This is a genomic window from Saccharopolyspora sp. NPDC000995 (assembly GCF_053599315.1).
This window is the reverse complement of record NZ_JBSFLZ010000008.1, coordinates 1-109,881: the sequence shown is the minus strand read 5'-3', so window position 1 is coordinate 109,881 and position 109,881 is coordinate 1. Positions and strand designations below refer to the sequence as shown.

The 109,881-nt window shown below is 69.0% G+C and carries 109 protein-coding genes, 1 tRNA gene and 4 pseudogenes; 53 read left to right on the top strand and 61 right to left on the bottom strand.

Features of this window, described 5'->3' with window-relative positions:
• Positions 1-185: hypothetical protein (locus ACWDKQ_RS05150; RefSeq protein ID WP_450137475.1), on the top strand; the 185-nt coding region annotated here is incomplete at its 5' end.
• A gap of 11 nt (positions 186-196) precedes the next feature.
• Here the strand turns inward: ACWDKQ_RS05150 and ACWDKQ_RS05145 are convergent.
• Entirely contained in the window at positions 197-805 is a 609-nt protein-coding gene (locus ACWDKQ_RS05145) for a transposase (RefSeq protein WP_450137474.1), read from the bottom strand.
• The gene (locus tag ACWDKQ_RS05140) at positions 715-1,260 is read right to left on the bottom strand and encodes a helix-turn-helix domain-containing protein (RefSeq protein ID WP_450137473.1); all 546 of its coding nucleotides are present in this window, start codon (positions 1,258-1,260) and stop codon (positions 715-717) included. The genes ACWDKQ_RS05145 and ACWDKQ_RS05140 overlap by 91 nt, the downstream gene beginning before the upstream one ends.
• 307 nt (positions 1,261-1,567) lie before the next feature.
• Between ACWDKQ_RS05140 and ACWDKQ_RS05135 the strand changes: the two genes are divergently transcribed.
• From ACWDKQ_RS05135 to ACWDKQ_RS05125, 3 genes are all read left to right on the top strand, one after another.
• Positions 1,568-1,693, top strand: a complete 126-nt coding sequence (locus ACWDKQ_RS05135; protein ID WP_450137472.1) for a hypothetical protein — start codon at positions 1,568-1,570, stop codon at positions 1,691-1,693.
• Between the two features lie 731 nt (positions 1,694-2,424).
• Entirely contained in the window at positions 2,425-3,054 is a 630-nt protein-coding gene (locus ACWDKQ_RS05130) for a DedA family protein (protein WP_450137471.1), read from the top strand.
• Positions 3,051-3,635 carry a phosphatase PAP2 family protein gene (locus ACWDKQ_RS05125; protein WP_450137470.1) on the top strand — a complete coding sequence of 195 codons (585 nt, stop codon included), beginning with the start codon at positions 3,051-3,053 and terminating at the stop codon, positions 3,633-3,635. The genes ACWDKQ_RS05130 and ACWDKQ_RS05125 overlap by 4 nt, the downstream gene beginning before the upstream one ends.
• Here ACWDKQ_RS05125 and ACWDKQ_RS05120 read toward each other — a convergent pair.
• Entirely contained in the window at positions 3,621-4,913 is a 1,293-nt protein-coding gene (locus tag ACWDKQ_RS05120) for an ATP-binding protein (RefSeq protein WP_450137469.1), read from the bottom strand. The genes ACWDKQ_RS05125 and ACWDKQ_RS05120 overlap by 15 nt on opposite strands.
• Before the next feature lie 21 nt (positions 4,914-4,934).
• Positions 4,935-5,630 (bottom strand): response regulator transcription factor, encoded by a 696-nt coding sequence (locus ACWDKQ_RS05115; protein ID WP_450137468.1) that lies wholly within the window; start codon positions 5,628-5,630, stop codon positions 4,935-4,937.
• A 132-nt stretch (positions 5,631-5,762) separates the two neighbouring features.
• On the opposite strand from ACWDKQ_RS05115, the gene ACWDKQ_RS05110 reads away from it, so the two are divergent.
• A complete protein-coding gene (locus ACWDKQ_RS05110) occupies positions 5,763-6,398 on the top strand; it encodes a class I SAM-dependent methyltransferase (protein ID WP_450137467.1) in 636 nt (211 codons plus the stop codon).
• Here ACWDKQ_RS05110 and ACWDKQ_RS05105 read toward each other — a convergent pair.
• From ACWDKQ_RS05105 to ACWDKQ_RS05095, 3 genes and pseudogenes are all read right to left on the bottom strand, one after another.
• Positions 6,364-7,077 (bottom strand): Hsp20/alpha crystallin family protein, encoded by a 714-nt coding sequence (locus tag ACWDKQ_RS05105; protein WP_450137466.1) that lies wholly within the window; start codon positions 7,075-7,077, stop codon positions 6,364-6,366. The two genes, ACWDKQ_RS05110 and ACWDKQ_RS05105, sit on opposite strands and share 35 nt — an antisense overlap.
• Positions 7,078-7,445: 368 nt before the next feature.
• A complete protein-coding gene (locus ACWDKQ_RS05100; RefSeq protein ID WP_450137465.1) occupies positions 7,446-7,787 on the bottom strand; it encodes a CoA transferase in 342 nt (113 codons plus the stop codon).
• Positions 7,785-7,897, bottom strand: a pseudogene (locus ACWDKQ_RS05095) (CoA transferase); the annotation flags it as partial. The pseudogene ACWDKQ_RS05095 and the gene ACWDKQ_RS05100, both read right to left, overlap by 3 nt.
• A gap of 234 nt (positions 7,898-8,131) precedes the next feature.
• Between ACWDKQ_RS05095 and ACWDKQ_RS05090 the strand changes: the two are divergent.
• The 3 genes and pseudogenes from ACWDKQ_RS05090 to ACWDKQ_RS05080 form a co-directional block, all read left to right on the top strand.
• Positions 8,132-8,758, top strand: a complete 627-nt coding sequence (locus ACWDKQ_RS05090; protein ID WP_450137464.1) for an acyl-CoA-like ligand-binding transcription factor — start codon at positions 8,132-8,134, stop codon at positions 8,756-8,758.
• Between the two features lie 76 nt (positions 8,759-8,834).
• Entirely contained in the window at positions 8,835-10,397 is a 1,563-nt protein-coding gene (locus ACWDKQ_RS05085; protein WP_450137478.1) for an FAD-dependent monooxygenase, read from the top strand.
• Between the two features lie 55 nt (positions 10,398-10,452).
• Positions 10,453-10,581 (top strand): annotated as a pseudogene (locus ACWDKQ_RS05080) (VOC family protein); the annotation flags it as partial.
• Between the two features lie 97 nt (positions 10,582-10,678).
• Here the strand turns inward: ACWDKQ_RS05080 and ACWDKQ_RS05075 are convergent.
• The gene (locus ACWDKQ_RS05075) at positions 10,679-13,069 is read right to left on the bottom strand and encodes an ATP-binding cassette domain-containing protein (RefSeq protein WP_450137463.1); all 2,391 of its coding nucleotides are present in this window, start codon (positions 13,067-13,069) and stop codon (positions 10,679-10,681) included.
• 737 nt (positions 13,070-13,806) lie between these two features.
• On the opposite strand from ACWDKQ_RS05075, the gene ACWDKQ_RS05070 reads away from it, so the two are divergent.
• Positions 13,807-14,169: a transglycosylase family protein gene (locus ACWDKQ_RS05070; RefSeq protein WP_450137462.1), complete on the top strand. Its 363-nt coding sequence runs from the start codon at positions 13,807-13,809 to the stop codon at positions 14,167-14,169.
• 208 nt (positions 14,170-14,377) lie between these two features.
• The gene (locus ACWDKQ_RS05065) at positions 14,378-15,367 is read left to right on the top strand and encodes an LLM class flavin-dependent oxidoreductase (RefSeq protein WP_450137461.1); all 990 of its coding nucleotides are present in this window, start codon (positions 14,378-14,380) and stop codon (positions 15,365-15,367) included.
• A gap of 336 nt (positions 15,368-15,703) precedes the next feature.
• Here the strand turns inward: ACWDKQ_RS05065 and ACWDKQ_RS05060 are convergent, their stop codons facing one another.
• A complete protein-coding gene (locus ACWDKQ_RS05060; protein WP_450137460.1) occupies positions 15,704-17,449 on the bottom strand; it encodes a GAF domain-containing protein in 1,746 nt (581 codons plus the stop codon).
• Between the two features lie 128 nt (positions 17,450-17,577).
• On the opposite strand from ACWDKQ_RS05060, the gene ACWDKQ_RS05055 reads away from it, so the two are divergent.
• Complete coding sequence (locus ACWDKQ_RS05055) at positions 17,578-18,582, top strand: Acg family FMN-binding oxidoreductase (protein ID WP_450137459.1); 1,005 nt, start codon at positions 17,578-17,580, stop codon at positions 18,580-18,582.
• A gap of 6 nt (positions 18,583-18,588) precedes the next feature.
• On the opposite strand, the gene ACWDKQ_RS05050 is transcribed toward ACWDKQ_RS05055, so the two are convergent.
• From ACWDKQ_RS05050 to ACWDKQ_RS05040, 3 genes are all read right to left on the bottom strand, one after another.
• Positions 18,589-19,233 (bottom strand): response regulator, encoded by a 645-nt coding sequence (locus tag ACWDKQ_RS05050; protein WP_450137458.1) that lies wholly within the window; start codon positions 19,231-19,233, stop codon positions 18,589-18,591.
• 199 nt (positions 19,234-19,432) lie between these two features.
• Complete coding sequence (locus ACWDKQ_RS05045; protein ID WP_450137457.1) at positions 19,433-19,855, bottom strand: FHA domain-containing protein; 423 nt, start codon at positions 19,853-19,855, stop codon at positions 19,433-19,435.
• Positions 19,856-19,995: 140 nt separating this feature from the next.
• Positions 19,996-21,057 (bottom strand): TetR/AcrR family transcriptional regulator, encoded by a 1,062-nt coding sequence (locus ACWDKQ_RS05040; protein ID WP_450137456.1) that lies wholly within the window; start codon positions 21,055-21,057, stop codon positions 19,996-19,998.
• 115 nt (positions 21,058-21,172) lie between these two features.
• Here ACWDKQ_RS05040 and ACWDKQ_RS05035 point away from each other — a divergent pair, with 115 nt between their 5' ends.
• Complete coding sequence (locus ACWDKQ_RS05035; protein ID WP_450137455.1) at positions 21,173-22,363, top strand: cytochrome P450 family protein; 1,191 nt, start codon at positions 21,173-21,175, stop codon at positions 22,361-22,363.
• A gap of 90 nt (positions 22,364-22,453) precedes the next feature.
• On the opposite strand, the gene ACWDKQ_RS05030 is transcribed toward ACWDKQ_RS05035, so the two are convergent.
• The 4 genes from ACWDKQ_RS05030 to ACWDKQ_RS05015 are packed head-to-tail and all read right to left on the bottom strand — an operon-like array spanning position 22,454 to position 26,544.
• Positions 22,454-23,278, bottom strand: a complete 825-nt coding sequence (locus ACWDKQ_RS05030; protein WP_450137454.1) for a carbohydrate ABC transporter permease — start codon at positions 23,276-23,278, stop codon at positions 22,454-22,456.
• A complete protein-coding gene (locus ACWDKQ_RS05025) occupies positions 23,275-24,204 on the bottom strand; it encodes a carbohydrate ABC transporter permease (protein ID WP_450137453.1) in 930 nt (309 codons plus the stop codon). Before ACWDKQ_RS05025 ends, ACWDKQ_RS05030 begins: the two co-directional genes overlap by 4 nt.
• Positions 24,201-25,550 carry an ABC transporter substrate-binding protein gene (locus tag ACWDKQ_RS05020; protein ID WP_450137452.1) on the bottom strand — a complete coding sequence of 450 codons (1,350 nt, stop codon included), beginning with the start codon at positions 25,548-25,550 and terminating at the stop codon, positions 24,201-24,203. Before ACWDKQ_RS05020 ends, ACWDKQ_RS05025 begins: the two co-directional genes overlap by 4 nt.
• Positions 25,543-26,544: a zinc-dependent alcohol dehydrogenase family protein gene (locus tag ACWDKQ_RS05015; protein ID WP_450137451.1), complete on the bottom strand. Its 1,002-nt coding sequence runs from the start codon at positions 26,542-26,544 to the stop codon at positions 25,543-25,545. Before ACWDKQ_RS05015 ends, ACWDKQ_RS05020 begins: the two co-directional genes overlap by 8 nt.
• A 128-nt stretch (positions 26,545-26,672) precedes the next feature.
• Between ACWDKQ_RS05015 and ACWDKQ_RS05010 the strand changes: the two genes are divergently transcribed.
• A complete protein-coding gene (locus ACWDKQ_RS05010) occupies positions 26,673-27,653 on the top strand; it encodes a sugar-binding transcriptional regulator (protein ID WP_450137450.1) in 981 nt (326 codons plus the stop codon).
• Between the two features lie 476 nt (positions 27,654-28,129).
• Here the strand turns inward: ACWDKQ_RS05010 and ACWDKQ_RS05005 are convergent, their stop codons facing one another.
• Complete coding sequence (locus tag ACWDKQ_RS05005) at positions 28,130-28,426, bottom strand: hypothetical protein (RefSeq protein WP_450137449.1); 297 nt, start codon at positions 28,424-28,426, stop codon at positions 28,130-28,132.
• A gap of 141 nt (positions 28,427-28,567) precedes the next feature.
• Positions 28,568-28,957, bottom strand: coding sequence for a VOC family protein (locus tag ACWDKQ_RS05000; protein WP_450137448.1), 390 nt, complete (start codon positions 28,955-28,957; stop codon positions 28,568-28,570).
• A gap of 258 nt (positions 28,958-29,215) precedes the next feature.
• On the opposite strand from ACWDKQ_RS05000, the gene ACWDKQ_RS04995 reads away from it, so the two are divergent.
• The 5 genes from ACWDKQ_RS04995 to ACWDKQ_RS04975 all read left to right on the top strand — a co-directional run bounded on the left by ACWDKQ_RS04995 (position 29,216) and on the right by ACWDKQ_RS04975 (position 34,730).
• Positions 29,216-29,920, top strand: coding sequence for a GNAT family N-acetyltransferase (locus ACWDKQ_RS04995; RefSeq protein ID WP_450137447.1), 705 nt, complete (start codon positions 29,216-29,218; stop codon positions 29,918-29,920).
• A 258-nt stretch (positions 29,921-30,178) separates the two neighbouring features.
• On the top strand, positions 30,179-30,631 hold the full coding sequence (locus ACWDKQ_RS04990; protein ID WP_450137446.1) for a helix-turn-helix domain-containing protein: 453 nt from the start codon (positions 30,179-30,181) through the stop codon (positions 30,629-30,631).
• Positions 30,624-30,992 (top strand): DUF4180 domain-containing protein, encoded by a 369-nt coding sequence (locus ACWDKQ_RS04985; RefSeq protein ID WP_450137445.1) that lies wholly within the window; start codon positions 30,624-30,626, stop codon positions 30,990-30,992. Before ACWDKQ_RS04990 ends, ACWDKQ_RS04985 begins: the two co-directional genes overlap by 8 nt.
• Positions 30,993-31,221: 229 nt before the next feature.
• Entirely contained in the window at positions 31,222-33,174 is a 1,953-nt protein-coding gene (locus tag ACWDKQ_RS04980; protein WP_450137444.1) for a hydantoinase/oxoprolinase family protein, read from the top strand.
• Positions 33,171-34,730 (top strand): hydantoinase B/oxoprolinase family protein, encoded by a 1,560-nt coding sequence (locus tag ACWDKQ_RS04975; RefSeq protein ID WP_450137443.1) that lies wholly within the window; start codon positions 33,171-33,173, stop codon positions 34,728-34,730. Before ACWDKQ_RS04980 ends, ACWDKQ_RS04975 begins: the two co-directional genes overlap by 4 nt.
• A gap of 327 nt (positions 34,731-35,057) precedes the next feature.
• Here ACWDKQ_RS04975 and ACWDKQ_RS04970 read toward each other — a convergent pair whose 3' ends face one another.
• The 3 genes from ACWDKQ_RS04970 to ACWDKQ_RS04960 all read right to left on the bottom strand — a co-directional run bounded on the left by ACWDKQ_RS04970 (position 35,058) and on the right by ACWDKQ_RS04960 (position 36,739).
• Entirely contained in the window at positions 35,058-35,225 is a 168-nt protein-coding gene (locus tag ACWDKQ_RS04970; RefSeq protein ID WP_450137442.1) for a hypothetical protein, read from the bottom strand.
• 139 nt (positions 35,226-35,364) lie between these two features.
• Entirely contained in the window at positions 35,365-35,490 is a 126-nt protein-coding gene (locus tag ACWDKQ_RS04965) for a hypothetical protein (protein WP_450137441.1), read from the bottom strand.
• Positions 35,491-35,785: 295 nt separating this feature from the next.
• On the bottom strand, positions 35,786-36,739 hold the full coding sequence (locus ACWDKQ_RS04960; RefSeq protein WP_450137440.1) for a hypothetical protein: 954 nt from the start codon (positions 36,737-36,739) through the stop codon (positions 35,786-35,788).
• Between the two features lie 217 nt (positions 36,740-36,956).
• On the opposite strand from ACWDKQ_RS04960, the gene ACWDKQ_RS04955 reads away from it, so the two are divergent.
• Together ACWDKQ_RS04955 and ACWDKQ_RS04950 are read left to right on the top strand one after the other, a co-directional pair.
• Positions 36,957-37,028, top strand: a tRNA-Gly gene (locus ACWDKQ_RS04955).
• A 550-nt stretch (positions 37,029-37,578) separates the two neighbouring features.
• Entirely contained in the window at positions 37,579-37,989 is a 411-nt protein-coding gene (locus ACWDKQ_RS04950; RefSeq protein WP_450137439.1) for a hypothetical protein, read from the top strand.
• 54 nt (positions 37,990-38,043) lie between these two features.
• Here the strand turns inward: ACWDKQ_RS04950 and ACWDKQ_RS04945 are convergent, their stop codons facing one another.
• A complete protein-coding gene (locus ACWDKQ_RS04945) occupies positions 38,044-40,035 on the bottom strand; it encodes an APC family permease (RefSeq protein ID WP_450137438.1) in 1,992 nt (663 codons plus the stop codon).
• A gap of 40 nt (positions 40,036-40,075) precedes the next feature.
• On the opposite strand from ACWDKQ_RS04945, the gene ACWDKQ_RS04940 reads away from it, so the two are divergent.
• Positions 40,076-40,405 carry a hypothetical protein gene (locus tag ACWDKQ_RS04940; protein WP_450137437.1) on the top strand — a complete coding sequence of 110 codons (330 nt, stop codon included), beginning with the start codon at positions 40,076-40,078 and terminating at the stop codon, positions 40,403-40,405.
• Between the two features lie 519 nt (positions 40,406-40,924).
• Here the strand turns inward: ACWDKQ_RS04940 and ACWDKQ_RS04935 are convergent.
• The 5 genes and pseudogenes from ACWDKQ_RS04935 to ehuB all read right to left on the bottom strand — a co-directional run.
• A pseudogene (locus ACWDKQ_RS04935) lies at positions 40,925-41,319 on the bottom strand (IS481 family transposase); the annotation flags it as partial.
• A 170-nt stretch (positions 41,320-41,489) separates the two neighbouring features.
• Positions 41,490-42,248, bottom strand: a complete 759-nt coding sequence (gene ehuA / locus ACWDKQ_RS04930) for an ectoine/hydroxyectoine ABC transporter ATP-binding protein EhuA (RefSeq protein WP_450137477.1) — start codon at positions 42,246-42,248, stop codon at positions 41,490-41,492.
• Positions 42,249-42,261: 13 nt separating this feature from the next.
• Positions 42,262-42,918, bottom strand: a complete 657-nt coding sequence (gene ehuD, locus ACWDKQ_RS04925) for an ectoine/hydroxyectoine ABC transporter permease subunit EhuD (protein WP_450137436.1) — start codon at positions 42,916-42,918, stop codon at positions 42,262-42,264.
• A complete protein-coding gene (gene ehuC / locus ACWDKQ_RS04920) occupies positions 42,915-43,607 on the bottom strand; it encodes an ectoine/hydroxyectoine ABC transporter permease subunit EhuC (RefSeq protein ID WP_450137435.1) in 693 nt (230 codons plus the stop codon). Before ehuC ends, ehuD begins: the two co-directional genes overlap by 4 nt.
• Before the next feature lie 16 nt (positions 43,608-43,623).
• Positions 43,624-44,508, bottom strand: coding sequence for an ectoine/hydroxyectoine ABC transporter substrate-binding protein EhuB (gene ehuB / locus ACWDKQ_RS04915; protein WP_450137434.1), 885 nt, complete (start codon positions 44,506-44,508; stop codon positions 43,624-43,626).
• Between the two features lie 358 nt (positions 44,509-44,866).
• Between ehuB and ACWDKQ_RS04910 the strand changes: the two genes are divergently transcribed.
• The gene (locus tag ACWDKQ_RS04910; RefSeq protein WP_450137433.1) at positions 44,867-45,580 is read left to right on the top strand and encodes a (2Fe-2S)-binding protein; all 714 of its coding nucleotides are present in this window, start codon (positions 44,867-44,869) and stop codon (positions 45,578-45,580) included.
• Positions 45,581-45,681: 101 nt separating this feature from the next.
• On the opposite strand, the gene ACWDKQ_RS04905 is transcribed toward ACWDKQ_RS04910, so the two are convergent.
• From ACWDKQ_RS04905 to ACWDKQ_RS04875, 7 genes are all read right to left on the bottom strand, one after another.
• A complete protein-coding gene (locus tag ACWDKQ_RS04905) occupies positions 45,682-46,773 on the bottom strand; it encodes an acetate/propionate family kinase (protein WP_450137432.1) in 1,092 nt (363 codons plus the stop codon).
• The gene (locus tag ACWDKQ_RS04900) at positions 46,770-49,190 is read right to left on the bottom strand and encodes a phosphoketolase family protein (protein WP_450137431.1); all 2,421 of its coding nucleotides are present in this window, start codon (positions 49,188-49,190) and stop codon (positions 46,770-46,772) included. The genes ACWDKQ_RS04905 and ACWDKQ_RS04900 overlap by 4 nt, the downstream gene beginning before the upstream one ends.
• A gap of 370 nt (positions 49,191-49,560) precedes the next feature.
• The gene (locus ACWDKQ_RS04895) at positions 49,561-50,610 is read right to left on the bottom strand and encodes a Gfo/Idh/MocA family protein (RefSeq protein WP_450137430.1); all 1,050 of its coding nucleotides are present in this window, start codon (positions 50,608-50,610) and stop codon (positions 49,561-49,563) included.
• Between the two features lie 347 nt (positions 50,611-50,957).
• Positions 50,958-51,653 carry a response regulator gene (locus tag ACWDKQ_RS04890; protein WP_450137429.1) on the bottom strand — a complete coding sequence of 232 codons (696 nt, stop codon included), beginning with the start codon at positions 51,651-51,653 and terminating at the stop codon, positions 50,958-50,960.
• 37 nt (positions 51,654-51,690) lie between these two features.
• Positions 51,691-52,932 carry a sensor histidine kinase gene (locus ACWDKQ_RS04885; protein WP_450137428.1) on the bottom strand — a complete coding sequence of 414 codons (1,242 nt, stop codon included), beginning with the start codon at positions 52,930-52,932 and terminating at the stop codon, positions 51,691-51,693.
• Between the two features lie 172 nt (positions 52,933-53,104).
• On the bottom strand, positions 53,105-53,734 hold the full coding sequence (locus ACWDKQ_RS04880) for an MBL fold metallo-hydrolase (RefSeq protein WP_450137427.1): 630 nt from the start codon (positions 53,732-53,734) through the stop codon (positions 53,105-53,107).
• Entirely contained in the window at positions 53,731-54,852 is a 1,122-nt protein-coding gene (locus ACWDKQ_RS04875) for an S-(hydroxymethyl)mycothiol dehydrogenase (protein ID WP_450137426.1), read from the bottom strand. Before ACWDKQ_RS04875 ends, ACWDKQ_RS04880 begins: the two co-directional genes overlap by 4 nt.
• Positions 54,853-54,961: 109 nt before the next feature.
• Here ACWDKQ_RS04875 and ACWDKQ_RS04870 point away from each other — a divergent pair, with 109 nt between their 5' ends.
• On the top strand, positions 54,962-55,765 hold the full coding sequence (locus tag ACWDKQ_RS04870) for an SAM-dependent methyltransferase (protein WP_450137425.1): 804 nt from the start codon (positions 54,962-54,964) through the stop codon (positions 55,763-55,765).
• Between the two features lie 186 nt (positions 55,766-55,951).
• Here ACWDKQ_RS04870 and ACWDKQ_RS04865 read toward each other — a convergent pair whose 3' ends face one another.
• Positions 55,952-57,121 carry an MFS transporter gene (locus ACWDKQ_RS04865; protein ID WP_450137424.1) on the bottom strand — a complete coding sequence of 390 codons (1,170 nt, stop codon included), beginning with the start codon at positions 57,119-57,121 and terminating at the stop codon, positions 55,952-55,954.
• A gap of 188 nt (positions 57,122-57,309) precedes the next feature.
• Between ACWDKQ_RS04865 and ACWDKQ_RS04860 the strand changes: the two genes are divergently transcribed.
• Positions 57,310-58,773, top strand: a complete 1,464-nt coding sequence (locus tag ACWDKQ_RS04860; RefSeq protein ID WP_450137423.1) for an amidase — start codon at positions 57,310-57,312, stop codon at positions 58,771-58,773.
• 159 nt (positions 58,774-58,932) lie between these two features.
• On the opposite strand, the gene ACWDKQ_RS04855 is transcribed toward ACWDKQ_RS04860, so the two are convergent.
• A complete protein-coding gene (locus ACWDKQ_RS04855) occupies positions 58,933-60,126 on the bottom strand; it encodes an acyl-CoA dehydrogenase family protein (protein WP_450137422.1) in 1,194 nt (397 codons plus the stop codon).
• Positions 60,123-61,304, bottom strand: coding sequence for a CaiB/BaiF CoA transferase family protein (locus tag ACWDKQ_RS04850; protein ID WP_450137421.1), 1,182 nt, complete (start codon positions 61,302-61,304; stop codon positions 60,123-60,125). The genes ACWDKQ_RS04855 and ACWDKQ_RS04850 overlap by 4 nt, the downstream gene beginning before the upstream one ends.
• A 155-nt stretch (positions 61,305-61,459) precedes the next feature.
• On the opposite strand from ACWDKQ_RS04850, the gene ACWDKQ_RS04845 reads away from it, so the two are divergent.
• Entirely contained in the window at positions 61,460-62,113 is a 654-nt protein-coding gene (locus ACWDKQ_RS04845) for a GntR family transcriptional regulator (protein WP_450137420.1), read from the top strand.
• Here ACWDKQ_RS04845 and ACWDKQ_RS04840 read toward each other — a convergent pair whose 3' ends face one another.
• The 4 genes from ACWDKQ_RS04840 to ACWDKQ_RS04825 form a co-directional block, all read right to left on the bottom strand.
• On the bottom strand, positions 62,114-62,284 hold the full coding sequence (locus ACWDKQ_RS04840; protein WP_450137419.1) for a hypothetical protein: 171 nt from the start codon (positions 62,282-62,284) through the stop codon (positions 62,114-62,116).
• A gap of 20 nt (positions 62,285-62,304) precedes the next feature.
• Entirely contained in the window at positions 62,305-62,778 is a 474-nt protein-coding gene (locus ACWDKQ_RS04835; RefSeq protein WP_450137418.1) for a TetR/AcrR family transcriptional regulator, read from the bottom strand.
• A gap of 164 nt (positions 62,779-62,942) precedes the next feature.
• Positions 62,943-63,806 carry a 3-hydroxybutyryl-CoA dehydrogenase gene (locus ACWDKQ_RS04830; RefSeq protein WP_450137417.1) on the bottom strand — a complete coding sequence of 288 codons (864 nt, stop codon included), beginning with the start codon at positions 63,804-63,806 and terminating at the stop codon, positions 62,943-62,945.
• 268 nt (positions 63,807-64,074) lie between these two features.
• The gene (locus tag ACWDKQ_RS04825) at positions 64,075-64,875 is read right to left on the bottom strand and encodes an Fpg/Nei family DNA glycosylase (protein ID WP_450137416.1); all 801 of its coding nucleotides are present in this window, start codon (positions 64,873-64,875) and stop codon (positions 64,075-64,077) included.
• Between the two features lie 1,078 nt (positions 64,876-65,953).
• Between ACWDKQ_RS04825 and ACWDKQ_RS04820 the strand changes: the two genes are divergently transcribed.
• Positions 65,954-67,147 carry a low temperature requirement protein A gene (locus tag ACWDKQ_RS04820; protein WP_450137415.1) on the top strand — a complete coding sequence of 398 codons (1,194 nt, stop codon included), beginning with the start codon at positions 65,954-65,956 and terminating at the stop codon, positions 67,145-67,147.
• A gap of 374 nt (positions 67,148-67,521) precedes the next feature.
• Positions 67,522-67,974: a peroxiredoxin gene (locus tag ACWDKQ_RS04815; RefSeq protein ID WP_450137414.1), complete on the top strand. Its 453-nt coding sequence runs from the start codon at positions 67,522-67,524 to the stop codon at positions 67,972-67,974.
• Position 67,975: 1 nt separating this feature from the next.
• Here ACWDKQ_RS04815 and ACWDKQ_RS04810 read toward each other — a convergent pair whose 3' ends face one another.
• The 5 genes from ACWDKQ_RS04810 to ACWDKQ_RS04790 form a co-directional block, all read right to left on the bottom strand.
• Positions 67,976-68,620, bottom strand: a complete 645-nt coding sequence (locus ACWDKQ_RS04810) for a trimeric intracellular cation channel family protein (RefSeq protein ID WP_450137413.1) — start codon at positions 68,618-68,620, stop codon at positions 67,976-67,978.
• Between the two features lie 214 nt (positions 68,621-68,834).
• On the bottom strand, positions 68,835-69,302 hold the full coding sequence (locus ACWDKQ_RS04805; protein ID WP_450137412.1) for a winged helix-turn-helix domain-containing protein: 468 nt from the start codon (positions 69,300-69,302) through the stop codon (positions 68,835-68,837).
• Positions 69,303-69,433: 131 nt separating this feature from the next.
• Complete coding sequence (locus ACWDKQ_RS04800; protein ID WP_450137411.1) at positions 69,434-70,450, bottom strand: substrate-binding domain-containing protein; 1,017 nt, start codon at positions 70,448-70,450, stop codon at positions 69,434-69,436.
• A 226-nt stretch (positions 70,451-70,676) separates the two neighbouring features.
• Positions 70,677-71,687 carry an ABC transporter permease gene (locus ACWDKQ_RS04795; RefSeq protein ID WP_450137410.1) on the bottom strand — a complete coding sequence of 337 codons (1,011 nt, stop codon included), beginning with the start codon at positions 71,685-71,687 and terminating at the stop codon, positions 70,677-70,679.
• Between the two features lie 13 nt (positions 71,688-71,700).
• Positions 71,701-73,203, bottom strand: a complete 1,503-nt coding sequence (locus ACWDKQ_RS04790; protein WP_450137409.1) for a sugar ABC transporter ATP-binding protein — start codon at positions 73,201-73,203, stop codon at positions 71,701-71,703.
• Between the two features lie 226 nt (positions 73,204-73,429).
• Between ACWDKQ_RS04790 and ACWDKQ_RS04785 the strand changes: the two genes are divergently transcribed.
• On the top strand, positions 73,430-75,121 hold the full coding sequence (locus ACWDKQ_RS04785; protein WP_450137408.1) for a protein kinase domain-containing protein: 1,692 nt from the start codon (positions 73,430-73,432) through the stop codon (positions 75,119-75,121).
• Between the two features lie 136 nt (positions 75,122-75,257).
• Here ACWDKQ_RS04785 and ACWDKQ_RS04780 read toward each other — a convergent pair whose 3' ends face one another.
• The gene (locus tag ACWDKQ_RS04780; protein ID WP_450137407.1) at positions 75,258-76,313 is read right to left on the bottom strand and encodes a lactonase family protein; all 1,056 of its coding nucleotides are present in this window, start codon (positions 76,311-76,313) and stop codon (positions 75,258-75,260) included.
• Between the two features lie 173 nt (positions 76,314-76,486).
• On the opposite strand from ACWDKQ_RS04780, the gene rocD reads away from it, so the two are divergent.
• Entirely contained in the window at positions 76,487-77,725 is a 1,239-nt protein-coding gene (gene rocD, locus ACWDKQ_RS04775; protein WP_450137406.1) for an ornithine--oxo-acid transaminase, read from the top strand.
• 152 nt (positions 77,726-77,877) lie between these two features.
• Here rocD and zapE read toward each other — a convergent pair whose 3' ends face one another.
• Complete coding sequence (zapE, locus tag ACWDKQ_RS04770; RefSeq protein WP_450137405.1) at positions 77,878-78,903, bottom strand: cell division protein ZapE; 1,026 nt, start codon at positions 78,901-78,903, stop codon at positions 77,878-77,880.
• 94 nt (positions 78,904-78,997) lie between these two features.
• On the opposite strand from zapE, the gene ACWDKQ_RS04765 reads away from it, so the two are divergent.
• The 12 genes and pseudogenes from ACWDKQ_RS04765 to ACWDKQ_RS04710 all read left to right on the top strand — a co-directional run.
• Positions 78,998-79,750 carry a pyrimidine reductase family protein gene (locus ACWDKQ_RS04765; RefSeq protein WP_450137404.1) on the top strand — a complete coding sequence of 251 codons (753 nt, stop codon included), beginning with the start codon at positions 78,998-79,000 and terminating at the stop codon, positions 79,748-79,750.
• Positions 79,747-80,304, top strand: coding sequence for an RNA polymerase sigma factor (locus ACWDKQ_RS04760; protein ID WP_450137403.1), 558 nt, complete (start codon positions 79,747-79,749; stop codon positions 80,302-80,304). Before ACWDKQ_RS04765 ends, ACWDKQ_RS04760 begins: the two co-directional genes overlap by 4 nt.
• Positions 80,297-80,854, top strand: coding sequence for a hypothetical protein (locus tag ACWDKQ_RS04755; RefSeq protein WP_450137402.1), 558 nt, complete (start codon positions 80,297-80,299; stop codon positions 80,852-80,854). Before ACWDKQ_RS04760 ends, ACWDKQ_RS04755 begins: the two co-directional genes overlap by 8 nt.
• Before the next feature lie 128 nt (positions 80,855-80,982).
• Positions 80,983-81,495 (top strand): Asp23/Gls24 family envelope stress response protein, encoded by a 513-nt coding sequence (locus tag ACWDKQ_RS04750; protein ID WP_450137401.1) that lies wholly within the window; start codon positions 80,983-80,985, stop codon positions 81,493-81,495.
• Positions 81,496-81,582: 87 nt separating this feature from the next.
• The gene (locus tag ACWDKQ_RS04745) at positions 81,583-81,885 is read left to right on the top strand and encodes a hypothetical protein (RefSeq protein WP_450137400.1); all 303 of its coding nucleotides are present in this window, start codon (positions 81,583-81,585) and stop codon (positions 81,883-81,885) included.
• Positions 81,885-82,136 carry a hypothetical protein gene (locus ACWDKQ_RS04740; protein ID WP_450137399.1) on the top strand — a complete coding sequence of 84 codons (252 nt, stop codon included), beginning with the start codon at positions 81,885-81,887 and terminating at the stop codon, positions 82,134-82,136. Before ACWDKQ_RS04745 ends, ACWDKQ_RS04740 begins: the two co-directional genes overlap by 1 nt.
• Positions 82,137-82,171: 35 nt before the next feature.
• Positions 82,172-82,357 carry a hypothetical protein gene (locus ACWDKQ_RS04735; protein WP_450137398.1) on the top strand — a complete coding sequence of 62 codons (186 nt, stop codon included), beginning with the start codon at positions 82,172-82,174 and terminating at the stop codon, positions 82,355-82,357.
• Positions 82,354-82,749 (top strand): Asp23/Gls24 family envelope stress response protein, encoded by a 396-nt coding sequence (locus tag ACWDKQ_RS04730; RefSeq protein WP_450137397.1) that lies wholly within the window; start codon positions 82,354-82,356, stop codon positions 82,747-82,749. The genes ACWDKQ_RS04735 and ACWDKQ_RS04730 overlap by 4 nt, the downstream gene beginning before the upstream one ends.
• A gap of 3 nt (positions 82,750-82,752) precedes the next feature.
• Entirely contained in the window at positions 82,753-83,289 is a 537-nt protein-coding gene (locus tag ACWDKQ_RS04725; protein ID WP_450137396.1) for a DUF6286 domain-containing protein, read from the top strand.
• Positions 83,286-83,897, top strand: a complete 612-nt coding sequence (gene amaP / locus ACWDKQ_RS04720) for an alkaline shock response membrane anchor protein AmaP (protein WP_450137395.1) — start codon at positions 83,286-83,288, stop codon at positions 83,895-83,897. Before ACWDKQ_RS04725 ends, amaP begins: the two co-directional genes overlap by 4 nt.
• A 450-nt stretch (positions 83,898-84,347) precedes the next feature.
• Entirely contained in the window at positions 84,348-85,466 is a 1,119-nt protein-coding gene (locus tag ACWDKQ_RS04715; RefSeq protein ID WP_450137476.1) for an ATP-dependent DNA ligase, read from the top strand.
• Between the two features lie 233 nt (positions 85,467-85,699).
• Positions 85,700-85,918: pseudogene (locus tag ACWDKQ_RS04710) on the top strand (ketopantoate reductase C-terminal domain-containing protein); the annotation flags it as partial.
• Between the two features lie 131 nt (positions 85,919-86,049).
• Here the strand turns inward: ACWDKQ_RS04710 and ACWDKQ_RS04705 are convergent.
• Positions 86,050-86,985, bottom strand: coding sequence for an EamA family transporter (locus tag ACWDKQ_RS04705; protein WP_450137394.1), 936 nt, complete (start codon positions 86,983-86,985; stop codon positions 86,050-86,052).
• Between the two features lie 176 nt (positions 86,986-87,161).
• On the opposite strand from ACWDKQ_RS04705, the gene ACWDKQ_RS04700 reads away from it, so the two are divergent.
• From ACWDKQ_RS04700 to msrB, 4 genes are all read left to right on the top strand, one after another.
• Complete coding sequence (locus ACWDKQ_RS04700) at positions 87,162-88,721, top strand: alpha/beta hydrolase (RefSeq protein WP_450137393.1); 1,560 nt, start codon at positions 87,162-87,164, stop codon at positions 88,719-88,721.
• 811 nt (positions 88,722-89,532) lie between these two features.
• Positions 89,533-89,832 (top strand): hypothetical protein, encoded by a 300-nt coding sequence (locus tag ACWDKQ_RS04695; protein WP_450137392.1) that lies wholly within the window; start codon positions 89,533-89,535, stop codon positions 89,830-89,832.
• Positions 89,833-89,883: 51 nt separating this feature from the next.
• A complete protein-coding gene (locus tag ACWDKQ_RS04690; RefSeq protein WP_450137391.1) occupies positions 89,884-90,963 on the top strand; it encodes a winged helix DNA-binding domain-containing protein in 1,080 nt (359 codons plus the stop codon).
• A gap of 45 nt (positions 90,964-91,008) precedes the next feature.
• Positions 91,009-91,428: a peptide-methionine (R)-S-oxide reductase MsrB gene (msrB, locus tag ACWDKQ_RS04685; RefSeq protein WP_450137390.1), complete on the top strand. Its 420-nt coding sequence runs from the start codon at positions 91,009-91,011 to the stop codon at positions 91,426-91,428.
• Between the two features lie 3 nt (positions 91,429-91,431).
• Here the strand turns inward: msrB and ACWDKQ_RS04680 are convergent, their stop codons facing one another.
• The 5 genes from ACWDKQ_RS04680 to hemE are packed head-to-tail and all read right to left on the bottom strand — an operon-like array spanning position 91,432 to position 95,352.
• The gene (locus ACWDKQ_RS04680; protein ID WP_450137389.1) at positions 91,432-91,833 is read right to left on the bottom strand and encodes a PIN domain-containing protein; all 402 of its coding nucleotides are present in this window, start codon (positions 91,831-91,833) and stop codon (positions 91,432-91,434) included.
• Positions 91,830-92,066: a FitA-like ribbon-helix-helix domain-containing protein gene (locus ACWDKQ_RS04675; RefSeq protein ID WP_450137388.1), complete on the bottom strand. Its 237-nt coding sequence runs from the start codon at positions 92,064-92,066 to the stop codon at positions 91,830-91,832. The genes ACWDKQ_RS04680 and ACWDKQ_RS04675 overlap by 4 nt, the downstream gene beginning before the upstream one ends.
• A 58-nt stretch (positions 92,067-92,124) precedes the next feature.
• Positions 92,125-92,820, bottom strand: a complete 696-nt coding sequence (hemQ, locus tag ACWDKQ_RS04670) for a hydrogen peroxide-dependent heme synthase (protein ID WP_450137387.1) — start codon at positions 92,818-92,820, stop codon at positions 92,125-92,127.
• 4 nt (positions 92,821-92,824) lie between these two features.
• Complete coding sequence (hemG, locus tag ACWDKQ_RS04665) at positions 92,825-94,261, bottom strand: protoporphyrinogen oxidase (RefSeq protein WP_450137386.1); 1,437 nt, start codon at positions 94,259-94,261, stop codon at positions 92,825-92,827.
• Entirely contained in the window at positions 94,261-95,352 is a 1,092-nt protein-coding gene (gene hemE / locus ACWDKQ_RS04660) for a uroporphyrinogen decarboxylase (RefSeq protein WP_450137385.1), read from the bottom strand. The genes hemG and hemE overlap by 1 nt, the downstream gene beginning before the upstream one ends.
• A gap of 740 nt (positions 95,353-96,092) precedes the next feature.
• Here hemE and ACWDKQ_RS04655 point away from each other — a divergent pair.
• The 3 genes from ACWDKQ_RS04655 to ACWDKQ_RS04645 all read left to right on the top strand — a co-directional run bounded on the left by ACWDKQ_RS04655 (position 96,093) and on the right by ACWDKQ_RS04645 (position 99,135).
• Positions 96,093-96,662: a DUF3000 domain-containing protein gene (locus tag ACWDKQ_RS04655; protein ID WP_450137384.1), complete on the top strand. Its 570-nt coding sequence runs from the start codon at positions 96,093-96,095 to the stop codon at positions 96,660-96,662.
• A gap of 414 nt (positions 96,663-97,076) precedes the next feature.
• The gene (locus ACWDKQ_RS04650; RefSeq protein ID WP_010695004.1) at positions 97,077-97,793 is read left to right on the top strand and encodes a response regulator; all 717 of its coding nucleotides are present in this window, start codon (positions 97,077-97,079) and stop codon (positions 97,791-97,793) included.
• A 94-nt stretch (positions 97,794-97,887) separates the two neighbouring features.
• A complete protein-coding gene (locus tag ACWDKQ_RS04645) occupies positions 97,888-99,135 on the top strand; it encodes an HRDC domain-containing protein (RefSeq protein ID WP_450137383.1) in 1,248 nt (415 codons plus the stop codon).
• A gap of 49 nt (positions 99,136-99,184) precedes the next feature.
• Here ACWDKQ_RS04645 and ACWDKQ_RS04640 read toward each other — a convergent pair whose 3' ends face one another.
• The gene (locus tag ACWDKQ_RS04640) at positions 99,185-99,514 is read right to left on the bottom strand and encodes a hypothetical protein (RefSeq protein ID WP_450137382.1); all 330 of its coding nucleotides are present in this window, start codon (positions 99,512-99,514) and stop codon (positions 99,185-99,187) included.
• A 110-nt stretch (positions 99,515-99,624) separates the two neighbouring features.
• Positions 99,625-99,786 (bottom strand): hypothetical protein, encoded by a 162-nt coding sequence (locus ACWDKQ_RS04635; protein WP_450137381.1) that lies wholly within the window; start codon positions 99,784-99,786, stop codon positions 99,625-99,627.
• 173 nt (positions 99,787-99,959) lie between these two features.
• Here ACWDKQ_RS04635 and ACWDKQ_RS04630 point away from each other — a divergent pair, with 173 nt between their 5' ends.
• Positions 99,960-101,201, top strand: a complete 1,242-nt coding sequence (locus ACWDKQ_RS04630) for a thiolase family protein (RefSeq protein WP_450137380.1) — start codon at positions 99,960-99,962, stop codon at positions 101,199-101,201.
• Positions 101,198-103,363 (top strand): 3-hydroxyacyl-CoA dehydrogenase NAD-binding domain-containing protein, encoded by a 2,166-nt coding sequence (locus ACWDKQ_RS04625; RefSeq protein WP_450137379.1) that lies wholly within the window; start codon positions 101,198-101,200, stop codon positions 103,361-103,363. The genes ACWDKQ_RS04630 and ACWDKQ_RS04625 overlap by 4 nt, the downstream gene beginning before the upstream one ends.
• A gap of 225 nt (positions 103,364-103,588) precedes the next feature.
• On the opposite strand, the gene ACWDKQ_RS04620 is transcribed toward ACWDKQ_RS04625, so the two are convergent.
• From ACWDKQ_RS04620 to dxs, 5 genes are all read right to left on the bottom strand, one after another.
• On the bottom strand, positions 103,589-103,990 hold the full coding sequence (locus ACWDKQ_RS04620; protein ID WP_450137378.1) for a type II toxin-antitoxin system VapC family toxin: 402 nt from the start codon (positions 103,988-103,990) through the stop codon (positions 103,589-103,591).
• Positions 103,990-104,280, bottom strand: a complete 291-nt coding sequence (locus ACWDKQ_RS04615; protein ID WP_450137377.1) for a type II toxin-antitoxin system Phd/YefM family antitoxin — start codon at positions 104,278-104,280, stop codon at positions 103,990-103,992. The genes ACWDKQ_RS04620 and ACWDKQ_RS04615 overlap by 1 nt, the downstream gene beginning before the upstream one ends.
• Before the next feature lie 23 nt (positions 104,281-104,303).
• On the bottom strand, positions 104,304-105,446 hold the full coding sequence (locus ACWDKQ_RS04610) for a sensor histidine kinase (RefSeq protein WP_450137376.1): 1,143 nt from the start codon (positions 105,444-105,446) through the stop codon (positions 104,304-104,306).
• A 4-nt stretch (positions 105,447-105,450) separates the two neighbouring features.
• A complete protein-coding gene (locus ACWDKQ_RS04605) occupies positions 105,451-106,137 on the bottom strand; it encodes a response regulator transcription factor (RefSeq protein WP_450137375.1) in 687 nt (228 codons plus the stop codon).
• Between the two features lie 158 nt (positions 106,138-106,295).
• Positions 106,296-108,236, bottom strand: coding sequence for a 1-deoxy-D-xylulose-5-phosphate synthase (gene dxs, locus ACWDKQ_RS04600; RefSeq protein ID WP_450137374.1), 1,941 nt, complete (start codon positions 108,234-108,236; stop codon positions 106,296-106,298).
• 227 nt (positions 108,237-108,463) lie between these two features.
• On the opposite strand from dxs, the gene ACWDKQ_RS04595 reads away from it, so the two are divergent.
• The 3 genes from ACWDKQ_RS04595 to ACWDKQ_RS04585 all read left to right on the top strand — a co-directional run bounded on the left by ACWDKQ_RS04595 (position 108,464) and on the right by ACWDKQ_RS04585 (position 109,829).
• Positions 108,464-108,952: a hypothetical protein gene (locus ACWDKQ_RS04595; protein WP_450137373.1), complete on the top strand. Its 489-nt coding sequence runs from the start codon at positions 108,464-108,466 to the stop codon at positions 108,950-108,952.
• On the top strand, positions 108,949-109,251 hold the full coding sequence (locus ACWDKQ_RS04590) for a WXG100 family type VII secretion target (protein WP_450137372.1): 303 nt from the start codon (positions 108,949-108,951) through the stop codon (positions 109,249-109,251). The genes ACWDKQ_RS04595 and ACWDKQ_RS04590 overlap by 4 nt, the downstream gene beginning before the upstream one ends.
• Before the next feature lie 320 nt (positions 109,252-109,571).
• On the top strand, positions 109,572-109,829 hold the full coding sequence (locus tag ACWDKQ_RS04585) for a hypothetical protein (protein ID WP_450137371.1): 258 nt from the start codon (positions 109,572-109,574) through the stop codon (positions 109,827-109,829).
• The last annotated feature ends 52 nt before the right edge of the window (positions 109,830-109,881 follow it).

Sequence of the window (109,881 nt, the reverse complement as noted above, 5' to 3'; positions counted from 1 at the left end):
AACGGTTCCATCTTCGCCCACTGCTCGTTCGTCAGATCACCTCGACCCACACGAAGATCATCTCAAACCGAGATCAACTTCTGAAACAGACCCTAAGTGGCTTAGCCAATGGAGGCTGCCATGCCGAACGCCACCAATTCCCATCGGACCCACCGCCGCCGCGCCGTGATCGCTATCGACTTTGAAGGGTCAGGGTCTACGGTGGGCGTAGTCCGGTACCGGCAAGGAAGGCGTCGATGAGGCCGGACACGTACTGCATGCGCTTGAGTCGGGTACGAGCCAGCCCAGCCATGTGGATGATCGTGCCCGCAGCCAGGTTGGCCAGACTCCGTTTCAGGTGTGACCACACGCTCTCGACCGGGTTGAGCTCCGGCGCATACGACGGGAGTTGGTAGACACGCAGCCATGTTCTGGTCGCCAGCAGCCGGCGCATGAGGGCCGAGGTGTGAGCGCCCAGGTTGTCCCACACCAGCACGATCGGCCCGCCCAGTTGCTGGTGCGCGGCATCCAGCAGAGCGGCAAAGTCGCGTTCACGAAAGCCTTTCTTCTCGCCCTTGCGGCCTCGGTGCACCATCATCCGATAGATCAGCCGGGATTTCTGGTGCGGTTTGTAGCAGGCCAGTGCGGCGATGGAGATCCGGCCGGAGCCCTTACCGGTCACCCTGACCACAGGCGTGTGTCCTCGCGGGGCCCAGGTGCGGGCCCTGGCTGGTCTCAGCGTTTGTCCGGCTTCGTCGGCGAAGCAGATCCACGCGCCCAGCCTGCGCGCGATCCTTTTACCGTTGGCCAGGTCGTCTTCTTCCACTCGGTGATCGCCTGTTCGTCGCGTTCGGCGGCCCGGCGGATCGGCGCCTGTGGGCTCCAGCCCATCCGGTGCAGTAGTAACGCCACGCCTTTGAGGCTGTAGGAGACGTGGAACATCCGCCCGATCAGTTTCGCCACCCTGGCGAGGGTCCACCGTTGGTCCTCGGTCCAGCCTGCCGCAGCTGGACCGTCTCGTAGGGCTTGTTCCAGGCGGGCGATCTGCTGCTGGTTCAACTTGGTCTTCGGGCCGGGCCGTCCTTTCGACGCCAATGCCTCGACCCCGCCAGCAGTCCACGCTCGCCGCCACGCCCGTGCCGACTTCTCCGATATCTCAAGCGATCGTGCAACTTCTGGAGGCGATGCCCCCGCTTGGAACATCTCCGCCGCTTGCCGGCGAACCTGTTCACGCCGGGCACGCGCTGTTGGGCCGGTGCCGCCACCATCCGCGTATCGCACATCAGGATCTTCTCCGAAAGTCCAGAATAGACCCCGGCGACACGCCGAACCCTGAAGCTACAAAGTCAGTAGCACTGTCGGCACGACCATCGAGTGGTACGACTTGTGACCCCCACGAACTAACGCGACGCACTAACGACGTCTATGCAGGTAAGAGCCTCGCCCGGCCCTTCGGGGGCACTGCACGCAAAGACCGTGGGGACCGACTCACCCACACATGATCGTTAGCGCTCGACAGAGTGGGGAGCAGGAGTTACCTTCCGCTGCGGGACCACGTGCGCGACGCGCACGAGAGAGAGGTCCCGTCGTGGGTTGGATCGAGCCTTCCCGCCGCGCCGCGAAGCCGTGGCGCAGCATCGTCTGGATCGGCGTCTGGTGTTTCGGCCTGGTTCCGCAAGAGTTCAAGCTCGGATTTGATCACGGCATCGAATGAAGAGGCATCAAACACGTAGTCGAGCACGGAGCTAATCGCGGTGATAGGCACCCAGACGTCTCCGAGTCGCTCCCGGATCAGGAAGTCGACGATGTCCCCAAATGGGACATCGAAGGCAGACTCCATTACAGACGGGCTGGTGCGAGCAAGTGGGTGACCTTTGACGAAGTACTTCCAAAGACTGCTCCATGAACAGCAGGTCACCGGAGGTAGGGAGAACTGCAATGTCGACGACATCGACACCGTAGTTCTCGCAGTTCTTAAGGTGCTCGTTCAACCGGGTCGCCACCGAGTTAGCGCGTCCCGCTTTGGTTATTCCGGTGCTGAGGCTGAGAACGTATCCGCCCCGGACGCCCTCCCACAGACGCTTCACATACCCCCGCCCTCCCGGGGAGGTCCACTCAACATGCGGGTTGAACATGTGAACCTGCGGATTGGCTGGGTCCGGCTGATGCTCCAGCCGAGCGGCGGCTTCACGGCCTCCGCGGCAGCCCGCTTGTGCCAGCGCTTCAGCCGTTGGTTGCACTCGGGGCTGCACTCGACGTGGGCCTTGCACTGCGTGGCTTGCACCGTAGTCCTCGCAGCCCGGGCAGAAGCGAAGTAGCCGCCCCGCTGACTTCGTTCACGCGCAAAGCAAACTCCCGGTTAACCTTCCGCGAACCGTGCGCTTGCCCAGCGGCTCCTAGCGTTGGTGGTGATCCTGTTGTCGGACGCGGAAAGACGGGGAGCCGATGCATGAATTGGCGGTGAACGTCCTGGACTCGCGGTCGTTGGTGACCGGTCTCGGGGCGCTCGGGGTATTCCTGGTGCTGTTCGCCGAGACGGGGCTGCTGATCGGCTTCTTCCTCCCCGGAGATTCGCTGCTGTTCACCGCTGGGGTGCTCGCGGCCACCGGCGTGTCAGGTGGCTCCGCCTTGCTGCCGTTGCTGGTCGCCTCGGTTGCGGGGGCGTTGGCCGGAGCGCAGGTCGGCTACCTGATCGGCCGACGCGGCGGGGCCGCCCTGCTCCGCCGGGTGCGAAACCGGCGTCTGCACGAAGGCGTGGACCGCGCGGGGCGACTGCTGGACCGCTACGGCTACGGCAAGGCCATCGTGCTGGCCCGGTTCATCCCGGTCGTGCGCACCGTGCTGAACCCGATGGCCGGGATCACCGGGGTGCCTGCCGGGGTGTTCACGCGCTGGCAGGTCGCCGGCGGTCTGCTGTGGACGGTCGGTGTGCTGCTCGCCGGGTACTTCCTTGGCACCTCGGTGCCGAGCATCGACGACTACCTCATGCCCATGATCGCCGTGATCGTCATGCTGTCCCTAGTGCCGGTGGCGTTGGAGGTGTACCGGTCGCGCCGGACTCCGGAAGCGCGGTGAAGGGCGCGCCCGTCTATCCCGACAGCGACGGGTACCTGGCGGCGACGCAGTTCGCGGAGCGCACGCCTTGGCTCTGGGCACCCGTGGTCCTGTTCACGACTTACGGCGTTATAGCCCTGCTCTTGGCGGTTCTGGGGATGCTGTGGTGGGCGCGACGAGCCGACTCCACCACCGCGGCGAAGGTGCTCTGGGTGGGCATCGCGGTAGTCGCGGCGTACGCGGTGAACAGCGCGTTGAAGGACGTGGTGGCCGAACAGCGCCCGTGCCGGGCATTGCCGGAAGTGATCACGGTGCTGCCTTGCGACGGTCCAACAGATTACGCGTTCCCCAGCAACCACACCGTCATCTTCGCCGCCTTCGCGGTGTCCACTTTGATCGTTCGCCGAAGCTGGGGCTACGTCGCGGTGGTCGTGGCGCTGTTGATGGGGTTGTCCCGCATTTACGTCGGGGCGCACTACCCGCACGACGTGATCGCCGCCTTGGTCGTCGGCGCTGTTCTCGGTGGCGCGTGGTTCGTCGTGCACCGTCCCCTGACTGCCGGTGTGGAGCGCTTGCGCAGAGCTGGGCTACGGGTCGGGTGATTCGGCAATTGGAAGCAGCAGGGTGAAGGTCGGCGGAACGGGCTTCCGCAGCCACAGACGTCCTCCTTCGCCCTCGGCGAGGCCACGCGCCAGCGCCAGCCCGATCCCGCGCCCGTCGCCTTCTCGCCGCTGCGTGAACGGATCCAGGTCGGCGTCGATGCCGGCCCCCTCGTCGGAGACGTCGATGGCCAACACGTCCCCAGCGTCCCGCGCGGTGACCGTCACGGTGCCCGCGCCGTGCGTCGTGGCGTTGTCCAGCAGGACCGCCAGGACCTGGCGGATGGCCGCGGCGGACGCGTTCGGCCGACCAGCCCCGGGCGCCGGGACCGGGACCAGCAGTTCCCTGCCCTGCGCGGCCAGCAGGCCGCCCCAGCTCTCCCGCACTTCTGCGAGCAGTTCGTCCAGGTCCACGGGCGCGGACCCCGACCCGCTGGTGCGGGCCAGGAGCAGCAGATCGTTGATCGTGCGTTCCAGCCGGTCCGCCGCATCGATGCTCGCCTGGATCGCGGGGCGGGGGTCCGGGTCGCGCGAGTCGAGCGCGGCCTCCAGCTGCAGCCGCAGCCCCGCCAGTGGCGTCCGGAGCTGGTGCGAGGCGTTCGCGGAGAACGCGCGCTCGCGGGCGAGGATCTCGCCGAGGCGGTGCGCGGTGGTCTCCATCGCGGAAGCGACGGAATCGATCTCGGGTATCCCGGCGCGGCTGGTGCGCACTATGAAGTCGCCCTCCCCGAGCTGCTGGGCGGCGTGCGAGAGCTCGTCCAGGGGCCGGGTGAGCCGCCGGGCCATGCCGCGCGCCATCAACCAGGCGGCGCCCACGGCCAGCACCGACAACCCGACCATGGCGAGCCAGGTCACGGCGGTGCGCAGGTAGACCTCGCTGTATGGGGTGGCCGCACGGACGACGCCGACGACCGTGCCGGTGTCGGCGATCGGCACCGCCACGACGAGATCTCCGCCCCCAGAGCTGGTCGCCACATCACCGCGCTGGGCGGCGATGACTGCTGGATCGGCGTCGGCGGGGCCGTTGCCGGTCTCGAACTGCCCGGTCGGCGAGTACAGCGCGAGCCGCGTCTCCGGCTGGGCCGGTGGCAGCTGGAGCGGGCGCTGGTCGCGGATCAGCTCGTCGGCGACGGACAGGGCCGCGGCCTCTGCAACGCGTTCCAGTTCCGCGCGCTCGTCCTCGAGGTAGTAGCGAGCCACAGCCGCAGCGAGCGGCAGGCCGAAGAGGCCGATCGCCAGCACGGCGGCCAGCACCGTGAGTGCCACGATGCGCCTGCGCACTGTCGCGCCTCCTCGCCCTGTTCAGCCAGCCATGTTCTCCAGCCGGTACCCGTGTCCGCGGAGGGTGGCGATCCTCGGCACGTGCTGGGGTGATGTTGCGGCCGCGGCGAGCTTCTGGCGCAGCGCGGCGATGTGCACGTCGAGGGTCTTGCTGGAGCCGTACCAGTGCTCGTCCCACACCTCGGTCATGAGCGTGTCCCGGCTCAGGGCCACGCCCGGTTCCGCGGCGAGGCGGGCCAGCAGGTCGAACTCCTTCGCCCGCAGCAACACCTCCCGGCCGTCGAGGCTAGCGCGCCTGGCCGCCGTGTCGATGCGCAAGCGCCCCACGGTGACGACCGCTTGGGCCCCGGCGGCGGGGCCACGCCGGAGGTGCGCGCGGATGCGGGCCAGCAGCTCACCGAGGCGGACGGGCTTGGTGAGGTAGTCGTCGGCGCCGGCCTCAAGGCCCACCACGACGTCCATCTCTTCGTGGCGCGCGGTCAGGATCACCAGCACGCACTTCCCCTGCGCCTCGCGCAGTCGGCGACATACCTCGACGCCGTCGAGGTCCGGCAGGCCTAGATCCAGCAGGACGAGCTCGAACTCCCGGTCACCGGCCTGCTCCAGGGCATCCCGACCGGTGCGCTGCCAGGACACCTCGTAGCCGTGCGAACGCAGGCTCAACTCCAGGGCCTGGCCGATCGTGTGATCATCTTCCACCACCAACAGCCGAACCATGCCTGCAGGATATCCACTACCATCCGCCGCGCCCCGATGCGGGAGGACTGCCGCCCAAGCGGCTTGAACAGCCGATACGGGGTCCGTGTGACGTTGGTGGACCAGCAGCGCGGCAGGTGGCATGGTGATCGCATGCCCGTCCACCACCCTGTCTTCGCACGCTTCTACGGCCGGCTGAGCCGGGCCATGGAGCGCCGCGGCATGGCCGAGCACCGCAAAGCGCTGCTCGCCGGCCTCACCGGAACCGTGATCGACATCGGCGCGGGAAACGGGCTCAACTTCGCGCATTACCCATCGACCGTGACCCGCGCCCTGGCCGTGGAGCCCGAACCGCACCTGCGCCAGGTCGCTCGGCGCGCTGCAGCGTCGGCGCCGGTACCGGTCGAAGTCGTCGACGGCGTCGCCGAACGGCTGCCGACCGAGGACAGTAGCGCCGATGCCGCGGTCGTGTCGCTCGTGCTCTGCTCGGTGCGGGATCAGGCGGTGGTCCTGCGGGAGGTCCAGCGGGTGCTCAACCCGGGCGGACAACTGCGCTTCCTCGAACACGTCCGAGCCGACTCCCCCGGCTTGGCGCGCGTCCAGCGCGCTCTCGATGCGACCGTCTGGCCCCACCTGGCCGGGGGCTGCCACTCCGGCCGCGACACCGCGGCGGCGATCGAGCGCACCGGCTTCACGCTCGACCGGCTGGACCGCTTCCTGTTCCCGGAAGTCTGCACCCCGCTGTCCTTCTACATCAGCGGCACAGCGGTGCACGGCAGAGCCGATTGACCTGCCTGTGGACGACGAGTTCCAGATCGTCCGAAAAGGACGTTCGATTCAGCGGTCCGCAGTCGTAAGCGTTGGACGATCCGCTCACCCTGCAGTCCTCGGCGGAGCCGCGGTGATCCTGCTCGCCGTCGCCGCCGCGATCCGTGCACGATGACCGCCCGCGAGCGCTTTTCCCGTTGTGAGAATCAGCGGGCCGGGGCCGACCCGCCCCAGCTCCTCGTAACTTGATCTCAATGCGGCGCGACTTGCTCACCTCGGCCTTGGGCACCTTCACCGAAAGCACCCCGTCCGCGAGGTTCGCCTCGATCTTGTCCGCGTCGACCTCCCCCGGCAGGGTTCCGCGGAAGGAGAAGCTGCCGGTGCGTCGCATCTTGCGCCGCAGCACACCGGTGTGCTCCTTCTCTCTGAGCTCACCCGTGATCCACAGTTCCTGCCCACGTACTTCGACGGCGATGTCCTCCCGGCGCACACCGGGCAGGTCGACCTCGAACACGTAGGCGTTCTCGGTCTCCTCCACGTCGACCATCGGCTGCAACGCGACACCGGTCCGCGTCATGGCCCACCCCGGGTCGAAGAGCTGTCCCATGCGATCCCAGATCTCTTCCAGCTCGCGGAGCGGCTCCTGCCACATATTCGGGGGCCCCGCCCACTCCCGACATTCGCCGCGTCGGACGGGCATCCGCTCAGCGATCCTGATCCCTCCCCACAACACGTGCGTTCCGACTCGGTACGTACCCGTCGCCGCGGCCGCACCAAACCACGTTTATCCGGCCAGTTATGCGGGAACTGCTGGCGGAGGAGCCAACAAATGGTGCCCGGTTTCCTGCTGCCTTTCGGCTACCGGCATTCGCTTCTCGGGTCATCCTGTCCCCGCTGGGGAGTTCCGCGTTCCTCACAGTCGGCCTACCAAACGACACTTCGCTTGGACCCCAACGGGATTGTCACGTTCCACATCAGACAGTTACGACCGGGTTGGATGCCCTCTGAACCCCGGGGACGGTGGTGCGCTCCCGCCCGGCCAAATTCCTCCGGGCGGCACCCGCCGCCTCACAACGGCCGGCCCCTATCTCCCACTACTGCATCCCATCGGTGGGAGTGCTCATGACGAGGCGTCAACGAGGGTTCACGCGATTCACCCGTCCGGAGTTCGTGGCGGCGCCTCTGCGCGATCCGCTCGATGATCAGCGGCCGCAGCTCCGCGACGTTGCGGACCCGGTCGGCGTTGGTCGACAACCGCGCGTCGTCGGCGAGTTCCGTGATGCCGAGGACGTCGGCGAACTGGCTGAACTGCCGGTCGTTGCCCGCTCCGATGAAGACTGGTTGAGCACCTGCTGGCCGCCGGACGCTGCGAAGTCCACGCAGATGTTTCGTCTTGTTCTGTTGATCCACGTGTGGTTGGCGCTCATCGTCTCGCTGGTGAACGGCGGCCCCCAGGTGCGTGTGTCGTCACTGGCGGGCGGCTCGATCTTGATCACCTCGGCGCCGTGGTCGGCGAGCATCTGGCAGCACAGCGGCCCGACGAGAATGCGGGACATGTCCACGACGCGGATGCCGTGGAGGCTGCCGTTCGGTGCGGTCATGGCGGATCGCCGTTTTGATCGGCGGTTGCGGAAATGGTTTCGGGCGGGCGTGCGGCGAAGGGGTCCGCGGCGATTTCGGACGAAGGTAGCCGGCCAGTTCTTTCCGATCACGCAACTTTGCGCGCTGCGCAAAATTCCAGTACCGTGGTCGTCATGGGCATTGAGGATCGCGAGCGGTCAGGGTTGCGGGAGCGCAAGAAGCAGGAGACCCGCCTAGCCCTGAGCTGGGCGGCCATCCGCCTCACCGTGGAGCGGGGACTCGAGGACGTGCGCGTCGAGGACATCACCGCCGAAGTCGGCGTATCCCCGCGCACCTTCAACAACTACTTCGCCAGCAAGGGCGAAGCGATCGCCGCGCGACACCTGGAAAGAGCCCGCCAGATCGCGGTGGAACTGCGCGCGCGGCCGGAATCCGAACCGCTGTGGGAGGCCATCACCAACGCCGCGATGGCGCAGTTCGGGCTGGAACAGGGCACCGGTGAACGACAACCGGACCGGCAGTGGCTCGACGGCGTTCGCCTGATGGTTTCCGAGCCGGCGCTGCAAGGCGAGTTCATCAAGGCCAACGCAGCGGCCGAGTCCGAACTCGCCGCCGCCATCGCCGAGCGCACCGGCACCGACTCGACGCGCGACCTGTACCCGCGACTGGTGGCCGGTGCGGTCGGAGCCGCGATCGCGGCAGCCATCGGGCACTGGCTGACCGCCGAAGAACCCACCCCGGTGGCGCCGGTACTGCGCGACGCCCTCCAACAACTCGCCAACGGAATGCCCGTCCGCTGAGCAACTCGACCGTCGACCCGGCGCTGCCGGGTCGACCGACCATGCCTTTTCCGTCACATCAAGGAGAAAAGCTTTGATCGCCGATGTCGTGATCGCGGGTGCCGGCCCGAACGGGCTGATGCTGGCCTGCGAGCTGAGCCTGGCCGGGACGAAACCGCTGGTGCTCGAACGTCTCCCGGAACGCGCGACCTTGCAGCGGGCCAACGGACTGGTCGGGCAGGTGGTGCGGATGCTCGACCGCCGAGGCCTGCACCAGCGCTTCAGCGGCAGCTCCAAGCCACCGCAACCCGCTCCGGCCTTCGTGTTCGGCGCGATGCCGCTGGATCTCAGCGCCATCGAGGACAACCCGATCTACCTGATGCAGGTGCCGCAGCGCCGCATCGAGCAGGTCCTGGAAGACCGGGCCGTCGAACTCGGAGTGGAAATCCGCTGGGGCCACGAACTCGTCGGGCTGACCCAGGACGACGATGCGGTCGCCATCGACGTCGCCGGGCCGGATGGCCCCTACCGGCTGCGCGCCCGGTACCTGGTCGGCGCGGACGGTGGGCACAGCCCGACCCGCAAGTTCTCCGGCATCGGTTTCTCCGGTGTCACCAGTGAGAAAATCGTTTCACGCCTGGCGCACGTCAGCATCGCGAGCTCGCTGGTCGATCCGGCGACGGGCGGGCTGGACGTCCCCGGCTACGGCGTCATCCCGCCGTTCATGCACCATCGCACCGAACGAGGGGTGTTGGCGTACGCCCCTTTCCTCGACGGCAGAACGACGGTGTCCACAATGGAGTGGAACTCGGCCGGAGCGGACGGAACCGAGCTGACGCTGGAGGAGCTGCGTGCGAGCGCGCGCCGCGTGCTCGGGGTGGACTTGCCGCTGGAGCCGCCAGAAGGCGATGGCCCGCACCTCGCGCGCCGGTTGACGGGCGGCAACACCCGGCTGGCCGACCGGTTCCGGGACCGGCGCGTGCTGCTGGTCGGCGATGCGGCCCACGTGCATTCGGCGATCGGCGGCCCCGGCTTGAACCTGGGCCTGCAGGACACCGTGAACCTGGGCTGGAAGCTCGCCGCCGAGCTGCGGGGCTGGGCGCCGCCCGGGCTGCTCGACAGCTACGAAGCCGAGCGACGGCCCGTGGCCCGGCGAGTGGTGATGCACACCCAGGCCCAATCGGCGCTGCTCGCCCCGGGCAGCGAAACCACAGCGGTGCGAGAGCTCTTCGGTGAACTCCTCCGCGAGCCGCGCAACATCCAGCACATCGCGGACACGATGGCAGGCGCGGACGTCCGCTACGAGATGGGCACTTCCGCGACGCACCCGCTGGTCGGCCGGTGGGCGCCCGACCTACTGCTCGACACCGAAACCTGCACCGTTCGGCTCGCGGAGCTGACCGCGGACGCCCGGCCGCTCCTGCTCGACATGACCGAAAGCGCCGCGCTGTCCGAAGACCTCTCCGGCTGGAATGACCGGGTGGAGCTGGTCAGCGGCCTCGCCGGGACTTCGACGACCGCGATGCTGCTGCGCCCGGACGGTTACGTCGCCTGGGCGTCGAGTTCCGCTCAACCGGACACCCAGGAGCGACGGACCCTCCGCGAAGCCCTGACCACGTGGTTCGGCCCCGGGGAACAGCCGGTCAGCAGCGAAACTTGATGTTCTCAATCACCACCGGCAGGGCGGGTTCGCCGTCCTGGTCGCCGTTCTCGCCGAGCGCATCCGCGCCGCGGGTGGCGAGGTACTGCAGGAGCCCGTCGACCAGCCGTACGGCGTCCGCGACTGCGCCTTCCGCGACCCCGCGGGCAACATGCTGCGCTTCACCCAGCCCCGCGAGCCGTGATCCGGTCCTCGTCGTGATGCCGAGCTCGGGTCCTGGAGACCGCGGTCCTTAAGAACCCGAGCGGGAGGAGATCCAGCGGTGTCCGCGAACACCCCGGTCAGGCGTCGACGTAGGCCGCGAGGTGCTCGCCGGTGAGGGTGGAGCGCGCGGCGACGAGGTCGGCGGGCGTGCCCTCGAAGACGACCCGGCCGCCGTCGTGGCCTGCACCGGGGCCGAGGTCGATGATCCAGTCGGCGTGCGCCATGACCGCCTGGTGGTGCTCGATGACGATGACCGACTTGCCGGCATCGACGAGCCGGTCCAGCAGGCCGAGCAGCTGCTCGACGTCGACGAGGTGTAGACCGGTGGTCGGTTCGTCGAGGACGTAGACGCCGCCTTTCTCGGCCATGCGGGTGGCCAGCTTGAGCCGCTGCCGCTCACCGCCGGACAGCGTGGTGAGCGGCTGGCCGAGGCGGAGGTAGCCGAGCCCGACGTCGGCGAGGCGCTCGAGGATCTTGTGCGCGGCCGGGACCTTCGCATCCCCGGAGCCGAAGAACTCCGCGGCCTCGGCCACCGACATCGCGAGCACCTCGCTGATGTCGCGACCGCCGAAGTGGTAGTCCAGCACCGCTGCCTGGAACCGCTTCCCCTCGCACTCCTCGCAGGTGGTGGCGACGCCGGCCATCATCGCCAGGTCGGTGTAGATGACACCGGCACCGTTGCAGTTGGGGCAGGCGCCTTCCGAGTTGGCGCTGAACAGCGCCGGCTTCACGCCGTTGGCCTTCGCGAACGCCTTGCGGATCGGGTCGAGCAGTCCGGTGTAGGTCGCCGGGTTGCTCCGCCGCGAGCCGCGGATCGCGGTCTGGTCGACCGCCACCACTGCGTCCCGCCCGGACACCGAGCCGTGGATCAGCGAGCTCTTGCCCGAGCCCGCCACCCCGGTGACGACGACCAGCACGCCGAGCGGGATGTCGACGTCGACGTCCTGGAGGTTGTGGGTTCCGGCGCCGCGCACCTCCAACATGCCCGACGGCGTCCGCACCGACGGCTTCAGGCAGGCGCGGTCATCCAGGTGCCGCCCGGTGAGCGTCTCGCTGGCCCGCAGCGCGTCGATGGTGCCCTCGAACACGACCTCTCCGCCCTCGGTGCCAGCGCCCGGGCCGAGATCGACGACGTGGTCGGCGATCGCAATCGCCTCCGGCTTGTGCTCCACGACCAGCACGGTGTTGCCCTTGTTGCGCAGCTGCAGCAGCAGGCCGTTCATTCGCTGGATGTCGTGGGGGTGCAGCCCGATCGTCGGCTCGTCGAAGACGTAAGTGACGTCCGTGAGCGACGACCCGAGGTGCCGGATCATCTTGGTGCGCTGCGCCTCGCCGCCCGACAGCGTGCCCGACGGCCGGTCGAGCGAGAGGTAGCCCAGCCCGATCTCGACGAACGAGTCGAGGGTGTGCCGCAGCGCGGTCAGCAGCGGCGCAACGGACGGTTCGTCCAGGCCCCCCGCCCACTCGGCCAGGTCGGTGATCTGCATGGCGCAAGCGTCGGCGATGTTGATCCCGTCGATCTTCGACGACCGGGCCTGCTCGCTGAGCCGGGTACCGTCGCACTCGGGGCAGGTGGCGAAGGTGACCGCCCGCTCCACGAAGGCCCGGATGTGCGGCTGCAGCGAGTCGACGTCCTTGGACAACATCGACTTCTGGATCTTGGGGATCAGGCCTTCGTAGGTCAGGTTGATGCCGTCGACCTTGATCTTGGTCGGCTCTTTGTGGAGCAGGTCGTGCAACTGCTTCTTGGTGAACTTGCGGATCGGCTTGTCCGGGTCGAAGAAGCCGCAGCCCTTGAAGATGCGGCCATACCAGCCGTCCATGCTGTAGCCGGGGATAGTGAGCGCGCCCTCGTTGAGCGACTTGCTGCCGTCGTACAGCTGGGTCAGGTCGATGTCGTTGACCGAGCCACGGCCCTCGCAGCGCGGGCACATGCCGCCGGTGATGCTGAAGCTGCGACGCTCCTTCACAGTCTGCCCGCCGCGTTCGAGCGTGACCGCGCCCGCTCCGCTGATGGAGGCGACGTTGAAGGAGAACGCCTGCGGCGAGCCGATGTGCGGCTTTCCGAGGCGGCTGAACAGGATGCGCAGCATCGCGTTGGCGTCGGTGGCGGTGCCGACCGTCGAGCGGGGATCGGCACCCATCCGCTCCTGGTCGACGATGATCGCGGTCGTCAGCCCGTCCAGGACGTCGACCTCGGGCCGTGCCAGCGTCGGCATGAAGCCCTGCACGAAGGCACTGTAGGTCTCGTTGATCAGCCGCTGCGACTCCGCGGCGATCGTGCCGAACACCAGCGAACTCTTGCCCGAGCCGGAGACACCGGTGAACACCGTCAGCCGGCGCTTCGGGATCTCGATGCTGACGTCCTTGAGGTTGTTCACGCGTGCGCCGTGCACGCGAATCAGATCGTGGCTGTCAGCGACGTGCGGCTCAGGCGACTGCGCATCCGTCCTGGTGGCCATGCTCATGGTGCCTCCATCTGTTGGCGGACCCGCCTCCGCGGTCTCCGTCGGTCGCCTGGCTCGATCCGACCAGTTCCGGGCAGTACGTCCGGCCCCCTTCGCCGGCGCGGTCACCGGCGATGGGCCGCTGTCCACCTGCTCGGTGGTACCAGCCGGGGTGGCGCAAGCCGTTCACGTGCTTTGGCCCCGGGTGCCGCTGGGCCCGAGACGCCAGATTAACCAGCGGTTCGGCGCGGCAAGCGCACACGGGTCGAAGTCGGTGTTGCAGGTCGTGGCTGTGACCTGCGGCTGGGGCCCTGACGCGCAGGCGAGCAGCAGCCGGACGCCGCTCGGCGACGCGACCAGCCCAACGGCCCGGTAGGCCGGAATAGATCTTGAAGGTAACCCACAAGGGTGAAGATTACTTTCGATCAATACATTGTGTAATCAGCCAGCGCTCACCCTCCAGGCCACCGCTACCAGGAACGACACTTGAATCAAGGGATCTTGCAGGGTTTCCTGATCGGGATTGACTACCCCATAAGGAGTTGGCCTTGCGACCTCGACTACGTAGCGTGTCCGATGGTCGGCCACCCCCCGAGCCGACCGACCGGGAGCCCGCAGCGCCGCACCCTGCCCCGCGGGCTCCCACCCCCGAAGAAACGACTGGGCAGGGCCGACACCTCGAACCACGTTCCGCCGGCACCACAAGCACGCCGGGCGGTCAATCGTGCGCGGGTCGCAGGCGCAGCAGGAGATCATCCATGGCGCGCAACAACCGCATGTCCCCCACCAGCCGAATCGCCTCCGGAGCAATCCTCGCCGGCCTGATCGCCGCCGCTGCGCTGGCGACCGCCCTCCCCGCCAGTGCCGCCGCGGCGTCCACTTGGGACGCCGTCGCGAAGTGCGAGAGCTCCGGGAACTGGAAGGCCAACACCGGCAACGGTTTCTCCGGCGGCCTGCAGTTCACCCCGTCCACCTGGGCCGCGTTCGGCGGCACCGCCTACGCCCGAAAGGCGCACCAGGCGACGCGCGAGCAGCAGATCGCGGTCGCGGAAAAGGTCCTCAAGGCCCAGGGGCCCAAGGCCTGGCCGGTGTGCTCGAGGAAGGCCGGACTCCACAAGTGACCGGTTCCCGCCCGTGAGCACTTCCAGGGGCTGCGGCACCGCGAAGTGCGCACGGGCGATCACCGGGGGCAACACTCAATCGCGGGTGGAGCGTGACGGTGCCCACCGAACCTCGGGTGCGGAATAAACGGGGCGGTTGTTCCGTTATCGCTGCTGCGCGGGGCAGGGGCCTCGCGCTTGTCGCACGCGATGAAAGGCTGATGCTGCCGTGGCTGTTGCCCTCTCCATTCTCGATCTGGCACACATCGGCCCTGGAGAGACGGCCGGCGACAGCTTCGCCGCCAGCGTCGACCTGGCACAGCGCGCCGAAGCCCTGGGCTACCGGCGGATCTGGTACGCCGAGCACCACAACATGTCGTCGATCGCGTCGTCGGCGACCAGCGTGCTGATCGGGCACGTGGCCGCTCACACCAAGACCATCCGGCTCGGCGCCGGTGGCGTGATGCTGCCCAACCACTCGCCGCTGACCATCGCCGAGCAGTTCGGCACCCTAGAAACTCTGTTCCCGGGACGCATCGACCTCGGCCTCGGCCGGGCCCCGGGCAGCGACCAGAAGACCATGCGGGCGCTGCGCCGCGACCCTGCCGCGGCCGACACCTTCCCCCAGGACGTGTTGGAGCTGCAGGGCTATCTGTCGGGCGAGACCCGGATCCCCGGGGTCAACGCGACGCCCGGCGCGGGCACCAACGTGCCGCTGTACATCCTCGGTTCGTCGCTGTTCGGCGCCAGGCTCGCCGCCGTGCTCGGCTTGCCGTACTCGTTCGCCTCGCACTTCGCGCCGGATGCGCTGGATGCCGCCGTCTCGGTCTACCGGCGGGAGTTCCAGCCGTCCGCCCAGCTCGCGGAGCCCTACGTGATCGCCGGGGTCAACGTGATCGCGGCCGACACCACCCACGAGGCCGAGCAGCACTTCCAGGCGGCGAAACGCTACCGGGTGGCCCGGATGCTGGGTCAGGGCCGGGAATTCACCCCGGAGGAGGCGGACGCCATCCTCGCTTCCCCGGCTGGACAACAGGTTCTGCAGATGACCAAGTACACCGCCGTCGGCACCCCGACCGAAGTGGACGACTACCTGGACGGGTTCGTCGAGCGGTCGCAGGCCGACGAGCTGATCGTCGTGTCCGCCGCGCCGGACCGCACCGCCTGGCGCCGCTCGCTCGAACTGCTCTCCGAGGTCCGCCGTCTGGTGGCCGCCTGACGGAAAGATCTCGTGAAGCGGTGCGGGCAGCGGGACCTCGGACGCCGCCCGGACTGGCGGGTCCCCGGCCCGTGCATGACCGCGCGACTTCGAAGCGGCCTCGCCAGGGGACTTCTGGGAGCCCGCGGCATGCGGTCTCCACCGGCTGGGTTCGCACCGCAACGCCGATCGCGCCCACAGGTAGCCTGCCAGCGCGATCGGCGCCATCGCCGACGAGAACGATCTCCACCAGGTGGACGCAATTTAAAGCGAACGGCCACCAGGAGGACTTCCCGCGGTGTCCATGCGGTCGAGTACCTTCCAGCACGAGGTGACATCTCTGACCATAGTGGACCGTCAGCGGACCGGTGCGCTCCAGCGCAGGCTGGTTCCGCCCGACGGCAGCTGATCCACCGTGCACTGGCCGCCGAGCTGGGCGGCGCGCTCGGCGAGGTTGTGCAATCCGCTGTGCGCCACGGTTTCCGGGATTCCGACACCGTTGTCCGTCACGTCGATCGCCAGGTTCCCGTCCAAGGAGATCGTGACCAACAGCTCCGTCGCCCGCGCATGCCTGACCACGTTGCTCACCGCTTCCAGGACGACGGCCTCGGCGTGCTCGGCCAACTTCGGCGGCAGCACGTCGAGCGGGCCCGACATTCGCACGGTGATCCTGAGCGGGTTGTCACCGACCACGTCCGTGATCACGCGCTGCACCCGCGCCCGGAACCGCACCGCGGTCTCGGCGGTGGCCTGCAAGTCGAAGATGCTGGCCCGCAGGTCCTGGATCACCTCGTGCAGCTGGTCGATGTGCTCGGTCAACCGGTCGGCCACGATGGGCGACTTCGCCCGGCGCTGCGTGCCCTGCATGGCCATGCCGATGGCAAACAGCCGCTGGATGACGTGGTCGTGCAGGTCTCGGGCAATCCGATCGCGGTCGGCAAGCACGTCGAGCTCCCGGCGCGCGGCCTGCGCCTCGGCCCACTGCAACGCCAGCGCCGCCTGGTCGGCGAACGAGGACACCACCTGCAGCTGGTCCTCATCGAAGTCGGCAGAGTCCACCGTGCGCGCCGCGAGCAGGACCCCGGAGGTCATCTCGTCGGCCCGCATCGGAACCGCGAGCGCGGGCCCGAACCGGACGACCTGGCCTTCGGTCAGGTCGAAGGCTAGGTTCGAGACGTTGCGCGGGATCCGCTCCCGGAACACCTGCCCGGTGGTCGTGCCGCTGATCGGGATTGTCCGGTGCGTCAGGTCGTCGACGTCCACCCCGACGGACATTCTGATGATGAGCTCGCTGACGCGTTCGTCCGGCGTGTCCTCGCCGCGCACCGGCACGGCGATCAGGGCGTAGTCGGCGGCGGTGAGCTCCGCGGCGCGCTCGGCGATCAACTGCAACGCGTCGATGGGGTCGGTGCCCGCCAGCAGCGCCGCCGTGATCTCGCTGGTGGCATCCAACCAGCGCTCGCGGCGGCGGACTTCCTCGAACAGGCGGGCGTTGTCCACCGAGATGCCCGCCGCACCCGCCAAGGCCTGCATGACGACCTCGTCGTCGTCGGTGAAACTACCGCCGCCGCGCTTCTCCGTCAGGTACAGCCGCCCGAAGGTCTCCTGCCGGGCGCGGATCGGCACCCCGAGGAAGCCACCCATCGGCGGGTGGTGGGGCGGGAACCCCACCGAGGCCGGGTGGGAGGCGATGTCGTCCAGACGCAGCGGCTTGTCTTCCTCGATGACCACGCCGAGGACGCCGTGCCCGGTGGGCAGCGCCCCGATGAGCTCGCGCGTCGGCTCGTCGATGCCCTCGTACACGAACTGGCTGAGCTCGCCGTTGGCGCCCAGCACGCCGATGGCGCCGTAGCGGGCGTCGACGAGGTCCATCGCAGTGTGCACGATTCGCCGCAGCGTCGCGTCGAGTTCTAGCTCCGACGAGATCGCGAGCACGGCCGAAAGCAGCCCGTCCATCCGGTCGCGCAGCCCGATGATCTCCTCGATGCGCACCTGGACCTGAGTCAGCAGCTCCCTTAGCCGCAGCCTGGAGAACGCATCCTCAACCGACCGCGGCGGGCCCTGCGACTCCTCCCCCGAACTCGGCACGTCCGCCCTGCTCACACCTCCACTGTGACACGTACTAACGGTTCGCACCGGGGCTCGGCCTGGTCCAGTGGTGACGATCGGCTCTGGTTCACCGGACCGCGACACCGGCATCCTCACAACAACTGCGACCTTAGGGGATAACGATGAACACGCCCATCGGCGCAGTGGGGTACCTGACGGCTGACCAGACCTGGGCTGCACTACTCAAGGCCACCGCCGCGCCGTCGTTGTACAACAGTCAGCCCTGGCGGTTTCACTGCACACCAGATGGCATCGCGTTGTACGCGGACCGGTCCCACGCCGTGCAGGTGGCGGATCCGGAGCACCGGGAGCTCGTGCTCGCCTGCGGTGCGGCGCTGTTAAACCTGCGGCTGGCGATACGGGTGCTCGGCGTGCAGCCGGATGTGCGTGTGCTGCCCGGGCACTGCTCGCCGGATCTGCTCGCGATCGTCCGCCCCGTCCGGCGGCGCCCGCCGACGCCCACCGATGTCGAACTGGCGGCGGCGATCCCCCGGCGTCGAACAAACCGCAAGCCGTTCCTGCCCGACTCGGTCCCGCCGTCGCTGCACGGCCAGCTGCGACAAGCGGCGGAAGTGGAGCGGGCGTGGCTGGCCATCCCCGAGCGGAACCAGCTGCCGAAGGTGCAGGCGCTAACCCAGCAGGCGCACGAGGCGCAGATCTCCGACGCGAAGTTCATGGCGGAGCTGCAACATTGGACGGGCCGCGACTCCAGCTCGCCCGACGGGGTGCCCGCGCGCAGCAGCGGTCCACGGCCGGAGCCGCAGGACGAATGGGTGCTGCGCGACTACAGCAGCGGTCAGGCGGAGGCTCGGGTCATGGGCAAGGACTTCGAGCCCGAGCCTCTGATCTGCGTCCTCGGCTCGTTCCAGGACGGCGTGCTGGCGCAGCTGCACGCCGGGATGGCGATGCAACGCGTGCTGCTGGCCGCCACCGCCGCCGGGCTGTCGAGCTCGTTCCTCTCCCAGGTGGTCGAGGTTCCCAGCACCCGCAAGGAACTTCGCTCGCTCATCGGTGGCGGGTTGTGGCCGCAAGCGGTGTTGCGCATCGGCTACGGATCTCCGGTACCGGCGACGCCGCGCCGCCCCTTGCACGAAGTGGTCAGCGGCGAGCCCATCCCCCGCGCCTGAGCGCGGTCAGGTGCCTTTCGGCCGGTGGTGCAGCTGGGTGGCCAGGACCGCCGCCTGCGTTCGGCGTTGCAGCCCCAGCTTCGACAGCAGGCGGGACACGTAGTTCTTGACCGTCTTCTCCGCCAGGTACATGCGGTCGGCGATCTGCCGGTTGGTCAGGCCTTGGCGGATGAGGTCCAGCAGGACTCGTTCCTGAGCTGTCAGCTCGGGCAGCTCCGTGGACTTGTCCAGCTTCGCCCGCAGCCGGTTCATCAGATCCGCGGTGGCCTGTTCGCCGAGCAGCGGCCTGCCCGATCCGACGGTGCGCACCGCCGACGCCAGCTCCATTCCCTTGATGTTCTTGATCACGTATCCCGCCGCACCGGCCAGCATCGCGTCCAGCGTGGCCTGCTCATCCGGGAACGACGTGAGCATCAGGCAGTTGAGCCCGGGCAGCCGGGAACGCAACTCGCGGCAGAGCTCGATGCCGTTGCCGTCGGGCAGCCGCACGTCCAGCACGACCACGTCCGGCCGCAGGGCGGGGATGCGGGCCTCCGCCTCGCGGGCCGTGGCGGCCTCGCCGATCACTTCGAAGTCGGGCTCGGCGCCGAGCAGGTCGGCCAGCCCGACCCGCACCACCTCGTGGTCGTCGACAAGGAACACCTTCGTCACTTCGGACCGGGTGCCATCCACGAGCTTCAGGCTACGAGCCGCTTCCCACCGGTTCGAGTCGATACTGAACCGCTGTTGCGCAAGTGGCGCATGGGTTCGCACTCGGCGTCCTGGGCGACCGCGCGAAATCACCACCTCCACGCGTTTGGACCGGGGCGCGGGCGATTTCGCGAGAAATCGTCCGGCTCTGCCCGGAGGCTCAGGCGTCGGTGCGGAAGGTGAAGCGGGCCTTGCCGACCCAGATCTCGTCACCGTCGGTCAGCTCGGCGTACTCCACCGGCATCCGGTTCAGGTAGGTGCCGTTGAGCGAGCCGCCGTCCACGAGAACGAACCGGCCGTCCCGACGGCGCAGCTCGGCGTGCTCGCGCGAGACGGTGATGTCGTCCACGACGATGTCGCATTCGCGGCCGCGCCCGATCGTGGTTCGCGGGGTACTGATCGCGAACCCAGTGCCGGCATCGGGCCCACGGTTGATTACGAGCCTCGCACGGCCGCTGGCCTCCTCGGACGCACGCGGCGCCGGAACCGGCTGCACCGCTGCGGCGGGCACCGCCCAAGGCCGGGTCGGCTCGTCCAACTGGGTTCCGTTCGGTGCGGACGCGTCGATCCGGGTCTGGTTCATCATCGTTCTCCTTACCAACAAACGAAAATGCCGCTGCGGGCTGCGCGATCCAAATGCGGCGGCTGAAACCAGAATGCCGAAGCCCGGAAGCGAATGGCCAGGACCTTGGTCCTCACTTTTCGAAAGTCCTCGGGCTGGAATTACTCGTGGTGCACGAGTGCGTGTGCCACGGCGTGGCAGGCGCCACGGCCGTCGGCGCGGGCGACGATCCGGTTCGCCTCGATGCGCACCGCGGTTTCGGTGGCGTCGCTGACTGCTGACACCCCTGCCGCCGCGGCGAGGGCACCCGGCGCGTCGCACACGACCTGCAGGCGGGGCAACGACGAAGCCGGGAATGCCTGGCGCAGGCAGCCGCACAGTTCGGCAATGGCCAGCCGCGCCAGCGGCGCGAACTCGCCGGGATCGCTGGTCACCAGGGCGATGGTGACCGCTGCCCCGGCGCGAACCGCTTCCTCGGCGGCGGAAAGCCGGTGCAGCCCGAGCACCGCCACCACGCCGTCCCCGGTCAACCGCGCGGATGCGCCGCGCACGAGGTCGATCGCTTCCGGTGGGGACCACGGCTCGTCGGTCGGTTGCGGCGGAGGGACGATCGGTGGCGGCGCCCAGAAGTCGTTGAGCGCCAACCCGGACAGTCGCTCGCAGGCGCTGATGATGTCGAACGGTTCGACGAAACCCGGTGCGGCGGCGGCCATTTGGCTCGCGCCGTGCAGCGTCGTGAGCACGGTCTCCGCCAGCCGCACCAGACGGGCGGGTGGCGCTCCCGGCGGAAGTTCCGGGGGCTGCAACCGTTCCAACGCGAGCGCGAGCAGGAGCGCATCCAGCTTCATCAGCTGCGCGAAGGGGCGCTGCACCCGCTCGTCGGCCAGGATCTCCGGCATCAACTCCGCGCCGAGGGGCCGCCCGTCGGGCAGGCGCGCGACCCATGCGCGGGCGAGCGCGCCAAGCGCGTCATGGGCGTTGCGGCCCGACGACGGGTGCAGCGGCGCGGGCGCACGCTCGGCCAGGTCGGCCAGGACCGCGAAGTATAGGGCCCGCTTGCCGGGGAAGTTGGAGTAGACCGCGCCGCGGGTGAGCTCGGCACGCTCGGCGATGGCGTCGATCTTGGCTTCGCGGAAGCCGAGCTCGGCGAACTCGTCCCGGGCCGCGGCGAGCACCTTGCCGCGGTTGCGTTCCTGGGTTTCCGCCCTGCTGAGCCGAGCCATCGTCCTCCCCCAAAGCGCGGACCTGCGCCGGTTGCCATCCAACTCGAGCCAAGATACCGTCACCCACTCAGATGATGAGAACATCTGAATTGAACATCTGACTTTGGGAGGTCGCGTGACCAGCCAGGATGTGACGGTTTCCGAGATCGACCTGACGACGCCCGAGGTGCTCGGCGACCCTTTCGCGGTCTATGGGCGCGCCCGGGAACGTTCGCCGCTGGCACGGCTGCTGGTTCCCGGTCTCAACCCGATGTGGGCCGTTCTTCGCTATCACGACGCCAAGGCGGCGCTGACCGACGCCCGTTTGGAACTCACCGGCGACAGCTTCGCCATGCGGCCCGAGGTGCCCGAGGACTGCCAGCCCTACATGCGGACCATGCAGGAGATGGAGGGGCCGGAGCACACCCGGCTGCGCAGGCTGGTCGCGCCCGCGTTCACCGCCCGCCGAGCCGCCGAGTTCCGACCGCGCATCGAAACGATCGTCGAGGCGCTGCTGGACGAACTGCCCGACGGCGGCGAAGTGGACCTGCTGCGGCACTTCGCCCGACCGCTGCCGATGGCCGTGATCTGCGAACTGGTCGGCATCCCCGAATCGGACCGGCCGAAGTGGCTGGAGTACGGCGCCCACGTCGCCGCCGGTTACGGTCCGGGGCTCGCCGAGTCGATCCCCGGCATCATCGCGGGTGCGAGGGCGGCGGTCGCGGCGCGGCGGGCCGAGCCCGGCGACGACCTGATCTCGCAACTGATCCGAGTCCAGGACGAAGACGGCGACCGGCTCAGCGACGCAGAACTGGTCGCCCTGATCTGGAACGTCGTCCTGGCGGGCCAGACACCGACGAACCTCATCGCCAACGCCGTCCACGCCCTGCTCTCCCACCCCGACCAGGTCGCCGCGCTGCGCGCGGACCCCGACCTCATGCCGCGCGCGGTGGAAGAGCTGATGCGCTGGTGCGGCCCGCAACTGCTGACGATCCCGCGCTTCGCGCGCGAGGACGTCGAGATCTCCGGCACGTGGATCGGCAAGGGCCAGCCGGTGACGGTCGTGATCGCGTCGGCGAACCACGACCCGCGGGTGTTCCCCGAAGCCGACCGGCTCGACGTCAACCGTCCCGCCGGGCCCCCACACCTTGGCTTCGCGCACGGCGCGCACTTCTGCCTCGGGGCCGCACTGGCCCGAACCCAAACCGAGGTAGCGCTTTCCGCCCTGTTGAGCCGATTCCCGAACCTGGAGCCAACGCCCGAGGGCGCACAACACCTTCCCGACCCAGGCACCCGGCGCCTGAAAACCCTGCCCGTGACCGTCTGAATCCGCACAACGACCGGCCCTAGCGTGCCGATATCCGATGGCCCGGATTCATCCCGATTCGGTACGAATCCGGGCCCGCTGCCGGCCGAGTTACTTCACCGCGCCCATGGACAGGCCTCGGACCAGGTGGTTCTGGGCGAACCAGCCGATGATCATCACCGGTAGCGAGGCCAGCAGGGCCGCCGCCGATAGCTGCGCCCAGTACAGGCCCTCGCTGGTGATGAAGCCGACCAGAAACACCGGGACCGTGCCCGCCTGCGCCGCCGTCAGGTTCACCGCGTAGAAAAACTCCGTCCAGGAGAAGATGACACAGATCAGCGCCGTGGCCGCGATTCCCGGGGCCACCACCGGCAGGATGACCTTGAACAGCAGGGTCGGCAGGTTCGCTCCGTCGACCCGGCCGGCTTCCACCATCTCCTTGGGCACTTCCAGGAAGAACGAGCGCATCATCCAGATCGCCAGCGGCAGGTTCATCGCCGTGTAGAGGATCACCAGCGCCCAGACGTTGTCCAACAGCTTCAGGTTCTGCGAGATCACGTACAGCGGGATGATCGCCGCGACGATCGGCAACATCTTGGTGGACAGGAAGAACCCGAGCGCGTCGCGGGTGCCCGGCACCGCCGAGATCGACAGCGCGTACGCCGCCGGGACCGCCATGAGCAGCACCAGCAGCGTCGACACCACCGTGACGAACGCGGAATTGCCCAGGTACGGCAGGAAACCGCGTTCCAGGATGCCCGCGAACTGATCCAGCGTCGGGGTGAACACCAGGCGCGGCGGGTCGGTGTAGGCGTCGGCTTCCTGCTTGAAGGCTGTGAGCACCATCCACAGCAGCGGAAAGACGAACAGGATCGCGACCAGCCAGGTGAACGCGGTCAGCGCCCACTGGCCGACGGGGTTTCCGGTACGCATCATCGCACCTCGCTCACGCCGAAGGTCCGGAACATCAGCCGCAGCGCGAAAGTCGCCACGATCAAGGTCAGCGCCACGACGATGACGCCCATCGCCGAGGACTGCCCGATGTCGAAGCCCTCGAAGGCCCGCTGGTAGATGTAATAGGGCAGGTTCGTGCTGGCGGTGCCCGGACCGCCCTGCGTCATAAGGAAGATCGCGTCGAAGCTGTTGACGATGTAGATCGCCCCTAGCAGGACCGCCAGCTGCAGGTACCGGCTCAGCTGTGGCAGGGTGATCGACGCGAAGGTGCGCCACCGGCCCGCTCCGTCGACCGCGGCGGCTTCGAGCACCTCCTTGGACTGAGCCTGCAGGCCCGCAAGGATCAGCAGCATCATGAACGGCGTCCACTGCCAGACGATCTGCGCCATGACCGAGGCCAGCGGGAACTCCGACAGCCAGTCGATGTCGCTGCCGAACACGAAGTTCAGCAGGCCGTAGGTCGGGTCGAACATCGTCGTCTTCCACAGCAGCGCCCCGGCCGCCGGGAGGATCAAAAACGGCGTGATGAGCAGCGTGCGGACCACGCCGCGGCCGAGGAACTTCCGGTCCAGGAGCAACGCCAGCCCAAGGCCGAGCAGCATCGCCACCAGCACGCAGACCACGGTCAGCAGCACGGTGTTAAGCATCGCGCCCCGGAACTGGCTGTCGGCGAACACGTCCAAGTAGTTGCGCAAGCCGACGAAGTGGCGGGAACCAGGACGCACCAGGTTCCAGGACTGGAACGAGTAGAACACGGTGAGCAGGAACGGGATCTGCGTGACCAGGATCGTGAACAGCAGGGCGGGCAGCAGCGGGGCGCGCCGCAGCCACGCCGCGCCGGACCACTTGCCGACCGGCTTACGGATCGGGACGGGTGTCGTGGCGGGTTTCGTGGCGGTCTGGGTCATCGGGTCTCCCGGTATGCAGCGCCGACCGATTCGGCGTACTCCTGCGACTGCTGGAGCGCCTCGTCGACCGTGATCTGCCCAGCGATGGCAGCGGAGAGCTGTTGGCTGACCCGCGTGCCGAGATCCTGGAACTCCGGGATGCCGACGAACTGGATCCCCGGGTAGGGCACCGGCCGCAACATGGCGTTGCGCTGCTGGGCGCGGTCGATCCCGTCCAGCGTGGGCTGTGCGTAGGCTTGCGCGGCCTGCTGGTACTCCGGGACCTGGTACGTCGACAGGCGGCAGCCGGGTGGAACCCGGTTCCAGCCGAAGGTGTTGCCGACGTTGCGCACAAACTCCTTGTCGGTCATCCAGCGCATGAACCGCCAGGCGGCGTCCTTGTCCTCGGCGACCTTCGGCATGGCCAGCGACCAGGTGTAGAGCCAGCCGCTGCTGCCGGTGTGCTCGACCGGGGCCGCAACGTAGCCGGACTTGCCGACGATCTTGCTGCTCTCCGGGTCCTCGTTGGTGCCGGCCATGACCGTGGCGTCGTACCACATCGCCGCCTGTCCCTGGCCGTACCGCGTGCCGCACTCGGAGAAGCCCGCGCCGGACGCGCCGACCTCGCCGTGCTGCCGCACCAGGTCCACGTAGAACTCGGCGGCGGAGCGGAATTCCGGCGAGGTCAGCTGGGCGTTCCAGTTCTCGTCGAACCAGCGCGCGCCGAAGGTGTTGGCGACGGTGCTAAACGGCGCCAGGCTCTCGCCCCAGCCGGGCTTGCCGCGCAGGCAGATGCCGGCCACGCCCGCGGCCTTGTTGTCGAGCTTCGCCGCGAAGTCCGCGATCTGCCGCCAGGTCGGGTGTTCCGGCATGGTCAGCCCGGCCTGCTCGAACAAGTCCTTGCGGTAGGCCAGGAACGACGACTCGCCGTAGAACGGCACCGCGTACATCGACCCCTGGTACGACAGTGAATCCCGAATGCTCGGGATGAAGTCGCCCGGGTCGTAGCCCTGGCTCTTCTCGATGTAGGGCTGAAGGTTCTCCAGCCAGCCGTTGGCCGCCCACTGCGGGGTTTCGTAGTTGCTGATCATCACGACGTCGAACTCGCCGCCCTCGGTGGCGGTGGACGCGGTGATCTTGGCACGCGCCTGGTTTTCGGGCAGCTGCACGAACTTCAGCTTGATTCCCGGGTTGTCGCGCTCGAACTGGTCCGACAGCGCGATCGCGTCTTCCATCTGCGGGTTCGACACGATCGCGATGACCAGCGTCCGCCCGCCGGAGCCCAGCGCCCCTGCCCCGGCGCAGCCGGTGAGCATGAGCAGCGAGGCCACGGCCAGCAGCGCGACCTTTCTTATACGGCTATGCATCAACGCCTCCCGGCAGCACCTGGACCTTTAGGCCGGCGCCGCTGCGCATCAGGTCGAGGGCCGCGGGGAACTCCTCCAGCGGCAGGATGTCGGTGAGCAGCGAGCCGGTATCGATCGCGCCCGAGGCCACCAGGTCGAGCGCCGCGCCGTAACTGTTCAGCACGGCCATCGAACCAACGATCTTGATCTCGTCGTTGTAGATGCGAAACGGCGACAGCGACACCCGGGCCTCGGCAGGGGCGACGCCGAACACCAGCAGCCGGCCACCGCGTCGCAGCGAGTCGAAGGCCGCCTCGATCGCGGGCGCGGCACCCGTGCAGTCGACCGCGGCGTCGAACCGCTCGTCGAGTTCGGCGACGTCGGTGCCCACCCGGACCGCGCCGAGCCGAGCTGCCCGGCCCAGCCGCGCCTCGTTGCGGTCGACCACCGTGACGTGCGCGCCACCGCGCTGGAGCAACTGCTGCATCAGCAGCCCCATCGTGCCCGCTCCCACCACGAGGAACCGTTCGCCCGCTTCGACGCCGATCTGCCGGACGCCGTGCACCGCGCACGACACCGGTTCGACCAGCGCGCCCTGCTGCCAGGTCATGTCATCGGGCATCCGGTAGCAGGTGGACGCCGGGACAGCGACGTACTCGGCGAAGGCGCCGTCCACGGTGTCACCGGTGGCGTTCCAGTTCACGCAGAGGTTGCCGTGGCCCGACCGGCACGGGGTGCAGTAGCCGCAGAACAGCGACGGGTCCACCGCGACGCGGTCACCGATCTTCCAGTCCCCCGGCGTGTCCGCGCCGATCTCGACGACCTCGCCGGAGAACTCGTGCCCGGGCACGATCGGGTAAGGCGTGGGCGGGAAGTGGCCGTCGGCGATGTGCAGGTCGGTGCCGCAGATCCCGGTTGCACCGACCTTGAGCACCAACTGCCGGTCCCCGGCCGTCGGATCTGGCACGTCGCCCACCCTGATCGAACCGGGTTGATCGATGATCGCGGCGCGCATGACACTCCATTCAGGTCTGCTCAAACGAGCGCGTCTCGTTGCGGTCATCCCGCAACATGCGGTGCATTCAAGGACTTCATGTCAAGTTACGTCAACCTTTCGTCCAGATTTCGCGGTATTGTGCTCACATGAGCATCAAAGGGCAGAGATCCCGCCCGATCGACACCTTCACCGCTGCCTCGATCGCGCACCGGTTCTACGCCCAGGGCCGCTCGAAGCTGGAGATCGCGGAGGAGTTCGGCATCAGCCGCTTCAAGGTGGCACGGATCCTTAGCTCAGCGCAGGAATCCGGCCTCGTACGCATCGAGTTCGATCTTCCGGTGCCGGTGGACCTGCCGCTGTCGGACGAGGTACGCGCGGCCTACGGACTCCGCCGCGTACTGGTGCTCAATCGAGCGCAGAGCAACGCCGACCGGCCGGAGTTGCGGCGCCGGATCGGCGCGCTGGCGGCGGAGCTGCTGACCGAGATCGCGGCCCCGGAGGACGTCATCGGCCTGGCCTGGGCGCGTTCGGTGAACGCCATGGCCGAGGCCGTCAAGTCGCTCCCGAAGTGCCCAATCGTGCAACTGTGCGGAGTTCAGGCGGGCATGGACATGCGCGACCGGTCGGTGGAGACGGTGGGCCGGGTCGCGGCCGTCGGTGGCGGCGACGCCTACCCGATCTACGGCCCGCTGGTGCTGCCGGACCGCCGCACCACCGACATCCTGCGAAAGCAACCGGGCATCGCGGAAACCTTCGATCAGTTCCAACACCTGACCAAAGCGGTGGTGAGCATCGGCGCGTGGCAACCGGGCGAATCAACGGTCTACGACGCACTGACCCCGAGCGAACGGGACTCGATCGGCCGACGAGGAGCAACGGCGGAGATCGCGGCCCGCCTGTTCGACGAGAACGGCAACGCCCTGTCAACGGGCCTGGCCCACCACGTGCTGGCGATCACCCACGACCAACTCCGCCGAGTCCCGGAAGTGATCGCCCTGGGCTACACCGAACCGAAAGCCGAAGCGATCGACGCGGTCCTCCGCTCCGGCATCGTCACCACCCTCATCACCGACGCCGCAGCAGCCGACCGAATCCTGCAACTGGCCACCCGACACCCACCCGAGTAGCCGAAGAGCGCCCGTTTCCCGTTTCGGGAAACGACTCTATTCTCTGTCCGCCGAATCCGAATCTCCGCCACAATCCCCCCGGCAGCTGCGCACAGCCGCACGGAACCAGATTTCCTTCCACGCGTCGAGGGCGGCGATGAATCCGGCGGAGAGCACCATGGTTCGTCGTCCGAGCTGGTCACGGGCCGGCCACTCCTTGAGGGTTGACGGCGCGGGAATCGAGCAAAGCGGCGAGGTTACTAAACGTAGGCGGGGCTACTACCTGCATCCGGCCGTTTGGGTGCCACTACAGCCCACTCGAAGCATTCTCGTGAATTTCTTAACTGATTGTAGAGCAATGTTGTTGAGCAATTCCACACTTGCGGGCCCCCGCCGAAACGCTGTGGACAGCGCAACTCACTGTCAGCCAGCTCATACTGCAGCTGCTGCGGCTCCGTCCGTGACCCGAGGTTTTCGCCTGTTCTACGGGCAGAAAGTCAACGCTGCGGCCGGTCGTCGATGTCGAAGTCGAGGTGGGCGATGCGCTCTTCGACGGTAACCGCGTTGCGGACGAAACGTCGGGCTTGCCGGGTCAACTCGGTGATTTCGGCGAGATGCGCCTCGACGGCGGCGCGGCTGGCGGCGTCGTCCTCAACCGCATCGAGGGTGGCCTGGTGGATGTCGTGCTCGATCTCGACGAGTTGGGAAAGCAGATCGCGCTGCCGCTGCTCGCTGATCAACAAGCGTTGATCGCGTTCACCGTCGGGCGGAACCTCGGGATGCCTGTCGCCCATCGCGAACCAGTCCCTCCGCCCGAAACTCCCCCGACGGTATCAGTCACCACCAGTGCGGGAACAGGCTCGTCCCGCAGGCGCGGTGCCCGCCCGGTGCGACGAGCGGGCGGGCACCACACTGCTATTGACCGTCCACTTCGGTCATTTCTTCAGATCTGCTCCGTAGGGTTGGGTTATCGCTTCCAGGTAGTGACCCGACGGGTCCAGGAAGTAGACGCCCCGGCCCCCGTGGTTGGTGTTGTATTGCTGGGGCAGCTTTCCGTGCGGATCCGCCCAGTGGTCGAGCCCTGCCGCTTGGATCCGGGCGTAGATGCCGTCGAAGTCTTCCTCGGTGACGAGGAATGCGTAGTGCTGCGGCGGGAATTCGATGCCCGGCTCGGCGAACTGGAGCGTCACTCCCGCATCCAGGTTGACCGTGAGGAAGGGGCCGCTGGGCTCCGCCGGTGGGAGGTCGAACACCTCCGTGAACAAGGATGCCGATTCCTGCTTATCGCGCGCGGCGACGATGGTGTGATTGAAAAGAGTGGTCATGAAGACCCTTCGAGCCCACGCCTCCATACCTGACGCTGTCCGCCACCGGCACGCGACGCTGCCCGGATCAGATCACGGACGCATTCGACGCGTCAAGCCGGTTGTGTCGACGTCCGCGCCGTCCGCAACCGGATCCCACCTGGTGATATCCGAATACACCTGGTGATATCGGAATACCGGCGGTGCGGACACTTCATGCGTGGCATCGCGCGAAAAGGTGGAGGACATGAGGTTCTGGACGGACGAGGTGCGTCGCCAATGACATTTCCGCTGCTCGACAATCCCGCGTGGGCTTCGCTTACCGGCCCGCACGCCCGGTACGCCGAGAAGCACGGCCGGGTGTTGCGCTACCCGGTCGACGTGGCGCCGTTCCTGGCCATCCCGGACGAGTTCGACGAGGACGTCTGGCGGGACGTCGCAGAATTGGCCGGGCCGGGGGCGGTCGTCGCCTTCTCCGGTCGCCGGCGAACACCCCCTCCCGGCTGGGAAGTCTTGGAGCAGCTTCCCGGCGTGCAACTGGTCGACGACGGCGTTGCCGACGCCGAGGACGCCGAGGCGGTGCGGCTCACGGCCGCTGACGTGCCGGAGATGCTCGACCTCGTCAAGCGCACCAAGCCCGGGCCGTTCCTGCCGCGCATCCTCGAGATCGGCCGGTACCTGGGGATCCGGCGCGGAGACGCGCTCATCGCGATGGCCGGCGAGCGGTTGCACCCACCGGGGTGGACGGAGATCAGCGCGGTCTGCACCGATCCGGCATTCCGCGGGCAGGGCCTGGCCACCCGGCTCGTGCTCGCCGTTGCCGCCGGTATCCGGGCGCGGGGCGAGAAGCCGTTCCTGCACACGACCGCGTCAAACACCAACGCCATCCGCCTCTACGAGTCGCTGGGCTTCCGGCTGCGATACCGGCTGACCTTCTCCGCCGTTCGGGTGCCGGAGACCCGTGAGTCCTTCGGGTTGCGGTAGAGGCCGCCGTTTGGTCTCCGCCTTGAAGCGGCAGCCGCTTTAGCGCACCTGCGGAGCTCGTACCGCCACGAGTTCTCGGGCGTCGGCTGGCCAGGGCCTCCTCGAAGCCGTCATACGCGCGAGACCAGGCGCTGTCTAAGTTTGTCGCTGTCCTGCGCGAGCGTGGTTCCTGCTCGGCGCGTCGTCGGGCTTTACGCCCTGGTAATGGTGCGCGATAAACTTCCCCATCACTCCCCATCCAGACTATGGTGGAGAACGATGAGTGATGAAATGTACTCGGTTGAACAGGTCGCCAACCGACTCGGCCTGCATGTTCGCACCGTGCGCGGCTACATCCGCTCCGGACGGCTCAAGGCGGTGCGGATCGGCAAGCAGTACCGGATCGCCCGCACCGACCTGGAGGAGCTGACCGGGATGCCGCAGCCGCCATCGGCCGGTGCCGCACCTGTCGAGGTGTCGAGCATCGTGCAGATCGACGGCGTCGACCGGACCGCGGCCAACCGGCTGAGCACTCTCGTGCTGGCCGGCGCGAACTCCGCCAGCGACCCCGCGCACCCGCTGCGCATCCAGACGGTCCACGACGAGGAGCGCAACCGCATGAAGTTCGTGGTTCTCGGCGGCGCAGGAGCCACCGCCGAGGTCTTGCAGCTGATCGAAGCCGTCCTCGACGGCGACAACGGCCTGCTCTCCGGGGAGGGCGGCGGTGCCTGACGCGATTGAGGAGCGCGCCGGGGTGCAGGTGTTGGTGTGCGACCCGGCCGGGCCGCCGGTGACCACCACGCAGGACGCCCTGGACCTGATCGGCGCGTCCTACGCCGGCGCCGAGGTGGTCGCGGTGCCTGCCAGCCGGCTCGACGAACGCTTCTTCACCCTGGGCACCCGCTTCGCCGGCGAGGTCATGCAGAAGTTCGTCAACTACCGGGTGCGCCTCATAGTCGTCGGCGACATCTCCCGGCACCTGGCGGCCAGCTCGGCCTTGCGGGCCCTCGTCCACGAGTCGAACAAGTCCGGGCACGTTTGGTTCGTCCCCGACCTCGACGCGCTCGACGCCAGGCTGCGCGACGCCGCCTAAGCGGTGAACCCCGACATGATCCCCATCCCCGCCGGGGAAATCACCCTGCGGGACGAGGACCCACGAGGACCGAATGAGCTGGACGGTCGAATCCGCCGCCTTCCGGCTGGCGCCGCACCCCGTGACCCGACAGCGAGGGGCCAAGTGCTCTCTTCGCCCGGTCCGGCAAGCCCGCAGTGCTGCTGCCCGACCGGTGACTATGCGGGATGATTGACCGCAGGTGACTGTGATGTCTGGACAGGCCGGGGCGTGTGCAGGGGTGGACGTCGGAGGCACGTTCACCGATGTCGTCGTGCACGCCACCGGTCACCGGCCGAAGGCCGTGAAGGTGCCCACCACTCCGGCGAACCAGGCCGAAGGGGTGCAGCGCGGCGTCGCCGAGAGCCTGCCCGGCGGCGTGCTGCGGCTGCTCCCGCACGGCAGCACCACCGCCACCAACGCCGTGCTGGAGCGCAAGATCGCGCGCACCGCCTTCGTCACCACCGACGGCTTCACCGACGTCCTGCAGATCGCCAGGCAGAACCGCCCCGCCCTCTACGACCTGTCCGCGACCAAGCCCGAACCGCTGGTGCCGCGCGAGCGGGTGGTCACCGTCGCGGAGCGGCTGAGCCCGCGGGGCGAGGCGATCGTCGAGCTCACCGACGCCGAGATCGAGCGGGTGGTGCAAGCGGTCGCCCGCCTCGAACCCGAGTCGATCGCGGTGAGCCTGCTGTTCTCCTACGTCCGCGACGATCACGAGCGGCGGCTGTGCTCGGCGCTGGCCGACGTCGGCGTGCCCATCACCCGGTCCAGCGCGCTGCTGCCGGAGTTCCGCGAGTTCGAGCGCGCGTCCACCTGCGCGCTCAACGCGGCCATCGAGCCGGTGATGCGCCGTTACCTGTCCAACCTGACCACCCGCCTGCCCGATCCGACGATCACGGTGATGACCTCCAGCGGCGGCACCGCCGGAGTGGACTTCGCCGCAACGGCCCCGGTGCACACGCTGCTCTCCGGCCCGGCCGCCGGCGTGGTGGCCGCCGGGGCGGTCGCGCGCTCGGCCGGGTTCGCCGACGCCATCGCCTTCGACATGGGCGGCACGTCCACCGACGTGTGCCTGATCCGCGAGGGCTACCCGGACGTGTCGACGTCGTCGGAGATCGCCGGGCTGCCGTTCCGGACCCCGGCCGTCGGCATCCACACCGTGGGGGCCGGTGGCGGGTCGATCGCCTGGGTGGACACCGGCGGCGCGCTGCGGGTCGGCCCGCATTCCGCCGGTGCCGACCCGGGCCCTGCCTGCTACGGCCTCGGCGGCGAGCAGCCCACGGTGACCGATGCGCATTGCGCGCTGGGGCACCTCGACCCGGCTCGCGAGCTCGGCGGCGGCCTGCGGCTGGACGCCGATGCAGCGCACCGGGCGCTGGATGCGCTGCCGGAATCGGCCGCCGGGGTGCTGTCGGTCGTCCGGGCGACGATGGCGCGGGCGTTGCGCAAGGTCAGCACCGAACGGGGCATCGATCCGGCCGGGCTGGCCCTGGTCGCCTACGGTGGCGCCGGCCCGCTGCACGCGACGGCGCTGGCTCGGGAGCTCGGTTGCCCCGCCGTGGTGGTGCCGCCCGCGCCCGGCGTGCTCAGCGCGCTCGGCCTGCTGCTGGCTCCGCCGCGTTTCGAGGCGTCGCGCACCGTGCTGGTGGATGCCAGCGAAGACCTGTCGCAAGCGTGGTCGGAGCTGTCCACCGAAGCGCACCGGGAGCTGGAGAAGCAAGGCGTGACAACGGAGATCTCGCTGTCCAAAGTGGCCGACATGCGCTATGCGGGCCAGTCGCACGAGCTGCGGATCGACGTCACCGAGCAAGCGGAGCTCAGCGAGCTGCTGCACACCGCGCACCGCGAGTCGTACGGGTACGAGATGCGGGACGAACGGGTCGAGGTGGTCACACTTCGGGTCATCGCGCAGGGCGAGCCGGTTCTCGCGGAGCCGCCGCAGGACTGGGACCAGGGCGAGCCGGAGCGCAAACCGGACCGCGAGATCGGCATCGGCGACCGGGCGGTGCGGGCGCGAATCGTGTCCCGGGCCAAGCTGCGGCCGGGCGACGAGGTCGCCGGACCGGCGCTGATCGAGCAGCCCGACACCACGACGCTGCTCACCGACGACGAACTGGCTACAGTGGACGAATCGGGGAACTTGGTGGTGCGGCTGACATGACCGAGCTGACCGCCGTCGAGCTGGAGGTGTTCCGTCACGCCCTGGCCGGCATCGCCGACGAGATGGGCGTGGCGCTGCGCCGCGCGGCCTACTCCCCCAACATCAAGGAACGCGCCGACTGCTCGGCCGCGGTGTTCGACGCCGACGGCGAGATGGTCGCGCAGGCCGAGCACATCCCGGTGCACCTGGGCGCGATGCCAGCCAGCGTCCGCGCCGTGCTGGACACCTGCGGGCAGCTCGAACCGGGCCAGCAGGTCTGCGTGAACGACCCCTACCTGGGCGGTACCCACCTGCCGGACCTGACGATCGTCGCCGCCGTCGGATACGACGACCAACCGCTCGGGTACGTGGCCAACCGCGCCCACCACGCCGACGTCGGCGGTGCCGCGCCGGGCTCCATGCCGGCATCCGCAACCGAGATCGCGATGGAAGGAGTCCGCATCCCGCCGATCCGCATCGCCGATGCCGACGGCGAACGGGAAGACGTCGTCCGGTTGATCGCGGCGAACTCGCGAACCCCCGAGGAGCGCCGCGGCGACCTGCGCGCCCAGTTCGCGGCGAACCACGTCGGCGTGGTGCGGATGCGCGAGCTCGCCGAACGGATGGGAGCGCAGCGGCTGCGCGAGGCGATGGCGGCGGTGTGCGACTACTCCGATCGCCGGGTGCGCGCGGCGATCCGCGACATCCCCGACGGGTGCTACCGCAACGAGGACGTGCTCGAGATCGGCGACGGGGTCCCGATCCGCGCGGCAGTGACGGTGTCCGGCGACGAGGTGGCGGTGGACTTCGACGGCACCGCCGAGCAGATCCCGGTCAACTGCAACGCGGTGTTCGCGGTGACGCTGTCTGCGTCGATGTTCGTGCTCCGGATGCTCACCGACCCCGACGCCCCGCCCAACGCCGGCTGCTACCGGGCGCTGCGCGTCGAAGCGCCGGAGGGCACGGTGGTCAACCCGACTTTCCCGGCCCCGACCGCAGCGGGCAACGTGGAGACCAGCCAGCGCATCGTGGACGTGCTCCTCGGCGCCTTCGCCAAGGCGATCCCCGACCGGGTCCCGGCGGCAAGCCAGGGCACCATGAACAACCAACTCATCGGCGGCAGCGACCCGGCATTCAGCTATTACGAGACGCTCGGCGGCGGTGAGGGCGGCACCCCCGCGCGCCCGGGCATGTCCGGGGTGCACACGGGCATGACCAACACCCAGAACACCCCGGCAGAGGCCGTGGAGCTGGACTACCCGCTGCGGGTGTGGCGCTATGAGCTCCGCCCGTCCTCCGGCGGCGCGGGTCGGCACCCCGGCGGTGACGGCCTGGTGCGCGAGATCGAAGCCCTCGCCGACTGCACGCTCACCATCCAGTCGGAACGCCGCGAGCACGCCCCGCCGGGAGCCCGGGGCGGAGAGCCCGGCGAGGTTGGCCGAAACGTCCTGATCCGGCCGGACGGCACCGAGGAGAACCTGTCGGCCAAGGGCACCTGGCCGCTGCGCCGAGGCGACCGGATCCGCATCCAAACCCCAGGTGGCGGCGGCTGGGGAGCTCCCGGAGACGGCCGCTGAGCGCTACCCTGGGGGTGTCGACCGGGCGCCCCGCGCTGGCACGTGGAGCTTCCGAACTTCCCGGTCCGGCGGAGCCTCCGACCCCAGCGGCCGGAGGCTTCCACATCCCGGACAACTCCGCACTGCCAGTGGTTGACGACACGGCGCGTAGCCGGTCGCCAGGACTTGGCCAGCTGCACCACGCCGCCCTTGCTGGCCGAGTAGCCCGGCACCAGCGCAACCGAAGTAGCTGAGCATCGAGGCGGCGTTGATTGATGCAGCCGTCGGCCCTGGCAAGCAACTCGCGGGCCGCCGCGCAGGCCCCCATGGTGCCGGCGAGGTTGACGTCTACGACCCGCGCGGACGTTTCCGGCTCAGCTCGGCACCCCGGCGAATCATGCCCTCGCAGTTCACCAGCACGTCCAACCGGCACAAACCGTCCACAATGGTCTTCAGATCATCCGGGCGGGTCATGTCCGAATCGAATGCCTCGATCGCGTCGTCGAGTTCCGGCACCGCCCACTCCGGTCCCGCGGACTTCGCCGCCGTGGCGGCCGAAGGCGTTGGCGACCACAGCTGCGATCCCGCTGGTGCCGCCGACCACGAGCACCGACTTTCCGGCGAAGGCATCGCTGCGATGGCTAGACAACTGCGATCAGTCCTTCGGGGAAGGGGCGAATTGGACCGCGGACCCGGGGATCCCGATTGGTTCGCCCACCAGGAACCCGTAGCCGAGCGCGGCGACGATCGCGATCCCGCTGGCGGCCAGCAGGGCGATCACGAAGAACCCGTTTCGTCCACGATGACCCTGATGGTCAGGGGGGCGAAGGCGCCGCCGAAGTAGACGCCGAAGTTCTGCAGGCTGTCCAGCGACACGGCGATGCGCTCGCTGCCCACCGTGGTCACCAGCGACGGCGCCGGAACTCGCCCAGTTCATGAAGAACTGCGACGCCGAGGTGTAGGCCAGCGCCAGCGTGGTGCTCGGGTGAGCGCGACCGGGATGGTGCACAGCCCGCCGATCAGCAACCCACCGCAGTTAGGCGCCTTGCGCGCGATGCTTCGCGGATACCGCGTGCTCAGCGCTCCCGCGCTTCCGCGCCGCGCAGCCGCTCCGCTAGCGCGTTGCGGTCGTGCTGGGCGCGCTCGCGGCGTTGACGCGCCGTTTTCGCTTTGCGACGGAGCTCGCGCAGCTCGCCTTCCACTCGAGCGAGCTCGTCGCGCAGCTCCTCGCAGCGTTGCTCGGCCTCGCGCTCGTCGCGCTCGGCGAGCTCCAGGGAGTCGGCGGCTTCGTCGAGTTGCTCGTCGGCGTGTCGCAGCTGCTTTCGAAGCTCGCGCAGCTCGGCGCTGCGCTTTGCCTCACGCGGCTCCGCCTTGCGCTTGGGCTTGGGACTGGCGGCGGTGCGGCGGATGGCCGCGACGGCGAGTTCGTCGAGGCCGAACCCGCTGTATTCGAGGGGTTTGACGAGGGTTCCAGCTTGCACCGCGCGCCCGGCTTCGGGGTCGGAGAGGGCTGCCGTCAGGGTTTGCTCGACTTGTTGGCGGGCTGGTTCGGTGATCCGGTGGCCGTGCTGCTCGACGAGTTCCGCGGCTCTGCCGGTGAGCTCGCGCAAGAGGCGGGTGCGGTCCGCGGCCAGGGTACGCAGGTCGTCGCCGCGCAGTTCGCGCTGCGCCGTTCGCAGCTTCTCGCCCAGCTCCAGAAACGCTGCCACATTTCGGGGGTCCTGCGCGGCGAGGAGGTTGACCGCCCAGGCCGCCGCAGTGGGTTTGCGCAGCTTCTTGAGCTGGGTTGCGAGCTCTTGGTCGCCGCGTTCGGCCGCCACCGCCGCGTGCCGGTCGCGGGCTGGGACGAATTCAGCGGGGGCGGCCGCGTACAGCTCACGGATCAGGTCCTGCAACTCCACGGGATCAACGTGCCACGCCGGCACGGTGCGCGCGACGTGAACCGCGTTCTTGGCCCGGCCGCCCGTCGGGTTCCGGGCGTCCGCCTTGACCGGCGGCTCGAGGTTGAGCGCTTCGGGTGCGTCCGGCATTGCGCGAAGGCGTCCCGGCCTCGCGCCCGGTCGAGTTTTCGACGCAGGTGACGCCATGACGTGAAAAGTCCGCACAACGATGAACTTCATTACCGCAAAGGTAGAGCACGGACGCCGCCAGACTGTCCACAGTGGGGGTATGTTTCGCTCCCGTGCCCTGTTGGTCGAAAATTAGGTTTTCGGCGGGATGGCTCGATTGCTAGCATCTTGGCGTTCTCGTGGAGTAGCTCAGAGGTAGAGCACCTGGCTTCCAACCGGGAGGGCGCGGGTTCGAATCCCGCCTCCATGTCGACGCGGTGGTTTCCGCCGCACCCTGGCGTAGCTCAGCGGTAGAGCGCCCGGCATCAAACCGGGAGGGCTCAGGTTCGAGCTTCGCCGCCAGGCCTCGCAGCAATTCTGGGACTGTTGGAGACTTCCATGTCTGATCGGACTTCCCGCTCCGCCTCGCTGGCCTAGTAGGTGGGCCGATGAAGCGAACACTCGATCCAGCAGTGCTGGATCGCTCTGCGGAGGTTGGCTGTTATGCGGCTCGCGGCAGTGACGGGGCTCGGTCGCCGCTGCGGGTAGGTGGACGGCCGCGGGTGCGAACACGACACGGGGCAGAGCCCGCAGCGAGCCCTGGCGCGCACTCGGGCGCGGCAAGGACGCCGCCGAGGGGTTCGGCGAGCAGCTCACGGAACTGCTGGGGTACCTGTCCGGGCAGCCTGGCAGGTTCCCCGGGGTGCACGCTGTCCCGGCCGAGGGCTTGCGACTGCCGGTGTTCCTGCTCGCCACCGGCTCCGGGGCCCGCACCGCCGCCGCGTTCGGCCTGCCGCTGGTGATCGCGGCGGTCCACGGCGATGACCGGATGTTTCGCGCCATCGAGTCCTACCGCGAGCACTTCCGCATCGGAATGGGCGGCGCAGCCGTACGTCGTCATCGCGCGAGCCGTCGCGGTCGCCGACACCGCGGAGCAGGCCCGGCGGCTGCTCGTCCCCGAAGCCTGGGCAACCGCTTTCTCCCGCACTCGCGGCGAATTCCCGCCGCTGGAACCACCAGAGCAGGTGCTGGCGCGCGAGATTTCCGACCGCGAACGCACCCAGTTCGAACGCGCGCTGGACGGCCACGTGTTCGGCACGGCAGACGAGGTTGCCGTCGCGCTGACGGACCTCACCGCGCGCACCGGTGCCGACGAGGTCCTGGTGACCGCCACGGCCTACGACCCGGAGGACCGCCTCGACTCCTATCGCCGCCTCGCTGCCCTCGCCTGACGACGCCGTCCAGCAACGCCAAGCGACGATTTCACACGAACTCGGAGGCCGGGGTCAGGTGGGTGGGGTGATGCCGCGGCGGGTATGGCCGGGGATGTGGTGGACGCGGTCGATGTCGCGGCGGTGGCTGGAGTCGAGTTGCCAGGGCACGCTGACCACCATCACGCCCTGCTCGAAGCGCAGCCGCCAGGTCAGCCGCAGCGAACTCTGGTTGTGCAGCAGGTTCTCCCACCAGTGGCCGACGACGTACTCCGGGACGTACACGCACACCAGGTCGCGCGGGCCTTCGCGGCGGATACGCTTGATGTAGTCGATGACCGGCCGGGTTATCTCGCGGTAGGGCGACTCCACCACCGTCAGCGGAACTTCGATGCCGTGCCGTTCCCACTCGTCGCGCAGCAGGTGCGTTTCCGCGTCGTCTACATTCACGGTGAGCGCAGCCAGCGTGTCCGGCCGGTTAGCGCACGCGAATGCCAACGCGCGCAGCGTCGGCTTGTGCAGCGTGGATACCAGCACCACCGCGTGCACCCTGCTGGGCAGGGTGATCCCGTCGCGCTCCGGTTCGAGTTCGCGGCGAACGTCGCGGTAGTGGCGGTGGATGGCCCGCATCAGGAAATACAGCAGCGGGATCGCGATCACCACCAGGTAGGCGCCGTGGGTGAACTTCGTGATGAGCACGACGACCAGCACCGTCGCGGTTAGCGCCGCGCCGACGGCGTTGACCAACCTCGACCGGTGGTAGCGCGCCCGGTCCGTGGCGCCGGCCTCGGCGAGCAGGTGGTTCCAGTGCCTCACCATGCCGATCTGGCTCAGCGTGAACGACGTGAACACACCGATGATGTAGAGCTGGATCAGCGCCGTCACGGACCCCGCGAACGCCGCGATGAGCGCGATCGCGACCAACCCAAGCAGCACGATTCCGTTGGAGTGCGCCAGCCGATCGCCGCGGGTGTGCAACTGGCGCGGCAGGTACCGGCGCTGCGCGAGCAACGACCCGAGCATCGGGAAGCCGTTGAAGGCGGTGTTCGCGGCCAGCAGCAGGATCAGCGCCGCGCCGGCCTGTACGACGAAGAACAGCACGCTGTCCACCCCGAACACCGCGCCCGCGACCTGCGCGATGACGGTGCGCTGCCCGGTACTGCGGCAGTCCGCAGGGAAGCCGATCAAGTCGCACGGGTCGTTCGCGATCCGCACACCGGAGATCATCGCCACCGCGGTCACGCCGCTGAACAGGCCGATCGCCAACGCCCCCATGATGATCATGGTGCGGCCGGCGTTGACGCCCTTCGGCCGCCGGAATGCAGGCACCCCGTTGGAGATCGCCTCCACCCCGGTCAACGCCGTGCATCCCGAGGAGAAAGCCCGCAGCAGCAGGAAGATCAGGGCCAGTCCGGTGACGTCGAGCTGCTCCGGCCGGATATCCCAACCGGCGCTCTCCGCGACCGGCGGATGCCCCGCTGCGGCCTGCCCGAGGCCGACGACGATGGTCAGGCCCATCGCCGCGATGAACAGGTAGGTCGGCACGGCGAACGCCTGGCCGGACTCGCGGATTCCGCGCAGGTTCATCGCCATCATCAGCACCACTACGACGACGGCGATCCAAACCCGCTGCGGGTACAACGACGGCACCGCCGAGACCAGGTTGTCGACACCGGCCGCGACCGACACCGCGACCGTCATCACGTAATCGACCATCAACGCGGCGGCAACCACCAGGCTCGGATTGCGGCCGAGGTTGCGCGCCACGACCTCGTAGGACCCGCCGCCGCTGGGATAGGCGTGCACGACCTGCCAGTAGGAAGCGACCACGACGGCGAGCAGCACCACGACCGCCAGCGACACCCACGGCGTCAGTTGCAGCAGCGCCAGCCCGCCGAGCGACAGGATCAGCAGGATCTCCTGCGTCGCGTAGGTGACGGAGGAGATCGGGTCGCTGGCGAAGATCGGCAGAGCCAGCCGTTTCGGCAGCAATGTTTCCCGCAGCCGGTCGCTGCGCACCGGACGCCCCAGCAACAGCCGCTTCAACACGTGCAACGACGAAGCCACCCCACCAGGCTAGGAGCAACCGCCGCCAAATGCGCTGCAGATGCTGTTCGGGGACGTGATCGTCCGCAGTGGGGGTGTCCCAACCGGCAACCGTGCTGGCCACGAGGACAACTACTCCGGCAAGCGCCGCCGCGCAGGGCTCAACATCCAGGTCGCGGCAGATATGAATGCCGGCTTGTTGGGAATATCCGCGCCCACGCATGGCTCCATGCATGGCTCCATGCATGGCTCCATGCATGGCTCCATGCATGGCTCCATGCATGATCGCAAAGCGTTCACCGAGTGCGGCTGGGAGGATCTTCTCGCGGACACCCCGACTATTGCGGACCCCGCGTACCAGGGAACTCATTTGATCACTCCACGCAAGTAACCCAAGGGCGGCGGACTCTCCGCAAGCGACAAAGAAAACAACAAAATCAGTCGGCGAGGACATGAGGCAGCCGCCACGACGCGACGGGACAGTCACGGCCTGGCGCGCGGCGGTGCGGGGCGGCCGGTCGAGCATGAGGCACCCGAGGAGTGCCTGCGGTTGGCCGCCCCTCCGGACCATTCCCAGATGAGCAGGTGGCGCGGTGGCGCTCTCTGAGCCCCCGGCCCGACTTGGCGGACCCCGATGCTCCACGTCGGGCTGGGGTTCCAACAGCCTGGCGGGTGTACCCCGACGCACCGGCCAAGCCTCTGGAAACGGGCCATTCCATGCAGCACCAAACCCTGCTACCTCGCTGGATAGCCAGCATTCACGAAGCCATCTGGCACCACCCGGTCAGCGGCGGGGCGGATCCCCGAACGGCCTGCGGAAAGAAGTTGAAGGGACCTGTGCACTGCGCGCACGGTCCGCCGCGCCATCCGGCGTGAACGACGTACCTGGCAGCGAAGGGCAGGACCACCCCCGCCAGGACGAGCGGGGGCGTTTGCGCGGGCTGGGCTCCAGCAGGCCGTGGCGGTCCAGGACCCGGTTGATGGCGGCCCGAACCGGAACCCGCCAGCCCCGTTCGGCCCAGCCCGCCACGGCCGCGATCTCGGCGAGTTCGTCGCGGATGAAATCGGCCCCGTTGTCAGGGGCCAGCGCGTGACGCAACCGCACGATCTCGGCCACGACCGGCTCGGGGGTGGCATGCGGAATCGTTCTCGGACGCGGGGACCGAGGCTGCCACCGGCCCGCCACCCGGGCCCGGGTCAACGGTGTCGATAGAACGTGCACCTATCGACACCGTTGACCCGACACCACTCCGCCACATTCGCGACCTCGGCCCCAGCAACAAACATCGCGTCCATCAGCTGCATGAGCGCTCGCCCGTTTCCGCGTCATGGCCGAACACCACAACGCCAATCAGGCGGCAGATCGCACAACACCACCCGACCCGGGTATGTCACTTGCTGCGAGACACAAACCGTGTCACATCAACTGAGATTGAAGAAGCGGTTTAGCCGGGCAAGGGTGCCCCTCACCTCGATCACTTGCGTTCGAGGACGGCCTTGAGGAAGCGCTGGGTCCTTTCGTGCTGGGGGTTCTCGAAGATCGTTGAGGGTGGCCCCGATTCGATCACCGCCCCTGAGTCGAACATCAGGACTCGATCCGAGATCTCCTCCGCGAAGCGCATTTCGTGGGTCACAAGCAACATCGTCATCGCGGTGGTGTGGGCGAGGTCCCGAATGACGGCGAGGACCTCGCCGATGAGCTCCGGGTCCAAGGCGGAGGTGACCTCGTCGAAGAGCATCACCTTGGGGCGCATGGCCAAAGCCCTGGCGATCGCCACACGTTGCTGCTGGCCGCCCGAGAGCTGGCCCGGTTTGTGCCCGAGGTGCTTCTCCAGCCCGACCATCTGCAACAGGTCGACCGCACGTTGCTCGGCCTCCTCCCGCGGCATTCCCAGCACCTGGATCGGCGACAGGGTGACGTTGTTGAGCACCGTCATGTGCGGGAACAGGTTGAAGTGCTGGAATACCATGCCGATCTTGCGCCGTACGGCCGCCTGCTGCCTGGTGTCCGCCGAGCCCACGTCGCCGCGACAGTCCCAAAGCGGCTCGCCGTCGACCTCGACCAGTCCGCTGTCCGGCTGCTCCAACGTCATGAGCAGCCGCAGGATGGTGGTCTTCCCGGAGCCGCTCGGTCCGATGATGGAGACCTTCTCCCCAGCGGCGACATCGAGGTCCAGTTCACGCAGCACGTGGTTGTCGCCGAACGACTTCCCCACGCCGGCGAATGAGATCATCGGCTGGACGTCCTCATCGCGGATGCGCAAGGCGCAGCTCCAATCGTTTGATCAGCTTCGCGGCCGGCAGGCTGACCGCCAGGAACAGCAGGCCCGCGATGGTCAGCGGCTCCAGGTAGCGGTAGCTGCTGGACCCGATCGAGGTCGCGTGGCTGAGCAGTTCGAAGACCGTGATGGCGGACAGGATCGCCGAGTCCTTGAACATCTGCACCACGTAGTTGCCCAGCGCCGGGATCACATCGCGCACCGCCTGCGGCAGCACCACGAAACGCCAGCGCTGCCAGGAGGAAAGGCTCAGCGCCGTCGACGCCTCCCACTGCCCGGCGGGCACGCTTTGGATCCCCGCGCGGTAGACCTCGGCGGTGTAGGCGCTGTAGTTGATGCCGAGCACGATGATGCCGGTGACCAGCGGCGAGAACTGCACCCCGACGTTGGGTAGCACGTAGAAGGCGAAGTACGCCTGAACCAGCAGCGGCGTGCCCCGCACGAACAGGACGAAGAAGTCGAACAGCTTGCCCAGCACCGGAATCCGCGAGTACCGGACGACTGCCACCACGAGCCCGAGCAGCAGCGCGATCACCGTGCCGATGAGCGTGACCTCAACGGTCACCCACAACCCGTCCAAGAGGGGCGGCACGATACTCGCCGCGAAGGACCAGTCCCAGATCATGGGCCGACCACCCGCCTGGGGCGGAGCACGCGTTGCCGTGGTGTGGGCCGAGCGGGGTCCATCCGGCGCTCGAACCAGGCCGTCGCGACGGACAACACGTACGCCACGATGAAGTACAGCACCAGGATGGTGCCGAAAACCGCTGCGGTGGCGCCGGTTGTCGCCCGCACCATCTGAGCCCGGAAGGTCAGGTCCGCGACGGTCACCAGCGACACCAGCGAGGTGTTCTTCAGCAGGTCGACGAAGACGTTGCCGAACGGCGGGATCATCGCCGGGATCGCCTGCGGCAGGATGACGAACCGCAGCCGCTGGTACGGGGTCAGGCTAAGCGCGATCGCGCCTTCGCGCTGGCCGCGCGGCAACGCGGTGATCGCACCGCGCACGATCTCCGCGCCGTAGGCGCCCTCGTTGAGCCCGAGCGCCAGCACTGCCGCGGCGAAGGGCACCAGTTGGACCCCGAAGAACGGCAGGGCAAAGAACAGCCAGAACAGCTGGACCAGCATTGACGTGCCGCGGAAGATCTCGATGAACACCCCGGCCGGCCAGCTCAGCCAGCGTCGCCGGGACATGCGGCATAGGCCCGCCGCGAAGGCGACGACGACGGTGATCACGATGCCCACCGCGGTCAGCGCGAGCGTGATCAGCAGGCCGTTGAGCAGCAGCGGTAGGAACGGGAGGATCTGGGACATGCGCTGGGCTCCCCGATCAGCCCGCAACGGCGCAGAGCTGGTCCCGGGTGACGCTCCGGGCCGCGTTCGCCGAGAATCCCCACTTCGAGAGGATCTGGTCGAACTCGGGGCTGGCCTTCAGCGCGCGCAGCTGTTCGTCGTAGGCATTGACCAGGTCCTGGTCGGACTTGCGGAAACCGGCGCCTGAGCCGGTCTGCTGCACATCCTTGATCGGCGGCGTGATGTCGATCCCGTCGGTCTTCAGCGAGTTCAGCGACAGGGTCGGCAGGAAGAACGCGTCGGCCCGGCCGGCCTGCACCGCCTCGATCCCGCTGCGGCCGTCGGGGATGTTGACCATCTGCGCGGCCGGCACGTTCTGCGTCTTCAGCGCGCCGTCCTCGAAGCCGCCTGGCAGCACGGCAACCTTCACCGCCGGATCGGCTTTGACGGATGCCACGCTGGTCAGGTTCTTGGGGTTGCCCGACGGCACCGCGAACGACTCCGTCGACACGATTTCCGGTTCGGAGTAGAGGATTTGTCCGCACCGCGACTGCTTCATGAACAGCCCGGCGGCGATGATGTCCCACCGGTTCGCGTTGAGCCCCGGGATCATCGACTCGTAGGGCGTGACCACGCCCTGGATCTCCGGGATCCCCATCCGCTTCAGCACGGCGGCGACCACGTCTGGTTCCGCCCCGGTGACCGTGCCGTCCGGTTTGATCTGCGTGTAAGGTGGCTCGTTGGCGATGGCGATGCGAGCGAAGCCCTGCTTGCGAACCTGGTCCAATGTGGATCCCGCCGACTGGCCGGTGCCGGGTTGGGTGAAGCTGCACCCGGCGAGGAATCCGGCCGCAGGCAGAGCCAGGGCCGCCGTCGCGCCACCGCGAAGCAACTGTCGTCGGGAGATTTCGTTTCCGCGCATCGGCTCACGCTCCCTCGCATGCATCACCCATTCGAGTGACGCGTTGGGGAGAGACGCTAGGTCGCCCGCTTCAACCTGTCAATAAACGGATTATTGACATTGGGTTACCCCTGGAATCGGCCGATCAGCGGTACGAAAGGCCGCAAGATGTCGAACCACCTGCGCAAACGCACCAAGGAACATCCGCTGGGCCTGCGCTGTGCGTCGCCAAGGGTCGTCCCGCTTGGGCCCGATCCGGCGAATTCCACCGCCAGCCCGGGATGCGGGCATCTGTCCACAATGCCCACTCTCCGCAATGCGAAGCAGTCCGAAAGGTCCAGGTACGCTGTGGTCCCCGAAACCACCAGGAGCGGCCACCATGACCACCGAGCCCTGCTCCCGGGCCGTGTTGCTCGGGCGACTCCGGGAATGCGACCGGATCCTTCCGAGACCGGGCACGATCCGCTCCCCCAGCATTCCGACGGTGCCCTGGGACGACTTCTGCGATCCGGCCGGGCCATGGCTGGCGTGCTGCGTGGCGGAATGGCAGGAACGCGGCGGCTTTCGCCACCACCGGGCCGGAGTCGTGCTGGTGGCGTTCCGGTTCGGCTGGCTCGCCTGCTGCGCCACGGTGCCGGAGTACCACCTCGGCGTGCCGCTCCCCTCGCTGGCCGGGCTGCGCGTCGCCGTGACGGCCGAGGGCCGCCTCTCCGGACTCCGCCCGACCGGCGATCAGCTCGGCGAGAGCAGCCCGCAACAGTGGTGGGCGCAGCTGTGCCGGGCGTTCGAACCTCTGACCCGGGCTCTGCACGCGCTCGGCGGGCCAGCCCCGGAAAGCCAGGAATACTGGGGAAATCCGGTCGGCTCCCTCGGCACGGTGCTCTGGCGGCTGCAGCGCTGCGGACTGCCCGGTGACGCGATGGCCACGGCCCGCGAGCTCCGCGCGGCCACCGGTCGCGAGCACCTGCTCGACATCGACCCGGAACGCGACCCGTGGACCCGCCGGACAACTTGCTGCCAGTGGTGGCGGAACCCCGGCAGCGGCTACTGCGAAGAATGCGTCCTCTGGAACTCCCGTTCACGAAGCGTGTGAAAAGCGTGTCGTGAGCCGCCACCTTGCGGTGCCGAAGTTGACCCGTACGTACCGCCCCGATGCGGGGCAGCTTCACGCCCCCAGTTTCGGTGTGCCAGCGGTCACGTGGCCAGTGTTGCGGCGGCGCGGGTTTGGCGGGCGATCTCCATGTCTTCGCGGGCCTGCACCACCACCGTGCGCGCCGCAGCACCGGGCGCGGAGATGTCGGCGTCCTGCGTCGCCTTTTCGTTCAGCGCCCAATCCACCTTGGTACCGATGAATTCCAGTGCTTCGCAGACCGCCGACCGCACCGGCGGCTGGTGCTCCCCCACCCCGCCGGTGAACACCAGCAGATCCAACCCGCCGAGCACCGCGGTCATCGCCCCGGCGTACCGAACCAGGCTGTGCAGGTATACGTCTACGGCCACCGTCGAGTCCGCGTCGCCGCTGTCGCGCGCGGCCAGCACATCGCGCAGATCACCGGAAACCCCGGACAGCCCGGCCAGGCCGGATCGCTGCGCCAGCACGTCGAAAAGATCTTGCGGTGCAACGCGTTTCGTGTTCAGCAGCCAGCCCAGCAGGCCCGGATCCACCGTGCCGCTGCGGGTGTTCATGACCAGGCCTTCCTCCGGTGTGAAACCCATGGTCGTGTCCACGCACCGGCCGTCGCGCACCGCCGCCATCGACGCACCGGCACCGAGATGGCAGGACAGCACCCGCCCCTGCCGCGGCGGCAAACCCGCCAGCTCCGCGCCGCGGACCACCGCGTAGGAATGCGACAAGCCGTGGAACCCGTAACGGCGCAACCCCCACTTCCGGTTCCACTCCCGGGGCAGCGCATAGGTGGCCGCAGCCGTCGAAAGCCCAGCGTGGAACGCGGTGTCCACGCACGCCACCGACGGCGTGCCCGGCTCAGCGGTGCGCGCCGCGCGCAGCCCGGCGATCGCGCGCGGCTGGTGCAGCGGGGCGAGCTCGGTCAACGACTCCAGATAGGAAAGCACCCTGTCGTCGACCACGGTCGCCGCGATGATCCGCGTGCCGCCGTGCACCACGCGGTGCCCCACCGCGTCCGCCCCGTGCTCGTCGAGGAACCCGCGGATCGGCTCCGCCTCGCCCTCCCAGCGCTCCAGGGTCTCCTCCGCGACCGCCTCGTCGCCGTCCAGCAACCCGAGCTTAAGGCTGCTGGAGCCCGCGTTCACGGTCAGCACCCTCATCGCGCCGACCACACCCAGTCCCGGATCTCCGGCATGTCCTCGCCGTGCGTCGACACGTACTGCCGGTGCTCGATCAGCTTGGTCTGCAACGCTTCTCGTGCGTAGGCCGCGCGCGGGCCCAGTCGCGGCACCCGGTCGATCACGTCGATCGCCAGGTTGAACCGGTCGATCTGGTTGAGCACGCACATGTCGAACGGCGTGGTCGTGGTGCCCTCCTCCTTGTAGCCGCGGGTGTGGATGTTGTCGTGGTTGTGCCGCCGGTAGGTCAACCGGTGGATCAGCCAGGGATAGCCGTGGTAGTTGAAGATCACCGGCCGGTCGCGGGTGAACAGGCTGTCGAACTCGGCGTCGGACAACCCGTGCGGGTGCTGGCGTTCGTCCTGCAACCGCATCAGGTCAACCACGTTGATCACCCGGATGCGCAGGTCCGGGAAGTGGTCTCGGAGCAGGTCGACGGCCGCCAGCGTCTCCATCGTCGGCACGTCGCCAGCGCAGGCCATCACCACGTCGGGCTCACCGTCCTGATCGCTGCTTGCCCAGTCCCAGATCCCGATTCCCCTGGTGCAATGCACGATCGCCGCGTCCATGTCAAGGTACTGCGGCGCGGGCTGCTTGCCGGCGACCACCACGTTTATGTAGTTCCGGCTGCGCAGGCAGTGGTCGGCCACCGACAGCAGCGTGTTCGCGTCCGGCGGCAGGTAGACCCGCACCACCTCCGCCTTCTTGTTCATCACGTGGTCGATGAACCCCGGGTCCTGGTGCGAGAAGCCGTTGTGGTCCTGCCGCCACACGTGCGAGGTCAGCAGGTAGTTCAGCGACGCGATCGGCTGCCGCCAGGCGAGCTGGTCGGTGACCTTCAACCACTTGGCGTGCTGGTTGACCATCGAGTCCACGATGTGCGCGAACGCCTCGTAGCAGGAGAAGAACCCGTGCCGACCGGTGAGCAGGTAGCCCTCCAGCCAGCCCTGGCAGGTGTGCTCGGAGAGGATCTCCATCACCCGGCCGTCCGGGGCGAGCGAGTCGTCGCCCGGTTCGGTTTCGGCATCCCAGGTCCGGGCCGTGGCGTCGAGGACCGCGTTAAGCCGGTTGGAGTTGTTCTCATCCGGGGAGAAGACGCGGAAGTTGCATTCGTCCTCGTTCAGGCGCATCACATCGCACAGGAAACCACCCAGCACCCGGGTGGCCTCGCCGATGGTGGCGCCCGGGTCGTCCACCCTCACCGCGTACTGCCTGAAGTCGGGCATCCGCAGCGTGCGCAGCAGGAGACCGCCGTTGGCATGCGGGTTGTCGCTCATCCGCCGCTTTCCGGCCGGGTTGTGGTCCTTGATCCGCTGCACCGGCGCGCCGTCGGGTTCGAACAGCGCGGCCGGTTCGTAGCTGCGCATCCAGGATTCGAGCTGACGCAGGTGCGCCTGGTCGTTGCGCGGGTCGCTGATCGGCACCTGGTGCGATCGCCAGCTGCCCTCGACCCGCTTTCCGTCCACAGTAGCCGGTCCGGTCCAGCCCTTCGGGGTGCGCAGCACGATCATCGGCCACCGCGGCCGAAGCATCCGGCCGTCCCGGCGGGCACCGCGCTGGATCGCGGAGATCTCGTCCAGGCACCGGTCCAGCGTCGCGGCAAACAGGTGGTGCATCGGCTCCGGCTCCGAACCGGACACCAGGTACGGCTCGTAGCCGAAGCCGCGCAGCATGCCGAGCAGCTCGTCCTCCGGGATGCGCGCCAGCACCGTCGGATTGGCGATCTTGTAGCCGTTGAGGTGCAGGATCGGCAGTACGGCGCCGTCGGTGACCGGATCCAGGAACTTGTTGGAGTGCCAACTGGTGGCCAGCGGTCCGGTCTCCGCCTCGCCATCACCGACGACGCACGACACGATCAGGTCGGGGTTGTCGAAAGCGGCGCCGAAGGCGTGCGAGAGCGAATACCCGAGCTCGCCGCCCTCGTGGATCGAGCCCGGTGTCTCCGGCGCCACGTGGCTGGGAATCCCGCCGGGGAAGGAGAACTGGGTGACCAGGCGGCGCAGGCCCTCGTAGTCCTGCGCGACGTCCGGGTAGACCTCGCTGTAGGTGCCCTCCAACCACGCCGCCGCCACCAGGCCGGGGCCGCCGTGCCCCGGCCCGATCACGTACATCATGTTCAGGTCGCGGGCCCGGATCGCCCGGTTGAGGTGGGCGTAGATGAAGTTCAGGCCCGGCGTGGTGCCCCAGTGCCCGAGCAGCCGGGGCTTGATGTGCTCGGGGCGCAACGGCTCCCTCAGCAGCGGGTTGTCCATCAGGTAGATCTGCCCGACGGACAGGTAGTTGGCGGCCCGCCACCACAGCTGCAGCCCGTCGACCTCCTGCGGGTCCAGGTGTTCGGACACGGCGGGCGTGGTGGTCCAGGTGACCCTGGTGGTTTCGGTGCTGATCTCACTGCTCATCCCGGCTCCCAATGCTCGACACCCCGTCATTCAGCGTGGTGGGCACCAGCTGGTTCGCAACTCGGGGTCCTGCGGAAAACCACGGGTGATCAGTGCTGAGCACCGCATTTCGCGACGTGCTTCGCCGCCATAGCTTTCGCACCGTGACTGGAAAGTTGTTCTCCACGCGGTTCCGGTTGGCGGCCGGGCTGGCGTGCGCGCTGGCGTGCCCGCTCGGGACAACGGAACTGGTCCACTTCAGACTGTTCTGCCCACATCTGTCCCGCAGACGGTCGGCCCGAAGCCCGGTGAAGGCACCAACGCGGTTGGCGACGGGGTGGCGGGCGCCCGTGACCAACTAACTGGGGCACGGCTGCCCTCACCCGATCCGCTAGAGGAGGCGGTCGACGGTGATCTCGGCGGCGGAACGGCGAGCCGCCGCGATGATGTCCAGGGCCGCCACCGCGTCCGCCGGGTCCACCGGCGGCGGGGTGCCGTCGCGCAGCGCCTTGACGACCCCGCCGTAGAACGCCAGGTAGTCGCCCGCTTCGCTGGGCACCCGCCGGACGTCGTCGCCGACGCCCAGGGCACCCCACAGGGCCTCCGGTTCGCGGCCCCAGGTGTCGTCGACGGGCAGGCGCCCGGCGCGCAGCTCGGCTTCCTGCGGGTCCGAGCCGTACTTGGTGAAGGTGGCCGCATCGCCGAGCACCCGGAAGCGCGGGCCCGGCCGCGCCGTGACCTTGCTCATCCACATGTGCGAACGAACGCCGTTGGCGTGGGTGAGCGCGATGAACGTGTCATCGTCGGCCTGCATCCCGGCCCGCCGGCAGTCGATCTCGGCGTAGACCGCGGCGACCGGGCCGAACAGCTGCAGGGCCTGGTCTATGAGGTGGCTGCCCAGGTCGTAGAGGATGCCCGCGAAGTCCTCCGCGCCGCCGGAGTCCCGCCAGGTCGGCTTCGGCGTAGGCGACCACCGCTCGAACCTCGACTCGAAGCGGTGCACCCGGCCCAGCTCGCCGTCGTCCAGCAGCTTGCGCACCGTGCGCATGTCGTTGTCCCACCTGCGGTTCTGGAAGACAGTCAGCAGCTGTCCCTTGGCCGCCGCGTGCTCGATCAACTGCCGCCCTTCGACCGAGGTCGGGGTGAACGGCTTGTCCACCACGACCGGCAGCCCGGCGTCCAGCGCGGCCGTGGCCAACTCGACGTGCGTGCGGTTCGGGCTGGCGATCACCACCAGGTCGAGCTCGCGCCCCAGCAGCGCGTCCATGTCGCCGACCATCTCAGCCTCCGGGTGCTCGGCGCGCACCTGCTGCTGCCGCTCGGGGTTGGCGGTGACGACCGCCGCCAGCCTCAGCGACGGATGGGCTGCGATCAGCGGGGCGTGGAAGATCGCGCCGCCGACGCCGTATCCGACAAGTCCGACTCGCAGTGCAGAGCTCATGCCCCCATTAGACCCCGCCACCCAGCTCGACCCCGCCTCCAGCGACCCCGCAAACTCCATTGAAATCGAAGCTCCGATTTCAATGAGCCTTCCACCCTGTCCGATCCGCGGCCGCGACGCCGGAAGTCCACGGCACTGGGATGCCGCAAGCGGCGCAGCCGCCTTAGCCCCTCGCCCCGGCACCGCCTCGGGTTCTCAAGCGGTCTTCTCGCGAGGACAGCCCGGACGGCCGCGTTGGGGTCGCAAAAGCCCGGGGTCCCCGCAGGCCGAGAAGGCCGCCGAGGTTCCGCTACCGCACCGCCGCAAGAACAGGCTGGAAAACGCTCAAAGGAATTGCGGGCAGCAGGTCAGGCCGAGGCCCGGCGCGGGCCCACGTTGGTCTGGCCCGGGCAGACCAGGCCGGTCTCGTAGGCCGTGATCACCAGCTGGGTGCGCGAGCTGAGGTGCAGCTTCTGCATCACGTGATAAAGGTGCGACTTCACCGTCAGCTCCGCCAGCCCGAGGTTGCGGGCGATCTCGGCGTTCGACCCGCCGCGCGCGACCTCCAGCAGCACGTCCAGCTCCCGCTCCGTCAGCGCGCTCAACTCGCTGCGGGCGTCGCGGACGCCCAGCGCCGCGAAGCGCTGCAACAGCCGCTTGGTGATTCGCGGCGACAGCAGCGCATCCCCAGCAGCGACGGTGTGCACGGCCTTGACCAGCTCCTCCGGCGTGGCGTCCTTGAGCAGGAAACCGCTGGCCCCGGCGCGCAAGGCGGCGTAGACGTACTCGTCGAGGTCGTGCACCGTGAGCATGATCACCGAGGTTTCGCCGCCGGTTTCCGCGATGATGTCGCGGGCCGCCGCTATGCCGTCCTTGCCCGGCATCCGCACGTCCATCAGCACCACGTCGGGCCGCCGCCGGCGCACCGCGGACAGCGCCGCTTCACCGTCGGCGGCTTCGGCCAGCACGCGCAGGCCCGGTTCGCTGGACAGCAGCGCGACCAGTCCCGCACGGATCATCGCTTGGTCGTCGGCTACCAGGACGGTCGTGTCCGCAGTTTCCACGCCGGGCCTCCTCGGTCCGGGCCCCCCGAATTCCGGCTCAGGGCAGGTCCGAATTTTCCGCGCACGGTAGCATGGCTTGAAGGTGAAATCCGTTCAAAACCGGATGCGCGGTCAAGGTTCCGCTTAGCAGCGCAACGCGTTCCCGCAGTCCGATCAGCCCGTGTCCCGACTGCTGGGACGTAGGGCGGGCGTCCACCGCGTCCAGCCCGCCTAGGTGGTTGGTCACCTCGATCCGCAACGCGTCCGGCCCGTAGTCCAGCAGCACACGCGCCCTCCCGGAGCCGGCGTGCTTGAGCACGTTGGTCATCGCCTCCTGCACGATCCGGTATGCGGTCATCTCCACCCCGAAGCCCAGCTCGCGGACCTGGCCGCGCCGGTCGAGCTTCCACACCACGCGCCCGCCACGCACCGACTCGACCAGCTTGTCCACGCCGTCCAGGCTGGGCGTCGGCTGCCAGTCCACCGGGTCCTGACCAGCGGAGTTGCGATCGCGCAGCACGTTGAGCAGGTTGCGCATCTCCCCCAATGCGCTGCGGGAGGTCTGCTCCAGCTCCTGCAAGGTCTGCCGGGCATGCTCCTGGTCGCGGTCGATCAGCGCCCGCGCGACGCCCGCCCGCAACGCCACCACGGACAGGCTGTGCGACACGATGTCGTGGAACTCCCGTGCTATGCGGGCCCGTTCGATTGCCGCGGCATCGGCGGCGAGCTGGTCGCGGGCCTCGTCGAGCAGCGCCAGGGTCTGCTCCAGCTGCGCCGCGCGACGCCGACCGACCTGCATCGCGCGCGCCCAGCCGATCACCATGACGAGGTTCACCACCGCGCCAGCGATCCGCAACAGGCTCTCCACCGGCGACAGCTCGTAGACGACCATCTCGGTGACCGGGTAGACCATCGCGATCGTCGCGGCGATCACCGATGCGGTCCGCGATCCGCGCACGCAGACCGAGTAGACCGCGACGAGGATCACCAGGTTCAGCCCGCCGATGTAGAGCTTGAGCAGGGTGAGCGCGACGGTGACCGCCAAAAGCACGAACAGCACCAGCCAAGGCACCCGTCGCCGCAGCGGCAGCATGCTGGTGGCCGGCACGCTTACCAGCAGCGGCCACCACCAGACCATCCACGGCGGATGCTCGCCGATGGAGAGGTCGAGGCCGTGCAACACGCACAGCACGACCACGAAAACGACATCGCCGAGGACCACGCGGCGCGCGATGATCCAGGTCAGCAAGCCAGTCCGCGGCGCCGCGACAGCGGAGCTGCCAAGCGCATGATCGACCATCAAACCTGCCTCACACGGTGCGCGGATCGGCTCGCTGGCGAGCCAGCACGAGTCCGTGAGCGGCACAGCCGCTCACGGACCAAGATCCTGCGCACTGCCCCGAGGTGCTTCATCCACCGAAAGTCGTAGCGGGCAACCTACCCGCTCACGATCAACGACGGGGCCGCAACGGTCAATATCCGCGCGCGACCCACTCGTCGAACTGGGGCCGGACCGCGCCGATCGTGGTGCTCTCCCCGTGTCCCGTTCGGACCTCGGTGTCCTCCGGCAACGGCAACAACCGCTCCCGGATAGACACCGTGATCGTCCCGAAGTCCGAATAGGACCGACCGGTGGCGCCGGGCCCACCGGCGAACAAGGTGTCACCGGAGAACACCACGCCGAGCTCGGGCGAGTACAGGCACACCGCGCCCGGCGCGTGGCCGGGCGTGTGCAGCACCTGCAGCCCGATTCCGCCGACCTCGACCACTTGGCCGTCGGCGAACTCCCGGTCTGGTCGGCGGTCCGGGTGGACCAGGTTCCACAGCACCAGGTCGTCTGGGTGCAGGAAGATCGGCGCCCCGACCGCGTCTGCCAGCTCCGGCGCCTTGCGCACGTGGTCGTCGTGGGCATGCGTGCACAGCACGGCCAGCACCCGGCGGTCGCCGACGAGCCGGCGGATCGCCTCGATGTCGTGCGGGGCGTCGATGATCACGCACTCCTGGTCGTCGCCGACCACCCACGCGTTGTTCTCGACATCGAAGGTCTGGTCGTCGAGCGAGAACGTGCCCGACGTGGTCGCGTGATCGATGCGCGCCGTCATCCGAAGGTCACCACCGAACGCAGCACCTCGCCGCGGTGCATCTTCTCGAACGCCTGCTCCACCTGGTCCAGCGCGATCTCCTCGCTGACGAACTTCTCCAGCGGCAACCGGCCCTGCTGGTAGAGCTCGATCAGCATCGGGAAGTCGCGTTCCGGCAGGCAGTCGCCGTACCAGCTGGACTTCACCGCGCCGCCGCGGCCGAAGACGTCCAGCAGCGGCAGCTCCAGCTTCATCTCCGGGGTGGGCACCCCGACCAGCACCACGGTGCCGGCCAAGTCGCGGGCGTAGAAGGCCTGCTTGAACGTCTCGGGGCGGCCGACCGCGTCGATCACCACGTCGGCGCCGAAACCGCCGGTGAGCTCGCGGATCGCCTCGACGCTATCGGTCTCGGAGGCGTTGACGGTGTGCGTGGCGCCGAACTGGCGCGCCCACTGAAGCTTCTTCGGATCGGTGTCCACCGCGATGACCCGCCGCGCCCCGACCATGCTGGCCCCCGCGATCGCACCGTCCCCGACGCCACCGCAGCCCAGCACCGCGACCGTGTCGCCCGGCCCGGCGTTGCCGGTGTTGATGGCGGCCCCGATCCCGGCCATCACGCCACAACCCAGCAGTCCGGCCACCGCCGGACGCGCCGATGGGTCCACTTTGGTGCACTGCCCGGCGTGCACCAGTGTCTTCTCCGCGAAGGCTCCGATGCCCAACGCAGGCGACAGCGGGGTGCCGTCCGTCAGCGTCATCGGCTGCGCCGCGTTGTGCGTGTCGAAGCAGTACTGCGGCCGACCGCGCTTGCAGGCCCGGCATACCCCGCACACCGCGCGCCAGTTGAGGATCACGAAGTCACCGGGCTCCACGTCGCGCACACCTTCGCCGACCGCCTCGACGACACCCGCTGCCTCGTGCCCGAGCAGGAACGGGAACTCGTCACTGATCCCACCCTCCCGGTAGTGCAGATCGGTGTGGCACACGCCGCACGCCTGCACCCGCACCACCGCCTCACCAGGTCCCGGATCCGGAACGTTGATGGTCACCACCTCGACCGGCCGGCCTTTCCCGGTCGCCACCACCGCGCGGACGTCAGCCACGAACACCTCCAGCATTTCGTCGTTTCCAACCACCATCGTCATATGCGCGCACGAGCGCAATCAAGAGCAGCCTCCCGCCGGATTCCAAACACGCAGAGTTACTGATTAACTACTGTACGATTCCCGGTAAGAGGGGAGGACGATCATGGTCGACACGCGCATCCCGCCCGCCCGGGAAATGGACATCGATCGGCCCTGCGCCGCGCGGATCTACGATACGTTCCTCGGCGGCAGCCACAACTTCGGCTGTGAGCGGGCCTTCGCGGAACGCCTGGAACGGAAGCTGCCGTACATCGGCGAAACGTACCGGGAGAACCGGGCGTTCCTCCGGCGGGTCGTGGAGTACCTGCTGACGCACGGCGTCCGCCAGTTCATCGACCTGGGCTCGGGCATCCCCACGATCGGCCACGTGCACGAGGTGGCGCGGCGCCGGACGCGCGACTTCCGGGTGCTCTACGTGGACAACGAGCCGCTCACCGTCGCGCACAGCAAGCCGCTGCTGGCCGGCGAGCCGCGCGCCGAGATCATCCGGGCGGACTGCCGCGACCCGAAGTCCGTCCTCAACGCCCCGGAGGCCGTCGAACTGCTCGACCCGGCCGAGCCGGTAGGGCTGCTGATGGCGCCGCTGCACTTCATCCCCGACTCCGACGACCCGGTGGCGCTGGTCGAGACCTATCGCGACGCGCTGGTCCCCGGCAGCCACCTGGTGATCTCGCACCTGACCGGCAGCCACGCCCCGGACGAAATGCGCATCCTCGCGGGCCACTACGCGGAGACCGCAGACCCGTTGCAGCCGCGCGAAGTGGAATGGATCGAGAAACTGTTCGGCGACTTCGACGTCGTGCGGCCCGGCACGACGTCCCTGTCGGACTGGCGCCCCGAACCCGGTCGGACGACCACGAAGCAGCCCTACTGCCTCCTCCACGGCGGTGTCGCCCGCAAGCCCTGACTCGTGACGCAATTTCCATTGAGCGTTTTCCCAACCTCGCGGAGAAGCCCCGGCGGTGCCGGTTGCAAAGGTGCGCCAAGGCAGTCAGGCCGGTTGCGGCAGCCCCGCACCATCAGGCTTCCGGCACCGCGGCTGTGGATCGGCCAGGCCGGAAAACCTCAATGGAAATTGCGGCGTCGCGGTAGGTCAGCGGGGGATGAACAGCAGCAGGACGCCCGCGATGATCGCCGCGATGCCCGCTGCCAGCCAGGCACCCGCCAGTCCGGCTTGCTCGGCGAAGATGCCGAAGAGCAGCGGTCCGACGCTGCCGCCGAGGTAGATGCCGGTCTGCGTGAACGAGGTGGCGCTGGCGACCCGATCCGGGGCGATCCTGGCGACCGCGAAGTTCAGCAGCCCGGGCCACGCCCAGCCCGCACCGAAGCCGATGGACACCCCGATCAGGAACGCCCACGTCGAATCCACCGCCATCAGCCCGAAGCCGATCGATCCGATCAGCAGCATCGCGGTGATCACCCGCAGCAGGTTCGGGTTCTTGCGGTCCGCGAGCACGCCCGCGCACAGCCGGATCGTCAGCCCGGTAGCCGAGCCCAGCGACAGCACCAGCCCGGCCACCGCCGGGCTGAACCCGACCTCGACTGCCGTCGTGGTGACGAACGCGCCGAGCGCGTTGGCCGCGGCCGAACCGAGGCCGCCAGAGATCGCCAGCAACAGCAGCGCGCCCCGGGCGTCGTTGCGACCGGCGGTGTCGCCGCCTTTGATGGCGGATCGCTCGGCGTCCGGCAGCCGCGGCACCGCGACGGCGGCGACCAGGCCGACCAGCCCGGCGATCACGAACACCCACCGCCATCCGACGGTCAAGGCCACGGCGGGCACCGCGACCCCCGCTAGCAGCGTCGCGGCCGGGATGGAGGACTGCTTCACTCCGAAGCCCATACCTCGGCGGTTGGCCGGAATCCCTTGGGCGATCAGCAGGTTCGATGCCGGTTGCGCCAGCGAGTTCGGCAGTCCGGCCACCCACAGCAGCCCCAGCAGCCACGGCGCATCGGGCGCCCAGGCCAGGCCGAACAGGCAGAGCGAGCTGCCCAGCGCGCCCAGCCGCATGCCGAGGCGGGCGCCGATCCGCTCGACGAGCCACCCCATCGTCCGGGACGCCACCGATGCGACGCCGAAGAAACCGGCCGCCCCCACTCCCAGCAGCGCAGCGCCGAACCTGAGGTCCTGCTGCAGCTGCACGCCCATGCCACCAACGAGGAACACCGGGAAGACCCCGACCGTGACCACCGCGGCCACCGACGACAGCACCCGCGGTATCCCGATGGTCCGCGGCACCTGCCCGGCGACGGCCACTGCGGGCATGCGTCCTCCTCGGTGCTTGTGGTGTGCTGGTCTTACGAGCGTGGGAACCGACCAAATTTTTAGCAACGCTAACGTGACGCACGCCTCCCCTCGGCCGACGTGTCTCCCCCGGCCGGATGTACCCGGGTTGACGTCGACCCCGCAGAGGCGCAAGGGTCAGTGGAGTTGATCGACAACGGGAGGACAGCGTGACCGTGGCACCGGGTTCCGGACTCCCCGCGTCGCAGATCCCAGATCTGGTGCTGCTGGACGCCGTGGAGCTGTCCTGGTTGATCCGCCGCCGGGAGATCTCCTGCGTCGAGGCGATGCAGACCTACCTCGGACACATCGACCGGTTCAACCCGGCGGTGAACGCGATCGTCTCCCGCGCCGACGAGACCGAGCTCATCGACCAGGCGCGGCAGCGAGACAAGGAACTCGACCGCGGCGAGTGCGCGGGGTGGATGCACGGTTTCCCGATCGCGGTGAAGGACCTATCCGACGCGGCGGGGTTCCCCACCACGAAGGGCTCACCGATCTTCACCGAGAACCTCGCGACGACCGACGACCTGCACGTGCGGCGGATGCGGGACGCCGGCGCGATCTTCATCGGCAAGACCAACGTCCCCGAGTTCGGCCTGGGCTCGCACACCTTCAACCCGGTGTTCGGCACCACTGTCAACGCCTACGACACCACGCGCAGCGCGGGCGGCAGCAGCGGCGGCGCCGGGGCCGCTCTGGCGCTACGGATGTTGCCGGTCGCCGACGGCAGCGACTTCATGGGGTCGCTGCGCAACCCCGCGGCATGGGGCAACCTCGTGTCGCTGCGGCCCGGCTTCGGCCGCATCCCGAGCGAGGGATTCCTCAGCGAGCCCTCGGTGGTCGGCCCGATGGGGCGCACGGTGCGCGACATCGCGATGCTGCTGTCCACAATGGCCGGTCCGGACGAGCGCGCACCGCTGAGCATCGAGCAGGATCCGGAGTTGTTCACCGGCAGCCTGGACCGCGACTTCGAGGGCACCCGGATCGGCTGGGTCGGCGACTTCGACGGATACCTGGCCACCGAGCCGGGCCTGCTGGACCTGTGCGCCGAAGCCTTCGCCGCCTTCGCCGAGATCGGCTGCGAGGTCGAGCCGGTGTCGCGCCGGCTGCCGGTCGAGCAGGCCTGGGAGACCTTCCTGCTGTGGCGCTCGTGGATGGTCGGGCACAACAACGTAGACCTGCACGCCGACCCGGCCACCCGGGCGATGCTCAAACCGGAGGTGATCTTCGAAGTAGCGGGTTACCAGCAGCTCACCGCGGATGACATCTCACGCGCCTTGACCGGCCGGGACGAGTGGTACGCCGCGGTGTCGCGGTTGTTCGACGAATACGACTTCCTGCTTGCGCCGAGCGCGCAGGTGTTCCCGTTCGACGTCGAACAACGCTGGCCGCAGGAGATCCGCGGCCGGCCGATGGACACCTACCACCGGTGGATGGAGACGGTCGCGCCGTGGACGCTGTCCGGGCTCCCGATCGCGAACCTGCCGGTCGGGTTCAACGAAGCCGGGCTGCCGATGGGAGTCCAACTGATCGGCCGCAACCACGCGGAATGGCCGCTCCTGCAGCTGGCCAACTCCTACGAACGAGCCACCGACTGGACCCACCGAGTACTGCCACCCCTGCTGCGGTAAGGCCCGAACCGCAGTTTCAACGCGGGGAGGAGGGGTCCGATGCATGGAAATTGCCGCCCTCCGGCGTGTCGGGACCCGACACGCCGGAGGTTGTGGATAACTCCGCAATTTCAATGGAAATCAGACCTTCGATTTCCAATTGAAATCGCGGAAAGCGTCTCAGCCGCGGAAGGCCGACAGGCCGGTCAGGGCCTGGCCGATGGTGAGGGCGTGCATCTCGCTGGTGCCCTCGTAGGTCAGCACCGACTCCAGGTTCGTCATGTGCCGGATCACCGGGTACTCCAGCGAGATCCCGTTGGCGCCCAGGATGGTTCGGGCGGTGCGGGCCACCTCCAGCGCGCCGCGGACGTTGTCGAGCTTGCCGAAGCTCACCTGCTGGGGGATCAGCTGCCCGGCGTCCTTGCGCTTGCCGAGGTGCAGCGCTAGCAACCGTCCATTTTGGATTCGCACCGCCATGTCGGCGAGCTTGCCCTGGGTGAGCTGGAAACCACCGATCGGCCGCCCGAACTGCTCGCGGGTCGTCGCGTATTCCAGCGCCGCCTCCAGGCAGCTGCGCCCGGCACCGACCGCGCCCCACACGATGCCGTAGCGCGCCTCATTGAGGCAGGACAGCGGGCCGCGCAGGCCGGTGACCTCAGGCAGCACCGCGTCGGCGGGCAACCGGACGTCGTCGAGCACCAGCTCGCTGGTCACCGAGGCGCGCAGCGAAAGCTTGTGCTTGATCTCCGGGGCCGAGAAGCCCGGCGTGTCGGTCGGGACAACGAAACCGCGCACCCCTTCGTCGGTTTGCGCCCAAACCACCGCGACCGAGGCCACTGTGCCGTTGGTGATCCACATCTTGCGGCCGTCCAGCACCCAGTCGGAGCCGTCGCGGCGCGCGACGGTGCGCATCGAGGCCGGGTCGGAGCCGTGGTCCGGCTCGGTCAGGCCGAAGCAGCCGATCGCCTCGCCCGCGGCCATCTGCGGCAGCCAGTGCTGCTTGTGCTCCTCGGAGCCCCAACGCCAGATCGCGAACATCGCCAGCGAACCCTGCACCGAAACCAGCGAGCGCAGACCGGAGTCGCAGGCCTCCAGTTCCTCGCAAGCGATGCCGTAGTCCACTGCGGACAGTCCGGCGCAGCCGTAGCCTTCTAGGTGCATGCCGAGCACACCGAGCTTGCCCAGCTCCCGGGTGAGTTCCCGGGCCTGAGGGAACTCGCCGCGCTCGAACCACTCCGCGACGTGCGGCTGCACGTGGTCCCGGCACAGCGCGCGCACGCTGTCGCGGATCGCGAGCTGCTCCGGGGTGAATTCGGCGTCGATCCCCAGCGGATCGCGCGGGTCGAACGCGGGACGTTTGCCACCGGCACTCATTGCGGGCTCCTCCTTGAGACGAGGGGGGAAAGCTCTTGCTCGGAGTCCTCCAGCCACGCGAGGACTTCCTTGGTGTGTTCGCCGAGCAGCGGCGGCGGTGTCACCTCGGCGCTGCCGTGGCCGGAGAAGTCGATGGGGATGCGCACCTGCATCGCGGCTCCGCCGCCGGGATCGACCATCGGCCGCAGCCCCAGCGACTCGGCGTAGTGCACCGCCCGCGACAGGTCGTTGACCTGGCCGCACGCGATGCCCATGCCCTGCAGGCGCTGCTGCCAGTCCGCGGCGGTCCGCGCGCCGAGCACGTTCTCCAACTGCCGCGCCAGTTCGTCGCGGTTGGCCACCCGCTCCGCGTTGGTCGCGAACCTCGGGTCGCCGACCAGCGAGACCAACCCCAGCGCTTCGCACAACCTGCGGAACTGCGCGTCGTTGCCGACCGCGACGGCCAGGAACGCGTCCTCGCAGCGCAGCGCCTCGTACGGCGCGATGCTGGGGTGCCGGTTGCCGATTCGCTGCGGCGCGATGCCGGTCGTCAGCAGGCTGCTCATCTGGTTCGCCAGCGACGCCAGCAGGCTGGACAGCAGGTTCACCTCGACGTGCTGGCCGTGGCCGGTCAGTTCGCGGTGCCGCAGCGCGGCCATGATGCCCAGCGCCGCGTCCTTGCCGGTGAGCACGTCCACCACCGCCACGCCGACCTTCATCGGCGCGCCTTCGGGCTCGCCGGTGATGCTCATCAGCCCGCCGAGCGCCTGCACGACGAAGTCGTAGCCGGGCAGGTGTGCGCCTTCCTTGCTGCCGAACCCGGTGATCGAGGTGTAGATCAGCCGCGGGTTGAGCTCCCGGGCGCTCTCGTGGTCCAGGCCGTAGCGGGCCAGCGAGCCGGACTTGAAGTTCTCCACCAGGACGTCGGCGCGGCTGATGAGCCGTCGCGCGGCTTCCTGGTCCTCCGGGTCGGCGAGGTCGAGGGTGATGCTGCGCTTGCCCCGGTTGACCGACTCGAAGTAGGCGGAGCTGTGCTCGGTCCAGGGCGGTCCCCACGAGCGCGTGTCGTCGCCTTCGCCGGGGCGCTCCACCTTGATCACGGTCGCGCCGAGATCGGCCAGCAGCATGGTCGCGTACGGGCCGGCCAGCACCCGGCTGAAGTCCGCGACGACCACACCGTCCATCGGCAGCTTCTCCATGCACCCACCCTTCCGACCAGCAGGCCGGCGAACCGGCAGACCGATGCCCGTGCGGCGCGGTTACCGGAACAGCGGCTTGCATCACCGCGATTTTGGATCCAATATACAGTTGATCGGGCGACGGTCAAGACGCCCGAAAACTTGGGGAGCCTGGGATGCAGCGACCACCCACCACCCAGGAGTTCGTCCTCGACGAGCTCCGGAAGTCCATCGTGTCCGGCGATCTGGCGCCGGGCCAACCGATCCGGCAGGACACCATCGCCCAACGCCTCGGCGTGAGCCGGGTTCCGCTGCGCGAGGCGCTGAAGACGCTGGAGGCCGAGGGGCAGGTGATCTACCAGCCGCACCGGGGCTACTCGGTGGCCGAGCTGTCGCTGAGCGACCTGCTGGAGGTCTACCGGATGCGCGAGCTGCTCGAATCGGAGGCCGCGGTGGTGGCGACCGAGCAGCTCAGCGATGCCGGCCTGGCCCGGATCACCGACGCCCAGCGCGATGTCGAGAAGGCCGCCGACAGCGGCGACCTGGTGGCCATGATCGCGGCGAACCGCCGATTCCACTTCGCGCTGCTGGAGCCGGCCGGGATGCCCCGCCTGCTGCGCATCGTGCGCACGCTCTGGGACGCCACGGACGCCTACCGCGCGGTGTACTACAACTCCGACACCAACCGCGAGCGCGTCCGCCACGAGCACGACGCGATCGTGGCGGCGGTCGCGGATCGCCGAGCCGACCAGTTGGTCCGGCTGCTCGACGAACACCGCCGCCACGCGGTGGACGCACTCCGCACCACCATCGCGTCCGAAGTGGACTGATCAGGCCTTGAGGAGGATTTCCGCCGTGCTGCGTGCTTTCCGGACCGCAGCGGGGAAGCCGGCCGAGGCGGCCACCGTCGCACCCTCGTAGAGCAGCAGGGTGCCGTCCGCGAAGTCCGCCGGGTCGGCCAATCCCGCTGCCGCGGCGAGCTCTTCGAAGTACTGCCGCATCCACCGCTTCTGGCCGGTGATCACGGCGCGGGCCGGGTGCTGGCGGATCCGGGATCCGCCAAGGCGTTGACGAATCCGCAGCCCCGGAAGTCCGCGCGGTCCATCCACGCGTCGAGCGCGTCGAAGACCGCCAGCAGCTTCTCCCGCGGCGGGCCCGCGGACTCGGTGACCCACCGCTGAAGCCAGACCCGCCAGCGCTGGTCTCGTTCTACCAGGTACGCGGTGACGAGCTGGTCCTTCGAGCCGAAGCGCGCGTACAAGGTCTTCTTAGTGACCCCGGCTCCGGCGGCGATCGCCTCGACCCCGACGGCGTGGATGCCCTGCCGGTAGAACAGCTCAGCCGCCAACGGAAGATCATCCGAGACCACCTCGACGACTACGCCGCCATGCCCCGGGCGGACTTCGACGCGATGCTGACCCGCCAGCTGGTCATGACGGTCGCAGACCCGACCCGGATGACCGGCGAAACCCTCGAAGCCAACCTCGCTCCACATAGGCCACGGATGGGCCGGGCGTTCTTCGAACACCAGGTGAGCCACTACGACTCGACCCCGTGCGGCCTGATCGGGCATGTTTCGAAGGGCAGCTCTTACCAACTCGCTCGGCCAACTCGCGCGGCAAGAGGCGCCCTTCGCACTTCACCCGATCCGGAACCCGGTCAGTTGTCGTAGGTGTAGAAGCCCTTGCCGGACTTCTTGCCTTTCAGGCCCGCGTCGAGCATCCGCTGCAGCAGCGGCGGGGCCGCGTAGGTGGGTTCGGCGTACTCCGCGTACAGCGAGTCCGCGATGGCCTTCAGGGTGTCCAGGCCGACCAGGTCTGACAGCCGCAGCGGGCCCATCGGGTGGGCGCACCCCAGCACCATGCCCTTGTCGATGTCCTCGGCGCTGGCGAAACCGCCCTCCAGCATCCGGATCGCCGACAGCAGGTACGGCACCAGAAGCGCGTTGACGATGAACCCGGACCGGTCCTTGGCCCGGATGGTCTGCTTGCCCAGCTGCTCGGTGGCGAAGACCGCGGCCCGCTCGACAGTCTCCTCGGAGGTCAGCAGCGACGGCACCAGCTCGACGAGCTTGAGCACCGGCACCGGGTTGAAGAAGTGCACGCCGAGGACCTGTTGCGGGCGCTTGGTGGCGGCGGCGAGCTTGGCGATCGGGATGGACGAGGTGTTCGACGCCAGGATCGCCTCCGGGGCGGCCACCACCTTGTCCAGCTCGGCGAAGAGCTTGAGCTTCAACTCCTCGTCTTCAGCGATCGCCTCGATGACCATGTCGCGGTCGTCGAAGTCGGCGAGGGTGGTGGTGAAGTGCAGCCGGGACTGCGTCTCGTCGCGTTCAGCTTCGGTGAGCTTCCCCTTCTGCACCGCGCGGTTGAGCGATTTCCACAGCTTGGCGCGGCCGGCTCGGGCGGCTTCGGCGTTCACCTCGCACACGATCACGTCGATGCCGGCTCGGGCACCGACCTCCGCGATGCCGCCGCCCATCTGCCCGCCGCCGATGACTCCCAGTCGCTCGATCTTCGTCACCACACCGATCCTTCCGCTTCCGGCTGCGCTGCCGACGCACGGCCCGCGTCGGCCAGATCATGCCAAAAACATCGACTACCCACCGGTAAACAGTGCGCTAGGCCACGTCGATCGCAAGACCGCGCGCAAGGCCCGCGGAGCCGGGCCTCACCCCCGGACCGGCTCCGCGCGGTCGGACCCCCGATCCGCCCCTGACCCCCTGAAGTAATTTCAGGTTACAACACGGTCCGCGCATAAACGCATGCACGCCCGGCATGGTTCCCGCTGGTCACGCTGGCTGGCACGTCGGGCACCACAGGGTGCTGCGGCCGCCGATGCGCATCCGCCGCAACGCCGACGAGCAGCGCGGACACCGCCGGTCCGGCTCGTCGCGGTGCCCGGTCAGCCAAGACGCACCATCCGGAACCCGGCCGACGCGAACGGCCTCCCGCAGGATCGCCCGCATCTCGCGGTGCAGCCCATCGAGGTCTGCTGCGCCCAGGTCCGCGGTGGACCGGTTCGGATCGATCCGGGCCCGCCAGAGGATTTCGTCGGCGCAGATGTTGCCGAGCCCAGCGAGCACCGACTGGTCCATCAGGGCAGGCTTGAGGCGCCGCCGGGTGCGGGTGAGCCGCTCGGCGAACTCGTCGGCGGCGATCGCCTGCGCGTCCGGGCCGAGTTCGGCCAGCAGATCGTCCACTTCGTACTGCTCCCGCGCGAGGTGGATCCCAGTCAGCTTCCGCATGTCCCTGTAGCGGAGTTCACCCGCGGCGAAGTCGAACACGAGCCGGTCGTGCTGGTGCAGTTCGTCACCGTGGGCGCACCACTGAAGATTCCCCGTCATCCCGAAGTGCAGCAGCAAGGTCGGCGGCGCAGGCGAGGCGTTCGCGGCGGCTGCGGTCGCGATCAGCAGCCACTTGCCGTGCCGCCGAGGTTCGGCGAAGTACCTGCGCCGCAGTGCGCGCTGGAACGCATCTGCGCCGACACCGCGCAGCACCTGCTCGTCGTGCACGCGCACCTCGCGCACCTGCCGGCCGGTCGCCTGCTCCGCGACCCGACGGAATCCTTCTACGTCGGGAAGTTCGGGCATGTCCCCCGGCTACCCGCTGGCGCGTCGTCCTAGCAGTTCGAGCTGAACTACCCGACGCTGCACCCGAGGTCGGCCATATTTTCGAAATCAGGTACTTCCGGTACGCGTAGTCGTCGTCATCCCAGGGCAGGTGTCCAGGTTGCTGACCCCGGTCCTCACCCACGTAGACAACGACGAAGTAGCGCCCTTATTAGGCACACCATCGGGTGCTGCTGACCCGGATCCGGGCGTTCATACAGCAGCACCTCGGCGGCCCCTAACTCTCTCCCGGCACGGTCGCCGCAGCACACCCGTCTCCCTCCGGCGCCTGCGCCGGCTCTTCCACTAGCAAGGCACGACCGTTTTCAGCTGGGTACGCCAGCTACGACTGGAACGCTGCCACCGCGACCTCGCCGACCCCCATCAACGCGCCTCCCCCGGTTCACGCCATCGCGTCGCGATGGGGCTTCACCGACTCGGCGCGCTTCAGCCGCGCCTTCCGCTGCGCCTACGGCCTTTCCCCAGCAATGTCCGGGACCGGCCATAACCACCTAGGCACTCCCGATACATGCTCCTCAGCTGTCACAAACGCGTCGCCGCAGCTCGAACGCGGAAGGCCGACGCGCTTCCCGCCAGGAGACACCGGGCACACACGGTCAATGAGACGGCACGCCGCGTCAACGACTTCGTGGTCCATTCCCGAGATGCTCCACCCGAGCCCGTTGGTGCATCAGGAACAACGGTGCAAGCCGCATCGCTAACCGGGACCGGTTCGAGCTCATCAAGCGATCGTCCTACGGCAACCGTCCGTACCTGGAGTACAAGTACATCCGCAAGGATGGCACCGTGCAGCAAGGCACCCACTGGGGCGTGACCAACATCGGCACCGCGGTCAAGTTCGACCACAATCCCGGAGTGGGCCGCAAGGTCGCCTTCCGCGTGTGTGTGCGGTCGACCATCAGCCCGACCCATGCAGTAGCGATGATGACGGCCGGTAGGCGGTCGGCTACGCCTGATCGAAAGCATCTGTCGTGTCCGGTGAGGCAATCACTCCGCGTCGTCCTAGCAGTTCGAGTCGGCCTCGAAGACAATTTCGACCATGAGCGAGCACATCCCACCCCTGCGGCGTCCCATGGTCGCGCGAGACCCCGCCGAGCAGCACCGCGTAGCCACGCCGTTGGAATTGCTCTTCGACCTGTGCTTCGTGGCCGCCGTCGGCCAGGCCGCCGTGCAGTTGCACCACGGGCTCACCGAGGGGCACTTCGCCTCCACCGGCATCGGTTACCTCATGGTGTTCTTCGCGATCTGGTGGGCGTGGATGAACTTCACCTGGTTCGCCTCCGCCTACGACACCGACGACGTGGCCTACCGCGCGCTGACGCTGCTGCAGATGGCCGGGGTACTGGTGCTCGCCGCCGGTGTGCCCGGGGCGTTCCACGACTACGACTTCACCATCGTGACCATCGGCTATGTGGTGATGCGCGTGGCGATGGTCGCCCAGTGGCTGCGCGCCGCCCGGCAACATCCCGAGGGGCGTGCCGCCGCGCTGCGCTACGCGGGCGGCGTGACCGTGGTGCAGGTCGGCTGGATCTTGCGCTTGGCGCTGCCGCACCCGTGGTCGGAGGTCGGCTTCGTGGTGCTGGTGCTGGCCGAACTCGCCGTTCCGGCGGTCGCCGAGAAGCGCCGGCGGACCGCCTGGCACCCGCACCACATCGCTGAGCGCTACGGGCTGTTCACGATCATCGTGCTCGGCGAGGTGGTGCTCGCCGTGACCGCCACGATCCAGGAGGACGTCGCCGACGGCGGCTGGTCGACGGAGCTGCTGGAGATCGGCTTCGGCGGGCTGCTGATGATCTTCGCGATGTGGTGGACCTACTTCAAGCACTCCGCCGTCGAGCACCTGCGCGATTCGCTGCGCGCCCCGTTGGCTTGGGGCTACGGCCACTACTTGGTATTCGTCGGGATCGCCGCGGTCGGGGCCGGGCTGGAGGTGGCGATCGACAGCAGCGCCCACAAGGCGCACGTGAGCGCGGTCGCCGCGGCGCTGACCGTCGCGATCCCACTGATCGTCTACCTGGTGACGACGGGCGTCCTGCATTCCCGGATGGCCGATGCGGGCGTCGCGGTCCTGGTGGCGACGGCCGTGGGCTGCGCGCTGCTCGTGGCGACGGCGCTGCTGGCCGACCGTCTGGGCATCTCGGGGACGGTGCTGGTGATGGGAATCCTGATGGCCCTGGTGTTGGTGGCCGGGCTGTTCATCCAGCACGGGGGACGCCGCGCGCCGGCGCGCTGACTCCGGCACCCGCGCGCCAGGCGACGACTTCGCGCGAAAACGTCGCCTGGCACGCGCGGGGGAATGGCGATTTCGCGCGAATTCGCCACCGTCTCCAGTAATGGCCGAAATCGGCGCGACCACTCGCGGAACGCGATCCAGCTGCCGCCTTTGCGGATGGGCACGCGACAGGCGCTGTTCAGACGAAAACCGTTGCGCCACAGGCTGACCCGACAGAACCGCCCATGCATCGATGGCTGCCACCCGCACCGCCACGATCGCAAACCGACCGGGGCACCCCGCCTGCTGCACATCGGTGGTTGCGGGCGAACCGGCACCGAACGGTCACCATGGTATGCGTACGCTTTGGGCCCCGAGTCCATGGAGGAGCCAGAATGCGAGAAGGCGACGCGGTGGCGGATTTCGTGCTGCCGGACCAGCACGGCACCGAGCGCAAGCTGTCGGATCTGCTGGCCGACGGTCCCGTGGTGCTGTTCTTCTACCCCGCGGCGATGACCGCCGGCTGCACCGCGGAGAGCTGCCACTTCCGCGACCTGTCCGCGGAGTTCGCCGAGCTCGGCGCGCAGCCGGTCGGGATCAGCACGGATCCGGTGGCGAAGCAGCGGAAGTTCGCGGAAGCCAACAGCTTCGCCTTCCCGCTGCTGTCCGACTTCGATGCAATGGTGGCGCGCCAGTTCGGCGTGAAGCGGCGGTTCGGCCCCATTCCCGTGAAGCGCCACACGTTCGTCATCGATCAGCAGCGCCGGGTGCTCTCGGTGATCCGCAACGAGTTCCGGATGGCCGCGCACGCCGACGCGGCCCTGGAAGCGCTCCGGCAGGACCCGTAGCTCACGACGGTGTCGTCCCCCGGGCCAGCGGCGCCCGCCAGCCGTAGCGCAAGGCGAGCAGCCGGACGATGACCGCGAACAACGCAGCGAGCGTGCTGGTGATCGGCGTCAGCACGTTCGCCACCGCCAGGATCGAAACCAGCGCGCTGCCGAGCAGTGCGGGCACCGCGTAGATCTCGCTCTTCGGGTGCAGCAGCGCCGGGACCTCTCCTGCGAGCACGTCCCGGGCCGCGCCGCCGCCGATCGCGGTCGCCGCGCCGAGTGCGATCGCCGCCAGCGGATGCATGCCGTAGTTCAGCGCCTTGATGCTGCCCGCAACGCAGAACACACCGAGGCCGACGGCATCGAATAACATCACGAACCGCCGGATCCGGGCGAGCCCGGGGTGCCAGAAGAACACCGCCACCGCGGCCACCAGCGGCGTGGTGAAGTAGGCGACGTTGGTGAAAGCCACGGGCGGCACTGCGCCGATCACGAGGTCCCGGAACAGCCCGCCGCCGAGCGCGGTCACCTCGGCCAGCACCGCGATGCCGACGGCGTCGAAGCGCTTGCGCACGGCGAGCAGCGCGCCGGAGAGCGCGAAGGCGAAGATCCCGACCAGATCCAGGATCTCCTGCACGAGCGGACTAACGATCGCGGTAACCACCGCGACATTCTCGCGAAGGCACCCCTCACTTCAAAACGCACCGCCGTACGCTGCGCAAACGCTTTTTGTACTGGTCACAGGGAATCTGTAGACCCTGTTTGGTCTAGCACTCGGCATGTGGTTGATCGGTATCTATTTGCGCTGGTTAGGGCTTTGCCCCTGCGCTTCTGCTACACGACTGCTACACACAAGATCACAAACATCAACGCTCTGATCAGCGAGCGTCTGTCCTGACTGTCTCTTCGTCCTGTTCAGCGGCGCGATGAACGGGAACCTGCGGGCTCCACCCCATCCGGCGCAACAGCAGCGACGTGCCCTTGAGGCTGTAGGAGACGTGGAATATCCGGCCGATCAGCTTCGCTACCCGCGCCAACGTCCACCGCTGATCCTCGACCCACCCAGCCGCCGCAGGCCCCTCGCCCAGCACCTGTTCCAACCGGGCGATCTGGGACTCGGTCAGCTTGACCCGACGACCGGGCGGCCCCTTGGACCCCAACGCTTCCACGCCACCCGCCACCCACGCGCGGCGCCATGCCCGCGCAGACTTCGCCGACACCTCAAGCTCTTTCGCCACCTCCACCGGCGAGGCTCCTCGCTCGAACATCTCCGCCGCCCGCCGACGAACCTGTTCACGCTTGGCACGCGCCGCCGGGCCAGTACCGCCCCCATCCGCATATCGCACACCCGCACCTTGCCCGGAAATCCACAATAGACCAAGACGACACGCCGAACCCTGAACCGACAAAGTCAGTAGTGTCCTGGTTGTTCGGTGGTTGTTCGGTCCCGAGTGCCCCGCGCTTCGTGAAGAATCGCTCAGGCGGGTGGGTTTTCGCACGTGGGGTTCAGCAGCTTCTGGACTTCGGGGCTGTCGAGATTCCTCTTTGTGATCAGCATCGAGCCGGTGTCCGGGTTGGGCATCGGGTCCGCGGAACCGCGGATCTTGCCAATCGCCGCGTTGACCGACGCGAAGCCCATCTTGAACGGGTTCTGCGCGATCAACCCAGTGATCACGCCGTCGCGCAAGCCCTGGATCTCGCCTTTCGAGGTGTCCCAGCCGATGACCTTCACCTGCCCGACCTTCTCCGCCTGCCGCACGGCCTCTGCCGCGCCGAGCACGCTGGGCTCGTTGGCCGCGTAGATGCCGTTGAGGTCCGGGTTGGCGGTCAGGATGTCCTGGGTGACCTGCAACGCCCGGTTGTAGTCGCTGTCGCTGGACTGCTGCGCGACCAGCTGCAGCCCGGGGTGCTTGGCCATGCCTTTCTTGAAGCCCTCGGCACGTGTCTCGTTGGTGCTCGTGCCGGGCTGGAACTCGATGAACGCCACCTTGCCCTTGCCGCCGACCTGCTCGGCGAGCAGGTCGGTGGCCTGCTCGGCGGCGGCGATGTTGTTCGTCGCGAACACCGGCACGTCCGGCGGCTGCGGGGTGGTGCCGGAGTCCATGTTGACCACCCTCGTGCCCTGGCCCTGCGCGGACTTGGTGATGCCGGCCAGCGCCTTGGCGTCCGTCGCCGCGTACACCAGGCCCTTGACGTCCCCCTGCGACAGCAGGTCCTGCAGCAGGCTCTGCTGGCCGCTGACGTCGCTCTCGGCATGCACCCCGTCCCAGTGGACCGTCACGTCCCGGTGTTTGGAGCCCGCGCACTCGGCGCCGACCCGCACCTTCTCCCAGAAGTCGAAACCGATCGCCTTCGGCACCACGGCGAGCTTGATCGGCCCGCCCTGCTGGCCACCGCCGCCGGTCTGCTCGCGCACCCCGACGCTGCACGCCGCGGTGCCCAGCACTGCGACCAACGAAAGCAGCGCGGACGTCGCGGTCAGTACCCTCTTCATCGCCGAGCTCCCTTGCTCATCGCGGCTTACTGAGTTGGTGTTCGGGTCTTGGCTTGAAGCGGCGAAGCAGCTCAGCCCACCCCGCGATTTGTACCGCCGCGGGTTCTCAGACGCTTCCTGGCGAGGACAGCCCCTTCGCCGCGTGCCGGAGGGCTCCCACAGTCCAGAGAGCGTATGAGGTTCCGCTACCGCGCCGCTACGCAAAACGAGTTGTGCAACAAATTCCTCATCCGGCGTCGCCGCCGAGCTTGCGTCGTTGGTAACGGTCCCACCAGACCGCCAGCCAGATGATCACGCCGATCAGCACGTTCTGGTAGAAGGTGCTGATGTTGAGCTGGACCGCCCCGTTGCGGATGACCGCGACCAGGAACGCGCCGATCAACGAGCCCCACACGGTGCCGCGTCCGCCGAACAGGCTCGCCCCGCCGATGACGACCGCCGCGATCACGTCGAGCTCCAGGCCTTCGCCGAAGTTCGGCTGCCCGGAGTAGATCCGGGACGCTGCGATCATGCCGCCGAGCCCGGCCAGCGCGCCGGAGAGCACATAGACCGCGGTGGTGTAGCGCCGAACCGGCACACCGGACAGCCGCGCGGCCTCCATGTTGGATCCCATCACGTACGCGTAGCGGCCGAGCCGGGTCCGGGTGAGCACCACGTGCCCGGCCACCGCGACGAGCACGATGAGCAGCACCGGGATCGGGATCGCGCCGATGACGCCCTGCCCGAGCAAACGGAACGACTCCGGCGCGCCGAACACCGCGACCGCACCGGTGGCGATCAGCACCAGGCCGCGGGCGACGCTGAGCATCCCGAGGGTGGCGATGAACGGCGGCAGCCCGATGACCGACACCAGCAGCCCGTTCATCAGCCCGGCCACCGCGCCGACGGCGACGCCGCCGATGACGCCCACCATCGGGTTGAACCCGTAGTCGGCCATCAGCACCACCCCGAGCACCCCAGACAGCGCCGCCACCGAACCGACCGACAGGTCGATGCCACCGGTGATGATCACCAGCGTCACGCCGACCGCCATCACCGCGTTCACCGAGGTCTGCGAGGCCAGGTTGAACAGGTTGTCCGCGGTGAGGAACGACGGAGCGACAATTGACAGCACGATGAACACGACGATCAGCGCGCCGGCCGCGGCGACCTGCGAGACCGCGCCGGAGAGCCGGTCCCCCAGCCCGCCCAGCAGGCTGCGGTCCTCAGTGGACGGTTCCTTGGTCTGCTCAGTCATAGTTGCCCCCGTTTTAGACGTTGCGGGCTCCGGTTGCCAGCGCGACGACGCGTTCCTCGGAGAACTCCGCGCGTGTGACCTCTCCGGCGATCCGCCCACCGCGCATGACCAGGATCCGGTCGCACATGTTCAGCAGCTCCGGAAGGTAGCTGGAGATGAACACGACCGCTTTGCCCCGCGCGGCGAGGGAATCCATCTGCTGGAACATCTCCGACTTCGCCCCGACGTCCATGCCGCGGCCGGGCTCGTCGAAGAACAGCACCTCCGCGCCGGTTTCCAGCCACCGCGCCAGGATCACCTTCTGCTGGTTGCCGCCGGAGAGCGTCCGCACCGGGCGCCCCACCCACGGCACCCGGATCCGGAGGCCGTCGCGCTCCCGCTCGGCGATCTTGCGTTCCGCGGCGAGGTCGATCAATCCGGCCCGCATCGGCAGCTTCGCCAGCGTGATGTTCTTGTCCACCCCCAGTGGCAGGGCAAGACCATCGGTCTTCCGGCTCTCGGTGAGGTAGCCGATGCCCGCGGCGATCGCGTCGGACGGGCCGCGGATGCGCAACCGCTTGCCGTCCAAGGCGATCGTGCCCGCGTCCGGCAGCTCCGCGCCGAACACCGCGCGCGCCAGTTCCGTGCGCCCGGCCCCGACCAGCCCTGCCAGTCCGACGATTTCGGCCGCGCGGACCTCGAACGACACGTCGCGGACGGTATCGTCGCGGGTGAGCCCCCGGACCTCCAGCCGCACCGGACCGGGCTCGTTGAGGGTGCGCGGGTAGAGGTTCGCCACGTCGCGGCCGACCATCAGCTTCACCAGCCGATTTTCATCCAGTTCGGTGACCGGCCGGGTGTCGACGACGGCGCCGTCGCGCATCACCGTCACCCGGTCGCCGATCTCGAAGATCTCGTCCAGCCGGTGCGAGATGTAGAGCACCGCGATGCCTCTGGCGGTCAGCTCGCGGACGATGCCGAACAGCTCCTCGGCCGCCCGCTCGGTGAGGCTGGCCGTGGGCTCGTCAAGGATGAGCACTTTCGCCTGCAAGGCCAGGGCTTTCGCCAGCTCGAGGCGCTGCTGTTCCGCAGTGGACAGCAGCGCCACCCGCCGTCCAGGATCGACGTCCAACCCGACGTGGCCGAGCAGTTCCCGCGCGGCGCGGCGCTCCGCGGCCCGCAAGATCCACCCGCCGCGGCCGGGTTCGTGGCCGATGAACAGGTTCTCGGCCACCGACAAGTCCGGTGCCAGCGCGAACTCCTGGTGGACCATGGAGACCCCGAGCCGCCGCGCCGCGCCCGGCCCCTGGTAGGCGACCGGGACGCCGTCTAGTTCGATGCGTCCGCTGCTGGGCTGTTCGACCTGCGCGATCAGCTTCATCAGCGTCGACTTGCCCGCCCCGTTCTCCCCGGCGAACACGTGCACCTCGCCGGGCGGGATGGCGAGCGTGACGTCGGAGACCGCGACCACTCCGGGGAACCGCTTGCCGACGCCGTGCAGCGCCACGGCGGGACGATCCTGCTCGGTGGACGTCACGAAGCGCCTCCCCTCGGATCCGCGTGATCGTTGCTTCGGGCTCGCAGTGCGCCGGATCATACCGACAACGTCCATCCGGAGAAAGTGTTGGAACGAAGCCAAGTATTCGATTACCAACACCACCCGGCCGGGGCGAGTCCGGTGGATCGGCACACGTCGGCGCGGCCGATCCGTAAGCTCTTTAGGGACGACAACCGAGATCTTCGAGGCAGGAGGCTGAGGTCCTGTGCAGCCGTTGCTGGCCAGCGACCCGAACCGGGTCGGCGACTACCGGCTGCTCGCCCGGCTGGGCCGCGGCGCGATGGGCGGCGTCTACCTGGGCCGCTCGCGCGGCGGACGAGTGGTGGCCGTGAAGGTCATCCGGGCGGACCTCGCCGAGGACGCGGAGTTTCGGGAGCGGTTCCGCCGCGAGGTGCTGGCGGCCCACTCGGTCGGCGGATTCTGGACCGCCGCGGTGGTCAACGCCGACCCGGACGCCGAACAGCCCTGGCTGGCCACCGAATACGTGCCGGGCCCAACGCTGCACCAAGCCGTCGTGGACCACGGCCCGCTGCCCGAAGCCACGGTACGCAGCCTCGCCGCCGGGCTCGCCGAAGCGCTCGCCGCCATCCATCGCGCGCACCTGGTCCACCGCGACCTCAAGCCGGCCAACGTCCTGCTCGGCCCGGACGGACCGCGCGTCATCGACTTCGGCATCTCGCGGGCGATGACCGGCAACGCCCTCACCGCAACCGGCGTGTTCCTGGGCACGCCCGGCTTCTTCTCCCCCGAGCAGACCCTCGGCAACGAAGTCGGCCCACCCAGCGACGTGTTTTCACTCGGTGCGGTACTCGGCTTCGCCGCGACCGGAACCGGGCCATTCGGCGAAGAGAGCACCGCGGCCCTGCTCTACCGGGTCGTGCACACCGAAGCGGACCTCTCCCGGGTGCCCGAGGGCCTGCGACCGCTGCTGGCGGCCTGCCTCGCGAAGGACCCGGCCGACCGGCCGACCCCGAGCGACCTGCTCGACCAGATCGGCGAAGCCAGCCCGCAGGGCAACGCCTGGTTGCCGCCCGCGATCACCGACGTCATCGCCCAGCACGCGACCCAGCTGCAGCAGACGGCGAACGCGCCGCTGCCCGACACTGCCCCGCCGCAACCGACGCCCAAGCCCGGGACTCGTGCCTACACGCAGGCGCACGACGCGACACCGGTTTCATCCGCACCGGTTTCACCCGCACCGGTTTCACCCGCACCGGTTTCACCCGCACCGGTCGCGCCCGCGTCCGGCGCGCCCGCGCCCGTCGCGCCCGCGCCGGTATCGTCCGCCCCCTTCGCGTCCGAGCCGATTCGGGACAAGATCGTCCCGGCACGCCCGAGGGAGACCGCACGGACGCCACAGCGGGTACGCAAGGACAACCCCGGTCCGGTGTTCGCCACCGGCGGTCGGTTCCGCGCCGCGATGTCGGCGGTGATCTGCGGGATGATCATCCTCGTCGCCGGCAGGCTGTTCCAGGCCTACGACCTCAGCGGGCTTTCGCACGACCGCGTCGCGATCTTCCGGTTGGGCATGCTGCTGCTGGGCATCAGCATGCTCTGGTCGATTGGGAAGGTGCTGCTGCCGAGCCTGCACCTGAAGATCAACAGCGACGGACTGCTGATCTCTCGGATGGGCCTGACCCGGGAGATCCCATGGAGCCAGGTCGATCGGGTCGACGTGGTCGGAAACGGCAAGCGGACGGCGGTCGCCGTGTGGCTGGCCGACGGCAGGAAGCCCAACTCCCTGTGGTGGCATCGCGCCCGCACGTATCACGGCGGGGTCCGGGTCTTCCCGATCGGCGCCACGGGCGGCTGGCTGACTCGCCGCCAGGAAGCCCGCCGGGCCCGCACGGCACTGACGCAGTACGCTTTCGGCCGCTACGGCGCCCGCCGACCGTAACCGCACAGTCCTTTCCGAGCGCCCCTTCCGCAACTGTCACCGGGATTGGCGATTTCGCGGAAATCGCCAACCTGGGCGCCGGCTCCTCGACAATCCTGGCGTCTGCGCTTGCCGAATCCTGCGTCCTGTCAGTCAGTCACACCACCGGGAGGATGCAGACCGGGGTCGGGGTCGGGACCGGTTCACGCAGCGAGGTCAGGTCGCCGTTGTCCGCGATGTCGAACGCCTGCACGTCGTTGCTGCGCTGGCCCGCGGCGAACAGCACCCGGCCGTCCGGCGACAGCGCGATGTGGCGGGGTTCGGCCACCACCGCCGGGCGGATGTCGACCAGCCGGAACTCCCCGTCGCTGGAGTCCGCGCGGAACACCGCGATGCTGTCGTACCCCCGGTTCGACCCGAACACGAAACGGCCGTCGGGCGTCACCACGATCTCGGCCGCCAAGTTCGGCCGCCCGTAGTCCGGCGGCAGCGTCGACAGCGTCCGGCCCGGCTCCAGCACCCCGGTGTCCGCGTCGTAGCCGAACTCGGTGATCGAGGACGCCAGCTCGTTGATCACATAGGCCCGCTCGCCGTCCGGGTGGAACGCCAGGTGCCGCGGCCCGGCGCCCGCCCGCAGCGGAATTTCGTGCCTGAGCGCCAGGTGTCCGCTGTCCGCATCGAAGTCGTAGACGTAGACGGAGTCGGTGCCCAGGTCCACCGCGAGCACGTGGCGGCCGGACGGGTCGGGCAACGCCTGGTGCGTGTGCGGGCCCTCCTGGCGCTGCGGGTTCGGTCCGCTCCCGCTGTGCTGCACCACGTGGCACGGCTCGCGCAGTACGCCGCCGTCAGCGATCGGATGCACCACCAGGTTCCCGGACTGGTAGTTCGCGGTCAGCAGGTATTTTCCGGACGGGTGCACGCTCAGGTGGCACGGCGCGGCACCCAGCGACGGCTGCGAGTTGATTTCGGTGAGCGTGCCGTCCTCGTGCACCTTGAAGGCGATGACCCGGCCTTGCCGCAGCTCGCTCACCGCGAACAGCGTCGCCCCATCGGGTGCCATTGCGAGGAACGAGGGGTCGGCGGCCTCGGCGACGCTCTCGGTGCACAGCAAAGCGCCGTCGGCGTCGGCGATCGCCAACCGAATCCCGTCGGCCGCCGATCCCGCGCTCGTGTACGCGCCCAGGTAGATCCGGTACTCACCGTTGTCCGGCATCAGCGCCTCGCCTTCCCAGTCCGCGGAACACTCACCGGGTCCATGATGTCAAGAGGCGACCAGCCTCCCCCGCCGAGACAACGAAGCGCCGAAATAGAGATAGATGACGCAACAGATCCATGCTTCAAGCAATGTCTCGCGGCTGAAATCTGCGCCATCTCCGGCATAACCTTATGGCCATGACTGTCGTTCCGTCGCACCTCGAAGCCTCGTCGCAGGCCGCCCGGTTCAGGGAGCTCGACGAGCAGTACAGCGCGCACAACTACCACCCGCTGCCCGTCGTGATCGCCGAGGCATCCGGCGCCTGGATGACCGATGTGGACGGACGGCACTACCTGGACTTCCTGGCCGGGTACTCGGCGTTGAACTTCGGGCACCGCCACCCGGACCTGGTCGCCGCCGCCACCGAGCAGCTCGGCCGCGTCACGCTCACCAGCCGCGCCTTCCACCACGACCAGCTCGGACTGTTCTGCCGCGAACTCGCCGAACTCACCGGCACCGATCGGGTGCTGCCGATGAACTCCGGCGCGGAGGCCGTCGAATCCGCCATCAAGATCGCCCGAAAGTGGGCCTACGTGGTCAAGGGCGTGCCGGAGAACCAGGCCGAGATCATCGTGGCGGGGTCTAACTTCCACGGTCGCACGACCACCATCGTGTCGTTCTCCACCGACCCGGTCGCGCACGACGAATTCGGCCCGTACACACCGGGATTCGTCGTCACCGGATACGGCGACGCCGCCGCGGTCGAGGCCGCGATCACCGAACGCACCTCCGCCGTCCTGGTCGAACCCATCCAGGGCGAAGCTGGCGTGATCGTGCCGCCCGCCGACTACCTGCCCCGGCTGCGCAGGCTCTGCGACGACAACGACGTGCTGCTCATCGCCGACGAGATCCAATCCGGACTCGCCCGCACCGGCGAGCTGCTGGCCAGCGAGCACGACGGCATCCGCGCCGACCTCTACACCCTCGGCAAAGCGCTCGGCGGCGGCATCATGCCGGTGTCCGCAGTGGTCGGTCGCGACGACGTGATCGGCGTGCTGCAACCCGGCCAGCACGGCTCCACCTTCGGCGGCAACCCGCTGGCCTGCGCGGTCGGCCGAGCCGTGGTGCGCCTGCTGAGCACCGGCGAGTTCCAGGAGCGCTCGCGCGACCTGGGAGCGCGCCTGCACGCGCGCCTCGGCGAGCTCGTCGGCCGCGGAGCGGTCGAGGTGCGAGGGCGCGGCCTGTGGGCCGGCGTGGCGCTCGCCGCAGGCGGGCCGACGGGCCGCCAGGCGAGCGAGGCGCTAGCCGAGCGCGGTGTGCTGTGCAAGGAAACGCAAGACACGACGCTGCGCATCGCCCCACCGCTGGTGATCACCCGGGAAGAGCTGGACACGGGCCTCGACGCGATCGAAGCGGTCCTCACCCGCTGACCCGCGAGCGACATCTGAAGGGAGCATCCGTGGTGTCCCATCAAGCGGAGGTGAACGGTCCGTTCGCCGCCAACAGCGGTGCCGCCGTCACGGGAGCGAATGGACCGTTCGTCCCATTGGAGGGGGCGAACGGTCCGTTCGCCCCCTCCCGGTCAGGACTTGGCGAGGTCGCGGGAGAGCGCCGTCAGGCGGCTGATCGCGCGGAGATACTTCTTCCGGTAGCCGCCGTGCAGCATCTCGTCGGTGAACAACGCCGTCAGCGCTTCACCGGAGACCCGCACCGGGATGGCCCGGTCGTAGAGCCGGTCGGCGAGCGCCACCAGCCGCAACGCCACGTCCTGGTCCGACGCCGCGTGCACGCCGCTGAGGTGCACCGCGGTGATCCCGTCGACCAGGCGGCCGTACTTCGAGGCGTGCAACCCGGCCAGGTAGTCGCAGAGCTCGTCGAAGTCGTCGAGCGTCGAACCGTCGGTGGCCTCCGCGAGCCGGATGAGCTCGTCCTCGCTCATCGGCTGCGGCGCGTCCGGCAACCCGCGGTGCCGGTAGTCCGGGCCGTCGACTCGCACCACGCCGAACCGCGCGGACATCGCGTGGATCTCGCGCAGGAAATCCGCCGCGGCGAACCGGCCTTCGCCCAGCTTGTCGGGCAGCGTGTTGGAGGTCGCGGCGACGTGCACGCCCGCGTCGGTGAGCTTCGCGATCAGCTGGGTTACCAGCATCGTGTCACCCGGGTCGTCCAGCTCGAACTCGTCGATGGCCAGCAGCCGGTGCTTCGAGAGCCGCTCGACGGTTTCGGCGAAGCCGAGCACCCCCACCAGGCTGGTGACCTCGACGAACGTGCCGTAGGACTTCTGCCCCTCGGTGGCGTGCCACAGCGACGCGAGCAGGTGCGTCTTGCCGACACCGAAGCCGCCGTCCAGGTAGAGCCCCCGCTTGACGTCGTCGTTCTTCCTCCGGCCGAACACCCCGCGCAGCCAGGACCCGCCGCCGACCGCTGCGTTGATCCGGTCGGCGAAGGCCGAGCAGTCCCGCACCGCCTGCTCCTGGCTCGGCTCGTCCGGGTTCGGGATGTAGGTGTCGAAGCGCACCGCGTCGAACATGGGCGGCGGCGTCATCGCCTGGACAAGCTCGTCCGGGGTCATCTCGGGACGGCGGTCGACCAGACGGGGAGAACTCATACGCCGACCTTATAACCGAACACGGTTCCTTCCGGCCGTGCGGTCGCGTGCTCCTGCTCACCCGCCGGGCGGGCGCGCGTGGTGGGATTGCCTGGTGGTGGACAAGCTCTGGCCGGTCGACGGCGCGCAACAGGTGGACGACCAACTGGAGGAGTTCTACTCCTACCCGGAGCAGCCGGAACGGCCCTGGGTGCGGGTGAACTTCGTCTCCAGCCTGGACGGCGCGGTGACCGTCCAGGGCAGCTCTCGCGGGCTGTCCGCGCCGATCGACCAGCGAGTTCTCGGGCTGATCCGGGACCTCTCCGACGTGGTGCTGGTCGGCGTCGGCACGGCGATGGTCGAGGGCTATCGCGGGGTCAAACGCACCGAGGTGCGGGCCGAGCGGCGGCAGCGGCGCGGGCTAACCGAGGTGCCGCCAATCGCGCTGGTCACCGCACGCGCGTCGCTTCCGGCCAACTCGCCGCTGCTCACCGACACCCTGGTTCCGCCGATCGTGCTCACCTGCGACGCCGCGCCGCAGGCGCGCCGCTCCGCGCTCACCGACGCAGGCGCCGACGTCGTCGTCACCGGCGACGAGCGGGTGGACCTGCGGGCGGCGCTGGACGCGCTGGACGCGCGGGGGCTACGCCGAATCGGCTGCGAAGGCGGCCCGACGCTGTTCGGCAACCTCATCGACGAGGATCTCGTCGATGAGCTGTGCCTGACCCTGTCACCCCTGCTGGCCAGCGGCGACGCGGGCCGCATCGCGGCGGGTGGCGGCGTCGCCGCACCCCGGCAGATGCAGCTGCGGTCCGCACTGCACGCGGAATCGCTGCTCCTGCTCCGTTACGCGAGAATGCGGCCGTGACAGTTGGGACCAGTTCGGACGAGGCCCTCGTTGCTGCCGCCCAACGCGGCGAAGCGACGGCGTTCGACGCACTGGTCCGCCGCCACACCACCAAGATGTACCGGGTCGCGTACCGGATCCTCGGGGATTCCGCCGAGGCCGAAGACGCCGTCCAGGAAGCGTGGGTGTCGGCGTGGCGGTCGCTGGACCGGTTCCGCGGTGAGTCGGCGCCGACCACCTGGCTGTACCGGGTGGTCACCAACGCGGCCCTCGCCAGCCTGCGTCGCCGCAGGCCCACCGTCCCACTGGAGCCGACCGACGATTTGATCTCCGACGGCGCCGCCCTCGGTCCCGAGGGCCATGCGCTCCGCACCGAGGAGGTGGCCCGCGTGCACTGCGCGATCGCGACGCTCGAACCTTCGCAGCGCATCCCGCTGGTGCTGCGCGAGTTGGAGGGCATGCGCTACGAGGAGATCGCCGAGATGCTCGACGTGCCGGTGACCGCCCTCCGGTCCCGGCTGCACCGGGCGCGGGTGACGCTGCTCGCGAGACTGAAGGAGATGCGCGATGGCTGACCCCTCCTTCGACCCGGACCGGGTCCTGCCCTGCGGCCGCACCGATGGCATGCTGCTGGACTTCCTCGCCGACAGCGCGCCGGTGGAGCTCTCCGAGCACATCCCGACCTGCCGGTTCTGCCAGGCCGAACTCGCCGAGCTGGACTCCGACTGGGCGCAGGTGCGACGCACCGCGAGCCTGCCGATCGAGCCGCCGCACGGGCTGGTGGAGCGTACCCTGACGACGGTGCGCGGGGTGGGGGGCGGCCGCGGCGCGGTTCCGGTCGAGCTCGAACAGGAGGGCGGCAGGCTGCGGATCGCCCAGCAGGCGGTGGTGCTGCTGACGCGGCGGTTGTGCCTGGAACTCCTCGCCAAGCGCCCCGGGGTGCACCTGCGCGGCTGCGTCGGCGACGTCGACGAGGTGCGGGTGGATCTGACGATCCGCTATCCGCTGCCCGCCCCGGAACTGGTCGAGGCGATCCACCAGGAGCTGACCGCCGCTCTGCAGGAGGCGCTCGGCGCGGGCACCCCGGCCGTGTGGGTTCGCGTGGTCGACATCGCGCCGCCGTGAATCGGGTGACCACAATGGGTGATGTGGCGCACAACCTCGGAAGATCAAGCCGGGAACGCGCATCAAACCTGGTACCGAGCCCCACCGAGCCGGCCGGCGTCGGCGAACCGTGAAGGAGCTGAATTTCCATGGCCCAGAACAGCGGAACCCCACAGGACACGCAGGCCACCGAGCGGAGCACCGATACTCGGCGCATCCCGGAGACCCGGGCCGGCAACGCGCCCGCCCGCCTAGCCGACGAAACCTCCCAGGGCAAGACCACCATCGCCGCGTCCGTGGTGCAGAAGATCGCCGGCATCGCGGCTCGCGAGATCTCCGGCGTCTACGCGATGGGCGGCGGTGTCTCCCGTGCCTTCGGCGCCATCCGGGACCGGATCCCGGGCGGTAGCGGAACTTCCTCCACCTCCGGGGTGCAGGTGGAGGTCGGCGAGAAGCAGGCCGCGGTGGACCTGGACATCATCGTGGAGTACGGCGCGTCCATCGTGGACCTCGCGCGGGCGGTGCGCCGCAACGTGATCACCGGGGTGGAGCGGATGACCGGGCTGGAGGTCATCGAGGTCAACATCGCGGTCAACGACATCCACCTGCCCGACGAGGACGGCGAGGAGGCCGGTCAGCACGCCACCTCCCGCGTCGAATGACCGCCGCCGGGTAGATGATGTTCGGCGCGGCGTCCGCGATTTCGGACGCCGCCAGACCACCCGCTTTCCGTGGAGGACGATTTCGACATGCCGGAGCAGGTTTCCGCCGGCGAACTGGCCGAGCGGGTGCTCGCCCACCCCTCGGTGGTGCGGTTGCACGGCGGGCAGTTCGGCGAGATCGCGTCGTACCTGCCTGGCAGCAAGGTCGTTGGGGTCCGGTTGCCAGAGGGGGGTGCCGCGGAGATCGGCGTGGTGCTGCGCCTGGAGAGGCCGCTGCCGGAGATTCTCGACGAGATCCGCAGCGCCCTGGCCGAACTGCTCGACGAGGTCCCGGTGGACATCACCGTCTCCGACGTGATCACCACCGACGAACCGGCGGGAAGCGCATGATGGGGGCTGTGCAGCACGATCCGGCCACCGCGCGGGCGGCTATCCGCGCGTTCGTCCGGGCCAACCACCCGGACGTCGGGGGCGACCCGGAGCTCTTCGCCGCCGGGCTGGCCGAACTCCGGGACCGCCGTCCGTGCGACCGCTACGACGCGCCGGTGGTCGTGGTGTACCGGCCGCGCGGGATTCGCGGGCTGGTGCACCGGATCCGCGCGCGGTGGGCGCGCCGGAAGCGGCCCCCGCGAGTCCGGTGAGTTTCCAAGTCAGTTCCTCAGCAGGAGGTCCACCCATGAATGCGACGCAGACCGGCTTGCTCGCCGGCCTCATCCTCGGCACCGCCGGCGCGGTCGGCGGCTTCACCGGGTTCCTGATCGCACTGGTGGTCGGTGTCATCGGCCTGGTGATCGGTCGGGTCCTGGACGGGGAACTGGAGATCGGCGACATCCTGGGTCGGGGTCGGGGTCGGGACCGGTGACGGCCACCCCCGAGCAGGCGGCGGCCGAGGACACCGGCCGCGGCGGGGACACCGCCGAGCGAGGCCGGCTGCACATCGGCCGTACCGTGGTGCGCAAGATCGCCGAGCACGCCGCCGACCAGGATCCCGGTAGCGCCCGGACGCCCCGCCGAATCGCCGGGGTCGGGCTGGGCCAGCACGGCGCCACGGCGCAGGTGTCCGGCCCGGACGACGCCTTGCGGATCCGGCTGGAGGTCGCGTTGCACTATCCCGCGCCGGTGCGCGGGATAGTGGCGTCGATGCGTGAGCGGGTGGGATCGGAATTGCAGCGCATCACCGGTTTCCGGGTCCGCACCGTCGACGTGACCGTGTCCGCCCTTGTTCCCGCGGACGCACCGCCGCGGGTGGAGTGAGCCATGCGCCTGTTGGTACGCCTGATCACCACGCTGCTCGGCCTGGCCGTCGCGGTCGCCGGGGCGCTGCTCGCGATCGAGGCGGTGTGGTTTCTGCTGGGGCCCGGCACCGGCGGCCTCATCGTCCCCTGGCAACGCGTCCACTTTGGACTGAGCTCGCTGTCCTGGCACGACCCGCCGGTGCTCGCCACCGCGGCAGTGGTCGCAGTGGTGGGCCTGCTGCTGGTGCTCGTCGCGATCAACGCGGGGCGCAAGGACATCCGGCTGCACGACCCCGCGCCGGAGGTCACCGTGACCACCGACCGGCGCTCGCTGGCCCGGTTGGTCGGGCACCAGGTGCGCGACCAGGACGGGGTCGCGGGCGCCTCGGTCACCGCCGGGGCGAAACGGGTCCAGGTGAGGGCGACCGCGCAGTTCCGCGAATCCGGCGACCTGCGGGGTCGGCTGACCGAGACAGCCGAACACGCCGTGCAGGACCTGCCGCTGCGCACCATCCCGAAGGTCCTGGTGTCGGTGGCAACACCGAAGGAGCGGCGATGACCGAGACCAAGCGGGAGATCAAGCCGAGCACGACACCGGTCGCTCGCGGACTGGCCTTCGAGCGCGCTACAGCAGCGGCCATCGGTTCGTTCGCGCTGGTCGTCGGCGTCCTCGCGCTCCTGGTCGGCACCGGTTGGCTGGGCTCCTTCCGAGCACAGCGCCCGCTCGCCGACCCGATCCTGGTGCAATGGCTGCGGGATCACGGGCTGCTGGCGACAGCGGTCGCGATCGTGCTCGGCATCCTGCTGTTAGTGCTCGGACTGTGGTGGGTCTTCCGGGCGCTGCGCCCGGAAGCGCGACCGGACCTGCGGCTGGAGCGCGGCAAGGGCGACCTGACGGTGACCAGCGCGGCGCTCACCGAAGCCGTGCGCGCCGACGCAGAGCGGGTCACCGGCGTCAAGCGGGCGCGGGTGCGGATGTCGGGCAGCTTGCAGCGCCCGGCGCTTCGGCTGACGTTGTCGTTGCAGGAAGGCACCAACGTGCGCCACGTTTGGGAAGAACTCGACGAGAAGGTGCTTTCGCGCGCCCGGGAGTCGCTGGGCATGGATACCCTGCCGACGGCGATCCGCCTGCAGCTGGATCGCGCACCCCGCCAACGCGTCCACTGACCGCTCCGGCGGCCCGGACTTGGATGCCAGACGGCCGCGCCTCCCGCTTCGGCCCCTGCTTCGGTGCGGACGACGTCGGTTAATGCGGCCGAAGCCGTGGCCAACACCCAGCCAGCCGCGGCGACTGGACCTACACCAGTTCGGTCACCGTGCACAACGACGCCGGCATACGCGCAATCACGGCCTGGACCCGGCGGCCGATGGCCGGCAGGTGGAAGCGGTCTCAGGCGAAGTGGTCGGGTCCGGACACGGTGCCGGTCGAGCCGATCCACGACGCCCGCAGTTGCCGGCGCACACCGGTTTGGAGTTCTCGTCGAGTGCGTCGCGCCTTCGGCTTCCGCGACGGGCATACTGCGCAATCGGCAAGGCTGGAACGTCGCGGCAGCCCGTTTCCGCGAAAAAGGCTCTGAGGAGGACTCGGTGCTTCCACTGCAACCACCGGTCAAGCCGATGCTGGCGAGCCCGGTAGACGGCATCTCGCGGCAGGGCGGCCTGCTGTTCGAACCGAAGTGGGACGGCTTCCGGTGCCTGGTCTTCGCCGACCCGCAGGCCGAGCAGCCGGTGGTGCTGCAGTCCCGCACCGGCCGCCCGCTGAACCGGTACTTCCCCGAAGTCCTGCGGACCGTGACCGAACACCTCGACCGACCGGCGGTGCTGGACGGCGAGCTCGTGGTGATCCGGCGCGACGACGTCGGCGACCGGTTGGACTGGGACGCGCTGGGCGAACGCATCCACCCGGCCGCCAGCCGGGTCCGGATGCTGGCCGAGAAGACACCGGCCACCTTCATCGCTTTCGACCTGCTCGCGCTCGACGACCGGGACCTCACGTCGGCGCCGCAGACCGAACGCCGCGAACTACTCGCCGGCCTCGGCCTGGACCACGGCGGGCTGCGCACCACGCCGGTCACCGACGACCCGGAGACCGCGGCGGAGTGGTTCCGGGTGTTCGAGGGCGCCGGGCTGGACGGCGTGATCGCCAAGCCCACCGGCGGCCAGTACTTGCCGGGCAAGCGGACCATGTTCAAGATCAAGCACTCGCGAACCGCGGACTGCGTCGTCGCGGGGCTGCGCTGGCACGCCAAGACCGAACCTGGCACCGCCGTGGGGTCCCTGCAGCTCGGTCTGCACGACGATCGGGGCGTGCTGCACCACGTCGGCGTCGTCGGCGCCTTCCCGGCCGCGCAACGGCGCGCGCTGGCCACCGAACTCGCCGAGCTGATCACCGAAGGCGATCACCCGTGGCTCGGGCCCGACGCTGAGGACGGACGGCGGCTGCCCGGGTCGATCAACCGCTGGAGCAGCAGCGAGCAGCCGTGGGTGCCGCTGCGCCCGGAGCGCGTCGTCGAGGTCTCCTACGACCACACCGAAGGCGCCTACCCGGGCCGGTTCCGGCACACCACGCAGTTCGTGCGGTGGCGCCCCGACCGCGACGCCGAATCCTGCGGCTACGACCAGCTCGAGGAGCCGACGCGTTACGACCTCGAAGCAGTGCTGTACGGCGACGTGGACCGTCGACGCCCGGGTCGACGGGTAATTTCTGGCCCGTGGCAGGACAACGCATCGCGGTGATCGGCTCGGGCGGCATCGGTGGGGTTCTCGCGGAAGCAGCGCATTCCACCAGCAGGTGACGATGTGCGTTCGGACCCCGTTCGAAGAGCTGACGCTGGAAACCCCGGACCGCACCGGGGAGATCCCGGTTTCGGTGGTGACCGAGCCGGGCACGCTCGGCGAGTTCGACTGGGTCCTGCTGACGACCAAGGTCCAGGACGCCGCGAGCGCGGCGGGCTGCGAGAAGTTCACGCCGACCAACGGAAACGTCGATGCTCTACGACCGGTTGGCGGGCTTGCCCACCGAGCACGAGCACATCACGGGCGCACTGGTCCGAGCGGCGCAGCAGCACGACATCCCGGTCCCACTCAACAAGACCCTGCTGACCCTGATGCGCGCCGTGCGCCCCATGGCAGTTCCCGGCCATCTGATCCGAGACGCGAGCGAACCACCCCAAGGCGACGCTCCGTGATCACCTCGGCTCGTTTCCCAGCTGGGTGCCGGTTTCGCGAGAATCGGCGGTCACCCGGGTAACGGCGGATCTGGCGCCACGCCAGCGCAAACGGGCGGCGCTTGCCGTGGCTGCTGAAACCGGCCCCGGGGTCAGTTGGCGCCGGTGTCCTTCGGACCCGAGTCGTTCGTCGTGCCGACCGAACCCACCGAAGCGGCGACGACGCAGCCGACTGCGACCCACTGCCAGGCACCAAGCGCCTCGCCCAGCACGAGGAGCCCGGCCAGCGCCGCCACCGCGGGCTCCAGGCTCATCAGCACGCCGAACACCCTCGGCGGCATCCGGCGCAGCGCCTCCAACTCCAGCGAATACGGCACGACCGACGACATCAACGCCACCACCAGCCCGGCGATGAGCACCGCCGGGTGCAGCAGCGCCGTCCCGGCCTCGGCGATGCCGAACGGTGCCGCCACCAGCGCGCCGAAGGCCATGCCCAGGGCCAGCCCCGACCCGCCGCTGGTCCGGCTGCCGAGCTTGGCGCCGACCAGGATGTAACCCGCCCACAGCGCACCCGCCATCAGCGCAAACGCGACACCTCCCCAGTCGAGACCACCCTCCACACGAGCCAGCAGCACCACACCGGTCCCGGCCAGCACCGCCCAGACGATGTCCAGCTTGCGCCGGGAGCCGATCACCGCCACCGCCAGCGGGCCGAGGAACTCGATGGTGACCGCCGCACCGAGCGGGATCCGCTCGAACGCCTGGTAGATGCAGACATTCATGCCCGCGAGCACCGCGCCGTAACCGGCGACCACGGCCAACGTCCGGCGGTCCATCCGCAGCGACGGCCGCCAGACGGCCAGCAGGATTACTGCGGCGAACAGCAACCGCAACGCGACCACCCCGGACGCCCCGGCCATGCTGAACAGCTGCTTGGCGAACGCGGCACCGACCTGCAGGCTGATCACGCCCACCAGCACCAGCAGCGGCGGCGGGATCGCCCCGAGTGCGCGCGCGGACACGTTCTCCACGCTGAACAGCGGTCGCCTGTTGGACGACGCGCCCGAGCCGACCTGCGCGACGTGCACGATGCCCCTCTGCCTCCGACGATCGCGGCCGCTGCTGCGGCCGCCTCCCGCTGCACGTTATCTCGCGGCCCGCAGTGGTTGTCACCTGATTGTCAGGGCCCTCACCCGGGCCTCACCTGGATCGTGCAATGCTGGCCCGGTCCAGCGACCACCGCGCCTGCCGACGAGGAGCACCCGTGCCGCGCACCACTCACCGGGTCGGGGCCGCGCTGCTGCCGTTGCTGCTGCTGGTGATCGCCGCCTGCTCGGCCGGACCATCGCAGCGGCCCGCGGTCGCCTACCACGACGGCGAGCACCAGGTCGTCCCCGCGCCGCAGCCGCCGAAACCGGCACCGGTCCCGCCGCTGGGCTCGCCCAGCGACGACTCGCTGAACTGGGCGGACTGCACCGAGCAGACCCGCGGTGAGCTCGGCGGCCTGCCGGTAGACATGACGTTCTCCTGCGCGCGGCTGCTCAGCACGCTGGACGCGCCGGAATCCCCGGAACGCGGCACCGCCCGCATCGCGCTGATCAGAGCCGGGTCCGGCCACATCCCGCTGGTGGTGCTGGGTGACGTCGGCGGCGAGCCGGGCACGACCTTCGCCGCGCGGCTGGCCACCCAACTGCCGCCGGAGCTGCGCAACACCTTCGACATCATCGGGATGGACCGGCGTGGCACCGGCGAGTCCGATCCGGCCGACTGCGTCCCGCCAGCGCAGCGCGCTGCGATCGCTGGCTTCGACCCGCGCGCCACCGACCGCACCGCGCTGGACCGGCTACTCGAATCGGTGCTTCAGGCCAGTCAGGAGTGCCTGCTCGACCTCGACGAGCGGCTGCAGGCATACGACACCTGGCGGACCGCCTCGGACCTGGAAGAACTCCGTCTCGAACTGGGCGTGCCCCGGCTGCACGCGATCGGGCGCGGTGAGGCGGCGCGGCTACTGACAACGTTCGCCGAGCGCTTCCCGGGGTCGGTCGGTCGACTAGTGCTCGACGGGGCGCCGGACCCGACCCGCGACTCCATCGGCCAAGTGGAATCCCAGGCGCAGAGCGCGGAGCAGACCTTCGACGCGTTCGCCGCCGACTGCGTCGGCCGCGGCTGTCCGCTGGGCTCCGATCCGCGGAAGGTGGTCAGCGATCTCGTCGAGCGGACTCGCGCGACGCCGCTACCGGCACCGGGAGCCCAGGTCAGCGGCGGCCGGGTGGTGCAGGCGATGCTGCTGGGCCTTTCCGACCGGGCAGCCTGGTCCGGCCTGGCCGAGGCGCTGGCCGCCGCCGACCACGGCGATGGCACCAAGCTCGCCGCGATCAGTGCTCCGCTGGTCGCCCCGCAGGGCGTGAACCCGCCCTGGCTCGACGGCGACCTGATTACCAGCTGCAACGACACGACGTTGCGCGTGCCGCCGCAACGCAGCAGCGAACTCGCGCTGGACTGGGTGAACCGGTTCCCGCTGTTCGGCGGTGCCGCCGCGCAGCGCGTGATCTGGTGCGGGTCGTGGCCCGTGCCGCAGCAGCCGCTGCCCTCGCCGCGCCGTCCTGACCTGCCGCCGATCCCAGTGATCAGCACCGCGAACGACCCGCTGCTGCTGGGCATGGGCAGCGATCACATGGCCGAGCAGATGCCGACCGGGGTGCTGCTGCGCTGGCAGGGGGCTGGGCACGGCGCCGTCGGCAAGTCGCCGTGCGTGACGGAGGCCGTCAGCCGATTCCTGGTCGAGGGCACCGTGCCGACCGATGGCATGGTCTGCCCGGGGTGATCCCGCAAGCACCCCGGGCAGACCTCGCTGCTCAGCCGCAGCTGGAGCAGCAGCCACAAGAAGGACCGCTGCAGCTGCCGCAACAGCTGCAGCCACCCTGGGCTTGTGGAGCACGCTCAGCTTCGGTGCGAACCATTATCGCCTCCCGCGTTTCTGCGAATACCAACGGTTGCGATGGTGCTCGCCGGTGGAGCAAACGGAACACCGCTGGCTGAGCGAACCTTTGTCGACCAACGAGCTGAACAGGTCACATGAAGGCATTGCGATCTGTAACTGAATGCGAAATGCGCACGACAGCTGCTCCGAACGGGTGACAAGGTCAACTCTTCTCAGCGCGAGGAGGCACAGCCCGACGAGCACGACCGGGCCGTGCTGCTAATCACCGGCATCCAGGCGGCGGAACGGACCGTCGGTCTGCGCGGGCGGCACGCTCGTCATCGCCTCCCGGGTCCTCAGTGGAGCGCGGCGACTGTAACCACGGCTCCCGGACCCCTACCGGAATTCGGACGACCGCTCGAAACGCCGATCACTCGGTCCAGTGATCACACGAGCCGCGAGCTCACGACCCGGGATCTCGGCGCGTTTTCAGCGGAGAGCAGCAATTCCCTCGATCAGGAGGAACCATGTGCGGCCACGAGCTCGGTCACCTGTCAGAATCCGATGCCGATCAACGGATTCATCACCCTGTCGAGGTTGTCACCCTCGCCAGCGGTCACGCACGTCAGCTCCCCTCACCCGTTGGACCGCCAGAGCTCAGCCGGTCTTCGCGCACTGGCGACAGGTCACGGGCACCTGGCGCTACCGTGGGGCCGTGGAACGTGGCGACCGAGATGAGGAGATCGAGCGCCTCGAGAAGGATCTGCACGGGCTCGACCCGGACGATCCGGAGGTGCAGGCCTTCGCCGCGCACCGCGACCGGATGCAGCGGCCGAACTCCGAGGCCACCGTGGAGGGCATGCTGCGCGGCGTGGACGACTTCGCGCAGAGCGTGAATCGGGCGGACGGCCATCGCCGGTTGGTGGCAGTCGTGGTGGTCGTACTGATCCTGTTCGGAGTGCTGTTCACGGTCTGGAACGCGTTCTTGTTCGTGTTCAGCACCTTCCTCGGCTGATCTGTCGGGGGCTTGGGGCATGCTCGCGCCGTTACCCCGAATCGAGGCGTGGTGATCGAGATCGACCGAGAACGCGTCCTGGCCTACCGGCACGCCGTGCAGCAGCTGGACCGCTCCGCAACCGGCGCCGAGGAGCTCGCCGTACTGCCGCTCGGCGTGCAGGACAGCCCGGCAGGATCTGCCCTGCAGTCGGTGCGCACGAGAGTGCCCGAAGCCGAACTCCCCGACTCGCTGGCCCTCGGCTGGTCGGTGCGCGGCAGCGCGCACCTGCACCGCGCCGCGGACCTCCCTGACCTGGCCGGGCGGCTCTATCCGATGTCCGACGCGGACGTGGTGGCCCGAATGCCGATCATGAAGTCGGTCGACGCCCCGCTCGCCGTGTTCGGCAAGACGGTCGCGGCGATGCGCGAGCACTCCCTCGAACCGACGGATCGGGGTTCGCTGAGCGCAGCCGTGACCCGCGACGTCCCGGAGGCCTCGGCGTGGTGCCGGGCCTGCGGTTCGACCCACGTCTTCTACTCGCTGTACCTGCAAACCGGGCTGGCCGCCGGCATCCGGCTCGTCCGCCAATCCGGGCGGCTGCGGATCACAGCAGCCCCGCAGTGGCGCGTCCCTCAGCAGACCGCGCGCTTGGACGTGCTGATCCGGGACTGCCTGCGCCTGCTCGGGCCAGGCTCGACCGCCGACATCGCCGCGTTCCTCGGCACCAGCGCCGCAGTGCTGCGGCCGGTCTGGCCGACGGACCTTGTCGAGGTCGCGGTCGACGGCAAGCGCTCGTGGTTCGTGCCGGAAGCCACCGCCGCACTCGCCTCACCGCCGTCGCCACGCGGCGTTCGGCTGCTGCCGACCGGCGACCCGTTCCTGCAAGCGCGGGACCGCGCGCAGCTGGTGCCCGACCCCGAACACCGCAAGGCGCTTTGGCGGGCGGTCAGCTCCCCCGGGGCGTTGCTCGTCGACGGCGAGATCGTCGGCACCTGGCGGGCCAAGAAAGCGGGCACCAAACTTATGGTGGACGTGCTGGGCTTCCACCCGCTGACCGGCGCCACGCGCACCGAAGTGGACGCCGAAGCCGAGCAGTTGGCCGCGACCCGCGACGCGAAATCGGCGGTGGTGGCGTTCGACTCGATCTGACACCGCACCTGTGCAGTCGATCTTCGGACGGATTAGCGTGGAGGCATGGATCCGGTCCCGGGAACCCCGAAGGTCACCAAAACCGAGCAGGAGTGGCGGGAACAGCTCAGCCCGAACGAGTACGCGGTGCTGCGCCAAGCCGCCACCGAGCCGGCCTGGCAGGGCGAGTACGTCGACACCAAGACGGTCGGGGTCTACGAGTGCCGCGGCTGCGGGGCGGAATTGTTCCGCAGCGACACCAAGTTCGAATCGCACTGCGGCTGGCCGTCGTTCTTCGACCCGACCGGCAGCGACGCGGTGATCCTCCGCGAGGACCGATCGCTGGGCATGGTCCGCACTGAGGTCCTGTGCGCCTCTTGCCACGGCCACCTCGGCCACCTGTTCGAGGGCGAGGGTTACGGCACCCCTACCGACCAGCGGTATTGCATCAACTCGATCGCTGTCCGCCTCGTCCCGGCGGAGTGACGATCACACGATCACTTCAACCTTGCACGGGAGCTTCGGAGCGCGGGACAGCCTCGCGTCGGCTGTCAGGAGCGGCACGTCCAGGCCAGCCGCTAGCGCCGCGTAGAGCGCGTCATAGAACGTGACCGAACCACGCAACTCCCACGCGGCTTGGCTGAGCGGACCTACGTGGGGATAGCGGTGGTCGACCAAGTGCTTCATCGCGAGGAGCGCAGTCGTCGCGGCTTCTGCCTCGATCTGCCCGCCCAACTCTTGTCTTCTAAGCACGTGCCCGACCTCTGCGTCGACGAGGTGCGGCGCGTGGCACTCGCTCCGCAGCAGCCGACGGCGCAGCTGACGGGCCCCGTCCGACACGACTGTGGTTGCCAACATGAGGGTCGAGGCGTCAACGACGAATTCGCTCAACGCCGATCAGCATCCTTTGCCGCGAGGATGCTCTCGACAGTCACTCCGGCGCCGCGATCGTGAGCAAGTGCTGCCTCGACTGCCGCCAGTGCTTCTTCTTTCGTCCGGCGCGACGCCATGCGCACGACTTCTTCGCGCATGTACGCCTGCAGCGACATCCCAGCGGATCGTGCTCGTTTGCGGATCGTCTCGTACGCCTCTTCCGGGATGTCCCGGATCTGAATGGTCGCCATGGCGCGATAATAGCGCAAAAGCGCTATTATCGCGCTGATTCCGCTGCCTCGTACCCGGTCAGGGGAGGCGGGTCACCAGGTCTGGGACGTCGACCCGGTGACCGGTGTAGAACGGGATCTCCTCGCGGACGTGGAGGCGTGCCTCGGTGCCGCGCAGGTGGCGCATCAGATCAACGATCCGGTGCAGCTCGTCCGCCTCGAAGGCCAGGATCCACTCGTAGTCGCCCAGCGCGAAAGAGGCCACCGTGTTCGCCCGGACGTCTGGGTAGTCCCGGGCTTCCTTGCCGTGGTCGGCCAGCATCGTGCGGCGCTCGTCGTCCGGCAGCAGATACCACTCGTAGGAGCGAACGAACGGGTACACGCAGATGTACTTGCGCGGCTCCTCGCCCGCCAGGAAGGCCGGGATGTGACTCTTGTTGAACTCCGCAGGACGGTGCAGCGCGACGTTGCTCCACACTGGTTCGGACGCCTGCCCCAGCGGAGTCTCCCGGCGGAACCCGGTGTAGGCCGCCTGCACTTCCTCGATCCGCTCCGAGTGCCACCAGATCATGTAGTCCGCGTCGGCACGCAGCCCGGAGACGTCGTAGACGCCGCGGACCACGACACCTGACTCTGCCAGCGAATCCAGGTACTCCTGGGTCTGCTGCGCGGCCTTCTCCCGGTTTTCGGGCAGAGTGCCCTGCTCGATTCGGAAGACCGACCACATGGTGTAGCGGATCGTGTCGTTGAGCTCGTTGTAGTTCAGCCGCGCCATGTCCTCATCGTCCCACTTCGCGTGGGCCGGCCCGCAGGAGGTCCCGCGTGATATCGGTCGCTGCCGCCGTCCCGGTGGCGATGCAGGCCGCGACGCCGACGCCGTGCAAGGCGGCACCGGCGATCGCCAGCCCCGGCACCTCCGCCACGGCGCGTTCGACGTCGGCGATGAGGTCCAGGTGCCCCACTCCGTACTGCGGCAGGCCGCCGCCCCAACGCACCACCACGGAGTCCACGGGAACCGGGGAAGTCCCGGTCAGCTCCGCGAAGTCCGCTGCGACCCGGCGCAGCAACTCGGCGTCGTCCAAGCGGAGCTCCGCGGCCTCGCCGAACCTGCCGACCGAGCCGCGCACGAGCAGCTCGCCGTCCGCTCCGCGCAGGTGCGGCCACTTCTTGCTGGAGAAGGTGAATGCCTTGGCAGTGAACGGGGTCCCGTCGGCGTGCTGCTCGCCACGCGCGATCAGCACCCCTGAGGCCTCGGGCAGCCGCGTGTCCGGCGGCAGGGCGAGCCCGACCACGATCGAAGACGACAGCTCCACCTCCGCCAGCTTCGCCGCTGCGGCCGGAGCGGCGTCGTCGAGCAGCTTGCGGGCAGCCGGTACGGGCACTGCGAGCACCGCGGCGTCGACATCCAGGAACTCGGGGCTGAGCGCGGCCCCGATCTCCAGGCGCCAGCCGGAATCCGTCCGGGCCAGCTGCCGCACCGGGAACCCCAGCCGCACCTGGGCGTCGGCGGCGATCAGCAGCCGGTCGATCAGCTCCCGGTAGCCGTAGCGGAACGCACCGAACACCGGTGGTTTCGGCGAGTCTTCCGGTTTCGGCGAGGGCAGTGCCGAGGCCGCGGCCGCGGTGATCGACTCCGCTCCGGCGTCGAGCGCGGCGGCCAGTGCCGGAATTGTCGCCCGCAAGCCGAGCAAGTCCGCACTGCACGCGTAGACGCCGCCCAGCAGCGGCTCGACGAGGCGGTCGACGACCTCGTCGCCGACCCGCCATCTCAGCAGCTCGCCGACCGAGATGTCGGCGCCGCCGAGCCGAACCGGCGGCAGGTCCGCCTCCGCTCGGACCGCGGCCACCCCCGCTGGGGAAAGCACGCCCTGCACCGCGTCCGCCGAAGCCGGGATGCCCATCACGGTCCCATCGGGCAACCGGCAGGTCCGGCGGCCGACGCGCACCGTCGCGCAGACCTCACCCGGGTGCACGATCTCATCGGGCACGCCGAGCTGCTCCGCGAGCTGCCGGACTTCCGGGCGCCGGTCGAGGAAGGCCTCCGCCCCGACGTCGTAGCGGCAACCGGCCAGCTCGACCGTGCGGAGCTTGCCGCCGAGCCGGTCATCCTGCTCCAGCAGCACGATTTCAGCGTCCGGCCCCAGCTCGCGGCGAAGCCGGTAGGCGGCGGTGAGGCCAGCGATCCCGCCTCCGACGACTGCGACCCGGTACGCCATCACTGCTGGCTCGCGGCGTGTACCAGCTCGACGACCCGGGTGAGCACCGCGGGGTCGGTGGTGGGGAGCACCCCGTGACCGAGGTTGAAGATGTGCCCGCCGACGGCCTTGCCTTCGCCGAGGATCCGGTGCACCTCGCGCTCGACCGCGTCCCACCCGGCGAACAGCACCGCCGGGTCGAGGTTGCCCTGCACCACTGGCTCGGCCGCGTCCGGCTCCGCCGCCCGCAGCCGGTTCGCCGCCTCATCCAGCGGCACCCGCCAGTCCACGCCGACCACGTCGGCGCCGACGGAGCGCATCGCGCCGAGCAGCTCGCCGGTGCCGACCCCGAAGTGGATCTTCGGCACGTCCGCGATCTCCGCGATGCCGGCGAAGATTCGTCGGCTGTGCGGCAGCACGAACTCGCGGTAGTCGCGCAGCGAAAGGGCCCCAGCCCAGGAGTCGAAGAGCTGGATCGCATCGACCCCGGCCGCCAACTGAACCTTTAGGAACTCCAGCGTCGTGTCGGCCAGCCGCTCCAGCAGCGCGTGCCAGGTCTGCGGGTCGGAGTGCATCAGCGCCTTGGTGCGCTCGTGGTTGCGGCTCGGGCCACCCTCCACCAGGTAGGAGGCAAGGGTGAACGGGGCACCGGCGAACCCGATCAGCGGCGTCTCCCCCAGTTCGCGCACCAGCAGTCCGACCGCGTCGGCCACCGGCGCGACCTGCGACGGGTTCAGCCTCGGCAGCGCGGCGACGTCGGCGGCGGTGCGCACCGGGTTTGACACGACCGGCCCGGTGCCCGCGACGATGTCCAGGCCGATGCCAGCCGCGTAAAGCGGCAGCACGATGTCGCTGAACAGGATCGCGGCGTCCACTCCGTGCCGCCGCACCGGCTGCAGCGTGATCTCGGTGACCAGCTCCGGGGTCAGGCACGCCTGCAGCATCGGCACACCCTCGCGGACCCTGCGGTACTCCGGCAGCGAACGCCCCGCCTGCCGCATGAACCAGACCGGGGTGTGCCGGGGGGTACCGCCGCGAGCGGCGACGAGCAAGGGGGCGTCGGCGAGGTCCCGGCGGGCCGAAACCGGCGCGGAGTTCGCGGAATTCGTCATCGAGGTCGCTGTCCGTACGTCGATCGGTGTCCCCGGGACGGCGCCGCGGCGGGCCGGCCGGGCTTGCGCCGCAATCTTCGCACGCCTGCCTCCCGCCCCTGGCCGAGAGCCTGCCGTCGGCCGCTGGTGCGCCCTCGCCCCCCGAATTCCGAACGACCTCGACCCGGCCACGGACGCCACATACCGGCGATGGCCGGCGGGACCGAGAAAGCCAGATGCACCTCGACACCGACCGCGGCCAACTCCTCGGCCACGAACCGCCAACGGTGCAGCCCTCCACCACGATCGCCGCATCTACCGCACCACCGGCCGGGCACCGTTGCGTCAGCCAACCACGCAACACGGCCCGTGCAGGTATCCACATGATCAAAGGTGATCTGCTGACGGTGGACCCTGCTGGTTAATTTCGGCGCGCTGTTGGGGCTGTTTGGGAAGGTGCGGGCATGAAGCGAACAGACGTTCGTGTCGTCGACCGATGCGAACAGGCCGTCCACCACACACCGGTTGGCGAGGTAGAACCGGACCACTCCCGCGACCAGCCCCCCGCCGAATTAGCCAGCAGGATCACGGTGCACGCCAAAACCGCCAACGATAGTCATCGGGACCCCTCAAGCTCCCGAACAACATGTGACGCACTCAATCCTGCGCCTGCGCTGAGGCGGTCCTCATCACATGCCATCTTTCGGCGTGCCTCCGCCACCACCCGCGTTCGGCCGCCTACAGTCGGCGGCGTGACGGAGATGTCGGCGACGCCCGAAGTCTTCCGGCAGGCTGTTGCCGCGTTGACGTCGTTCCGCCCGCGGGCCGAGATCGAGCTGAGCGAGGTCGGGCCACCGAAGCGCCTGGCGCCCTGGGCGCATGCGCTCGCCGCCGAGGCGAACGGGCCAGCCGACGAGCTCGCCACCGCTCGACTGGTGCTCCTCTACGATCCGGAAGGCCAGGCGGCGTGGGACGGCGCGTTGCGGCTCGTCGTCTACCTGCGGGCCGAACTCGACCCGGAGCTGGCCACCGACCCGCTGCTGCCAGCGGTGGGCTGGTCGTGGCTGACCGACGCGCTGGAGGACTCCGGCGCGTCCTGGACCGCCCTTGGCGGCACGGTCACGCTGACCTCGTCGGCCCGGTTCGGCGACATCGCGGGCCCGACCCGCAGCCATGATCTGGAACTGCGCGGCTCCTGGACGGCCACCGACGCCCAGCTGGAACCGCACGCAGCCGCGTTCCACGAATTGATGGCGACTGCAGCGGGGCTGCCCCCGGAAGGCGTCTCGATGCTCGGCGGGCGGCCCAGCGGCACAGCTCCGCGAGACTGAATCCGGATCGCCCGATCACCGGCTGTGCCGGTCGACTCCGGCGCGTAAGGTTCGGCGCAACCGATCCCCTCCCCCGCGGCGGGCGACACGCCGAAGCGCCATTTCCTTTCGCGAAGACCCGCGAGGCGCCCAAACCATTGAATACGCAAATTTTTCACAATCCGCGTTCGTATTACGTCGCTTGGCCACGCTCCGACGTTACGGAGATAGCTCACAGTCACCCAAAAGAGCGATACGGGCATGTTCAGGTAACAACTCGATCGGGATAGATACCCGATTGATCGTCCCGCTGACCCGCTTGGGCGGTTACGCTGCCCCCGACGACACCACTTTCGGTCGATCAGTGGCGCGGCTGATTGGTCGAGAGTCCCGGTGCCGGTCGGGGGGCACGACCGACTCCAGGGAGGTAGTGACGTGGCTGCCGTCGGCTTAGGTCAGGCCGCTCGAACCACGCCCGCCGGCACTTTGCCGGCCAACATGGTCCCGCACCCGCGGGAAGAGCTGTTCACGGTGCTCGTGGTGGACGACCATCCGCTGCTCCGGGAGGCAATCGCCGCCCGGCTGCTGCAGATGGGCGCTGGCACGGTGCACGAGGCCGCATCCATGGCCGAAGCCAGGGCTCGCGCCCTGGCGACTGGTCCTTGCGACCTCGCAATTCTCGATCTCGGGCTCCCGGACGGGACCGGCATCGAGCTGGTAACCGAACTCCGGAGCCAGGGCTGGCCACGGATCGTGGTGCTCGCTTCGTCCGATGACCCGTATGCGGTCCGGGCTGCCTTCCAGGCAGGTGCGCAGGCGTACCTGCTGAAGTCGGCCTCGCCGATGGTGGTCACCGACGGCGTGCGCCGCGTGCTCGACGGCGGCGTGTATGCCGATCCCAGCGTGGCGCCGGTGCTTGCCGCCGGTACCCGCGTGCCGGGAACGGACAACACGCCTCGCGAGCTGTCCGGGCGTGAAGTCGAGGTGCTCCAGTTGGTGGCCGACGGCCGCTCCAACAAGGAGATCGGCGAGGCCCTGAACCTGTCCGCGCTCACGGTGAAGAGCCACCTGTCGCGGATAGGGCGCAAGCTGGGCACCGGCGACCGGGCACAGATGGTTGCGCTAGCCATGCGGGCTGGCGTGATCCGATGACCGGACGCTGACGCACCCGCATCGGGCGGTCGACCCGACGAGCTCGGATGGAGTGGCCCACGGCGCGGGCCGAAGCACGTAAGGTCTGGTAGCCGTGGAAGCTGCAAGCCCCGAAACCGTCGGGTCCGACCGCCCGGAGCCGGTGTTGTTGACCGAACCCACCGACGGCGTGCCGCCGGTGGTGGACACACCGGCCGCGTTGAACGCGGCCGCGAACGTACTGGCTGCGGGGACCGGACCGGTCGCCGTGGACACCGAGCGCGCTTCGGGTTATCGCTACTCGCAACGCGCCTACCTGGTGCAACTCCGTAGAGAAGGCGCCGGCACCGTGCTGGTGGACCCGATCGCGCTCAACGGTGCGCTTGATCCGCTGCTGCCGGCCTTGGCCGACGCGGAATGGGTGCTGCACGCGGCGTCGCAGGACCTGCCGTGCCTCGCCGAGCTCGACCTGCGTCCGTCGCGCTTGTTCGACACCGAACTGGCTGGTCGGCTCGCCGGGTTCGAGCGCGTGTCGCTCGGTGCGCTCGTGGAGCGCATGCTCGGCTACCGACTGGAGAAGGGCCACAGCGCGGCGGACTGGTCTCGCCGACCACTTCCCCAGGACTGGCTGGTCTACGCCGCACTGGATGTGGAGCTGCTGACCGCCCTGCGCGACGCGATGCGCGACGAGCTGGAGCGGCAGGGCAAGCTGGGCTGGGCACATGAGGAGTTCGAGGCGGTTCGCACGGCAGCGCCCGCCCCGCCGCGTGCCGAGCCTTGGCGCCGCACGTCCGGCATTCACCGGGTGCGCAATCCTCGCCAGCTGGCGGCCGTTCGAGAGCTGTGGGAGACCCGGGACAACGTCGCGCGGGACCGCGATCTCGCCCCAGGACGCGTACTGCCGGACTCCTCGATCGTGCAGGCCGCGCAAGCCAACCCGAAGACCGAGGCCGACCTCGTCGCCCTGCCGGTGTTCGGCGGGCGTCAGCAGCGGCGCCGGGCCGCGATGTGGTTGCAGGCCCTGCGGGCGGCGCGTCGGCTGGAGAACGACGAGCTGCCAGCCCCGGCCTCACCGCACGAGGGCCCGCCCCCGACGAACCGCTGGGCCGACCGTGATCCGGCGGCCGCGGCGCGGCTGTCCGCAGCGCGTTCGGCGCTGTCGAAGATCGCCGAGCGCAACAGCCTGCCGGTGGAGAACCTGCTGCTTCCCGACCTGGTCCGGCGGACCTGCTGGACCCCGCCGGAGGACCGCAGCGCCTACGGCGTCGCCGAGCTGCTGCGCGACAAGGGCGCCCGCGAGTGGCAGATCAACCTCACGGCCGAGCCCCTGAGCAAGGCCCTCCATGCGACGGCCACGGACTGACGTCCGCAGTGCGGCGGTTCCACACGGAGCCGCCGCACGGGATCGTCGGTTACGGGTTGCGGCCGAGGAAGGCAAGCAGGCGGTCCTGCTCGGGCGCGTCGCTGGAGATGCGGACTTCTGGGCCGCAGACGCATCGCAGGTTCAGCTGCCGCGCGCAGAGGCCGGTGGCCTCGGCCATCTCGGCGACCGTCGTCCGGCTGGCGTGCTCGAGCATTCGCCGGACGGTCTCGGCAGCGGAGTCCTCCGGAGCCGCCGCCCCGAGCCATTCGCGAGCGTGTTCTTGGAGGACGCGAAGCCGGCTCCCCTGGTCTTCGGCGGCCCCGATCTGGTCGCCGAGGAGCCGTTGGGCCCGGGAGCCGAGCACGTCGTCCAGGGACACCCGCCTGTTGCGCAGCTCGCGGGATCGAAGTCGAGGACACTGCCCGCCCGCCCCGCGCGGAATCGCACGCCGACCGCCTCGGTGCCCTGCGGCACGGCGTACGACCACGCCTATGTTTCCGGGCCGCAAACGCGGATCACGCCCATGCTGATGCACAGCACGTCGACACAACCGTCCGGCACGATCGTCGCAGCGCCCGCCACGTCCGCAGTCCAACCGGTCACGAGGTCCGAGACCAAATCCGGGGCCACCGCCGAAGGGACGTACAGCACGGGGTCAGCCTAGAAGTGGCCACCGACGGTGGCGCTGATCATGATGTGAGACAGCCGACACGGTCAGCCCGTATGGTTACTGGTGGGTAATAAGCACTAGAGTGCGGTTACCGACCGGTAGTGACCGTTTGATCCGGCCGGCAACCATCCACCAAGCCAGTGAGGAGCACGCCGTGGCCGCACCTGCGTCGGCACCCGCCGACAGCCGCAGCCGCCAAGCGGTTCGGGACGTGGTCTTCGTCGACGGCGTACGCACGCCGTTCGGCAAGGCCGGTTCGAAGGGCCAGTACGCCCAGACCCGCGCCGACGACATGGTCGTCAAGGTCATCCGGGAGCTGCTGCGGCGGCATCCGGAACTGCCGGCGGAACGCATCGACGAGGTCGCCATCGCCGCCACCACCCAGATCGGCGACCAGGGTCTGACCATCGGCCGCAGCGCGGCGCTTCTGGCCGGGCTACCCAAGTCGGTCCCCGGCTTCGCCATCGACCGGATGTGCGCTGGCGCCATGACGGCGGTGACGACCCTGTCCAGCGGAATCGCCTTCGGCGCCTACGACGTGGCGATCGCCGGCGGCGTCGAGCACATGGGCAGCCACCCGATGGGCGAGGGCGTCGACCCCAACCCGCGCTTCGTCTCCGACAAGATCGTCGACCCGTCGGCGCTGATCATGGGCTCGACCGCGGAGAACCTGCACGACCGGTTCCCGACGCTGACCAAACAGCGCACCGACGCCTACGCGGCCCTGAGCCAGCAGCGCTACGACGAGGCACTGCGGGCCGGGAAGATCACGCCGGACCTGGTCGCGGTGTCCACCCGCTCCGAGCAGGGCTGGGGCCTGGCCACCACCGACGAGCCGCCCCGCCCGGGCACCACGGTGGAGGCGCTGAGCGGCCTGAAAACGCCGTTCCGGCCGCACGGCCGAGTAACCCCGGGCAACGCCGCGGGCCTCAACGACGGCGCGACGGGCTGCCTGCTGGCCGACGTGGACACCGCCGCCGAACTCGGCCTGCCGGTCGGGATGCGGCTGGTCGGCTACGCCTTCGCCGGCGTGGAGCCGGAAGTGATGGGCGTCGGGCCGGTGCCCGCCACGGAGAAGGCACTGCAGCGCGCCGGGCTGACCATCGACGACATCGGTCTGTTCGAGATCAACGAGGCCTTCGCGGTGCAGGTGCTGGCGTTCCTGCAGCACTTCGGCATCGACGACGACGACCCTCGGGTCAACCCGTGGGGCGGCGCGATCGCCTGCGGCCACCCGCTGGCGTCCTCCGGCGTGCGGCTAATGATCCAGCTGTCCCGGCACTTCGCCGAGCACCCCGAGGTGCGCTACGGCATCACGACCATGTGCATCGGCTTCGGCATGGGCGGAACGGTCATCTGGGAGAACCCGGACTACAACGCAGGAGGCGCCCAATGACAGTCGAAACTTCGACGACGGATTTCGCGGCGCTGTTCCCCGACGAAGTGGTGACCAAGGCGTTCACCAGGTTCGTCGACGTGCCCGGCCTAGCCGGCCAGCTCGCGCTGATCACCATCGACAACGGCCACGACCACACGCGCCCGTCCACCTTCGGCCCGGGCGGCCTGACCAGCCTGAACACCGCGCTGGACGAGGCGTTCGCCGCCGAGCCCGCGGCCATCGCGGTCACCGGCAAGCCGTTCGTGTTCGCCGTGGGCGCGGACCTCTCCGGGATCGGGCGGATCACCGAGCGGGAGCACGCCCACCAGATCGCCCAGGCCGGGCACGACGTGTACCGCCGGATCACCGAGTCGAAGATCCCGACCTTCGCGTTCGTAAACGGCGCGACGCTCGGCGGCGGCCTGGAGCTGGCGCTGTCCTGCCACTACCGGACGGTGTCTTCGAACGCGGGCGCGATCGCGTTCCCGGAGTGCTTCCTGGGCCTGTTCCCGGGCTGGGGCGGCACCCAGCTGCTGCCCAACCTGATCGGGCCTGATGCCGCGGTGACGGTGATCATCGAAAACGCGCTCAGCCAGAACCGGATGCTCAACCCGAAAAAAGCCCGTCAGCTGGGCGTCTTCGACGAGCTGCTGGAGAGCCCGGACTTCTTGGAGGAGTCCGTGCGCTGGGCGGTCCGGGTGGTCAACGGCGAGCAGGTCGTTACCCGCCCGAAGATCGACCGCGGCAAGGTCTGGGACGACGCCGTCGCCCGCGCCAAGGGCATCGTCGAATCCCGCACCCACGGCGCCTCCCCCGCGGTGACCAAGGCCGTCGAGCTGATCGAACTGGCCCGGGGCAACGACCTCGACGCGGGCTACGCCGCCGAGACCGAGGCGCTGACCGACGCGCTGATGTCCGACGAGCTGCGCTCCGGGCTCTACTCCTTCGACCTGACCCAGAAGCGGGCCAAGCGGCCCGCCGGGGCGCCCGACAAGTCGTTGGCGCGCAACGTCACCAAGGTCGGCGTCATCGGCGCCGGGCTGATGGCGAGTCAGCTGGCGCTGCTGTTCGTGCGCCGCCTTGAGGTGCCGGTGGTGATCACCGACGTCGACCAGGAGCGCATCGAACGCGGCTTGGGCCACATCCACGGCGAGATCGACAAGCTCGGCGCCAAGGGCCGCCTGTCGCCGGACGCGGTGAACCGCCTCAAGGCGCTGGTCACCGGCTCGCTGGACAAGAAGCCGTTCGCCGACGCCGACTTCGTCATCGAGGCCGTCTTCGAGGAGATGTCTGTCAAGCAGCAGGTGTTCGCCGAGCTGGAGGAGCACGTCTCCCCCGAGACGATCCTGGCCACCAACACCTCGTCGCTGTCGATCACCGAGATGGGCTCGAAGCTGAAACACCCGGAGCGGGTCGTCGGCTTCCACTTCTTCAACCCGGTCGCGGTGCTGCCGCTGCTGGAGGTGGTGCGCGGCGAGCAAACCGACGACGCCGCGCTGGCGACCGCGTTCAAGGTCGGCAAGCAGCTGAAGAAGTCGTGCGTGCTGGTCAAGGACGCGCCGGCGTTCGTGGTGAACCGGCTGCTGACACGGTTCATGGGCGAGGTCATCGCGACCATCGACGAGGGCACGCCGTTCGACGTGGCCGACAACGCGCTGGAGCCGCTGGGCCTTCCCATGACCCCGATGGTGCTGCTGCAGCTGGTCGGTCCGGCGGTCGCACAGCACGTCAACGAAACGATGCACGCGGCCTACCCGGACCGGTTCAAGCTCAGCGACAACATGCAGCGGTTCGTCGATGCTCGCAAGTCCGCGGTGTGGATCACCGACGAGTCCAGTCAGTCAGCGACGCGAAGCGCCTCCGCGGGGGACAGTGGCCGGGCGACGGGCGGGCAGGTCGTGGACCCGGAGGTCGCGGCGCTGTGGGCGCAGGGCGACAAGCCCTCGACGTCCGAGCAGGTCCGCGAGCGGGCGCTGAACGCGCTGGCCGAGGAGATCCGGATCATGCTCGACGAGGGCGTGGTCGCGCAGGCGCAGGACATCGACCTGTGCATGCTCATCGGCGCGGGCTGGCCGTTCTGGCTGGGTGGCATCACGCCGTACCTGGACCGCGCGGGCATCGCGGAGAAGGTCAACGGCAAGCGCTTCCTCGCCCCGGGAGTGGCCTCCGTCCCGGCTTGATAACCGGACGTGCGAACGGGGGCCGCGGCGATGTCGCTGCGGCCCCGTTCGCGTGCGTGAAGTTAGGGTGCGGATCACCGGAACCCGGCCCTGTTCGAACTCGATGTGGCCGCGCTTTAGGCTATGAGCGGGCTTTGAGCTCTGAACGTGGGCCGTAGCCGCTGCTTGGACGGTCGACAGACCCAAGCCCGCTCCGTTGCCGAGCGGCTCGCAGCTTTCGGTCCTTCAAACCGTTCCTGGTTGTGCGACTGGCAATCCAACATCTTCAGCCGCCTTGTGGAGACGATAGTCATAGGTCACGAATGCCGTCAGGCGCGAACCGAAGATCGCATGTGCCGTCGCAAGGTGAATCGCGGCGAGTGAACGCAACGAGACGTCTTGGTACGCAGCGGCCGTAGCTCGTACCACGTCGTCAATGTCGTAGACGCCGATCCTCTTCAGGACGGCGGGGGCGGCGCTGAGCAAGTTCGGCTCGTACCGTCTTAGTGCCCGCGGAACCTCCACCTCGACGAGCGCAGATGCGACCAGCGCTACATTCGGCTGTTGCTCCAGCCAATCCGCCAGGGCGTCGCTTTCTCGTTCTCGCCTTATCAGCTTGATGAGCGCAGCGCTGTCGAGGTAGATCACTAGTAGCGCTCCTCATCCCGTAGCTCACGGATGAGCGCGCCCGCGTCCACGTCAGTTCGAACAGGGCCGAGTGGCCGAGGCATCGACCCCTCCAGAGTTGGCGGGCGGAACTTCCCAGAAGCGATCAGCTCGCCGAGAGGGTGGGGATGCGCAGGAATGATCCTGGCGATGATGGCACCGCGCTCGGTGATGTCGATTTCCTCGCCGCGCTTGACTCTGGCCAGGACGCTGGACGTCTCCTGGTTCAACATGCGGACGGGCACCTCGCTCATGACCAGAGTGTAGAACACCGATGTTCTACATGCGATCCAGGTCACGGTGCGGCGGGGAGTTGGATCGTCACCGAGAGGCCTCCGGCTGGGAGGGGTTCCGCCCGGACTCGGCCGTGGTGGGCCTTCGCCGCCGCTTGGACGATCGACAGGCCCAGACCCGCTCCGTTTCGGGCCGTTCGCTGGACTCCTGCCCGGCGGAACGGCTCGAAGAGGGATTCCACTTTGCCCGCCAGGATTCTCGGCCCCGACGACGACACCCGCAGGGTTGTCCACTGTGGATCGCTGCCGGTGCTGATCTCCACCCAACCGCCATCGACGTTGTGGCGCACCGCGTTCTCCAGCAGGTTGCCTGCCACGCGCTCCAGCAGCGCCGGATCGCCGACTGCGAATGCCGGCTCCTCGCAGCACTTGATGCGAAGTCCGCGCTGCCGCGCCTCCTGCTCCACCGCGCGCAGCGCGCGGCCCACGAGCTCGGTGAGGTCCACCGGCTCCCTCACCGCCAACTCCACACCTTCCGTGCGGGCCAACAGGAGCAGGGCCTCCACCAGCCGCTCCGCGCGCGCCGTCGCTTCGCGGACCACATCGGCCATCCGGCGCAGCTCCGCCTCGTCGGCGTCGGGGTCCGACAGCGTGACGTCGAGCTCCATGCGGATCACCGACAACGGCGTGCGCAGCTCGTGACTCGCGTTGGCGACGAACCTGCGCTGCGAGTCGAACGCCGCTTGCAACCGGTCGAGCATCGCGTCGAATGTGTCGGCCAACTGTGCGACCTCGTCGCGAGGGCCGGTCAACTCGATCCGCTCGTCCAACGACTCCGCGGACAACCGGCGCGCGGCGTCAGTCACGTCGTGCAGCGGTCGTAGCACGCGGCCGGTCACCATCCACGCCAGCAGCGCAGCCGCCAGCACCACGGCGACGAATGCGAACCCGCCGATCAGCAGGACCTGCTGCCGCGCGGAGTCGCGCAGCGCCTCGCCGAGCAGTTCCGCAGGCACATCTACGCCGTGCACCCGGACCCGTCCCGCGGGCAACCGGGGCACCGCGGCCACCACGTTGCCAACCAGCACCCATCCCAGCCACAGCAGCAGCCCACTGACCGCGGCGACCAGCGCCGTCGCCAGCAGGGTCAGCCGCGTTCGCAGGCCCGGCCCGCGGCGGGTGGTCGATCGGGCGGCCGCGCTCATGGGCTCAGTCCCGAGCGTGCTCAGCGCGGCCTGCCGACGGCACCCGGTAGCCGGAGCCGACCACGGTTTCGATGATGCTCGGCTCCCCCAGCTTCTTGCGCAGCGTCATCATCGTGACCCGCACCGTCGTGGTGAACGGGTCGGCGTTCTCGTCCCAAACCCGTTCCAGCAGTTCCTCGGAGCTCACCACGGCGCCGCCTGCCGCCAGCAGCACCTCAAGCACGCCGAACTCCTTGCGGGTCAGCTCGACCTCGCCGTCCTGCCGGTGCACGGTGCGCCGCGCAGAATCCAGCTCCAGCTCCAGCGCGGTCAGCAGCGGCGGTTGCGCCGGAGTGGCGCGACGCCCCAGCGCCCGGACCCGGGCGATCAGCTCCGCGAACGCGAACGGCTTGGCCAGGTAGTCGTCGGCGCCCAAGGACAACCCGGTGACGCGGTCCTCGACCGTGCCGCTGGCGGTGAGCATCAGCACCCGGGTCAGCTCGCCGGAGAACACCAGCCGGCGGCAGAGCTCGTCACCGGACATGCCTGGCAGGTCCCGGTCGAGCACCAGCACGTCGTACCGGGTGATCGACGTCTTCTCCTGGCCGCTTTCGCCGTCGTAGGCGACGTCCACGGCCATGCCTTCCCGGCGCAACCCGCGAACTATCGCATCGGCCAGCGGCTTCTCGTCCTCGACGACCAGGATTCGCACACGTTCACCCTGCCACAGCAGCCAGGCCGCAACTTCAATGGAAATCGCGGCGAGTTATCCACAGGCTCCGGTGTGTCGGGTACCTGACACACCGATCGGGTGCGATTTCTATGGAAATCGGACCTTCGATTTCCATATTGAAATCACGCTCTTCGGCCTCAGCCGTTCGCCGCTTCCGGGCGCTCGTTGTCGGCCGCGACACGCAGCGACACGCGGGACCCGCGCTGTTTGGCGACCCACTCGGTGATGCGGCGGGCGATGTCCTGCTCGGTCAACCCCAGCTCGGAAAGCACCTCGTCGCGAGACTTGTGGGTCAGGAACTGGTTCGGCACCGCCAGGTCTCGCAACGGGACGTCCAGCTCTGCGTCGCGCAGCGCCGCCGCCAGCGCCCAGCCGAAGCCGCCGTGCCGCCCGCAGTCCTCCAGGGTGACCACCAGCCGGTGCTGGTCGGCCAGCTCGACGATCTGCCCCGGCACCGGCACTACCCAGCGCGGATCGACCACGGTGACCCCGATGCCCTGCGCCGAAAGCCGCTCCGCCGCAGCCACCGCCAGCTCCGCGAACGCGCCAACCGCGACCAGCAGCACGTCGTTGCTCTCACCGGCGGTCGGGCGGCGCAGCACGTCCACCCCGCCGACCCGCTCCACGGCTGGGACCTCCTCGATCACCGAGCCCTTGGAGAACCGGACCACGGTCGGCCCGTCGTCGACAGCGACCGCCTCGCGCAGCTCCTCGCGCAGCGTCACCGCGTCGCGCGGCGCCGCGACCTGGATGCCCGGGATCAGGCCGAGGATCGACAGGTCCCACATGCCGTTGTGGCTGGCGCCGTCGTCGCCGGTGATCCCGGAACGGTCCAGGGTCACCGTGACCGGCTGCCTGTGCAGCGCCACGTCCATCAGCAGTTGGTCGAACGCGCGGTTCAGGAACGTCGAGTACACCGCGAACACCGGGTGCATGCCGCCCATCGCCAGCCCGGCCGCCGAAGTCATGCCGTGCTGTTCGGCGATGCCCACGTCGATGCAGCGGTCCGGGTAGGCCTCACCGAACTTCTTCAGCCCGGTCGGGCCGAGCATCGCGGCGGTGATGGCCACCACGTCCGGGCGCTCGGCTCCGATGCGCACCAGTTCCTCGGCGTAGACGTCGGTCCAGCTCTTCGGGGCTGGCTTGGTCGGCAGCCCGGTCTCCGGGTCGATCACCTTGACCTGGTGCATTTGCTCGGCCTGGTCGTTCTCGGCTGGGGCGAACCCGTTGCCCTTGCGGGTCACCGCGTGCACGATCACCGGGCCGCCGAAGGACTTGGCCATCTGCAGCGCGTGCTCCATCGCGCGCAGGTCGTGGCCGTCAACCGGGCCCAGGTACTTGATGCCGAGGTCCGAGAACATCACCTGCGGGCTGATCGCGTCCTTGATGCCACTCTTGGCCGCGTGCAGGCCGGTGTAGAGCGAGCGCCCAACCACCGGGAGGTTGCGAAGCGTGCGGCGGCCGCTCTCCAGCGCCTTCTCGTAGCTGGGGTTCAAGCGCAACGCGGCGAGGTGCTCGGCGAGGCCGCCGATCGTCGGCGAGTAGGACCGGCCGTTGTCGTTGACCAGGATCACCACCGGGCGCTCCTGGTCGGCGGCGATGTTGTTCAGCGCCTCCCAGCACATGCCGCCGGTGAGCGCGCCGTCGCCGACGACCGCCACCGCGTGCCGCGGCTTGCCGCTGAGCTGGAAGGACCGGGCCAAGCCGTCGGCGTAGGACAGCGCCGTCGAGGCGTGGCTGTTCTCCACCAGGTCGTGGTCGCTTTCGGTGCGCGACGGGTAGCCGGAGAGGCCGTCGCGCTTGCGCAGCCGGTCGAAGCCGTCCTGCCGACCGGTAATGATCTTGTGTACATACGCCTGGTGACCGGTGTCGAACACGATGGCGTCCTGCGGCGAGTCGAACACCCGGTGGACGGCCAGGGTCAGCTCCACCGCGCCAAGATTCGGTCCCAGGTGCCCACCGGTGCGGGACACCTTCTCGATCAGGAAGTACCTGATCTCCGAGGCCAGTTGCACCAGCTCAGCGTGCTTAAGGCTCTTGACGTCGGCCGGACTGTGCACGGACCCCAGCAGCGTCACCGTTCCACCTCACTTGTCGTGCCGGTCGGTTCATTCGCACGCTGGGGCCAGCTGGCTGCCTGGCTCCGCGCGATGCATAGCTCGCCTCAGTCTACGGAGCGGGCTGCCGACGGCCCGGTGTGGTGCATGAGGGAGCGCGGAGCGATCCGAAGCGAGGGTCCCGCGCATTCGTGTTCCGCCGGACGGCCGATGGCCAGCGTTCGGCGGATCATCCCAGGAGGACCGAAATGACCAATTCAGATGGCCGAAAGGCCGAGTTGGAGGCGCGTAACAGCAATGTGCGAGCAGGTGTGATCGCTGCTGGAAGGCTTGCAGCGGCAGACCTCTCAGTTGCAGGAGGCGCAGGCGGCGGCGATGGCAGCCACCGGCGAGGCGACCTCCTCGGATGGGCTGGCGACCGTGCCAACGCTGTGGGCATCGTCACCGATGTCCAGATCTCGCCATCTGCGTTCAAGTCCAGCACGCCGGAGAAACTGGCCCGGAGCTTCCTGGAGGCCTCGCAGGCGGCGGCACAGGACGCGCGCGCCAAGGCCGACGCCGCGATGGCCCCGTTGCAGGAGGGTGTGCCCGACTTCTTCCCGGGCGCCCCGTCGCTGGAGGACCTGGTTCCCGCTCCGCCGGAACCGACCACCCTGCCGGTTTCGCCCAACCCGCCCGAGAACGACGACTGGGACGACTTCGAACCCCGGTCCGGTTTCCAAAAGGACCTGTGGTGACGGGATTCGACGTGCGCCCCGAGGCGTTGCGCGCCGCCTCCCCGCAATTCGACGGCGCGGCGGGCAAGCGGCAGGCGGCGCTGGACAAGCTCAACGGGGCGCTCCAGGCGAAAGGCGAGTGCTGGGGCAACGACGAGGCCGGGCAGAAGTTCGCCTGGGACTACGAGCCCGGCTCGCAGTCGGCCACCGATGCCTTCACCGGACTGACCAGCGCCCTGCACCAGATCCGCGGCGAGCTCGACAACACCGCGAGGAACTGGGAAACCGACGACATCAACAACGCGGACAGCTTCCGCTGAGCACGGAGAATCCACATGGGAATCGAGATTCCGGATGCGGTGAAGTGGCTGACGCCGATCGTCGTGGGGGCCAGCTGGCCGGCAGGTGACGAGACCGCGCTGCGCCGGGCCGAAGCCGCGGCCTACGGGGCCGGCAAGGGCGCGCTGTCCGGCATGCTGGGCAACACGATCAACAAGGGCCTGCACGGCGAAGCGCCGGGCTGGGGAGATCTCACCTCGGGGGCGATCTCCGGCGGCGTGGCCGGGGCGACCGGCGGCATGCAGAGCCGGCACGAGGGCCTGAACGCGACGCGGGATGCGACGGCCGCGGCGACGGCTGGGTGTCGGGCGAGAACAACCGGGGCTGGCGGTCCAAGTCATCGGAGGGCGCGGTGCACGGGGCCAATGTGGACAGTCCCTACAACCGCGGTTTCAATTCCACCCACGGCCAGCACATACCCGGCGACGGCGGCCCGAACAACGTCAACAACAACCCGTACGACGACGGCAGCCGGTCCTATTCGGAAGGGTCGGCACAACCCCCGTCGAACCCGGAGAGGAGGGTCGAGAACTGGCGCGGTGGCGTCGGTCGGCGGTAGGGCACGGGGCCGCTAATGGCCTCGCGGTTTCCCGTGAGGTCGTTCTTTCCCC

Excerpts from the sequence above, each read along its gene's own strand:
- ACWDKQ_RS05130 (WP_450137471.1), top strand. The coding sequence starts at position 2,425 with ATGCATGAATTGGCGGTGAACGTCCTGGACTCGCGGTCGTTGGTGACC.
- ACWDKQ_RS05115 (WP_450137468.1), bottom strand. The coding sequence starts at position 5,630 with ATGGTTCGGCTGTTGGTGGTGGAAGATGATCACACGATCGGCCAGGCC.
- ACWDKQ_RS05110 (WP_450137467.1), top strand. The coding sequence starts at position 5,763 with ATGCCCGTCCACCACCCTGTCTTCGCACGCTTCTACGGCCGGCTGAGC.
- ACWDKQ_RS05105 (WP_450137466.1), bottom strand. The coding sequence starts at position 7,077 with ATGCCCGTCCGACGCGGCGAATGTCGGGAGTGGGCGGGGCCCCCGAAT.
- ACWDKQ_RS05090 (WP_450137464.1), top strand. The coding sequence starts at position 8,132 with ATGGGCATTGAGGATCGCGAGCGGTCAGGGTTGCGGGAGCGCAAGAAG.
- ACWDKQ_RS05075 (WP_450137463.1), bottom strand. The coding sequence starts at position 13,069 with ATGAGCATGGCCACCAGGACGGATGCGCAGTCGCCTGAGCCGCACGTC.
- ACWDKQ_RS05070 (WP_450137462.1), top strand. The coding sequence starts at position 13,807 with ATGGCGCGCAACAACCGCATGTCCCCCACCAGCCGAATCGCCTCCGGA.
- ACWDKQ_RS05055 (WP_450137459.1), top strand. The coding sequence starts at position 17,578 with ATGAACACGCCCATCGGCGCAGTGGGGTACCTGACGGCTGACCAGACC.
- ACWDKQ_RS05045 (WP_450137457.1), bottom strand. The coding sequence starts at position 19,855 with ATGAACCAGACCCGGATCGACGCGTCCGCACCGAACGGAACCCAGTTG.
- ACWDKQ_RS05040 (WP_450137456.1), bottom strand. The coding sequence starts at position 21,057 with ATGGCTCGGCTCAGCAGGGCGGAAACCCAGGAACGCAACCGCGGCAAG.
- ACWDKQ_RS05030 (WP_450137454.1), bottom strand. The coding sequence starts at position 23,278 with ATGATGCGTACCGGAAACCCCGTCGGCCAGTGGGCGCTGACCGCGTTC.
- ACWDKQ_RS05025 (WP_450137453.1), bottom strand. The coding sequence starts at position 24,204 with ATGACCCAGACCGCCACGAAACCCGCCACGACACCCGTCCCGATCCGT.
- ACWDKQ_RS05020 (WP_450137452.1), bottom strand. The coding sequence starts at position 25,550 with ATGCATAGCCGTATAAGAAAGGTCGCGCTGCTGGCCGTGGCCTCGCTG.
- ACWDKQ_RS05015 (WP_450137451.1), bottom strand. The coding sequence starts at position 26,544 with ATGCGCGCCGCGATCATCGATCAACCCGGTTCGATCAGGGTGGGCGAC.
- ACWDKQ_RS05010 (WP_450137450.1), top strand. The coding sequence starts at position 26,673 with ATGAGCATCAAAGGGCAGAGATCCCGCCCGATCGACACCTTCACCGCT.
- ACWDKQ_RS05005 (WP_450137449.1), bottom strand. The coding sequence starts at position 28,426 with ATGGGCGACAGGCATCCCGAGGTTCCGCCCGACGGTGAACGCGATCAA.
- ACWDKQ_RS05000 (WP_450137448.1), bottom strand. The coding sequence starts at position 28,957 with ATGACCACTCTTTTCAATCACACCATCGTCGCCGCGCGCGATAAGCAG.
- ACWDKQ_RS04995 (WP_450137447.1), top strand. The coding sequence starts at position 29,216 with ATGACATTTCCGCTGCTCGACAATCCCGCGTGGGCTTCGCTTACCGGC.
- ACWDKQ_RS04990 (WP_450137446.1), top strand. The coding sequence starts at position 30,179 with ATGAGTGATGAAATGTACTCGGTTGAACAGGTCGCCAACCGACTCGGC.
- ACWDKQ_RS04980 (WP_450137444.1), top strand. The coding sequence starts at position 31,222 with ATGTCTGGACAGGCCGGGGCGTGTGCAGGGGTGGACGTCGGAGGCACG.
- ACWDKQ_RS04975 (WP_450137443.1), top strand. The coding sequence starts at position 33,171 with ATGACCGAGCTGACCGCCGTCGAGCTGGAGGTGTTCCGTCACGCCCTG.
- ACWDKQ_RS04960 (WP_450137440.1), bottom strand. The coding sequence starts at position 36,739 with ATGCCGGACGCACCCGAAGCGCTCAACCTCGAGCCGCCGGTCAAGGCG.
- ACWDKQ_RS04950 (WP_450137439.1), top strand. The coding sequence starts at position 37,579 with ATGACCGGATGTTTCGCGCCATCGAGTCCTACCGCGAGCACTTCCGCA.
- ACWDKQ_RS04940 (WP_450137437.1), top strand. The coding sequence starts at position 40,076 with ATGCTGTTCGGGGACGTGATCGTCCGCAGTGGGGGTGTCCCAACCGGC.
- ehuA (WP_450137477.1), bottom strand. The coding sequence starts at position 42,248 with ATGATCTCATTCGCCGGCGTGGGGAAGTCGTTCGGCGACAACCACGTG.
- ehuD (WP_450137436.1), bottom strand. The coding sequence starts at position 42,918 with ATGATCTGGGACTGGTCCTTCGCGGCGAGTATCGTGCCGCCCCTCTTG.
- ehuC (WP_450137435.1), bottom strand. The coding sequence starts at position 43,607 with ATGTCCCAGATCCTCCCGTTCCTACCGCTGCTGCTCAACGGCCTGCTG.
- ehuB (WP_450137434.1), bottom strand. The coding sequence starts at position 44,508 with ATGCGCGGAAACGAAATCTCCCGACGACAGTTGCTTCGCGGTGGCGCG.
- ACWDKQ_RS04910 (WP_450137433.1), top strand. The coding sequence starts at position 44,867 with ATGACCACCGAGCCCTGCTCCCGGGCCGTGTTGCTCGGGCGACTCCGG.
- ACWDKQ_RS04905 (WP_450137432.1), bottom strand. The coding sequence starts at position 46,773 with ATGAGGGTGCTGACCGTGAACGCGGGCTCCAGCAGCCTTAAGCTCGGG.
- ACWDKQ_RS04900 (WP_450137431.1), bottom strand. The coding sequence starts at position 49,190 with ATGAGCAGTGAGATCAGCACCGAAACCACCAGGGTCACCTGGACCACC.
- ACWDKQ_RS04895 (WP_450137430.1), bottom strand. The coding sequence starts at position 50,610 with ATGAGCTCTGCACTGCGAGTCGGACTTGTCGGATACGGCGTCGGCGGC.
- ACWDKQ_RS04885 (WP_450137428.1), bottom strand. The coding sequence starts at position 52,932 with ATGGTCGATCATGCGCTTGGCAGCTCCGCTGTCGCGGCGCCGCGGACT.
- ACWDKQ_RS04880 (WP_450137427.1), bottom strand. The coding sequence starts at position 53,734 with ATGACGGCGCGCATCGATCACGCGACCACGTCGGGCACGTTCTCGCTC.
- ACWDKQ_RS04875 (WP_450137426.1), bottom strand. The coding sequence starts at position 54,852 with ATGGTGGTTGGAAACGACGAAATGCTGGAGGTGTTCGTGGCTGACGTC.
- ACWDKQ_RS04870 (WP_450137425.1), top strand. The coding sequence starts at position 54,962 with ATGGTCGACACGCGCATCCCGCCCGCCCGGGAAATGGACATCGATCGG.
- ACWDKQ_RS04865 (WP_450137424.1), bottom strand. The coding sequence starts at position 57,121 with ATGCCCGCAGTGGCCGTCGCCGGGCAGGTGCCGCGGACCATCGGGATA.
- ACWDKQ_RS04855 (WP_450137422.1), bottom strand. The coding sequence starts at position 60,126 with ATGAGTGCCGGTGGCAAACGTCCCGCGTTCGACCCGCGCGATCCGCTG.
- ACWDKQ_RS04850 (WP_450137421.1), bottom strand. The coding sequence starts at position 61,304 with ATGGAGAAGCTGCCGATGGACGGTGTGGTCGTCGCGGACTTCAGCCGG.
- ACWDKQ_RS04845 (WP_450137420.1), top strand. The coding sequence starts at position 61,460 with ATGCAGCGACCACCCACCACCCAGGAGTTCGTCCTCGACGAGCTCCGG.
- ACWDKQ_RS04840 (WP_450137419.1), bottom strand. The coding sequence starts at position 62,284 with ATGCGGCAGTACTTCGAAGAGCTCGCCGCGGCAGCGGGATTGGCCGAC.
- ACWDKQ_RS04835 (WP_450137418.1), bottom strand. The coding sequence starts at position 62,778 with ATGTGGAGCGAGGTTGGCTTCGAGGGTTTCGCCGGTCATCCGGGTCGG.
- ACWDKQ_RS04825 (WP_450137416.1), bottom strand. The coding sequence starts at position 64,875 with ATGCCCGAACTTCCCGACGTAGAAGGATTCCGTCGGGTCGCGGAGCAG.
- ACWDKQ_RS04820 (WP_450137415.1), top strand. The coding sequence starts at position 65,954 with ATGAGCGAGCACATCCCACCCCTGCGGCGTCCCATGGTCGCGCGAGAC.
- ACWDKQ_RS04815 (WP_450137414.1), top strand. The coding sequence starts at position 67,522 with ATGCGAGAAGGCGACGCGGTGGCGGATTTCGTGCTGCCGGACCAGCAC.
- ACWDKQ_RS04800 (WP_450137411.1), bottom strand. The coding sequence starts at position 70,450 with ATGAAGAGGGTACTGACCGCGACGTCCGCGCTGCTTTCGTTGGTCGCA.
- ACWDKQ_RS04795 (WP_450137410.1), bottom strand. The coding sequence starts at position 71,687 with ATGACTGAGCAGACCAAGGAACCGTCCACTGAGGACCGCAGCCTGCTG.
- ACWDKQ_RS04780 (WP_450137407.1), bottom strand. The coding sequence starts at position 76,313 with ATGCCGGACAACGGTGAGTACCGGATCTACCTGGGCGCGTACACGAGC.
- rocD (WP_450137406.1), top strand. The coding sequence starts at position 76,487 with ATGGCCATGACTGTCGTTCCGTCGCACCTCGAAGCCTCGTCGCAGGCC.
- zapE (WP_450137405.1), bottom strand. The coding sequence starts at position 78,903 with ATGAGTTCTCCCCGTCTGGTCGACCGCCGTCCCGAGATGACCCCGGAC.
- ACWDKQ_RS04755 (WP_450137402.1), top strand. The coding sequence starts at position 80,297 with ATGGCTGACCCCTCCTTCGACCCGGACCGGGTCCTGCCCTGCGGCCGC.
- ACWDKQ_RS04750 (WP_450137401.1), top strand. The coding sequence starts at position 80,983 with ATGGCCCAGAACAGCGGAACCCCACAGGACACGCAGGCCACCGAGCGG.
- ACWDKQ_RS04745 (WP_450137400.1), top strand. The coding sequence starts at position 81,583 with ATGCCGGAGCAGGTTTCCGCCGGCGAACTGGCCGAGCGGGTGCTCGCC.
- ACWDKQ_RS04740 (WP_450137399.1), top strand. The coding sequence starts at position 81,885 with ATGGGGGCTGTGCAGCACGATCCGGCCACCGCGCGGGCGGCTATCCGC.
- ACWDKQ_RS04735 (WP_450137398.1), top strand. The coding sequence starts at position 82,172 with ATGAATGCGACGCAGACCGGCTTGCTCGCCGGCCTCATCCTCGGCACC.
- ACWDKQ_RS04725 (WP_450137396.1), top strand. The coding sequence starts at position 82,753 with ATGCGCCTGTTGGTACGCCTGATCACCACGCTGCTCGGCCTGGCCGTC.
- amaP (WP_450137395.1), top strand. The coding sequence starts at position 83,286 with ATGACCGAGACCAAGCGGGAGATCAAGCCGAGCACGACACCGGTCGCT.
- ACWDKQ_RS04715 (WP_450137476.1), top strand. The coding sequence starts at position 84,348 with ATGCTGGCGAGCCCGGTAGACGGCATCTCGCGGCAGGGCGGCCTGCTG.
- msrB (WP_450137390.1), top strand. The coding sequence starts at position 91,009 with ATGGATCCGGTCCCGGGAACCCCGAAGGTCACCAAAACCGAGCAGGAG.
- ACWDKQ_RS04675 (WP_450137388.1), bottom strand. The coding sequence starts at position 92,066 with ATGGCGACCATTCAGATCCGGGACATCCCGGAAGAGGCGTACGAGACG.
- hemQ (WP_450137387.1), bottom strand. The coding sequence starts at position 92,820 with ATGGCGCGGCTGAACTACAACGAGCTCAACGACACGATCCGCTACACC.
- hemG (WP_450137386.1), bottom strand. The coding sequence starts at position 94,261 with ATGGCGTACCGGGTCGCAGTCGTCGGAGGCGGGATCGCTGGCCTCACC.
- hemE (WP_450137385.1), bottom strand. The coding sequence starts at position 95,352 with ATGACGAATTCCGCGAACTCCGCGCCGGTTTCGGCCCGCCGGGACCTC.
- ACWDKQ_RS04655 (WP_450137384.1), top strand. The coding sequence starts at position 96,093 with ATGTCGGCGACGCCCGAAGTCTTCCGGCAGGCTGTTGCCGCGTTGACG.
- ACWDKQ_RS04625 (WP_450137379.1), top strand. The coding sequence starts at position 101,198 with ATGACAGTCGAAACTTCGACGACGGATTTCGCGGCGCTGTTCCCCGAC.
- ACWDKQ_RS04610 (WP_450137376.1), bottom strand. The coding sequence starts at position 105,446 with ATGAGCGCGGCCGCCCGATCGACCACCCGCCGCGGGCCGGGCCTGCGA.
- ACWDKQ_RS04595 (WP_450137373.1), top strand. The coding sequence starts at position 108,464 with ATGACCAATTCAGATGGCCGAAAGGCCGAGTTGGAGGCGCGTAACAGC.